The 112489-nt window shown below is 46.0% G+C and carries 95 protein-coding genes and 2 tRNA genes; 55 read left to right on the forward strand and 42 right to left on the reverse strand.

All coding sequences use genetic code 11. The annotated features are described in order from the left end of the window. The coding region (locus Q5691_RS06285) for a transposase (protein WP_333344194.1) at positions 1–558 on the forward strand (558 nt) is incomplete at its 5' end. Positions 559–601: 43 nt separating this feature from the next. On the opposite strand, the gene Q5691_RS06290 is transcribed toward Q5691_RS06285, so the two are convergent. Next, positions 602–1519, reverse strand: coding sequence for an SGNH/GDSL hydrolase family protein (locus Q5691_RS06290; protein ID WP_333210339.1), 918 nt, complete (start codon positions 1517–1519; stop codon positions 602–604). Between the two features lie 282 nt (positions 1520–1801). Here Q5691_RS06290 and Q5691_RS06295 point away from each other — a divergent pair, with 282 nt between their 5' ends. Continuing rightward, positions 1802–2404, forward strand: coding sequence for an IS607 family transposase (locus Q5691_RS06295; RefSeq protein ID WP_333307697.1), 603 nt, complete (start codon positions 1802–1804; stop codon positions 2402–2404). 420 nt (positions 2405–2824) lie between these two features. On the opposite strand, the gene Q5691_RS06300 is transcribed toward Q5691_RS06295, so the two are convergent. Further along, complete coding sequence (locus Q5691_RS06300) at positions 2825–4423, reverse strand: ammonium transporter (protein ID WP_333344195.1); 1599 nt, start codon at positions 4421–4423, stop codon at positions 2825–2827. 83 nt (positions 4424–4506) lie between these two features. Further along, complete coding sequence (purE, locus tag Q5691_RS06305; protein WP_333344197.1) at positions 4507–5028, reverse strand: 5-(carboxyamino)imidazole ribonucleotide mutase; 522 nt, start codon at positions 5026–5028, stop codon at positions 4507–4509. 234 nt (positions 5029–5262) lie between these two features. On the opposite strand from purE, the gene nagA reads away from it, so the two are divergent. The 3 genes from nagA (at position 5263) to Q5691_RS06320 (ending at position 8059) form a co-directional block, all read left to right on the forward strand. Next, positions 5263–6492 (forward strand): N-acetylglucosamine-6-phosphate deacetylase, encoded by a 1230-nt coding sequence (gene nagA, locus Q5691_RS06310; protein ID WP_333210342.1) that lies wholly within the window; start codon positions 5263–5265, stop codon positions 6490–6492. A gap of 208 nt (positions 6493–6700) precedes the next feature. Next, positions 6701–7387, forward strand: a complete 687-nt coding sequence (gene bchM, locus Q5691_RS06315) for a magnesium protoporphyrin IX methyltransferase (protein ID WP_333210344.1) — start codon at positions 6701–6703, stop codon at positions 7385–7387. Between the two features lie 279 nt (positions 7388–7666). Beyond that, complete coding sequence (locus tag Q5691_RS06320) at positions 7667–8059, forward strand: DUF423 domain-containing protein (protein ID WP_333210346.1); 393 nt, start codon at positions 7667–7669, stop codon at positions 8057–8059. A 102-nt stretch (positions 8060–8161) separates the two neighbouring features. On the opposite strand, the gene Q5691_RS06325 is transcribed toward Q5691_RS06320, so the two are convergent. Further along, the gene (locus Q5691_RS06325; protein WP_333307692.1) at positions 8162–9256 is read right to left on the reverse strand and encodes a hypothetical protein; all 1095 of its coding nucleotides are present in this window, start codon (positions 9254–9256) and stop codon (positions 8162–8164) included. Between the two features lie 876 nt (positions 9257–10132). Between Q5691_RS06325 and Q5691_RS06330 the strand changes: the two genes are divergently transcribed. Continuing rightward, positions 10133–11566, forward strand: a complete 1434-nt coding sequence (locus tag Q5691_RS06330; protein WP_333307690.1) for a phosphoglucomutase/phosphomannomutase family protein — start codon at positions 10133–10135, stop codon at positions 11564–11566. 332 nt (positions 11567–11898) lie between these two features. Further along, on the forward strand, positions 11899–12174 hold the full coding sequence (locus Q5691_RS06335; RefSeq protein ID WP_333210349.1) for a LapA family protein: 276 nt from the start codon (positions 11899–11901) through the stop codon (positions 12172–12174). Positions 12175–12188: 14 nt separating this feature from the next. On the opposite strand, the gene Q5691_RS06340 is transcribed toward Q5691_RS06335, so the two are convergent. The 3 genes from Q5691_RS06340 to Q5691_RS06350 form a co-directional block, all read right to left on the reverse strand. Beyond that, a complete protein-coding gene (locus Q5691_RS06340; protein WP_333307688.1) occupies positions 12189–13205 on the reverse strand; it encodes a hypothetical protein in 1017 nt (338 codons plus the stop codon). A gap of 154 nt (positions 13206–13359) precedes the next feature. Beyond that, complete coding sequence (locus Q5691_RS06345; protein ID WP_333210352.1) at positions 13360–14415, reverse strand: hypothetical protein; 1056 nt, start codon at positions 14413–14415, stop codon at positions 13360–13362. Between the two features lie 558 nt (positions 14416–14973). After that, a complete protein-coding gene (locus Q5691_RS06350) occupies positions 14974–15648 on the reverse strand; it encodes an Npun_F0813 family protein (protein WP_333083534.1) in 675 nt (224 codons plus the stop codon). Positions 15649–16590: 942 nt separating this feature from the next. Between Q5691_RS06350 and Q5691_RS06355 the strand changes: the two genes are divergently transcribed. The 5 genes from Q5691_RS06355 to Q5691_RS06375 all read left to right on the forward strand — a co-directional run bounded on the left by Q5691_RS06355 (position 16591) and on the right by Q5691_RS06375 (position 20751). Then, positions 16591–16664, forward strand: a tRNA-Arg gene (locus tag Q5691_RS06355). Between the two features lie 92 nt (positions 16665–16756). Next, positions 16757–16912, forward strand: a complete 156-nt coding sequence (locus tag Q5691_RS06360) for a hypothetical protein (RefSeq protein ID WP_333307673.1) — start codon at positions 16757–16759, stop codon at positions 16910–16912. 98 nt (positions 16913–17010) lie between these two features. Further along, positions 17011–18639: a site-2 protease family protein gene (locus Q5691_RS06365; RefSeq protein ID WP_333344198.1), complete on the forward strand. Its 1629-nt coding sequence runs from the start codon at positions 17011–17013 to the stop codon at positions 18637–18639. A gap of 240 nt (positions 18640–18879) precedes the next feature. Then, positions 18880–19830, forward strand: coding sequence for a hypothetical protein (locus Q5691_RS06370; RefSeq protein ID WP_333210355.1), 951 nt, complete (start codon positions 18880–18882; stop codon positions 19828–19830). A 252-nt stretch (positions 19831–20082) separates the two neighbouring features. Further along, complete coding sequence (locus tag Q5691_RS06375; RefSeq protein WP_333344200.1) at positions 20083–20751, forward strand: hypothetical protein; 669 nt, start codon at positions 20083–20085, stop codon at positions 20749–20751. Between the two features lie 45 nt (positions 20752–20796). Here Q5691_RS06375 and Q5691_RS06380 read toward each other — a convergent pair whose 3' ends face one another. The 3 genes from Q5691_RS06380 to glpX form a co-directional block, all read right to left on the reverse strand. Continuing rightward, on the reverse strand, positions 20797–23817 hold the full coding sequence (locus Q5691_RS06380; RefSeq protein WP_333344202.1) for a UPF0182 family protein: 3021 nt from the start codon (positions 23815–23817) through the stop codon (positions 20797–20799). Between the two features lie 209 nt (positions 23818–24026). Further along, positions 24027–25319 (reverse strand): glutamyl-tRNA reductase, encoded by a 1293-nt coding sequence (locus Q5691_RS06385; RefSeq protein WP_333210359.1) that lies wholly within the window; start codon positions 25317–25319, stop codon positions 24027–24029. A gap of 145 nt (positions 25320–25464) precedes the next feature. Next, positions 25465–26502 (reverse strand): class II fructose-bisphosphatase, encoded by a 1038-nt coding sequence (gene glpX / locus Q5691_RS06390; protein WP_333210361.1) that lies wholly within the window; start codon positions 26500–26502, stop codon positions 25465–25467. Between the two features lie 494 nt (positions 26503–26996). Between glpX and Q5691_RS06395 the strand changes: the two genes are divergently transcribed. Continuing rightward, on the forward strand, positions 26997–27614 hold the full coding sequence (locus Q5691_RS06395) for a CP12 domain-containing protein (RefSeq protein WP_333083527.1): 618 nt from the start codon (positions 26997–26999) through the stop codon (positions 27612–27614). A 120-nt stretch (positions 27615–27734) separates the two neighbouring features. Here the strand turns inward: Q5691_RS06395 and Q5691_RS06400 are convergent, their stop codons facing one another. The 5 genes from Q5691_RS06400 to Q5691_RS06420 all read right to left on the reverse strand — a co-directional run bounded on the left by Q5691_RS06400 (position 27735) and on the right by Q5691_RS06420 (position 32488). Next, positions 27735–28121, reverse strand: coding sequence for a VOC family protein (locus Q5691_RS06400; protein ID WP_333210365.1), 387 nt, complete (start codon positions 28119–28121; stop codon positions 27735–27737). A gap of 149 nt (positions 28122–28270) precedes the next feature. Then, positions 28271–28942, reverse strand: coding sequence for an SOS response-associated peptidase (locus Q5691_RS06405; protein ID WP_333210366.1), 672 nt, complete (start codon positions 28940–28942; stop codon positions 28271–28273). 105 nt (positions 28943–29047) lie between these two features. Beyond that, complete coding sequence (gene uvsE, locus Q5691_RS06410; protein ID WP_333210368.1) at positions 29048–29992, reverse strand: UV DNA damage repair endonuclease UvsE; 945 nt, start codon at positions 29990–29992, stop codon at positions 29048–29050. 340 nt (positions 29993–30332) lie between these two features. After that, positions 30333–30539 (reverse strand): hypothetical protein, encoded by a 207-nt coding sequence (locus Q5691_RS06415; RefSeq protein ID WP_333344203.1) that lies wholly within the window; start codon positions 30537–30539, stop codon positions 30333–30335. 296 nt (positions 30540–30835) lie between these two features. Further along, on the reverse strand, positions 30836–32488 hold the full coding sequence (locus Q5691_RS06420; protein WP_333210455.1) for an AarF/ABC1/UbiB kinase family protein: 1653 nt from the start codon (positions 32486–32488) through the stop codon (positions 30836–30838). Positions 32489–32795: 307 nt separating this feature from the next. Here Q5691_RS06420 and Q5691_RS06425 point away from each other — a divergent pair, with 307 nt between their 5' ends. Then, entirely contained in the window at positions 32796–33380 is a 585-nt protein-coding gene (locus Q5691_RS06425) for a Uma2 family endonuclease (RefSeq protein WP_333344204.1), read from the forward strand. Between the two features lie 76 nt (positions 33381–33456). Here Q5691_RS06425 and Q5691_RS06430 read toward each other — a convergent pair whose 3' ends face one another. From Q5691_RS06430 to Q5691_RS06440, 3 genes are all read right to left on the reverse strand, one after another. Continuing rightward, a complete protein-coding gene (locus Q5691_RS06430; protein ID WP_333210373.1) occupies positions 33457–34518 on the reverse strand; it encodes a mannose-1-phosphate guanylyltransferase in 1062 nt (353 codons plus the stop codon). Between the two features lie 145 nt (positions 34519–34663). Further along, on the reverse strand, positions 34664–35596 hold the full coding sequence (locus Q5691_RS06435) for a trypsin-like serine protease (RefSeq protein ID WP_333344205.1): 933 nt from the start codon (positions 35594–35596) through the stop codon (positions 34664–34666). 149 nt (positions 35597–35745) lie between these two features. After that, positions 35746–36357, reverse strand: coding sequence for a thylakoid membrane photosystem I accumulation factor (locus Q5691_RS06440; RefSeq protein WP_333210377.1), 612 nt, complete (start codon positions 36355–36357; stop codon positions 35746–35748). A gap of 322 nt (positions 36358–36679) precedes the next feature. Here Q5691_RS06440 and Q5691_RS06445 point away from each other — a divergent pair, with 322 nt between their 5' ends. The 5 genes from Q5691_RS06445 to Q5691_RS06465 all read left to right on the forward strand — a co-directional run bounded on the left by Q5691_RS06445 (position 36680) and on the right by Q5691_RS06465 (position 41982). Continuing rightward, a complete protein-coding gene (locus tag Q5691_RS06445) occupies positions 36680–37582 on the forward strand; it encodes an undecaprenyl-diphosphate phosphatase (RefSeq protein WP_333344206.1) in 903 nt (300 codons plus the stop codon). A 716-nt stretch (positions 37583–38298) separates the two neighbouring features. Further along, positions 38299–38502 carry a DUF433 domain-containing protein gene (locus tag Q5691_RS06450; RefSeq protein WP_333344208.1) on the forward strand — a complete coding sequence of 68 codons (204 nt, stop codon included), beginning with the start codon at positions 38299–38301 and terminating at the stop codon, positions 38500–38502. A gap of 242 nt (positions 38503–38744) precedes the next feature. Continuing rightward, positions 38745–38915 carry a hypothetical protein gene (locus Q5691_RS06455; RefSeq protein ID WP_333307639.1) on the forward strand — a complete coding sequence of 57 codons (171 nt, stop codon included), beginning with the start codon at positions 38745–38747 and terminating at the stop codon, positions 38913–38915. Between the two features lie 15 nt (positions 38916–38930). Next, entirely contained in the window at positions 38931–39269 is a 339-nt protein-coding gene (locus Q5691_RS06460; protein WP_333307636.1) for a hypothetical protein, read from the forward strand. Between the two features lie 154 nt (positions 39270–39423). Continuing rightward, positions 39424–41982 carry a sigma 54-interacting transcriptional regulator gene (locus Q5691_RS06465; protein ID WP_333307633.1) on the forward strand — a complete coding sequence of 853 codons (2559 nt, stop codon included), beginning with the start codon at positions 39424–39426 and terminating at the stop codon, positions 41980–41982. A gap of 32 nt (positions 41983–42014) precedes the next feature. On the opposite strand, the gene Q5691_RS06470 is transcribed toward Q5691_RS06465, so the two are convergent. Then, entirely contained in the window at positions 42015–42662 is a 648-nt protein-coding gene (locus Q5691_RS06470; RefSeq protein WP_333307631.1) for a ceramidase domain-containing protein, read from the reverse strand. A gap of 345 nt (positions 42663–43007) precedes the next feature. Here Q5691_RS06470 and Q5691_RS06475 point away from each other — a divergent pair, with 345 nt between their 5' ends. The 4 genes from Q5691_RS06475 to psbM all read left to right on the forward strand — a co-directional run bounded on the left by Q5691_RS06475 (position 43008) and on the right by psbM (position 47188). Then, entirely contained in the window at positions 43008–44393 is a 1386-nt protein-coding gene (locus tag Q5691_RS06475; protein WP_333344210.1) for a TIGR03279 family radical SAM protein, read from the forward strand. Positions 44394–44534: 141 nt separating this feature from the next. Beyond that, a complete protein-coding gene (locus Q5691_RS06480) occupies positions 44535–46379 on the forward strand; it encodes a TolC family protein (protein WP_333210386.1) in 1845 nt (614 codons plus the stop codon). A 118-nt stretch (positions 46380–46497) separates the two neighbouring features. After that, complete coding sequence (locus Q5691_RS06485) at positions 46498–46794, forward strand: 2Fe-2S iron-sulfur cluster-binding protein (RefSeq protein ID WP_333083505.1); 297 nt, start codon at positions 46498–46500, stop codon at positions 46792–46794. Positions 46795–47074: 280 nt separating this feature from the next. Continuing rightward, a complete protein-coding gene (gene psbM, locus Q5691_RS06490; RefSeq protein WP_015177760.1) occupies positions 47075–47188 on the forward strand; it encodes a photosystem II reaction center protein PsbM in 114 nt (37 codons plus the stop codon). A 120-nt stretch (positions 47189–47308) separates the two neighbouring features. Here the strand turns inward: psbM and Q5691_RS06495 are convergent, their stop codons facing one another. Beyond that, positions 47309–48160, reverse strand: a complete 852-nt coding sequence (locus Q5691_RS06495; RefSeq protein WP_333210388.1) for a universal stress protein — start codon at positions 48158–48160, stop codon at positions 47309–47311. A 141-nt stretch (positions 48161–48301) separates the two neighbouring features. Between Q5691_RS06495 and Q5691_RS06500 the strand changes: the two genes are divergently transcribed. The 4 genes from Q5691_RS06500 to Q5691_RS06515 all read left to right on the forward strand — a co-directional run bounded on the left by Q5691_RS06500 (position 48302) and on the right by Q5691_RS06515 (position 54392). Continuing rightward, complete coding sequence (locus Q5691_RS06500) at positions 48302–48802, forward strand: thioesterase family protein (protein ID WP_333210390.1); 501 nt, start codon at positions 48302–48304, stop codon at positions 48800–48802. 142 nt (positions 48803–48944) lie between these two features. Further along, positions 48945–50006, forward strand: a complete 1062-nt coding sequence (locus Q5691_RS06505) for a DMT family transporter (protein ID WP_333307623.1) — start codon at positions 48945–48947, stop codon at positions 50004–50006. A gap of 24 nt (positions 50007–50030) precedes the next feature. Beyond that, entirely contained in the window at positions 50031–51206 is a 1176-nt protein-coding gene (locus Q5691_RS06510; RefSeq protein WP_333344211.1) for an ATP-grasp domain-containing protein, read from the forward strand. 330 nt (positions 51207–51536) lie between these two features. After that, positions 51537–54392, forward strand: a complete 2856-nt coding sequence (locus Q5691_RS06515) for a right-handed parallel beta-helix repeat-containing protein (RefSeq protein ID WP_333344212.1) — start codon at positions 51537–51539, stop codon at positions 54390–54392. A 189-nt stretch (positions 54393–54581) separates the two neighbouring features. On the opposite strand, the gene Q5691_RS06520 is transcribed toward Q5691_RS06515, so the two are convergent. The 4 genes from Q5691_RS06520 to Q5691_RS06535 form a co-directional block, all read right to left on the reverse strand. Further along, entirely contained in the window at positions 54582–55538 is a 957-nt protein-coding gene (locus Q5691_RS06520; RefSeq protein ID WP_333210396.1) for a DUF6282 family protein, read from the reverse strand. Positions 55539–55606: 68 nt separating this feature from the next. Continuing rightward, a complete protein-coding gene (locus Q5691_RS06525) occupies positions 55607–56512 on the reverse strand; it encodes an alpha/beta fold hydrolase (RefSeq protein ID WP_333344214.1) in 906 nt (301 codons plus the stop codon). Between the two features lie 14 nt (positions 56513–56526). Next, positions 56527–56973, reverse strand: a complete 447-nt coding sequence (locus tag Q5691_RS06530) for a SufE family protein (RefSeq protein ID WP_333344215.1) — start codon at positions 56971–56973, stop codon at positions 56527–56529. Positions 56974–57122: 149 nt separating this feature from the next. Continuing rightward, positions 57123–58154: a GTP-binding protein gene (locus Q5691_RS06535; protein ID WP_333344217.1), complete on the reverse strand. Its 1032-nt coding sequence runs from the start codon at positions 58152–58154 to the stop codon at positions 57123–57125. Positions 58155–58163: 9 nt separating this feature from the next. On the opposite strand from Q5691_RS06535, the gene Q5691_RS06540 reads away from it, so the two are divergent. Both Q5691_RS06540 and Q5691_RS06545 read left to right on the forward strand, forming a co-directional pair. Beyond that, complete coding sequence (locus Q5691_RS06540; protein ID WP_333344219.1) at positions 58164–58373, forward strand: hypothetical protein; 210 nt, start codon at positions 58164–58166, stop codon at positions 58371–58373. A gap of 388 nt (positions 58374–58761) precedes the next feature. Continuing rightward, positions 58762–59142, forward strand: a complete 381-nt coding sequence (locus Q5691_RS06545; RefSeq protein WP_333344220.1) for an iron chelate uptake ABC transporter family permease subunit — start codon at positions 58762–58764, stop codon at positions 59140–59142. 251 nt (positions 59143–59393) lie between these two features. Here the strand turns inward: Q5691_RS06545 and Q5691_RS06550 are convergent, their stop codons facing one another. Beyond that, positions 59394–59756: a hypothetical protein gene (locus Q5691_RS06550; protein ID WP_333210404.1), complete on the reverse strand. Its 363-nt coding sequence runs from the start codon at positions 59754–59756 to the stop codon at positions 59394–59396. A 325-nt stretch (positions 59757–60081) separates the two neighbouring features. On the opposite strand from Q5691_RS06550, the gene Q5691_RS06555 reads away from it, so the two are divergent. The 3 genes from Q5691_RS06555 (at position 60082) to Q5691_RS06565 (ending at position 62673) form a co-directional block, all read left to right on the forward strand. After that, positions 60082–60813 (forward strand): response regulator, encoded by a 732-nt coding sequence (locus Q5691_RS06555; protein ID WP_333344221.1) that lies wholly within the window; start codon positions 60082–60084, stop codon positions 60811–60813. A gap of 6 nt (positions 60814–60819) precedes the next feature. Next, a complete protein-coding gene (locus Q5691_RS06560; protein ID WP_333210406.1) occupies positions 60820–61419 on the forward strand; it encodes an adenylate/guanylate cyclase domain-containing protein in 600 nt (199 codons plus the stop codon). A 318-nt stretch (positions 61420–61737) separates the two neighbouring features. Next, positions 61738–62673 carry a fused MFS/spermidine synthase gene (locus Q5691_RS06565; protein ID WP_333210407.1) on the forward strand — a complete coding sequence of 312 codons (936 nt, stop codon included), beginning with the start codon at positions 61738–61740 and terminating at the stop codon, positions 62671–62673. 306 nt (positions 62674–62979) lie between these two features. Here Q5691_RS06565 and ccmS read toward each other — a convergent pair whose 3' ends face one another. From ccmS to Q5691_RS06595, 6 genes are all read right to left on the reverse strand, one after another. After that, entirely contained in the window at positions 62980–63411 is a 432-nt protein-coding gene (ccmS, locus tag Q5691_RS06570) for a beta-carboxysome assembly chaperone CcmS (RefSeq protein WP_333344223.1), read from the reverse strand. Between the two features lie 162 nt (positions 63412–63573). Continuing rightward, complete coding sequence (locus Q5691_RS06575; protein WP_333307604.1) at positions 63574–65370, reverse strand: ABC transporter ATP-binding protein; 1797 nt, start codon at positions 65368–65370, stop codon at positions 63574–63576. A gap of 102 nt (positions 65371–65472) precedes the next feature. Beyond that, on the reverse strand, positions 65473–66936 hold the full coding sequence (locus Q5691_RS06580; protein ID WP_333344225.1) for an RtcB family protein: 1464 nt from the start codon (positions 66934–66936) through the stop codon (positions 65473–65475). Positions 66937–67227: 291 nt separating this feature from the next. Further along, positions 67228–68142, reverse strand: coding sequence for a hypothetical protein (locus Q5691_RS06585; RefSeq protein ID WP_333210413.1), 915 nt, complete (start codon positions 68140–68142; stop codon positions 67228–67230). A 460-nt stretch (positions 68143–68602) separates the two neighbouring features. Then, positions 68603–70438 (reverse strand): APC family permease, encoded by a 1836-nt coding sequence (locus tag Q5691_RS06590; RefSeq protein WP_333307596.1) that lies wholly within the window; start codon positions 70436–70438, stop codon positions 68603–68605. Positions 70439–70505: 67 nt separating this feature from the next. Further along, positions 70506–71345 carry a prephenate/arogenate dehydrogenase gene (locus Q5691_RS06595; protein ID WP_333344227.1) on the reverse strand — a complete coding sequence of 280 codons (840 nt, stop codon included), beginning with the start codon at positions 71343–71345 and terminating at the stop codon, positions 70506–70508. Positions 71346–71383: 38 nt separating this feature from the next. On the opposite strand from Q5691_RS06595, the gene Q5691_RS06600 reads away from it, so the two are divergent. The 10 genes from Q5691_RS06600 to Q5691_RS06645 all read left to right on the forward strand — a co-directional run bounded on the left by Q5691_RS06600 (position 71384) and on the right by Q5691_RS06645 (position 81039). Next, positions 71384–72946, forward strand: a complete 1563-nt coding sequence (locus Q5691_RS06600) for a pentapeptide repeat-containing protein (RefSeq protein WP_333210419.1) — start codon at positions 71384–71386, stop codon at positions 72944–72946. A 96-nt stretch (positions 72947–73042) separates the two neighbouring features. Beyond that, positions 73043–74605: a pentapeptide repeat-containing protein gene (locus tag Q5691_RS06605; protein WP_333081318.1), complete on the forward strand. Its 1563-nt coding sequence runs from the start codon at positions 73043–73045 to the stop codon at positions 74603–74605. 79 nt (positions 74606–74684) lie between these two features. Then, positions 74685–76214, forward strand: coding sequence for a pentapeptide repeat-containing protein (locus tag Q5691_RS06610; RefSeq protein ID WP_333344229.1), 1530 nt, complete (start codon positions 74685–74687; stop codon positions 76212–76214). Between the two features lie 22 nt (positions 76215–76236). Next, complete coding sequence (locus tag Q5691_RS06615; RefSeq protein WP_333344230.1) at positions 76237–77745, forward strand: helicase C-terminal domain-containing protein; 1509 nt, start codon at positions 76237–76239, stop codon at positions 77743–77745. Positions 77746–77810: 65 nt separating this feature from the next. Further along, entirely contained in the window at positions 77811–78023 is a 213-nt protein-coding gene (locus Q5691_RS06620) for a DUF2839 domain-containing protein (protein ID WP_333063857.1), read from the forward strand. A 125-nt stretch (positions 78024–78148) separates the two neighbouring features. Next, positions 78149–78220, forward strand: a tRNA-Val gene (locus Q5691_RS06625). 190 nt (positions 78221–78410) lie between these two features. After that, positions 78411–78776 carry a hypothetical protein gene (locus Q5691_RS06630; RefSeq protein WP_333307584.1) on the forward strand — a complete coding sequence of 122 codons (366 nt, stop codon included), beginning with the start codon at positions 78411–78413 and terminating at the stop codon, positions 78774–78776. Then, entirely contained in the window at positions 78773–79177 is a 405-nt protein-coding gene (locus tag Q5691_RS06635; protein ID WP_333307581.1) for a putative toxin-antitoxin system toxin component, PIN family, read from the forward strand. The genes Q5691_RS06630 and Q5691_RS06635 overlap by 4 nt, the downstream gene beginning before the upstream one ends. Positions 79178–79281: 104 nt before the next feature. After that, a complete protein-coding gene (locus tag Q5691_RS06640; protein WP_333344232.1) occupies positions 79282–80232 on the forward strand; it encodes a DNA polymerase beta superfamily protein in 951 nt (316 codons plus the stop codon). A 45-nt stretch (positions 80233–80277) separates the two neighbouring features. Further along, on the forward strand, positions 80278–81039 hold the full coding sequence (locus Q5691_RS06645) for a nucleotidyltransferase domain-containing protein (RefSeq protein ID WP_333210433.1): 762 nt from the start codon (positions 80278–80280) through the stop codon (positions 81037–81039). A gap of 184 nt (positions 81040–81223) precedes the next feature. Here Q5691_RS06645 and Q5691_RS06650 read toward each other — a convergent pair whose 3' ends face one another. Together Q5691_RS06650 and cobJ are read right to left on the reverse strand one after the other, a co-directional pair. Further along, a complete protein-coding gene (locus tag Q5691_RS06650) occupies positions 81224–82009 on the reverse strand; it encodes a hypothetical protein (protein WP_333210435.1) in 786 nt (261 codons plus the stop codon). 527 nt (positions 82010–82536) lie between these two features. After that, positions 82537–84291 carry a precorrin-3B C(17)-methyltransferase gene (gene cobJ / locus Q5691_RS06655; RefSeq protein WP_333307572.1) on the reverse strand — a complete coding sequence of 585 codons (1755 nt, stop codon included), beginning with the start codon at positions 84289–84291 and terminating at the stop codon, positions 82537–82539. A gap of 219 nt (positions 84292–84510) precedes the next feature. Here cobJ and Q5691_RS06660 point away from each other — a divergent pair, with 219 nt between their 5' ends. After that, on the forward strand, positions 84511–88461 hold the full coding sequence (locus Q5691_RS06660) for a cobaltochelatase subunit CobN (protein ID WP_333344233.1): 3951 nt from the start codon (positions 84511–84513) through the stop codon (positions 88459–88461). A gap of 89 nt (positions 88462–88550) precedes the next feature. Here Q5691_RS06660 and Q5691_RS06665 read toward each other — a convergent pair whose 3' ends face one another. Continuing rightward, the gene (locus Q5691_RS06665) at positions 88551–89162 is read right to left on the reverse strand and encodes a COP23 domain-containing protein (protein ID WP_333344234.1); all 612 of its coding nucleotides are present in this window, start codon (positions 89160–89162) and stop codon (positions 88551–88553) included. 576 nt (positions 89163–89738) lie between these two features. Between Q5691_RS06665 and Q5691_RS06670 the strand changes: the two genes are divergently transcribed. From Q5691_RS06670 to Q5691_RS06680, 3 genes are all read left to right on the forward strand, one after another. Further along, positions 89739–91424, forward strand: coding sequence for an NAD-binding protein (locus Q5691_RS06670; protein ID WP_333210442.1), 1686 nt, complete (start codon positions 89739–89741; stop codon positions 91422–91424). A gap of 169 nt (positions 91425–91593) precedes the next feature. Then, a complete protein-coding gene (locus Q5691_RS06675; RefSeq protein ID WP_333210443.1) occupies positions 91594–93387 on the forward strand; it encodes an N-acetylmuramoyl-L-alanine amidase in 1794 nt (597 codons plus the stop codon). 80 nt (positions 93388–93467) lie between these two features. Beyond that, complete coding sequence (locus tag Q5691_RS06680) at positions 93468–93863, forward strand: SH3 domain-containing protein (RefSeq protein ID WP_333307562.1); 396 nt, start codon at positions 93468–93470, stop codon at positions 93861–93863. 117 nt (positions 93864–93980) lie between these two features. Here the strand turns inward: Q5691_RS06680 and Q5691_RS06685 are convergent, their stop codons facing one another. Then, positions 93981–94541, reverse strand: coding sequence for a Uma2 family endonuclease (locus tag Q5691_RS06685; RefSeq protein WP_333307560.1), 561 nt, complete (start codon positions 94539–94541; stop codon positions 93981–93983). A 78-nt stretch (positions 94542–94619) separates the two neighbouring features. After that, positions 94620–95597, reverse strand: coding sequence for a hypothetical protein (locus Q5691_RS06690; protein WP_333307557.1), 978 nt, complete (start codon positions 95595–95597; stop codon positions 94620–94622). A 63-nt stretch (positions 95598–95660) separates the two neighbouring features. On the opposite strand from Q5691_RS06690, the gene Q5691_RS06695 reads away from it, so the two are divergent. Next, complete coding sequence (locus Q5691_RS06695) at positions 95661–96890, forward strand: CapA family protein (protein ID WP_333344235.1); 1230 nt, start codon at positions 95661–95663, stop codon at positions 96888–96890. A gap of 100 nt (positions 96891–96990) precedes the next feature. Here the strand turns inward: Q5691_RS06695 and Q5691_RS06700 are convergent, their stop codons facing one another. Next, positions 96991–97770 (reverse strand): calcium-binding protein, encoded by a 780-nt coding sequence (locus tag Q5691_RS06700; RefSeq protein ID WP_333344236.1) that lies wholly within the window; start codon positions 97768–97770, stop codon positions 96991–96993. A 164-nt stretch (positions 97771–97934) separates the two neighbouring features. Further along, complete coding sequence (locus Q5691_RS06705; RefSeq protein WP_333344240.1) at positions 97935–98120, reverse strand: precorrin-6A/cobalt-precorrin-6A reductase; 186 nt, start codon at positions 98118–98120, stop codon at positions 97935–97937. A gap of 740 nt (positions 98121–98860) precedes the next feature. Between Q5691_RS06705 and Q5691_RS06710 the strand changes: the two genes are divergently transcribed. Further along, on the forward strand, positions 98861–99481 hold the full coding sequence (locus tag Q5691_RS06710; RefSeq protein ID WP_445304837.1) for a prepilin-type N-terminal cleavage/methylation domain-containing protein: 621 nt from the start codon (positions 98861–98863) through the stop codon (positions 99479–99481). A gap of 212 nt (positions 99482–99693) precedes the next feature. On the opposite strand, the gene Q5691_RS06715 is transcribed toward Q5691_RS06710, so the two are convergent. Together Q5691_RS06715 and Q5691_RS06720 are read right to left on the reverse strand one after the other, a co-directional pair. Next, on the reverse strand, positions 99694–101622 hold the full coding sequence (locus Q5691_RS06715; protein WP_333344237.1) for a penicillin-binding protein 2: 1929 nt from the start codon (positions 101620–101622) through the stop codon (positions 99694–99696). 292 nt (positions 101623–101914) lie between these two features. Then, complete coding sequence (locus Q5691_RS06720) at positions 101915–102490, reverse strand: hypothetical protein (RefSeq protein WP_333324926.1); 576 nt, start codon at positions 102488–102490, stop codon at positions 101915–101917. A gap of 337 nt (positions 102491–102827) precedes the next feature. Here Q5691_RS06720 and Q5691_RS06725 point away from each other — a divergent pair, with 337 nt between their 5' ends. The 3 genes from Q5691_RS06725 (at position 102828) to glgB (ending at position 106668) form a co-directional block, all read left to right on the forward strand. Further along, positions 102828–103028 carry a serine protease gene (locus Q5691_RS06725; protein ID WP_333210036.1) on the forward strand — a complete coding sequence of 67 codons (201 nt, stop codon included), beginning with the start codon at positions 102828–102830 and terminating at the stop codon, positions 103026–103028. A gap of 546 nt (positions 103029–103574) precedes the next feature. Then, positions 103575–103724: a hypothetical protein gene (locus Q5691_RS06730; RefSeq protein ID WP_333344238.1), complete on the forward strand. Its 150-nt coding sequence runs from the start codon at positions 103575–103577 to the stop codon at positions 103722–103724. Between the two features lie 649 nt (positions 103725–104373). After that, positions 104374–106668 (forward strand): 1,4-alpha-glucan branching enzyme, encoded by a 2295-nt coding sequence (gene glgB / locus Q5691_RS06735; RefSeq protein WP_333210030.1) that lies wholly within the window; start codon positions 104374–104376, stop codon positions 106666–106668. Positions 106669–107059: 391 nt separating this feature from the next. On the opposite strand, the gene Q5691_RS06740 is transcribed toward glgB, so the two are convergent. Then, a complete protein-coding gene (locus Q5691_RS06740; RefSeq protein ID WP_333210028.1) occupies positions 107060–107977 on the reverse strand; it encodes a glycosyltransferase family 2 protein in 918 nt (305 codons plus the stop codon). An 86-nt stretch (positions 107978–108063) separates the two neighbouring features. Then, positions 108064–108894: a hormogonium polysaccharide biosynthesis protein HpsJ gene (gene hpsJ-B / locus Q5691_RS06745; RefSeq protein ID WP_333210026.1), complete on the reverse strand. Its 831-nt coding sequence runs from the start codon at positions 108892–108894 to the stop codon at positions 108064–108066. A gap of 796 nt (positions 108895–109690) precedes the next feature. On the opposite strand from hpsJ-B, the gene Q5691_RS06750 reads away from it, so the two are divergent. The 4 genes from Q5691_RS06750 to Q5691_RS06765 all read left to right on the forward strand — a co-directional run bounded on the left by Q5691_RS06750 (position 109691) and on the right by Q5691_RS06765 (position 112296). Beyond that, on the forward strand, positions 109691–110185 hold the full coding sequence (locus tag Q5691_RS06750) for an adenylyltransferase/cytidyltransferase family protein (protein ID WP_445300131.1): 495 nt from the start codon (positions 109691–109693) through the stop codon (positions 110183–110185). A 145-nt stretch (positions 110186–110330) separates the two neighbouring features. After that, positions 110331–111200, forward strand: coding sequence for an STAS domain-containing protein (locus tag Q5691_RS06755; RefSeq protein WP_333056896.1), 870 nt, complete (start codon positions 110331–110333; stop codon positions 111198–111200). A 55-nt stretch (positions 111201–111255) separates the two neighbouring features. Then, complete coding sequence (locus Q5691_RS06760; RefSeq protein WP_333210022.1) at positions 111256–111633, forward strand: STAS domain-containing protein; 378 nt, start codon at positions 111256–111258, stop codon at positions 111631–111633. A gap of 264 nt (positions 111634–111897) precedes the next feature. Next, positions 111898–112296 (forward strand): anti-sigma regulatory factor, encoded by a 399-nt coding sequence (locus Q5691_RS06765; protein WP_333210020.1) that lies wholly within the window; start codon positions 111898–111900, stop codon positions 112294–112296. Positions 112297–112489: the final 193 nt, after the last annotated feature.

The following is a 112489-nucleotide window of genomic DNA, read 5'->3' on the forward strand; positions in this document are numbered from 1 at the left end:
GGAGCTCCACGTAAATATGATGGCAAGGTTGACTGCCATGATTTGAGTCGTCTTAATTTCGTTAAATACCTAAAACCGGGAGTTTCATTATATACATTGATTGCGTGGAGTTGTTGTTTAAATTGCCCAATTTGTTTGGTTTGTATCTCTGAAGTTCAAGCCAACGGCAAAATCAAAAATGCTTTATTGTTTAGCACTGATATTCACCTACCACCTGAGCAAATTCTTGAATATTATCAGGCTCGCTTCCAGATTGAATTTATTTTTCGTGATGCCAAGCAATTTACAGGATTGTCTGATTGTCAAGCTCGTCATTTACCACGGCTTGATTTTCACTTTAATGCCAGTCTAATTGCCTTAAACTTAGCTAAACATCAACTCTCTAGTTGTCATTCATCTGCCAAGTCGTTTGTGTTTTCTATGGCCTCTTATAAACGTCTGGAATTCAATAAGCATCTACTTTCTACCTTTATTGATAAGTTAGATTTAGACCCGGATTTGATTTTAAATCACCCTAACCTTCCTTCAGTCTTGTCTTATGGTACTCTGGCTGCTTAAAAACTGTCCGGAGTATTGTAACTAATGACTAATAACTAATGACTCATGACTCATTTTTCAACTGCATCTGATCGAACAGTTGCAGGGCTGATCGCCAAACCAGATAACCTTGATCGTTAAGGTGCAAGCCGTCTGTGCTGAGTTCTGTTGGCAAATTGCCGTCAGCATCCGCAAACAGCGGGTACAAATCCAGATACAAAACATTTTCCGAACTAGCAATTTCTTTCAGCCGTCGATTTATTGCCCTAATCCGACTGTTAGGAATCGCCAACAGGCGATCGCGATTTTCCCAAGTAGCTTGTTCCCCGCTATGGGGCAAAATCGACTGCACAACCACTTGTGCTTTGGGGTGAGCCCACCGCAAATCGCGAATAATCTGCCGCTGGTTGTCCAAAATCCCTTCGTCGGTGCTTCCCCGTAACAAATCGTTAATCCCAATCATCACAAACACAGTATCCGGGGCAGTTCTATCGAACAACTGCAACCGCTTCAGCAAACCCAGGGAAGTCTCCCCCGAAATCCCTTGATTCAGCCAAATTCGATCGACTGGTAACAGCTTAGTCGGGAACCACATACTTAGAGAATCCCCAGCCAAAACACTCAGTCTTGAGGGTCGATTCGCCGCCGCCGCCTCAGCTTCGCGACCTAACTGCGTCACCCACTGCTGGTAAGTCCATTTATGTCGCGGTCCTGGAACGGGCACGTCTAGCACTGCCTTTGCAGAGATCACCGGTTGGCCCATTTGTTCCTGGGCCGCTTCTGCCGTCACCGCATCATTCGCCTGGAAGCTTTCTGTCAAGTTGTGTCCCCGCAGCAGTAGTTGAGCGACTGTAAGTATCAGTACCCCGTTCGTCACCAAAGATAGCAAAGCCCAAACCGGAACAGCTTTCGATCGGCTAACTTCCATCCCTAAGAGGGATTTATGAGTTCTACTTCTGCTACCTCCTCCAAACTTCTCCATAAACTCAAGCTATTTGCAGGCTTCACACCGAATAATTTGCACTGATTGCTGCATCAAATTTTACCGCTCAATTCAAGCCTCAATTCTTGTAGTAATCAAGCACTGTGCTGTGTTGGGCAAGGGCGGCGATGCAGAAGTTTGCTTTTTCGCACTACTTTACCATAAAAAATCTGCCTACCAAACTTTCTGGCACCGGAATCGGATTTGTCAAAGCCGCTGCTGTGCACAAAAATATATCTAAAACTTACCGAAATTACCCATTTCTGATGCTAAAATCCAAAAATGAAAAAATTAACCATAACTGAAGCAGCCAAAATTAAAGGTGTGAGTGCTTCCACCTTACGCAGGTGGGAAGCCGAAGGCAAGCTAATACCGGAACGCACCGCTAACGGTCACAGACGCTATGACCTAGCTCATCTTCTGGGCTTAAAACGCGAGGGCGCTTTAACCGTTGCTTACGCTCGGGTTAGCAGTCACAACCAAAAAGATGATTTAGACAGACAAAAACAAGTTTTGGAATTGTTTTGTGCATCTCAGGGGTGGCAATTCCAAATCATTGAGGATATAGGTTCTGGAGTTAATTACAGTAAGGGGGGTTTACAACATCTAATTCGGGCGATCGCAGACAATCAAGTAGAAAGGTTGGTATTAACTCACAAAGACAGACTGCTGAGATTTGGTTCTGAACTAATTTTTAATTTGTGCGAACACTTTGGGACAGAGGTAGTGATTATAAATCAAACCGAAAATACTAGCTGTGACGAGGAGTTAGCTAAAGATCTACTAGAAATAATCACTGTTGTCTCCGCCCGCCTTAATGGTAGCAGGGATCCCAAGAACAAGCGCATCGTTGAAGAACTGAAAGCAATTGCCGGTAAACTCTAATCAATACACCAGCTTGCAAAGTTCGTTAGTTACAGATTCTCAATTCCCAATTATCAATTATCGGCGCACATCTCATGCAATCGGAAAATACTATATGTAAGGCGCTGCATAATAGCGGCATAATTTTGATTTTTTTGTCAGATGGGATCTCTTCGCCCGAAGGCGTGTATTTTCACAGCAGGCGGGACACCCCACAATAATCATCATCAAATTGTGCAACGCCATATGTCAGCCATTAAAGGTCAACTAAACATAAAATTATGCCCGCGTTCGCATGGAAGATTGAAACGCGAGCACAACGATAGACAGCAATAAGTAGGCGGATTTCAGATTGTGGTTTTTCTGAATAAAGGCGTGAATTAGCTGATAAATAGCTAATGTAGGACACGAAAGCTGAATTGGTCGCTCTCTTTGCACGCTCTACAGTTTGGTAGTCTTGCCTCCAGAACCCCCACCATAACCGCCGTAGCTGGTCTCACTTCTGTTATCCAAGCTCGTTTCCTTCACAAACCCAGTGTAAGCTTCCATCCCGTGTTCGCCGATATCCAAACCTTCAGCCTCCTCTAAAGCAGAAACGCGGATACCCAGCAAAGCTTTGAGTGCCAGCCAAAAAATCGTACTCAGCAGCACGGTCATCCCACCTACAGAGATAATGCCGACCAACTGCGCCCAGAGTTGACCGAAACCTCCGCCCACAAGCAATCCGGCTGCCGGGCCTGCGGTATAAATTCCCGTTCCAGGCCCGTCAGCAAACAAGCCCACTGCCAGAGTTCCCCAGATGCCGCAGACTAAGTGAACTGAAGTTGCCCCTACAGGGTCGTCAATTTTCAAGTTGTCGAAGAAAGTTACGGCGAAAACTACCAGGATGCCCGCGATCGTGCCAATAATGGCAGAGTTGGGCACGTTGATCCAAGCGCAGCTAGCTGTTACGCCGACTAAGCCGGCGAGGATGCCGTTGATAATCATCGAAAGGTCGGGTTTGCCCAGGTACAGCCAAGCAGTAATGGTTGCAGCAATTCCCCCGAAGGCGCCGCCGGTGTTGGTGGTGATCGCAATGTGGGCGATCGCATTTGGATCGAGTGCCATTGTCGAACCGGGATTAAACCCGAACCAACCCAACCACAAAATCAAACAGCCCAGAGTGGCAATGCTCATATTGTGTCCCGGCATCGCCACAGTATCGCCGTCGCGGTACTTGCCGATCCGCGGCCCCAACAATGCCGCTCCCATCAAAGCAGCCCAACCGCCTACCGAGTGAACCACTGTCGAACCGGCAAAATCCCAGAAGCCTGCTTTTGCCAGCCAGCCACCGCCCCAAATCCAGTGTCCGGTAATCGGGTAAGCAATTCCTACTAGCAGCAAGCTGAAAATTAAGAATTCAAGGAATTTAATTCGCTCTGCAACGGCTCCAGAAACGATCGTCGCAGCAGTTCCCGCAAAAACTAATTGGAAAAAGAATTTAGCGTTAAGAGGCACTCCCGTCCAGTTTAATGAGCTGAAAATGCCTTGATAAGCGTCTCCTGTGGCGGGGCTGTTGTCGGCTACATTCCACAGAAAAAATCCGCTGCTGCCGATAAAATCGTTGCCGTCGCTGAACATTAAGGCAAAGCCGATCGCCCAAAATGCGATCGTAGAAAGCGCAAAAACAATCAAGTTTTTGGACAACACGTTAACCGCATTTTTCTGACGGCAAAAACCGGTTTCCAACATACCGAAACCGGCGTTCATAAAGAACACTAGCATCCCCGCCACCATGACCCACATCGTATCCAGCCCCACCTTAAGGCTGGCTAATTGTTCCTCGGTGGTTGGTGCGGGAGCTGTTTGGGCTACCGCCGCATATCCCCACACCAAGAAGATGATTGCAGCTAAAGGTATGCAGGCTTGCCAACTTGGAGTGAGGCGGGCGATCGCCCGTGATAACTTCTTCAACCTGTTGACTTTCGTAAAAAATTTAGCTGCTGGCAAATTTAAAGCCTCGCGCCTGACTTGTTTCGACTTTTTCTTTCCGACAGTCATTTTAATCACTTTTACCCTCTTTACGGCTAGTAAGCTCAGCAATATTCGGAAAACTTTCCAATCTTACTACAAAAGTTTATGGATTATTTGTTGAGATTGAGATAGTTATGATAGCCTAGCTCTTCTAGTTGATTTTGTTTTTTCAGTACAGATTCGGACAAAGTTTTGCGGTAATGCAAAACTCGCTCTAGCAATTCTGGCTGATGAGCTGCCAGTATCTGAACTGCCAGCAAGCCAGCATTCTTAGCGTTGCCGATCCCCACTGTTGCTACGGGTATCCCGGCTGGCATTTGCACGATCGAGTACAGCGAATCTACCCCTTGCAGGTGGCGGCTCGGTACAGGCACCCCAATTACGGGCAAGGGGGTTAAAGATGCTACCATACCCGGAAGGTGCGCCGCTCCCCCTGCTCCTGCAATAATGACTTTCAAGCCTCGTTGGTGCGCGGTTTGGGCGTATTCCACCATGCGCTCAGGGGTGCGGTGCGCCGAGACGATCGCCACGGAGCAAGCAACACTGAATTCTTCGCAAACTGTGATCGCATCTTTCATTGTTGGCAAATCCGAATCGCTACCCATGATAATTCCAACTGTCGCTTGATTCATAAAATTTTCAGATTTGAGATTTCAGATAAATGCTAATTTTAAATGATTGCGTTAACTCAAATTTAGATATTTTGTACCAAAACTGACCCTTCAAAGCAATTTTGCCACAAGCCCCCGTCTGAGCAGCCCTGGAGCCAGCAAAAAGCAAAAAGCTCCCCATCCTCATCGCCAGCCACCGGATTTATCCGTAGCGAATATTAAATCTAAAATCTAAAATCTAAAATCTAAAATCGGATGACTGAAGCCACAACCCCAACTGCCACACCCACAGATATTCTCAATGCTCGCCTCCCCGGTTGCAAGGATTTGCAGATGCTTGCTGTTGACGAAACGGGAATAATTCAAGAAGTTTTACCGATGGACGCCGTATTTAAACGGATTTGTCCTCCCCATTTGCACGTGCTTGATATAGCAGGCGATTGGCTTTCTCTGGGCGGTGTTGACTTGCAGATTAACGGGGCCCTCGGTTTTGCTTTTCCCGATTTAGAAAGCAAGCATATTGAAATTTTGCCAAAAATTTGTCAATTTCTGTGGAATCAGGGAGTGGATGCTTTTTTGCCGACTTTGGTGACAACTTCGGTGGATAAGTTTAGGCGATCGCTCTCGACTATAGCTGATTATATCCGTACTGCAAAAACTACTGTTGCCGCAACCAATAAAGCCAAAACAGCGGAAATTATCGGCGTTCACCTCGAAGGCCCTTTTCTCAACCCCCAGAAGCGAGGCGCTCACCCAGTTGAGTTTTTGCTACCGCTAACTATAGAAAATGTCAAGCAAGTTTTAGGAGATTGTGCCGATATTGTCAAAATAATTACTTTAGCGCCGGAGTTAGACAGCACTGGCGAAGTCATTTCCTATTTGCAAAGTTTGGGAATTTCCGTCAGTCTCGGACACTCCCAAGCGACTGCAGATCAAGCCCAACAAGCATTTGAGCGGGGAGCTTCAATGGTAACTCACGCTTTTAATGCGATGCCGAGTTTGCACCACAGAGAACCGGGTTTGTTGGGAGCGGCGATTGTTTATCCGGGCGTAAAATGCGGTTTAATTGCCGACGGGAAGCACGTTTGTCCGACAATGATAGATTTTTTGCTGCGCGCTGGTAGGTATCAAAAAGGCGTTTTTTTAGTGAGCGATGCTTTGGCTCCTTTGGGTTTGCCTGACGGTGTTTATCCTTGGGATTCCCGACAAATTGAAGTCAGAAAAGGTACAGCTTGGGTAAGATTAGACTACCACTCGCCCCTGGAATCTGCTACTTTGGCAGGTACAACTCTGCCGCTGTTGGCGGGAGTTCAGAATTTGGTAGAGTGGGGAATTTGCGATGCCGAAAGTGCGATCGCCCTGGCAACTGAATCTCCGAGAAGGGCGATAGGAATTTCGGGAATTATTGGCAAATCGGCAGCTCAATTGTTGCGCTGGAATTTAAATGTGGCGACAAAGGAATTGACTTGGCATCGACTCTTTTAGCCTGTTATCCCATTTTAGATTAAAGAACCTAAAATGGGGGAATGGGAGAACTGGTATTATCACATCGATTTGAGATTTTAGATGTGCCATTTTAATCTAAAATCTCAAATCGCAAATTTAAAATCGGTTGTGGCAAGTTCCACATTTTCCGAACCGAATTGCTATATAATATCTAACCGTTGGCAATAACTCAGCAGCAGGCAGATCGATGAATTTGGTAGACGACAAGACTATAGTTAGACAGTATTTTAACTCGACGGGATTCGATCGCTGGCAGCGAATTTACGGCGAGGGCCAAGTCAATAAAGTTCAGCTAGACATCCGCACCGGGCACCAGCAAACGGTGGATACAGTCATCAAATGGCTGCAAGCTGACGGCAATTTGCCTGGGCTTTGTGTTTGCGATGCTGGCTGCGGTGTAGGCTCTCTGAGCATTCCTCTGGCTGACGCTGGGGCAATTGTTTGCGCTAGCGATATCTCTGAAAAGATGGTAGCAGAAGCTTATGATCGATCGACAGCAGTTCCCGGCAAGCTCTACAACATCTCCTTCGCCGCCCAAGATTTGGAAGCTTTAACCGGCAAATTCCACACAGTGATTTGTTTGGACGTGCTAATCCACTATCCTCAAAATAAGGCGGCAGAAATGATCGCACACCTAAGTTCGATCGCCGAATCGCGACTAATTCTTAGTTTTGCACCCAAAACTTTAGCACTCACCGCCCTCAAAAAAATTGGTGAACTTTTCCCCGGCCCCAGCAAAACTACCCGGGCTTACCAGCACCGCGAAGCTGATATTATCAAAATCTTAGAAAACAATGGTTTTGTTATTAACAGAACAGCGATGACTAGCACTAGCTTTTACTATTCTCGCTTGCTAGAAGCTGTGCGGAAATAGGTTAAAAATATCTGCAAAAAAGCTAATTTCTCATCAGCATAGGGTGCGCCCCGCGCACCTTCCCTTCCCAGAGTTAGGCCAGTGAACCTCCATACTATGCGATTGCTTTGCGGACGTTCGCAATTACAAGTAAAACACGCACCGCGCACCTTCGACATCAAAAATCAGATGTTTTTCTATCTTCCTTCTTCCTCCTTCCTTCTTGCCTCTTCCTGACATCCGTTACATCCGTTACATAATCCGTTGCCGAACTTCCTTCTTCCCAATTGAATAAATATTATGTCAACGCTAATTTTAATCCGCATTTTCATAGCAGCCGCGGCCCTCTTTGGAGGTTTATCCGTTGCAGGCGGTGCTTTCGCCTCCCACGCTTTGAAAAATCAATTGAGCGATCGAGCTTTAACCATTTTTGAGACTGGCGCCCGATATCAAATGTACCATGCCCTGGCTTTATTACTCGTCGCTTTACTCTTGAGCCGCGCCCAAGAGTCTCAAACCTTTTTTGCAGTGGCTGGATGGGCTTTTATTGCCGGCACAATCATCTTTTCAGGCAGTTTGTACGCCCTGAGTTTGAGCGACATCAAATGGCTGGGTGCAATTACGCCGCTGGGGGGAGTGGCTTTTATTATTGGTTGGGGATGTTTGGCAGTTGCAGCTTGGAGTTTTAAATAGAGATTGGCAATTCCCAATGCCAAATCCCTCGGCGATAGTTCCGCTTTTTGACCCCATGCCCTATGCCCTATGCCCAATTCCCTATGCCCTATGCCCAATTCCCTAATTATCAAACACATCCCTGGAAAACATCTCTGTCAAAGTACGCAAGTAAGGTACAAATACCGTTAAATCTTCAGCAGGAAGCCGCTCACATATTTCCCAAAACAAAATCAGTAGCATATCCTGCACTAGCTCCCAACTTACATGAAGTTTCGGGTACAACATCACGCAAATTGGAAACAATTCTTGCTGTACCGGGTGAATGCTACCTTCCAAAACGCACCAGCACAAATAGCTTTGAAAAATCTCGACATCTCGAATACCAGAAATTTTTACCTCGTGATCGCTCAAATACCCGCTGCTGCTGCGGTATCCTTGATGCTGGGCACTAGCTCGATCGTACACTGCACTAGCAATTTGAGTCGTGTGCTGCAACAAATGCTGAACCGCTAATAGAGCTCTTGAATTCGGGGGCTGATTCGCCGCAGCCTCGTTAATCTCTCCGTAGGGAATGTGCAGGTAGTCGTCTACAACTTTTAAGTAGGGCGCAAATTCGGCTCTCTCTGACTCCGAAAGACATCCTAACAAGATTTTGCTAGTGTATTGAAATTCCATTGTCACAAATCCCAGCACTAACGGATCTGTCTCTGAGTATTTTCGCCTCACTTTGATAATATCTTTTCCCACCAGCACTGACAAGCGGAAAACAGGTTCTCTATCCGCATAAGCGTCTATTGCTTTCCGATATAAGGTGCGAGCATCGGCGGAAATTTCTAAAGAATTAATTAAGCTCTTATCGATCGCGTGCCGCTGTATTTGTTTCCCTAAAAGAGCTTCTACTCTACTCCAAGCTATCTCGCTGGCTAATTTCAGGGTATCTGTCAATTTGTCAACTATTGGGGCTCTATTTCCCTCAAAATTAATTAAATCGAGGCTTGGGAGAATTTGGCGTGGCGCTTGGTTCTCTCGTGCCGCAACTGTACTGTAATATTTTTTTGCCCAGCTAACTGCGAAGGAAGAAACGCTGACACATTTAGCTTTTAGGAGTTGGTCAGTGTCCGATCCGGTAACACCTTGAGACGCCTGACTTGCGGCCTGTTGAAGTTGCTCTGCTGCTGGTAAAGATTTTGAAGATATTTGTGAAATACCCATCATGATAAACCTCGTTTTTTTATTAAGTCGCACCCGATCGATTCCCCTAATTTTTAACGTTGTTAACTACAATTTTCTGCATTTGTACGCTGACAGTCATCAGCCATTACGCTTAAAGCTATAAGCTATTTGGCTCGACTGCCTGCATCTTTTATAAACTGCACGTTAATAACATTATTGATTGTGCGCTCGATCACCATCACCCTGTGATCGCGACAGTTATTTATTTTTTTGACCTATAAAGAGGACGGGAAATAAATTTAATTTGTCTTAAAATCTGATAATTAAAGTCAAATCTGCCTCTAAAAAACTGTTGCTTGAAATACTTTATCTTTCTTTTGGATCGCTTTGGTTTAGCGCCCTAATCTCTTAAAGAAGCTAGGCTACAGCACGATCTAGCGATGACTTTGGTTAATTTATTTCTATAGGTGAATTAAAAATGTATTTTGAGCCTGACGATTGTTATGAAACCCTAACAAATTTAACGCTCGGCTTTTCTAAATAAAAAATTAAATTTGAGATGAGAATCAGATTTATGTGCATTTAGTTAATGCCATTGCCAGGGCAGTTTTTTGTGATCAGTTGTTTAGCCGTGAAGCGAAGCTATCCCGTAGGGAATCGCCCGCAATAGATCGTCGTCCATTCGATCGACAAACTACCCTTCAAAACCGGAATGAGCGAGTGACTCGCCCGGTAGCCCGCACATTTTGCCAAATCTGGCGGGATCGAGTACTGCCGGAGGCGGAACCCTGTCCCTACAACGATAGGATTAGGTTGATTGGACACCACGGGCGATCAATCCTCACAAACAGCACGGCCAGTACGTCTTTAAGGCTATGGCTTCGGGTAGGATTAGTAGGACGAGAGGAAGTGGATAAAATGAGCGCTAGCAGCAATTCAACAGAAATTAAGTTCGGAACCGATGGGTGGCGGGGATTGATTGCCCATGACTTTACTTTTGCCAACGTGCGAAAAGTCACCCGGGCGATCGCCAGTTACCTAGAAACCGCTTACACCAAAGACCGACCAGTTCTAGTCTCCTACGATACCCGCTTTCTGGCAGACGAGTTCGCCCGCACCTCGGCGGAAGTATTGGCAGATTTGGGATGGACTGTGAAAGTGGTCGATCGAGATTGCCCCACACCAGTCATCGCCTACAGCGCCAAGCATCTCAACTCCGCAGGAGCCCTGATGTTCACGGCTTCGCACAATCCCGCACCTTACTGCGGCATCAAATACATTCCCGACTACGCGGGCCCGGCTACCCCGGAAATTACCGATACAATTGTGGCAAATATTGCTGGTGCTTCTGATGCCCCAGCCAAAGGCAGCCACAACGATAAAATATCCAGTTTTGACCCGAAACCCGAATATCTGAAGTTTCTTTATACTTTGATCGATGTGGAGCGGATTCGCTCTGCTAAGTTGAAGGTGAAGTACGACGCTCTCTACTCGACCTCTCGCGGCTATCTCGACGGCGTTTTGGAACACTGCGGCTGCGATGTCGAAAGTTTTCACACCTACCGCGACGTGCTGTTTGGTGGCGGAATGCCCGAACCCAAGGGGGAACAGTTAGTTGAGTTGGTGGAAGCTGTTAAGAAGGATTCGGCGGATTTGGGTTTAGCTACCGATGGCGACAGTGATCGCTTTGGTATTGTTGACGAGTTGGGAAATGTCTTGACTCCAAATACTGTACTGTTGCTGCTGGCGCGTCACTTGGTTAAGAATAAAGGATTGACTGGGGCGATCGTCCGTACAGTCGCAACTACCCACTTGCTGGACAATTTGGCCGCCAAGTATGGTTTAACAATCTACGAAACCGCAGTCGGTTTTAAATACATCGGCGAAAAAATGCGGGAAACTGCAGTACTCATCGGTGGCGAAGAGTCGGGCGGTTTGAGCGTTTTGGGTCACATTCCCGAAAAAGACGGGATTTTGGCTGATATGCTAGTTGCTGAGGCGATCGCCTATGAAGGCAAACCGCTTTCTCAGCTAGTCGAAGAAGCCATTAAAGAAGCCGACGGCCCCCTGTACAACAAACGTTTGGACTTGCACCTAGAAGAAGCCCACAAAGCAGCCGTTTTGGAATCTTTTACCAAGAATCCCCCCACAGAAGTAGCAGGTATCGGCGTTAAGGAAATCGGCCGCAAAGACGGAATTAAACTTTATCTTGAAGACGGTGGCTGGGTACTGCTGCGGCCTTCGGGAACCGAACCCTTGATGCGCGTTTACATGGAAACCAATTCTGTGGAAAAAGAAAGCCAAGTTGCCCAACACATGGAAAAGGTAATTGCCCAGTTAGAACCTGTTTAATTTTCTACCTATTCCAACCGGGGTTTTTCCCCTAGCGCTTGGGATTGTGAGGTGCGCTTGGCGCACCTTACGTATTTTTGATAACTGCTGGGTCAGTTATAGATTTGCAATACACTTGGATTTGTTTAAGTTTGGGAAGTGTCAATTTGTTTATGTTTGTTAAATTTTTAATTAATTAAAAAAATCCTCTATTTTTCCGCATCTACTTGACTTTTCCCCTAATCGTATTTTAGACTATTATATAATGGGATGGTTGCAAAAATAAAAATTTTACACGTATTGGAATTATAAAAAAAGTATACAAGTTAAATTACTAGCCTGTCAACCGGTTTATGAAAACAATTCCTCTGCTCGCCATTAGTTTTTTAGTAGCAATTTTAGTAAGCGCGATCGGCATTATTTCAGTGCAGAACGCTGCCCCCGTATCCTTAAACTTTATCTTTTTTCAATCGATACAAATGCCCGTAGGAGTAGTATTGGCAATGAGCCTGAGTGCAGGACTTATCGGAGGTGCGCTACTGCAACCGCTGTGGAACCTTTCAGATTCCCAAAACTCGCGTCCTAAATTTCAGGCAAATCCAGAAGAATCCGACACCGCACAATATTAAATAAATTTGATCCCTTAGAGGGAATATACGTGACCGTCAATCAGCAATCGAGTAATTCCCTTAGCTCGCAAATAAGGCGCTGCTTTTTGCAGCATACTGCTGTCAGGAATCTTGAAAACTCTTTGATTGCGAGTAGCAAATCGGCGGGCCACTCGGTGATTGTCAAACACTGCCAGGGTTTTCTCGCGAATTTCCGCCGCCGGAATTTGACCGAGTTCGCCAAAAGCTTTTAGAGGTCTAGTGATTAACTCTGCCGCACGATCGACCACCAAATAACAAATTTTGGGCAGAGATGCTTCGCTTAAAGGCAAAACTTGAATCAGTCCTGTACCCCGAAGCTCGTTAGCGAAGCCCTCGAAGAGGATCGACTCGCCCGACGATAGTGAACCCAGGAGACTGCCTTCAAACAGAGAGTCTTCATCCTCTACATCTTCGTCGAAGTCGTCATCTAAATCGTCTTCATCCTCATCATCATCCTCATCATCCTCGTCGTCGTCCTCGAAATCCCTAAAGTCTTCACCTGCCAGCAGCCCTTCTGCTGGCAGCATTGCCTTTAGTTCACCAGTCACAACAGCGCGGTGGCTTCGATCGGCAATATTGGCTGCTTGGGCATCTGGCAAATCAGAAACATCTAAATCAGACTCTACATTGCCTCGAATTTCTGGTTCTGCAACTGGTTCAGGGACTGAGTTAGAACGCTTTCGGATTGTCGGTCTCGAATTTGAGGCTGACGGCAGGACAGGGACTGACTCCGACAGGGGGACAGCTACAGGATCGGTTTCGCCATCTGCCGACGACTCAGTAGTCGCCTCTGTCGGTTCAGAAACACTGCTGCGATCGGACAAACGCTTTTGTTTTTGCTGCACTAGAAATTCGTATTCCGGCTCCGACAAAGCCCCCTGAATGATGCGCCTCACAGTCGAACTGCTCACTCCGTAGCGCTTTGCCAGAGTGATAGTATTCTCGTTAGACTGTCGGTACAGCCTGATGAGTTCGCGTTTATCGGAATCGGAGAGTTTTGTAGGCGTCATGCCAAGTTTTCCAGCAAAAAGACGTGAAAAGACGCAGGCTAGCAGTCAGCGAACTATGATTTTTGATTTTCGATTTCAAGCCCAGAGATGCCGACAAGGGCAAAAAAGCTGTCGCGTCGCCATCGCTTGCCAAAGCAACCCTAATCTCAAATCGCTAGGCTGCGCGACGACTGCGTCTGCTCTGGCGAGAACGGGTTGAGATGTCATGTTCCAAGATAGCTCCAATGCCGAACAGGATGGCGCTGAAAACAAAAAAGACTTCCAGCAAACTGCCGCTTTGATAACTACCCTCAGCCTGAGTATCGCGCCATTTAAAGTACATATCTGCGATGTAAAGCGAAAAAGTTGCAGCCGCAATCATTCTCCAAGATTGGGAAAAACGTCCTCCCCAAAACGCCAGCAGCAATGCAGTAGCAATAATCAGCAGAAAAACATCCCCAACGATGTAAAACAAATTGATTGCGTTTTTGTGAGGCGCCAGTTGCTTATCAAGTGCCATCACCCATGCGGGAGCTTTGATTTCTGCTTCTTCTTCGGGTGCTGATGCAGCATCATCGGTCGCGGCTGCTTTTGCCTGTAACTTAGACGAATTTTCCAAAGCAGGCGCTCTTCCTGTGGCAGCGGTTGCTGGTGCAGATGTCACTACTTCTTCTTGAGTGGCTGCCGGAGCCATTCCTAGCTGGGCCCTCCAAGAGTCAGGTGCAGCAACCCAAATAGCTACAGCTATCCCGAAGGCTGCAATTCCCGCTAACAAAGCCCACTGCCAAATTTCTAGATTCAGCCGCTTGGAAGTCACAGCTACAACCATGCCCCCGATAAGTACCACATAGCTGGCCAGATAAAACGCATCTGCTGGAGACACGTCCGGGTCTAACCCGAAATAGAGTTCCCAAATCCCGAACAGCACGCCGGCTATGAAATAGAACAGCATCCCCAGACCTATGCCCAGCCAGACGTTGCGCCCACTGACCATGTGGGGGCTTTGCCAGTTTCTAAAACAGACTAAAGCCGCTCCCAAGTATGCTCCGCATTCAAAAATATAAGTGCCGATCGAGTACCACAGAGGTAAACCCTCTTCTGCAGAGAGGGGGACGCTGAACAGCAAAAAAAACAGCAGCGCCATGACAGCCCAGACAATGCCTGCAATCACTAGGGTCTGAGCTGACAGTAAAGATGAAGATGTAGATGACTTTTCTGAAGTGCTACTCATAGGGATTCCACGAGACCTAACTAGCGGTTGAACGGACCCCATCTCAATCTTTGATTGTAGATGAGGATTCTTTCGCCAAAAAAACTTAAAAAACCTAGATCTGACGCTTCCGGAATAACTGGCGTCCTCAGTGTGTCGTCGGGACTTTTGCCCTCGTACACTATAGAAAGACTAAGCAAGAATAATCTCTATTTACTAATTCAATAAATTAGTCGTTAGTCGATCTTTTACCCGGAAATATAATGATAGATATACGGTAGATGTCTCCACCATTAAGGTTTTTACAGTACCAAATCTATCTCTGAAATTATACCCTCAAAGGTTGAGGGAGCTGTTTTTTTGCTTTCACTCTTCCCCACTCGTATCAATGATTGTGAGTGGGAAATGCGATCAAAACTGAGTTAAATTGCCAGACCATAGGTGGCATCCAAACCGAATCAACAATTTGGTTGTCAATACAAGTTGGCAATCCAACTTGTATATCGCGTACCCCCTACAGTGCAATTATCTAAGCTGAATTATCTGGACCCAATTGTCTGAGAAATTGTCACAGATTTTCTATCCTGCGATCCACAACTTGTTGAGGGCTGATTGTTTCAGCCAATCTAGAAACTGAGTCCGATCCGGTGCTGGCATATCTTGCAGCACATCGCTCACTCCCTCCGCGAAGTCCGTATTGCCAAAATATGATTTGCCCAAGCGGTGGAGTTCTTGCAATAAGGTTTTGAGATGCTGCTCTTGCCAAGGAGGCACCTTGTGAGTTTGCAAGGGACTAACGGTTAGCCAGTTTTTTATCGCATCAGGGGAGTCTGCCTGGGGGAAGTTTCCCTGCTGAAATACCTTGGCGATATCTTTCTGAAACGATGTGGCTTGCCTTGCGCCTAAGAGGTCTTCTACATCGAAGTAAACAGCTTGGAGTAGCAGCAGACAAGCCTGCGCGAACAGTGGCGCTTTGGCTGCTTCATTCCCTGCCGGTTCTTCACCGGCAAGCTGATCTAAACGGACTTTTCCCCAGACGCTATATCGATCCGGCTCTTCTAGCAGAACACAGGCTTTGCCTCGGTTGTCGGTTAAGTCCCGCCACAAGGCTCTGGCGTCTTCTGCTTGTTTGCCGTTGAAGGCGCTGATCAGGCGAAAAGTCTGCCCCTGATAATTGAGAATGGGAATTTGTTGATCCCGTTTTGGGTGTTGAAAATTGGTTATTTCAACATCCTGCCGTTTCAGAATAAACATGACACTGCGATTTGACTCCTGTCATGGCCGAGGTGCTGTGCTTTTGACACTCCCGATGCCTAGAGGCGAGGGGATTCTTGATTCAGCGAGTCCACTTAAATTAGCAGGATTGCTCCCGATCACCCAGAGATGGTTCTCTTCTCAAGCGTTCCGATACTTTTTTGCTAACAAATGTTAACAATTATCTAAGCTGAGATTGTCTCTCAGCCTTGGCGTATAAATCAATGCACGAAGGAAAATCCCCCGCGCACAATTTACGACTGCTGTACTGGCAACGCTTGATTTTCGCGCTCGTGCCGAGCAGGCGATTGACTGTTTTGCTTTGATGCCGTAGAGGAAGCTTATATAGAGGCTCCGTACCATCAGGGATTTTCACCTGAGTCTTTCAATCCTAGTTCTACCACATTTTTATCAAATATCAAGTCGAGCAGAATGTTAGCCAACATAACTCAATATCAGCAAATTAGTCATTCTGACTCAGCTCATACCTCAAATCAGGGGACGAGTTCTGGTTTTTCGGTAATGCGGTCAGCGTTTTAGGCTTTGCCACTAGGCGAGGTTAACATAACCCATAGACATCTGGGAAAAAGCACCTGTGACTCTTTTGCTGTCTGAGTTCCATCTTAATTTGGGGAGAGATATCCGATCGACCAAATATTGGGGTTTCAACTCGACCTCTAAATACTTTACCCGAGTTTACGTCCTACCTAGTTTTGATTGTAAATTGACAATTATGCGGTTTGCAGGTGAGTCCCTCCAGCTTTTGTCAGATACAGTCTTGAAGGCAAAGGCACTCTCATCATCTTGGTTTTTTTCCCGAACCATCGCGCTGCAAGCCATATTTTTCTAGATAAAAGCGGTTTCTGCGTAAGTCATCAAATAATTTACTTGCTCGATCGCACACTGCACCGATACAATAATGTTGTTAGCAATTTTTGAGTTGGGTGCGTAACTCAGTTGGATAGAGTAGCTGCCTTCTAAGCAGCGAGCCGCAGGTTCAAGTCCTGCCGTACCCGTTACACAAATTTAATGATATCAAGGGTTTCAGCAGTTTTCTCCTGCCAAGAAAAGAGAGGCTGAGATATTATTTGCTTCGGATTTGTTTTGGATGACCGAAATCCAAAACAAATCCGAAGCAAAAGCCCCACCTGCCAAACTGGGCGAATCTTCCTGCTTCTGGGCGATCGACACTGCTACCTTTCTGAGTATAGGTTTGACACAGCCGATGCTTTATCATAAAAAGTCTATTGTGTCAATAGACTAGATCCTGCGAGGTTCAAACAGCACCAGCAGCAGGTTGTGGGCCGAGTAGCCCTCAGAGGTTATCCTTAGTAATCAGGCTAGTTTCCGACAGGTTTGGATATGTTCCCAACAACTCTATTTAATGTTCCCCAAAATTTAATGCTATTACTCGACCGCAGCGCGATCGACCGATTAAAGCCCCTATTGGCGCAAACAACCGGAATGCCTATAGTTGCATCGGAAAATACGGCAACAATTGCGCTCGTATTGGTTGCTCTGGGAATTCTGGGTTGGGGATTTTATCGCGCCAGACCTTTTGGCAAACTGGGAATTTTGGCTTGGTTGCAGTCTGTTGCCCTGATGAGTCCCTGGCTGTTGTTCTTTGGTTTGTTCGCTGCCGGAATTTACCTCAATCTAGTTGCGGTATTGTTGCTGCTGGTGGCATCCACGGGATTATACATTTATCTGGGCCGGCAATTGCGTAAGGCTGCATCTGAGACAGTGCTGCCGCGACCGGATGCTGCTGAGGTAAAGTCCCAAAGCGATGCTTTCTCGGACCCTGACTCGCAGCCGACACCAGCCAAAGAAACCATAAAGATCGTCACCTCCTCGCCTGGGAATAATGAATCAGAAATAATTCCCGTTCCGGTGGAAGATCTCAAGGCAATTAAAGGCATCTTTGGAATTGATACTTTCTTTGCCACAGAGACGATTCCCTATCAAGATGGGGTAATTCTCAAAGGCAATCTTCGAGGAGACCCAGAACAAGTACACTCACGTTTGACGGCAAGTTTGAAAGAAAAATTAAACGATCGCTACCGTCTATTTTTAGTAGAAAATCAGGACGAGAAGCCCGTAGTTATTATCTTGCCCAGCACCAACGACCCGCAGCCCACAACCGTGTCTCAAAAAATCCTAGCAGTCGTCCTGCTGCTGGCAACAATTGCTACTAGCTTAGAGACAGGCGGTTTGCTGCTAAGTTTCGATTTCTTTAACTCGCCGGCTAGATCTCTAGAAGTTCTGCCAATTGCAGCGGGAATTTGGGCGGTTTTAGGATCTGGGGAAATTGCTCGCCGAGTGCTGGCAAATCGGTACAAGGTTGGCTTGAGTTGGCCGTTTTTTATACCAACTTTGCAGATAGGTTGTTTTGGAGCGATCGACCGTTTTGAGTCGCTGCTACCCAACCGTAAAGTTTTGTTTGACATCGCTTTTGCCGGGTCAGCGGCTGGGGGAATAGTTTCTGTGCTAATGCTGGTAACGGGTTTGCTGCTGTCTCACCCCGGCAGTTTGTTCCAAATTCCCGCAGAATTTTTCAAGGGCTCGGTTTTGGTGGGAACTTTGGCCAAAGTGGTTTTGGGTTCGGCGTTGCAGCAGCAGATTGTTGACGTTCACCCGCTGGTAGTTATCGGTTGGTTGGGCTTGGTAATAACGGCGATTAATTTGATGCCGGCGGGACAGTTGGACGGGGGTAGAATCGTGCAAGCCATCTACGGTCGGAAAATAGCCAGTCGCACTACTTTGGCGACTTTTGTGGTGCTGGCTATCGTTTCTTTAGTTAATCCTTTGGCTCTGTATTGGGCGATCGTGATTCTGATTTTACAGCGGAATCTGGAGCGGCCGAGCCTCAACGAGCTGACTGAGCCTGACGACGCTCGCGCGGCTTTGGGTTTGCTAGCTTTGTTCTTGATGATTGCTGCCCTGTTGCCTTTGACTCCGGCTTTGGCTGGCCGTCTGGGAATAGGGAATTAGCAGTAGTCGGGCATCTTTGGTAATAGGCTCTTGGGTTGCGGTAAATTAGTGGAATATAGGAATTGAGCGATCGAACTGGGAACTGAAGGGCGATCGGGTTCCTAACTACTAATTTCCCATTAATACCCGCGCCCAGGGCAATTTATCTACTACCAAAAGTTGATTTTTTTACAACCCAAAATTTGTTTAAACTCGATCGATTAAGTTTAAATAAGTTATCTGAGCCTATAGGATACAGTCATGGCTAATCAACTTCCTCCTGTATTGGTAACTTTTGATGCAGATGTTTTAATGACTGGCCGAACCCAAGTTTGGCAAGAATATGCGAAGGTGGGAACTTGCTATATCCCAGAAGTAGTGTACGACGAAATAGATCGTCTGACAGGGCAAGCGGTGGAAAAAGCTCAAGAGCAAGTAGCTAGAGAGTTTATGCGATTTTTTGCCGACAGCGGCTGGATTGCAACTGACGCTCAGGAAACACACCGCGCTCTCGAACCTTCGATCAAAAATCAAAGCAAGCCAGCAATGCTGGTGGTGGCGACGGCTCAGTGCGTTTACGGTTTGGCTCAAGAACACCCGGACGCATTGGTGATTTTTGTGTCCAACAGCCAGCCTCTGCTGAAGCGGCTGGCTTCTGTAGGCGCTACGAATCTCTGCGGGATTACCGGGGCGATGCTGTTAAATTGGGCGAGGAAAGGGGAACGCCCGCCGGCGGCGACTCAGCAATTGCAAAGTTTGATGCGTACCCTCGCCGAACGCAAATCGACTCAGCGCCATAACAGCAGAATTCAGGATGCTGCTGTTGGCCACACGGGGGCTTCTGCTAGTAAGTTAACGGGAACCCGCGGCGCTTCTGAGCTAAACTCGCCCAGCAGTTTTACTAAAACTAATAAAACGGGTTTGACTGAGAGCCGCAGTGCGAGTTCGCGGCCCAAAACACCGCGGCGTAATCGCGAGGAGGCGAGAGATTACGAGCCGGCTGTATATCGCATGAAACATATTACACCTCCGAAAAAAAGGGACAGCGGTTTTCTGTCTACTGTGTTCAATTTTTTGGGAGCGTTATTTTTCTTGACGGTAGCGGTAGGTATTTTGTGGCGAGTGTTCGATGTTAGGGGTTTTAGAAAGACTTTTGTGCCGGCTCTACCACAGCCTGTGCAACAATTTGTTAAGTCGATCGACCCTAAATAATCTGGTTTTCTGAAAATTTCACCTTCTGATGTGGCTGATTGGTGCTTTCGATCATCGTTAATCCTGCACCTTGGGAAACTGGAATAGCACGCTTGGTTCAAAAATGAGTTCCCTCCCCTAAATATAGCGGTAAGGTTTTTGTGGCGCACCCTACGGTTAGAATGTCTGGCATTAGTCCGCTGGGAATTTTCAACGGCTACTATCACAACAGAAGGCGAACGCTTCAATTTAGTGCTCTAAAAATTCCTTGCCATGCTGAACGGGAACGAAATAATTAGTGGATTAGCATTGGCTTTTGGGGGTTTTGCGTATGCTTTAGTATTTTTTGTTCTTCTTCCCTTCAGACAGTACGATTATGCAGCACCACTTGGGGCAATAGCAATGGCGATCGCCCTTACTGTAGCAATGAATTGGCTACTATCTGCATCGTTGCTAACCGGCTGGAGTTGGGTGGCTGCATTATTTGGTTTTCAGGTAGCCCTCATATTTTTTGGTAGCGTGTTTTTGGAAGATGGGCTGTACCTGCCAAATTTGTTGTTTTTGGGAACTATGATCGTAGGATATGTGAGCGTTTATACCAGTTTTTCACAACAAAAAACACTGGTAATTGTGGGTTTATGTACAGTATTTTTCCTAGCTTTAATGTACTTCTCTTTGATTGGTGGCTATGTGATCAAAGGCAAAAATCCGTTTCAGGGTTCTTCTACCCAGATGCTGCCACTGTTGAATCAAAGGGTAGAAATTATCCCCGACAATCCCAAACAATTTTATTTGAATGGTAAAACTGGCGAACTCACGCATATTTACCGTTATGAGGTGACTGTGAAACTAGATTCGGGAGGAGACGAGAGATTGATGTGGCCCTATGTTGATGTTTGGTGGCAGGATATTAAGGCTGCTAGCGAACAGAAATCGCAGTAATTTATATCATTTCCGGTGGCACCGACGGTGCCACCGAAATTGATATCATTCACTATTTAAAGCTGGTGCTGTTCCTTCTACAGGTCGAATAATGACCGATTTATTAGTAGATTGTTGCTGAAAAAGTGCCTTGAGTGCCAATTCAAGATTTTCTGCCATGACTATGCGGTTTTCGTAGACAGCAATAACTCTGACTAAAGTTGGCAAACTATTGCGCTCTGCTTCTAGGTAAAGAGGTTCCACATACAGTAAAGATTGTTCAATGGGAATTACTAATAAGTTTCCTTGAATTGCTTTTGAACCCTGGCGATTCCAGAGAGATATTTGTTCGGAAATAACTGGATCTTGGTTAATTAAAGCTTCTATTTGTTCTGGACCGTAAACTAATCGCTGTTTGGGAAACAAGTACAAAAGCAATTTTCCGTAATTGCCACCATCAGATCTACCTGCAATCCAAGCAATTAAATTGTTGCGACTGACTGGTGTAAATGGAAGCAGCAAAATAAATTCTTCTGCTGTTTCCGTTGGCAGCTTCATAATCAAATAATACGGTGCTACGGGCTGCTGTTCGCTGCCATAAATTTCATTGGGAACTCGCCACAAATCCTCTCGATTGTAAAATACTTGCGGGTCTTCCATATGATAAGTTAGCAAGCGTTCGGATTGAATGCTGAACAAATCTACTGGATATCGGATGTGTTTTCTGAGAGCCGGAGGCATTTTGTCAAGGGGTTTGAAGAGTCCTGGAAAGATAGCCATCCAACTGTTAATAATCGGATCGGAGGGATAGGCAACGTAGAAGTCAACAGAGCCGTTGTAGGCATCAATTACTACTTTGACAGAGTTACGGATGTAGTTAAACTCATGCTTTCCTGGGTCAGAATATGGATAGCGATCGCTCGCTGTATAGGCATCGATAATCCAGTAAAGATAGTTGGGAGATTTATCAGTAGCCGAGGGTGAAGGTTTAATCTTGTTGCTAGTTTTATCTTTTTGTTTTTCTATATCATCATGGCTAAGATTGGCGTTAGCTACTACTAAATACGGGTCAGAATCGTAGCGCAAAAAAGGAGCGATCGCCCGGACTCTTTTATTAATATTTCGGCGGTACAGTAATTTAGTTTCTGGGGTAAAATTGCGCGTCAGCGCCATTTGCCAATTTTTGAGATAATTAGCAAACAGCCAGCGCCGCCACAGAGAACCGATCGCAATTCCGCCCCTACCGCTGTAAGTATTGTAAACATTGTCTTCGCCGCTAGGATAGTCGAATTCTTTGACTTTCGTGGGCGTCATCGCGTCTGTATCGGTGATTTCGCCGTAGTAAATGCGCGGGTAGCCGATCGGAATACTAGCCCGAATTCGATCGCTAGTGACTTCCAAAGCAGTCTCTCCTTTCTGGGCTGCAACTCCAATATCTTTGACAAAATAATCCGGTAAACCGCCGACACCGACTCTGTTTACGGGAGAAAGAGTAAAGCCGTAACCGTGAGTGTAAACTAGGTGTTCGTTCACCCAAGTTTGAGCATCGGGGGCAACTGCTGTGTAATCTAATTCCCGCGCTGCCAGAAACACTTGTTGGCTGTCCGAATCTCCCTTTTGCGCTTTTTCATTTTTGATTGTGTAGCGATCGATATCGGCATCAGGAAATGTATAATATGGTCTAATTTGCTGTAACTGTCGGGTGGTTTGCAGCAGCGGCCTCTTGTCCCATAGCCGGATGTTGCTAATAGTAAGTTGATTTTTTTCTAAGTCGGCATAAGTAAGTTTTCCGGCGGGATCGAATGTTTTTATTTCGATTGTGTTGAGGTCAAAGGCTTCTTTAGTAAAGGCAATACTGCGCTGAATATACGGCTGTTCTCGTGCTAGTTCGTTGGGTTGAACTATGAGTTGCTGCACAATTTGTGGCAGCAGCCAACCTCCCACAAGAGTTAAAGTCACCCATGCTAAAATAATTTTTTTTAGTAGTTCATTTTTAATTTTGAATTGGTAAACCTGGCACAGCATCAAAACGGCGATCGCCCCCGCCAAAATACTCAAAAATCCATAGACGGGTAGTCGCACTGTCACGTCAGCATAATTTGCCCCGTAAGTAACGTCTCCCCGCGCATACAGCAATGCGTAGCGCCCCAGCCAATAGCGGAAAGCAACGGCTAGCATGGAAGCTGCACCCAACCCGTACAAGTGCCGCTGCTGCGATCGAGAAAACCCCAAAAATCTCCCTTGACTCAGGCTATTTCCCGACAGCAAATATGTTAAAGCACAAGATACTAAACTGTACCAAAATAAAACTGTCAGCCAGAATCCTAGCAAATCTAAAATTGGCCAAATAAATACATAAAAGCTAATATTGTGATTGAAAATAGGGTCTGTTTTATTAAAATTAGTAGGGTTAAAATATTGCAAAACATTTGTCCAGCGACTGGTGGCAATAAGCCCGATCGCTAAACTGATAAAAATGGCGATCGCCCGCAGCCACAAATCAGGCTTAATTACCACAGCTAACATTGTCCCCAGCAACAAGCCTAACTGCCACCAGCGAGAAAATAGCTGCACCGCCCCATGCTGGATTGACTCAATTCCCAACTGCACGGGCGGTGGAGGTAAATTCCCCGCTATACCGAAATAGGTGAGGCTATTTGCAGCTAACAGCCCGCAGTGAATTATTATAAAAGTTGTGAGCGAACTCAATCCGAATACTGCTAACAGCAGCCAGGAAAAGGTAATTTGGGATTTAGCAACAGGTATTTCGTAATTCCTCCCGATATTCTTCCCCGTTTTGTTCGCCCCCAGTGAAGTGAATAGCGCCTCCACAACCGGCGATTTCATTTCCTCTGCGGGATGTTGCAGGCGGCGGGCTAAAGCCAAATTTCCCAGCAAAAAGACAGAAGAAACAGCAATTGCGATCGTCCCCAACAACCCTTGAGTTTTCAGCTTTAACAGAAAAACCTGAAGATATCCAACTTCCTGAAACCAGAGAATTTCTGCTGCAATGCGGGAGGCTAATTCAAAAACCAGCCATAGCCCCGCAATCAGTAGGATTATTTGACAAATTCGCCTATTAGTCATTAGTTATTAGTCATTAGTTATTGGTTGAATGATAACTGATATCAGGTTCGAGCAATTTACCCTCCCGAATGATGCTTTAGCCGCAAGGGTTGGAGGCATTTTTATTCATGGTAATTGACCGGGCATAATATGACTCCTGCTTTCCAGTCAACGGCTAACTGCTTTCCTGTCAACTGACTAATGACTAATGACCAATAACTAATGACAAACTAGCTGTACTGCTGATTGACATCCACATCCAAATTAAACAGTGTTTGCAAAGTTTGCATCGCTTGCCGCCGCGCCTCAATATCCTGCTGAGCGCGCAACTGTACCATCGGATCGTGCAAAATCTTATTCACAATCCCCCTTGTTAAAGATTCAATCACGTCTTGATGTTTCTCCGAAAATTCCGAACCCAGACGCGATAAAGCTTTTTCTAACTCTTGTTCCCGAATCAATTCTATCTTATCCCGCAAACAGCTAATAGTAGGAACCGTTTCCAGACTGCGCCACCAGAGATCAAAAGCCTCTACTTCCTGTTCCAGCAAGCCTTGAGCTTCCATTGCCATTTTGCGACGGCTTTCGTGATTTTGAGCTACCACTGCTTTCAAGTCGTCCACATTAAACGATCGCACATTAGCGAGTTCGTTCGCATCCGAGTCAATGTTGCGTGGCACAGAAATATCCACCAACATCAAAGGGCGATTCGTATCTAAAACCGCTTCCAATTTAGCTTTATTTAACAGTGGCTCGGTAGCTGCCGTACTGGTAAAAACCAAGTCAGAACTGGCAATTACCTGCATCATTTCCGAGAGCTGATACAGGTGCAATTGAGCATCTTTAAACTGACCGGCCAACTCTAGAGCGCCCCGCACAGAACGGTTGACGATCGAAATATGGCTAGCTCCTTTTGAGAGCAAATGCTGTACCAAAAGCCGCGACATTTTGCCAGCACCGATAATTGCAATTTTGCTGCTTGCTAAATGCTGACCCTTCATTTGAGCCAATTCTGCCGCCGCCGAACTTATCGAAACTGCACCGGTACCGATGCTAGTTTCCGTGCGAACTCGCTTCCCCGCTGTGAGAGCTTGCTTGAACAAGCGCTCTAAAATTCTGCCTACACCTTTGTACTGCTGGGCGAGTTTGTGAGTTTGTTTCACCTGAGCCAAAATTTGTCCTTCTCCGAGCACCAAACTGTCGAGGCCAGAAGCCACTCGCATCAAGTGCATCACCGCATCTTCGTGCAGCAAAATAAACAGGTGAGGGCGCAAAGACTGCAAAGGAACTTTACTGCATTCTGAAAGGAACTGAATAACCTCTCGCACACCAGGCTCGGATTCGCTGGTAACAATATAAATCTCTAAGCGGTTGCAAGTGCTGAGGATGGCAACCTCTTGAATGTGCGGGTAGCCGCGCAATTGGGCGATCGCTGCTTCAACTTTCTGTTCTGGAATGCTCAGTTTTTCGCGAACTTCTACCGGCGCTGTTTTGTGGCTGAGACCTACGACTGCAATATTCATATCTGTGATTTGTCACTATTTCTTTCTTAGTTGTTAACAGTCACCTGTTATTAGTTCTTAGTTTATCGCTAATTGCTAATCATCGGTGACTGTTAACCGTTAACTGTTAATTGTTAACATTTAACTGTTAACCACTAACTAATCACTAATTCAATTGCAGAGATTTCGGCTGGTCAAACATATGGATTGTATCCACAAAGCGAGCTGTTTTCGACTGAGAAGAAATTACCAAACTTTCAGTGCGAGCGCCGCCGCCAAAGAAGCGAACTCCATCCATCAGCGTTCCGGGAGTAATCCCGCAAGCTGCAAACAGAACTGTTTCTCCCGATGCCAACTCTTCAGCATTGTAAATCTTGTCAGGGTCTGTGATGCCCATGTCTTTAAGGCGAGCGATATTGCTCTCTCTGCTTTCACCGATCAAACCAGTTTTTACAACAGCCGGATCGTAAATTAACTGCCCTTGGAAGTGACCGCCCAAGCAGCGCATTGCTGCTGCGGAAATCACACCTTCGGGTGCAGCGCCAATACCCATAAGTGCGTGGATGTTGGAACCAGAAAACGCGCAAGAAATTGCTGCAGAAACGTCGCCGTCGCTGATCAGCCGAACTCTTGCACCCGCTTGCCGAATTTCATTAATTAAATCTTTGTGTCGGGGGCGATCCATGACCACCACCACCAAATCTTCAATACTGCGGCCGAGGCAATCAGAGATAATTTTGAGGTTTTGAGTGGGCGTTTTGCGAATATCTACATGATTCTTAGCAGCCGCAGGAGCAGCCAATTTGTTCATGTAGAAATCCGGTGCCGCAAACAAACCACCTTTTTCAGAGATTGCCAAAACTGCCATCGAACCGTTTTGACCGTAAGCAACCAGGTTAGTACCTTCGCAGGGGTCAACAGCGATGTCAATTTCGATCAATTCATCTATGTTGCAGACATCTTTGGCATCTTCGCGGGTACAAATACCTACTTGTTCACCGATGTAAAGCATGGGTGCGTCATCGCGTTCGCCTTCGCCGATCACGATGCGGCCGCGCATATGAATTTTGTTCATGCGCTCCCGCATGGCTTCTACAGCCACTCTGTCGGCTTCATCTTTCTCGCCTTTGCCCATCAAGCGAGCGGAGGCGATGGCTGCCTGCTCAACTACTTCGATAATCTCTAAACCGATTACATTGTCCACGAACTAGATCCTCCCAACTGCTGATGCGTGCCTTGTGCTCTTTTGCACTCCCAGCCATCAAGTTTATCAGAGGCGGGGATCTGTGCGAGCGCAAGCAGTTGCTTAGTTTGTGTTAACTTTTGCTTCTTTGATACTGGGGCTGGAAAATCTGATCCCAACAAGCTCAAAGATGGATCGCCCCAATACTTCACTCTTGCTCGATCGATTGCACGCGGGCCCCCAGGGAGCGCTAAATCGCGGACTCCAGAGGTTCCGGGGGAGCGAGTGGCTGTTTCAGGCAACTTGTCATTCCGAGTGCCGTTAAAGGTTTTATGATTAGTTTGCGATGCACGATTTCTCAGAAACCTGGTTGCTAACCCGGAATTTATCGTTACTAAACCCAAAATTTTGGTAGAAACCGGGTTTGTGAGGGTAAGTCCTAATGATGATCGCAAATCAAATGGACAGCCCCAAATCGGGACGTAGTAGAGTTTATCAGCAGGAAGGAATAAAAAATGATGATGAAAGCCCAAGATATTATGACCACAGATGTTGTTACTATTCGCGGTTCGGCAACTGTGGCTGAAGCGGTGGCGATGATGAACGATTTGTGTTTGCGCGCTTTAATTGTGGAACGTCGCCACGAACAAGACGCCTACGGGATTGTCACCGAAACGGATATTGTCTATAAAGTAGCAGCTTACGGAGTAGACCCCAAAAAAGTCCGCGTCTTCGAGATTATGACCAAACCGTGCATCACGGTGAATCCAGACTTGGGCGTGGAATACGTGGCTAGGTTGTTCGCGAATACCCGCATCCGCCGGGCGCCGGTGATTAAGGACGAGCTAGTGGGCATTATTTCGGTCACGGATATCTTGACAAAAAGCGATTTTCTTGAGAAGCCGAAGAGTATTTTATTTGACGAACAAATCGAACAGGCGATCGCGGATGCCAGAACTATCTGTGCCGAGAAAGGCGCTACCTCTAGAGAGTGCGCGGTAGCGTGGGATATTGTAGAGGAAATGCAGGCTGAGGCTTCTCACCAGCGATCGATGAAGCTTGAAAAAACGGCTTTTGACGAGTATTGCGAGGAAAATCCCGAGGCGGCTGAAGCGCGGATATACGACAGTTAATTTAGTTATTAGTCATTAACCATTAGTTATTAGTTATCAACTCTTATTTGGGAATTGATAACTAATAGCTAACGATCGGAAATAGCTTTTTTTAGGCGAACCTCACGAAAAATAAAAATCTTAAGTGTTTGGCTCAGTCATACAAAACACGTTCAGCTTATTCCCATCTAGATCCCGAAAATATCCCACATAAAACCCCGGTAACGTGCCTCTTGACCCCACTGCTCCTTCATCCTTAGCGCCAAGTTCGATCGCTTTGTTATAAACTAAGTTGACTTTTTCTGGACTGTCAACTTGAAGTGCGATCATTACGCCATTACCAACAGTTGCTTCGTTGCCATCAAAGGGTTTTGCAACAGCAAATCCTGGCATCTCTGGAGAAACGCTCCATGCGATAAATCGGTCGAATTCCATGAATCGTTGAGCGCCAATTTCCGCAAGCAAAGTATCATAAAACTTGGCTGCACGTTCAAGATTGTTGGTGCCGACTGTAACGTATCCAATCATATTTTTTGTCCTCTAACTGATGTTAAGATAAAAAAATGTTTGAGCAAATAACAACTGAGTTAAACTGATCCTTAGAAAACCAAAGCTACAACTCAAACATCATTTTACATCATAACTGACACTATCTCGGTGTTGTCCGCTCCCATCATTTATTGCCGATCGCTAATACATTCGGGACTGTCTCTAGTTGGACTGTTGACGATCGCACTTACCGCCTTTGCTTTCATCACTTCGGAAGCATACGGTTTTAACAATGGCAAAACTTCCTGAGCATTTTTAACAGCAGGATCGAGCCACTGTTCCCAATCGCTGTCGGGGAGAATCACAGGCATTCGATCGTGCATCGGCTGCACTGTTTCGTTAGCAGCGGTAGTAATTATACAGCAAGATACAATGTTTTCATTTTCTGGAGATTCCCAATTTTCCCACAAACCGGCAAAAGCAAAAGGTTCGCCGTCTACCTTTTGAAAATAGTAAGGCTGTTTGTTCTTTCCCTGCTGTTGCCATTCGTAGAAACCGTCAGCGACTATCAAACATCGCCTGTGCTTGATGGCGCTGCGAAAAGCAGGTTTTTCGGCTACGGTTTCCGATCGCGCGTTAATCATGCGACTGCCTATTTTCATGTCTTTTGCCCAACTTGGAATCAAACCCCAGCGCATAAATTGAAACTCTCGCTGCATTTTTTCTGGTTCAACTGTTACTGTGGCAACTGATTGAGTTGGGGCGATATTGTATCGCGGTTTGATATCGGGAACTGCCGACAGTTTGAAGAATTCGGCGATGATTTCACCTGAAGTAGTTAAAGTGTATCGTCCGCACATAATTTATAATTGGTATTAACAAAAAGGTAGATTGCGATTTACCGTTGGACCGGGCGGTTTTCGAGATTATTGGTGTTAGGCAAAGATGGTTTGTAAAACCCCACCCTACGAGACATTGCTAAATTGTGGAACATTCCCAGACAACCATTCGGCGCGCAACTTTTCAATCGCTAATTCTTTAAATTTAGCTTCTACTTCAATCCAAGGAGCCTGATAATAGCAATTAGGCATTTCTGTAATTAAATCACTGTGGCGCGGATCGGCAAAAAATTCTCTGCCATTCGATATGTGTACTAATTGCCATTCAGGAACAGACCAAGTTGTGCGGGCTGCTGCGAGCATTTCGGCAACGCTGGGATCGTCGTAAGTTTCTAAATGTTCGTGAATGACGTGGTGGTGGGCGTCAAAAACCATTGGTACGCCGGTATCGAGACAAACTTCTAAAATTTCCGAGGAACTGTAAGCGTATTCGTCATTTTCAAAGGTTAAGCGCGATCGAATTGATTCGGGTAAATCGCGGATGACTGATTTGAGCTGCGAAATGCGATCGCTCTTGCCGCCGTGAATGTTCATCAGTGCCAGGGGCGATCGGGGCTGTCCCAACATATCTAAAATTAAAGCATGAGTCGCGAGAATTTTAATGCTATTTGCAACGACATCAGACTTGTCGGAACTGAGGACTACAAATTGATCCGGGTGAAGTACCAAACGGATGTTGAGGGAAATTGCGCGATCGCCCGTAGTCCACAATTCCTCAGTCATGGAGTGTAGCACTGCTTCCCCCAAATCTGTATCTGCAAAAGGGAACAGTGCAGAAGTCATGCGGTAGAGCTTAATCTGATTAACGGAACAGAAGTCGATCGCTTTGTCAAGGCGCTTTAAGTTGTCTGTATAAAGCTCGAGCAATACAGTTTCTTGTTCAGTTTCCGAAAGCTGTAAAAGTCGTTTCCGCGTGACAGTGCGAAAGCGAACTTCATTGGATGTTGTAATGCAGACTAACCCCAATTCCGGCAATTTGTCTTTTTGAAATAGTTGGTTAATCTCGCTCATTTCTCAATAATTCCTAACTTGAATTTTAGAGGTTAAATAGTTTTGTAGTAAGGACTTTAGTCCTTGGTTATGAAGCTGTGATATCAATTCCGGTTGTATCGGAATGATTAAACCACAGAGGGCACAGAGGACACAGAGAAAGAGAAGAGAGAGATAATAATTCCGATGTCAACGAATTTGATATGAGGTACTACTGAACCTGCCCAAATAGTCCGCCGAAGATTCTAATCCCTGGCGGACTATGGAAGTGCAAGATGTAATTAGTACAAACCTGATTTTTCTCAAACATCTAATCAACCGCGTCGCAGATAGCATATCGATGACAATTTAATCGATATAACTATTCCTGTTCTTCGCCAGACTCAGCCTCTTCGTCGGGTCGCGCGGTGGCAACAGGATTTTCCATTGCTTCGTTATGGAACGGATAACCGGATGTTTCTTGATTTAGCGGGTCAGCGGGTTGGTCTTCAGGGGATGTAATTTGACCGTTAGTGTTGGTATTGGGTTTTGTGGAAGAGCCTTTATGGCTGGCGTGACCGCTGCTCATCTTTTTTTCCTCAATTAGGTTTATGGAACAATTTCTAGCTTAGACTTAGCGGCTGCGGGCGATCGCCTATCTTAAGTCAGAGATGTTGCTTAATAGTTGAGGATGCTATAGCTTTTCTTGGCAACAGTGCGGTAGATAGGAAAACCGCAGATTAAGGCAGATAAACACAGATTAATGCCGATAAATTCAAGATATCTCTGCGAATGGCAATCCGATCGGGAATTGGTCGCCTGTGTACCTCACGAAAATTGAGAAAGGCTATATATCTCATGATTTTCCCTATTTCTCCTTGACAATTAACTCCGCAAACGGCCGGATCGCATAATGCTAATAACTAACCACAAACCCAAAAAACTCGCCGCCCCAAACAAACCCGTGCTCAGAAAAGATAGCTGAGGAGTTTGTGCGTTAGAAGAAATAATTGCAGCCCCCACAATCAGCGAACCCACGACAATACTAAAAGAAAGTCGGTTCGCAGAATCCCCCAGAGTGCGGCGTAGCGGATCGAGTTCTTTTAGTGTCAAGTTCCACTTCAAAGTTTCGGAAGTAACTCGGTCTAAAAGCACTTCCACCTGTCGCGGAGATTGCAAAGATAAGCTTTTGAGATCCAGGGCAGTTCTCAGCAGAGCTTGGATCGGATCATCTCCTAATAACTGACGCCGAAACATATCGGTCATCAGCGGTTTAACCTGCTCTACAATATTAAATCGGGGATTAAAAGAGCGCGCCAGTCCTTCCAAATTAGCTAGAGTTTTTGCATACAAACCGAGATTGCTGGGCAACCGAATTTTATTTTTGCGGGTGATTTCCAGCACCTCATAAAAAATTTCCGACAAGTTCATTTGCGACAAGCTCACATTGTAATACTTGCGGAGCATTCGAGCTAAATCGTTCTCTAGATTAACTAAACTTGTCGGCTGAGCAAATTCGGCCATTTCTAAAGTTAATTGAGCGCAGCGCTGAGCGTCTAAATCGACAATTGCCAGCAACATTTCTGTCAAATTCTGCTGAGTTCGCGGGTCTAATCGGCCGACCATGCCGCAGTCCAGCAAAGCTATCCGGCCGTCTTTGAGATAAAATAAATTGCCGGGATGCGGGTCGGCGTGAAAGAATCCGTCGATATATAACTGCTGGAAGAAAACGCGGCAAAGCAGCGTTGTAATTTCTTCGCGTTCGGCATTTATATCTCCTTTGTGGCGAATTCCTTGCAAATCGCCTAACAAAATTGGGACTCCGTTCAGCCACTCCATTACTAAGAGTTTTTTTGTAGTCAACTCCCAGTTAATTTCTGGTAGGACAACTTGTGTGGGGTCAAACCATTTACTTTTAGATAAATTGCGGCGCAGTTCGTCTGTGTAGCTGGCTTCTTGAATGAAGTCGAGTTCTGCACGCAGGGCGATCGCAAATTCTTCTGCTAGGGCGACAATATCGTATTGTTGACCGAAGTCTGTGAGCATGACAAGTTCTGCCAAACCTCGGAGCACGGCGATGTCTTGTTCGATGACAATCTCAATACCGGGGCGCTGAACTTTGAGGGCGACTTCGCGACCGTCTTTTAAAGTAGCTTTGTGGGTTTGGGCGATCGAACCTGCAGCGACGGCTTGAGTGTTAAATTTAGCGAAGGTATTTTCGAGAGATTGTGTGAGTTCCTGGCGGACGATTGCTTCTACTTGCGACCACGGTACGGGCGGCACTTCCGCTTGTAGCGTGGAGAGAGTTTCGATGTAGCTGGCGGGTAAAAGGTCGGGACGGGTGCTCAGCAATTGACCCAATTTGACAAATACTGGGCCTAATTCGACGAGGATATTGCGGAGAACTGCTGGAGTCGGGAGACTGGGTGCGTCGGTTTTGCGGCCGGTTAGGAGGCTTTTCATGTAGTCCCAACCGTTGCGGAAGACGACCTCTAGAATTTCTCCTTTGCGAGAAGTGTTTTGAACTAGGCTAAACAAGGGGCCTCCGGGTCGATCGGGTTTAAGGGCTATATAACTACTAGGATAGCGCTGTTGACCGGGCTGACCAGTGTCTTGGGGAATAACTTGGGGAAAAGGGTGGGAATGGGCGTGAGAGTTTTGGGGGGTGGGGCGATCGGTCTTTGGCCGTGGCATTAATCCTCATGGTAATATACTGTTAAAGCAGACATGATATTTTTATAATTAAATTTATTTACTTGAAAACTTGAAAACTTGTGTCAAATACTGGAATGAGTAAGTTATTAAATAACCCGATTTTAAATGTGTTTAAAACCGTATAAGAGACATGATTACCATCCAATTTCCTACCAACTCGATCGAATTATCCATCAACTTAACTGACGAGCAATTTTTTCAGCTTTGTCAGCACAACCGCGATTATCAATTTGAACGTACAGCTTCCGGGGAATTAATTATTATGCCACCGACAGGCAGTGAAACTAGCAGGCGTAATGCCGATTTAACATCTCAACTCCGAGTCTGGAACCATGAAACTAAACTGGGAGTAGTTTTCGACTCTTCTGGAGGCTTTACACTCCCCAATGGTGCCGATCGCTCTCCTGATGCCTCTTGGGTCAAAAAAGAACGCTGGGATGCTTTAACACCGGAACAAAAAGACAGTTTTGCTCCTTTGTGTCCCGATTTTGTTGTTGAGTTGCGTTCTCGGACTGATTCCTTGAAGAAACTTCAAGAGAAAATGCAAGAATATATAGATAACGGTGCTAAATTGGGTTGGTTAATTGACAGGCAAAATCAGCGTGTTGAAATTTATCGCCCCGGTCAAGATGTTGAAATTATCCAAAATCCTCGCACTCTATCAGGGGAAGAGGTACTGCCAGGTTTTGTCTTAGATTTAGCAGAAATTATGTAACATTCCTGGACGCAAAAACTGAATAGCAAAACTGTTGGTAGCGGTAAGGTACGCACTGCGTACCCTACAGAATTAGTTACAATAAATCTTTCAACTTCTCATCTTCTCCCAACACTTTAATCACCTGTTTAATCTCCTGCGTTCTATCTTTTTTCACAATCAAAGTCACATTGCCATCTCTGACAACTACCACATCTTCTAAACCAATGGTGACAATTACTTCGTTCTCATCCGCTGCATAAAAAATGCCACCTTTCGTATCAATTCCGACGTGTTTTGCTAACTCCACATTCGGCTTGTCTCCTTGCAGCAAACGACCGATCGCATTCCAATCTCCCAAATCGTCCCAGCTAAACCCTACGGGCAGAACACAGGCTTTTTGCGTCTTCTCCATCAGTGCGTAATCGATGCTAATTTTGGGTAATTCCGAGTAAGCCTGCGCGCCTTTTGCTTCCAAAGCTGCCATCATTTCCGGTACATGATTTCGCAATTCTGTCAAGACAGTTCCGACTCGAAATACAAAAATTCCACCGTTCCAACTAAACTTGCCGCTGGCTACAAATTCTTCCGCAGTTGTGCGATCGGGCTTTTCCGTAAACCTCGCCACCCGATAGGCCGGAAAACCCCCAAAACTGCCAATTTCCTGACCTTGTTCGATGTAGCCGTAGCCGGTGGAAGCATAACTCGGTTTTACTCCCAAAGTGGCGATCGCATCCTGATTTTTCGCCAACTCGGCCGCCGCCTCCAAAGTCTTGACAAACTCCTGTGGTTCCCCAATCCAGTGATCCGCGGGGAAAAAACCAACAACCGCATCCTCACCGTAACGCTTGCCAGTTTCTATAGCAGTCCAGGCCACAGCCGGCGCCGTATCCCGACCCTCCGGTTCCGCCAGCAAATTCTCCGGAGGTAACAGCGGCAACTGTTCGCGAACCCCCGCAGCCAACATTTCCGACGTTACTACCCACAAATCGTCCCAACCGTTACCTAATGTTAATAGTCGATCGGCAGTTGCTTGCAGCAAACTCTTGCCGCTACCGTCGAGACTCAAAAACTGCTTGGGTCGCTGTTTGCGACTCAGTGGCCAGAAACGTTCGCCTTTACCGCCGGCGAGAATTACGGGAATTAAGGTTTTGGTCATGATTTGAAGTTAAACGGTTCTGATCTATTTTGCCTGACACTTGAGGGATTGAAACGATCGTGATATAATTGATAAAACTTATTAATTGTTGGCAGCGTGGCGTTAAGGCGCTAAGCTTTTTATTTAGTAAAAATTTTAAAAATTCCTAGGATGGATTTTGGGTCATTTTGTCAATCCAATTAGCATAAAACGATACCCGCGTGTCGCCGGAAATTTCCCCGAAACTGCCATTGTCCTCAATTTTATCAATATCGGCGATGTTTGTTTTGAAAAATCCCCGATCGCTATAACCCCAAGAACTAATCCCCGCAATCTTGCCCTCGACAAACGAAGGCCCGCCGGAATCTCCGCTAGCCGTAGCGATCTCATTTTTCCCCAAACCTCGATCGCGCAATCTTGGAAAATGCCTCCCCAAAGCATCGTGTTCGCTAGTTCCCGCATCAAAATCAAAGATTAATTGACTTCCCAAAACCAATTCCGACATATCTGATTCTGTAGCATCTTTCAAAACATCAATTAAAGCATCATACCGATTCTGTCCGCTATATCTTTTCGCCTCAGAATTAGAATTTTCATCTTGTCCCTTTGCACCTAAACCTATATACCCGTATCCAACTTTTGTCAATACTTTCCCGACTTCATTTTTGTTTCTATTTATCTCGTACTGTTCGATCCTTGGCGGCGCGATCCTTTTCAGCTTTAAAATAGCAATATCGTTGCCAACTTCCGATTCGTAACCAGTCCAGCCCGGATGGATATAATATTTGCTAACGGGGATGCTAACTTCACCCCTAGGCAATTTAAAAATTGCTTTAATTGCCGTTTCAGCAGAAACCTTAACTCCGCCTTCATTCAGACAGTGGGCCGCCGTGAGAAGGTACAACCCTCCCGTTAGCAGCGAACCAGTACAGGAAGCCGAATCGAGATAGGCGACGCCTGTATATTGATTTAAAGCTAAAGGTTTGCGGGAATTGCTGTCAGGAAAAGCGCTAATTATCGATCGCCCGATTTCTGCTGTTTCTAAAACTAACAACACAGTCAAAACTGCCATTAATAAAACTTTGATTACTGGCTGCATTTTTGATATTGAATTGATTTAATCGCTGTTATATCAAATCCGATACTATTGGAATTAATTTTACCCAGAATCAGGACACGGCAGTGCAGTTTCCATACAATTAATCCGGGTATGGGCACGGCAATACCGTGTCCTCTTATTGCAATATTTTACTTCGACAATTCGACGTTGAGTTCGTTCACAACACGGCGTTTGAGGGGGATTGATTTTTCTCTGGGCAGCAAGTCAAATACTTTCCGAAAAGCATCATCTACCTGTTCAAACGGTATTTGTCCTTTCTCATTAAAAACTACTTTCCCCGATTGGTCTAGGATTACGGTTTGAGGTACAAAACCTTCGTAATAATGGCTTGGTTCGGTGATTTCTGGTGACGGTTGCGGAGGCAAAGAGTCAATTGTTATGGGCATAAAATCGGCTTCGCGCCCGTAAAATTCCTGGAGTTGAGAGACGACGATCGCGTATTGCTTGGAGTCGCTGCTGTCGTCAGTGTAAAACACTAACAATACGGGTTTATTTCGTTTGAAAGAATCTGTGAGTTTGACTTTAGGAGGAACTAGGGAACCGTTGCCGGCGTAGAGGGCAAAAATTGTACCGTCATAACGATCGTCGGTGAGAGTTGCCAAGGCTGGTGGGGTGCCGCTTAGCAGTACGAAGCTAAGTGCGATCGCCACCGTTACAAGACTGGCCGACAAGATTCGCCTCAGCCAGCGGATTCCAGAAGCAGCCGTAACAATTGAATTTTTGTTCTCAGGAAATATCATAGGTTGTGGGCAGTTGCTGTAAGGAAACCGAAATCAAATGCAAAAACTTTCCTAAGTTTATCAGCAAAATGTAGGCAAATGTTGTTGAGTAGGTTAAAGTAGTTTCGGCTCGACGATCATAAATTGCTGATAGTGGCGATCGACAAGGCGATTCTACAGGCAGAATATCACTATTTGCGATCGGCTTTTCAGGGGCGGACTGTTCCAGTCCGCGCCACAATAAAATTTATTTGTGGTGGGGTGGGCTTCTAGCTTCCCAGAAGGGTGCAAGATATTAAATTCAACTGATTACTAGAAACTGACAACTGGGAATTTACAACTAATGATAGCTTTGCTTGACGCACTCCTCGCCCAAACGCCGGCTGCTGATGTTTCCGGGCCGGCTCAAATCAATCTGGTGCAGGCTCTTGTTTTAGGAATTGTACAAGGATTAACAGAGTTTTTGCCCATCAGCAGCAGCGCTCATTTAAAGGTAGTGCCGATCGCCCTTGGATGGGGCGATGCGGGGGTTGCTTATACTGCTGTTATTCAGTTGGGAAGTATTGTCGCAGTGCTATGGTATTTCTGGCAAGACTTGACAACTATAACTTTTGGTGCTGTAGATGCCGTGGTGCGGCGCGACTACAAATCGCAAGAGTTTCAACTGGCGCTGGCACTTGTTTTGGGAACAATACCTATAGTCTTTTTTGGGCTGCTAATCAAGGCATTGGTTCCAGATTTTGACCACTCGCCACTCAGGAGTTTGACGAGCATCGGCATTGCTTCGATCGTCATGTCGCTGCTGTTAGCAATAGCTGAAAAAATTGGCAACCGCCATCGCACTTATGAAAAGTTAACTGTTCAAGACGGTATTTTGATGGGATTAGCTCAAGCAATCGCATTGATTCCGGGGTGTTCGCGATCGGGTTCTACCCTAACAGCAGGATTGTTTGTGGGATTGGAAAGACCTGCGGCCGCGCGGTTTTCTTTTTTATTGGGAATTCCGGCAATTACTCTGGCTGGATTAGTGGAATTGAAGGGTGCTTTGGGAGAAGGAATTGGCGATGCTGGAGTTGCAGCTTTGATAGTGGGAACGATTTCGGCATTTGTGTTTTCTTATTTGTCGATCACGTGGCTGATGAAGTTCCTGCAAACTCAAAATACGTGGGTGTTTGTGTGGTACAGGTTGGCTTTTGGCGTAGCCATTTTAACGGCGATCGCAGGTGGGGCAGTGAAAAATGCCTAGGTTGTTATAATTACAAGGACAGGTAAAAGGCCTGTTCCACAAAACAAGAACAGGTAAGATGCCTGTTCCACAAAAAGTAAATTTTCTTGTGGAACGGGCCGGAGATCCCGTTCATAAAAAGCTGATTAATAGCTGACAAGCTGTTAGCTTTTAACTCAAAGTGAGCGTCGCCGTGAAGGATGTAGAATGCCCGAATATAGTGAGCGCCAAAATGCCTAATTAGCGCTAATTAGGCTGGTTCCTGCTGCTAGCATTGGTGTAGCGATGTCCTTCTTTATCACTCCCGGAATTGTGGAACAATAGTATCAGATTTTAAACGGCTTCTCCGTTCATAATCCCAGTGCTGATGTATGGAAGAGGATCGCAACAAAAGCAATTATTTCCCGCACGTCTGGGTTGACAAAAGAGCGGTGTTGTGCTGGCAGAAACAACTAAGGAATGAGAATTAAATAACTTACAATGCGTGATGGTTCTTGTGGGATGGGCGTCCCGCCCAACCCCTACTCCCCACAAACTTGTGTAAATTATTTAATTCCCGATCCTCAGCCTGTCAGGAACCCGTCAAAATTTTGAGTTTCATAAATACATATTTTTGATACATCCTCTCACAGCAAAGCTAAATTCACAACCCAGAACTTATCCTGATTGTAAAGGCGATCTACTTTAGCAAACTGCTAAGCTAAAGAGAGAAAACTAACACTGCCATCAATCTCAAAATGCTACTTGTTACTACGGCTGAACCAATTTTGCTGGTGGCTGATGCAAACGGTGTGATTCGCGTTAGCAGAACCCGCGTCACCCTAGATACGATGATTACAGCTTTTCTTGAAGGATGCACAGCAGAAGAAATTAGGGAACAGTACCCGTCTCTCCAACTTTCCGATATTTATTTTGCGCTCGGCTACTACTTGCGACATTAATCCGAAGTTAACGCTTATCTGATGGAACTTCAACGTCTTGTCGCAGAATTTCAGCAGGAAGCAGAAAGGCATTTTAACCCAGTTGGAATACGCGATCGCCTATTAGCAAGACGCGACCAAAAAAGGTAGTATTATATGCTGCGATTCTTGGCAGACGAGAACTTTAACAATCAGATTGTCCGAGGTATTCTGCGGCGGAATCCCGACGTTGATATTGTCCGCGTTCCAGCGATGTAGCAACGATGACCAACTTCGCCTCCGAACGAATGCAAGCAGGTCTTGAGATGCCAGGGTTATTTGAAGTAAGTCGTCGTGTTTCCGTAGGTTTGGCGATCGAGGAAATTTTGGTAATAGCTGAGTGCAGTCTGGAAGGAGAATGGGAAGCGCAAGTACGATTTTTACCTTTACGATAACGAGCTTAGCAAACTATGTCAATACCGAAAAAAGGAACAAGAAAAATAATTGTTGATGAGGAGGCTTTCATCTGGCTAATCCGAAGACAAGCTACTTATACACAATCATGCTTCGCTGGCGGAAATATTCATGTTGGTGTCGAACACGCTGAAAAACAGGGTTCGGTGTTAGTTATCCTCACCGATCGACCTCATCCTCAATGTTTGGTGGATATTAACGAAGTGAAACCAGTAACACCCTCTGATGTAGCACAATGGATAAGGCAAGCAGTGCAACTTGGATGGCAGCCTCAGCTACCTGGAATAACTTTTGAGGTGCGGATTGCAGGAGGACGTGCAGAAAAAATATATTAGAGCGGGGAGTGTCGATCGGCTATGCTGAAGACAGAAAATTAACACCACACTCAAACTCAAAATGCTAGTCGTTCCCAGCAGTTAATATTGATGTAGCACAAAAATATATATCCTACACCAACCACCACGATTCGGCTTTCGCCGACGCTAAGCGATGTCTACCGAAACATTAGTTAACTGGCTCGAATCGAGCACCGAATTAGGCATATTATCCCGCGAGATTTTACAGGCGATCGCGCGTGAAATGGAAATGGCAACTTTTCCTGCCGGATTTCGAGTGGTAATTGAAGATACGCCTGTCACTAATCTCTATATTTTAGAACGGGGACAAGCCGATCGCTACCGCCGCAAACAACCGGGATTAATGTGGGGGAGTAGTTTATTGCCGGGGGCGATCGTCAATTTATCGGCCCTTCATCGATCGCAACCTGCGGATAGTCGAATTATTGCTCGGACAGAGTGTCAATTTTGGGTAATTAGTGCCGATCGCTGGCGTGGTTTGCTAGAAAGATATCCACGGATCGCCGAAGCCTACGCTCAACGTTTGGCGGCGAAATTAGAGCAGCTAGAAGCAGAAATTGCCTACGAACGAGAGCGTCAAAATGCCCTCCGAAGCTATCTAGTACCTAGGGCGAAACGAGGAGTCATTGGCAATAGTCGTTATGCAGTGAAATTGCGCCAACAAATTCGCACGGCATCGAGTGACAGCCGATCGGTATTAATCTCTGGCGAACCCGGTTTAGAAAAGGATAATTTAGCTGCTTTAATTCATTTCGGTTCCCATCGCCGCAACGAGCCAATTATTCAGATTAAAAGTGCTTTACTTCAGAGCAATGGAGCGGAATTATTCGGGCGGTTGGGCGGCAAACCGGGGCTGTTGGAATGGTTGGGAGAAGGGACGTTAATTTTAAATGACGTGCAAGAATTACCCGCTCAATTATGCCCCCAAATTCAGCAATTATTAACCGAGGGAACCTATACGCCAGTTGTCAAGGAAGGACAAATACCGCGACCACCGCGTTCTAGTAAGGCCCGGATAATTTTAATCTCAGAAATTGTGCAGCCCAAACTAGATAAGCTGACACAACACAAGATTAAAGTCCCATCCTTGCGGGTGCGAAAAGCAGATTTAGAGGCACAAGTCAACTATTATCTCAATATCATTGGTCGCCAAAAGAAATTAGGTAAGCCCCAAGTTACACCGGAAGCAATTCGCCGCTTACAAGCCTACGATTTTCCAGGTAATTTGCAGGAATTGCAGGGAATGGTCGATCGCGCCTTAGTTCAAGCACAGGGGAGTCAGGTATTAACGGAAGAAGTCTTTTGGGCCCAGGCGGCGAAGAAACAAAAGTTTCGGCTGAATTTATTAAATATTTATCCAAAATTTCGGCAATTTTTACGGAGCGATTGGTATCCCGATCGCGTGAATTATTGGTTTACCACCTGGGTGTTTGCATTGGTGGTAATTATCCTGTTTGTTGCTCCCCAAGATCGACAACATAATTTTGCCCTAAATATCTTTTGGGCGTGGTGGTGGCCGTTAATTTTATTATTATTCCCCATCATCGGGCGATTGTGGTGTGCTTTTTGCCCTTTTATGATTTATGGGGAAATCGTCCAAAAATTATCGCTAAAAATTTTCCCTCGAACTCTCAATAAATGGCCGCGCCAACAAGCCGAAAAATGGGGTGGCTGGCTTCTATTTGGACTATTTACTCTGATATTTCTGTGGGAAGAGTTGTGGAATTTAGAAAATACCGCCTATTTATCCAGTTGTTTGTTGTTGCTCATCACCGCCGGAGCGGTAATTTTTTCCCTAATCTTCGAGAGGCGATTTTGGTGTCGTTATTTATGCCCGATCGGGGGAATGAATGGATTATTTGCTAAACTCTCAATTATCGAACTTCGCGCCCAACAAGGGACCTGCGCGGCGGAATGCAGCACCTACCAATGTTACAAAGGCGGCCCCGGCTTGGGGGAAGGATTAACTACTAATGGCTGTCCGATTTATTCCCATCCCGCCCAGTTAACCGATAATAAAGATTGCGTGTTGTGCATGACTTGCTTGAAAGCTTGTCCGCATCGATCGGTAGAATTAAATCTGCGCCCTCCCGGCATCGAATTATGGACTACCCACGTTCCTCACAGTTATGAAGTTGCCCTGTTATTTCTATTATTAGGCGGTATTTATCTGCATCGCTTGCCGGAGATAAATAGTTGGTTGGGGCTGGGCATCAATTTAGAGCAATTTTTACCTCATTTAGGACTATCGATCGCAGTGTTAATTATCCCGCCGATGATTCCCCTAATTGCCTACGCAATCATGCAGGCAATTTATCGATTGGGACAAGCAGAAACCATGCCATTTACAACCTACAAACCCCTCTCATTTGTCTCTCTCGCCTACGGTTATTTACCCTTAGTTTGGGGCGGTAGTTTGGCTCACTATTGGCGATTGGGTTTGCAGGAAGGCGGTCGAGTGATTCCCGTAACTTTGGCCACTTTCGGACAAATTAGAGACGATTTACCGAGTTTTATTGCCGATCCAGCGGTGATTAGTTTCTTGCAAGGTTTAACTTTGATTGTATCATTATTAGTTACAATATTTGTAACTCAAAAAATTGCCAAGCGCTCAATTAAATCTTTGATTCCACAACATTTAGCGAGTTTATGCCTGATGCTGAGTTTGTGGTGTGCGATCGTAGGAACCTGAGAGTCAGTATGCGCGATATATTACTTTGAGTTTTAAGTTTTTACTCGCTCTGACCAATTTAAGAGCAGGCTTCTTGCTGACAGGTACAGCAAAACACCATTAAAAAGGTGCCAGAAGAAATGAGTCCCTGGTGAAAACAAAGGGCAAATTGCCCGATCGATAGTACGGAATGCAAGGGCTAATAGGAAAACACCTGTTGCTGCTAATAGAATGAATGGTTCGCGCTTTTGCTGTCGATAGTGATACAGTCCTAGTCCGAGCAAAACCAAAAATGCAGGAGCATACGAAAGAGAACCATTGAGAAGATTTATAAATTGCTTGCTAAAATCGCTAACAAAAAAGAATGCTGCAAGTAATACTCCTGCATATCCTGAATTCATCCTAACTACCCGACGACTGTAAAGCCATATAAAACAAAGCTGAAAGAGCAGAATAGGAATCACATCTAGTAAATTTGCCCATCGCGTTGCAAATGTATGAAACAGGAAACTTCCGATACCAATACTGGTGGCTAAAGCAATCAGTATCCAAATACCAGGTGATATTCTGTGGTGTCGCTGAGCTAATTGCCAAATAGCCCATGCTGCAATAATGAAAGACACATTGGAAATAGCATTCAGTGGCTCGCTCCATAAACCAGGAATGAGCCGCTCACAGTAAAAATCGATATAATCATTCATATAGCAAAACCATTTGATTTGTAAACAATCGATTCAATCATCACAAGCGTTTCAGGTTGTTCTACATTCACGACTAAAATAGACTTGCTATAGCTCTACCATTTATTTTTTAAAGTTAACTTATAATTGTGTCGCAGATGCTGTACAATACACTATCTAATCTAGAATACCGCAAGTCGCTGATGTATGTAAACCCCTTCTTACTCGCCTTCAGCATTTTCAACTAAACTAAACCTGTAGAATTGAGACAGGTGAATAAGAGATAGTACGAGGGTTGTTTTTACACATAAAAACCTCAAGAAACTCTACAAAACTCAATCTAACCCAATAATTAATCCCGAAATCATGAGCGACTTATCAACCCGACCCGCCCTAATCACCAAAGTTATCCCCGACAGCATCTGCGCCGAAATGGGATTTGAACCCGGAGACTCAATCGTCGCCGTCAACGGTCAAAAACCCCGCGACTTGATTGACTATCAATTCCTGTGCGCCGATGAATTTTTAGAATTAGAAGTATTAGACACTAAAGGCAAAACTCACAAGTTAGAAATAGAAAAAGAGTATGACGAAGACTTGGGATTGGAATTTGAAACTGCTCTCTTCGATGGACTAATTCAGTGCAACAATCGCTGCCCTTTTTGCTTTATTGACCAACAGCCTCCGGGAAAGCGCGAAACTTTGTATCTCAAAGATGATGACTACCGACTTAGTTTTCTTTATGGTAGCTATCTCACTCTCACAAATCTGACTCAAAAAGAGTGGGACAGAATCGAAAAAATGCGGCTTTCTCCTCTTTATGTTTCCGTGCACGCTACCGAACCGGAAGTGCGAATTAGACTGTTAAAAAATCTCCGGGCTGGCCAGATTTTAGAGCAAATCAAGTGGTTTCAAGAACGCCGCTTGCAAATTCACGCTCAAGTAGTTGTTTGTCCTGGTATTAATGATGGCGAACATTTAGAACGTACTTTGTTAGATTTGGCAAAGTTTCATACTGGAAGTATTCCCGCTGTCGCATCGGTGGCTGTAGTGCCGGTGGGTTTAACTCGCTTTCGCCCTCCCGAAGATGAACTAATCGCAGTAACGGCGGAAAAAGCGCGAGAAGTAATCGAGCAAGTGCAGAAAATTCAAGGGCTTTTGAGTACAGGAAAAGGTGGCAAAAAAGGGAAAAAGCAGAATTCAAAATCGCGCTGTATTTGGCTGGCTGACGAGTGGTTTTTAATCGCGGGTTTAGATTTGCCGTCGGCTGCTGATTACGAAGATTATCCCCAAATTGGTAACGGTGTGGGTTCGATTCGCCAGTTTATCCAGCAGTTTGAAACGGCTTTCGAGAAGCTGCAACCGATGCCAGTCGAGCCCGATCGCAAGTTAGTTTGGGTGGTGGGGAATGCTGTCGAAAAAGCTTTTGAGCCGATCGTACAACAACTAAACCAAATTCCCGGCTTGTCCGTCAACATGGCAGCACTGTGCAGCCACTACTGGGGACAAACTATCACTGTCACGGGTTTACTCACCGGGCAAGATTTACTCGAAGCTTTGCAGGGGCGAGACTTGGGAGATGGCATCCTGCTGCCGTCGGTGATGCTAAAACAGGGGGAACCGCGTTTTCTCGATGACATGACCGTCGAACAGCTCGCCAGCTCGCTGAAAACCCGGATTTTGCCGGTGAGCGGAGTAGAGGAACTAATCTCGGCGGCGATCGGTCTGGCAACTGCTGAGGTTGAATTCTAAATTTAGAATCGAACATTCAAAAGCTAAGATGAGTAGGGTAATTCTGACTTGTAACCGTCGAGTTCAGGCTACAGACTAGAAACTTGAGACCTCAATCTTGCTCTAAAATTGTCTCTAGGATTGCAGAGTAATTAAAAAATTATGCGTGTTTTTCGTCAAATCATCGTAGTCGGAGTGGGCGCTGCAATTACTTTGGGCAACGCCGCACAGAGTGCTTCAGCACAGTCTCCGACTCAATCTCAGGACAGTTTGGCCCTTAGCAATCAGCTCGAATTAGGGCAGAATGTTCGATCGACCTCGAACAAAGCGGCAGAATCAGCGTCAGAGGCCGAACAGTCGATCGCCCTTAACCCCCCAGCCGGGCCGGAGCAAGCATCAAAGCCTCAACAGGCTGCTCCGGCTTCCCCATCAACTCTGTCTCAGGCCGGTTCGACGCCTCTAAGAGGGTTGGAACCGACACAGACTCAGCAGCCTTCCCCGAACCCTCCCAACAATGTTCCTGTGCCCAGTTCCCCAGTACCAATTCTCCGGGGCACTCCGAACGAAAGTTTCCCCCCTGTCCCTCCGAGGGGCATTTTAGACACCAAGCCTCCGACTTCCCTGGAACCCAACCCGAATCCGCTGCTGTTTCCGACAAACCCGGAGGATGTCAGGATCGAGCAAACTGAGTCAATTACCTTGCAGCAGGCGATCGACCTCGCCCGCCGCAACAGCCAAGTTTTGCAAATCGCCGGACAGCAAGTGGAACAAAGCAGAGCAGCTTTGCGCGAACAGCAAGCTGCTCTTTATCCCGACCTAAATTTTCAAATGGACGCCAGCCGCTCTGTGACGGCCGGCGGAGAACTCGGAATCCGGGCTGGGCAGCGCCGCCTCAACGCTCTGGCTAACCGAACCGGGCAGCCCGCCGAGCAAGCCGGCACAAATTTCGGCAACAACAGTCTCAACAGCACTTTGCAGTTGAGCTATGACATCGATTTGTTCGGAAGGCGACGGGCTAACATCCGCGCGGCAGAGGAACAGTTGCGCCTTCGGGAATTGGATGTGGAACGCCAAGCCGAGGAACTCCGCTTCGACACTGCTGAGGCTTACTACACCTTGCAAAACGCGGACGGACAAGTTGCCATCCGCCAAGCTTCCGTCAGAAATGCCCAGCAAAGTTTGCGGGATGCCGAAGCCCTAGAACGGGCAGGGGTGGGAACCCGGTTTGCTGTGTTGCAAGCTCAGGCAAATTTGGCTAACGAAGTGCAACAACTGTCAGTGGCCCGCCGGGATCAGCGGGTTGCCCAGCGGCGACTGGCTGAGATTTTGAATATCAGCCAGTCGGCGAACTTGACAGCGGCAGATCCTGTAGAACAAGCGGGCTCTTGGAGGCTGTCTTTGGAAGAGAGTATCGTGCAGGCTTTTAAGAATCGCCCCGAGTTGGAACAGCAGTTGGTGCAGAGGGATATCAGCAAGCAGCAGAGGCGATCGATTCAGGCGGGGCGTTTGCCTCAACTGAGTGTTGGGGGTAGTTACAACGTACTGGGACAAGACCCTGATAACCCCGATCCGTATACTGCTCGCGGCTGGGCCGATGGTTATTCGATCCGGGCGAGTCTGACTTGGAGTATCTTCGATGGGGGCGCGGCGAACGCGAGGGTAAAACAGCGGGATGCGGATATTACGATCGCCGAAAGTCGATTTGACCAACTCCGCAATCAGGTGCGCCGGGAAGTGGAACAAGCTTATTTTGGCTTAGAGTCGAGTTTTGAGAATATCGAAACTTCTGAGGCGGGGGTTTTGCAGTCGAGGGAAGCTCTGCGTCTGGCGAGACTGCGGTTTCAAGCTGGTGTGGGTACTCAGACGGATGTGATTCAGGCGGAAACTGATTTGACTAGGGCTGAGAGAAACCGATTGTCGGCAATTGTTACCTACAACCTGGGACTTTCGTCTCTTCAGCGGGCTGTGAGCAATCTGCCCACTAATAACCTCTCGGATGCTCCTTGAGATTCGGTTGGGGGGAGCTTTAATTACCAGATCAATTGGACATCCTGTATTAAACGTCCGACACATTAGTTAATATTTTGTAATAGAGTTCCATGTCAACTGCGTTAAGGGATCGGCAATGGCCAATATCAAGTTTGTGAAGGAAAATCAGGAAGTCATCGCAGCAGACGGAGCCAATTTGAGGCTCAAAGCTCTAGAAAACCGCATCGATTTGTACACATTTTCGGGAAAGATGATGAATTGCGGGGGCATCGGTCAATGCGGCACCTGCATTGTGGAAATTGTCGAGGGTAGTGAAAATCTGTCGCCCCGCACTGACTTTGAGAATCGCAAGCTCAAGAAGAAGCCCGAAAACTATCGGTTGGCTTGTCAAGCTATGGTCAATGGCCAGGTGAGCGTGAAGACTAAACCGTGACTCTCAGAAGGCAGAAGGTTGATTAACAGAAAGAAAATGCAGAATGCAAAAATTGTGTTTTTTTTCCTATTTCACTGTATAATCACGCTTTTTGCTCGCCTAGGAAAAGAAACTTGGTTTCTAGGACAAATAAGAGATGGGGCAGCGAGGCATCCAAGCAGAAAGAGGGTTTCGACGCTTGTCGGTAAGCTCTTCTTCTGTCTTCGAGTTTGCCTTTTGCCTTTGAGTGATATCCTAGTTGTGTGTGTTTTTCTATTTTCCGATAGAGGCGAGCGTCTTCATGGAAGTTAACGATTTAGGGTTTGTGGCAACCATTCTGTTTGTATTGGTTCCCAGTGTTTTTCTAATCATTCTGTACATTCAAACTGCTAGCCGTCAAGGTAGAAAAGATTAGCAACTGCTGCTATTTTTATCTGGCTTTGCTGCTTGCAAAAAAAAGCGCCAACAGCTTTTTGCTGAGGCGCTTTTTTGATTAACTGTTGAGTGTTAGCTGCTAACTCTTAACAATAAGATCCTAGCCGACTGTGCGGGCTAGCAAGACGGGACAGTTGGCATAAACTCGCACATAGTCTGATAGCGAATTTCCCAGGAGTCGATCGATATCCACAAAGTTTTTGGCAACGCTGGGTCTCCGATCCGGGGAACCGATTACCAACAAGTCGGCATTCAAGTCGTCTGCAATCCGACAAATTTCTTCCCCTGGCTTGCCTGTAGCACTCACGCAGCGGTAGCTAACTCCCATTTGTTTCGCTAGTGCTACTGCCGGAGCTAATACGGGGTCTTTTTCAGCACTTCCTGTTAAATCTTCGCTGGCTTTTCCCGTCAAATCTTTGGTGACGTGTACTAAAATTATCTCTCCGCCGCTGACTTCTTTAACCAAAGATAGCGCAAGCTCTAATGACTGTTTGGCAGCTTCTGATTTGTCTACCGCCACCATGACGCGCTTGATTTTTTTGACGTAGATGTCGTCTTTTACTAACAACATCGGTCGGGATGTTAGCTGGAAAACGTACTGGCTGACTGAGTTTTCCAAAATCGATTGCAGCCGTCCGAGTCCCCGGGAACCCATAATTACTAAGTCGGATTGTTCTTCTTCTGCGACTTGGCAAACCGTGGTTTTCGGGTCTCCCTGTTTGAGCCGAGGGTTGACTTTGCTGGGATCTATTTTCAAAGACTGGACTGCTTGTGCTAAAATCTTGCCTCCTTCTTCCAGTTTCTCGGCCATGCCATCGGAGGTTACTTGGGGCGGCACGACGTGCAAGACGGTGACAGAGGTTTGTTGCAAGGAAGGGATGTCCATCAACATATTAAACATCTCTTCGCACAAGCCGCGACCGGCGACGGCTACTAAAATTTTTTCTATCATGGTTTTGGCGGTAAAAACAGTTGAGTTTTCTTGTGCGACGTTAAACTAGGCCGTTGGTACTCTAGTTCGTTAATGTTAAGCATAGACCTGAAGTTTGTCTTATGATTTGTAGAAATGTAGCGTTTTGGAACGATTTGTAAAGTGTTAGAGAACGATCGAACTCAACCAGAACTCGCACCGGCTGGTGCTATTCAAAATCGGCGGGGGATGGACTCTGAGGGCTGGTTTGAATATTTGGTGCGAGTGTACCCTCACCATACTGACTACAGCGGTGTGGTTTGGCACGGGACTTATATTGCTTGGATGGAGGAAGCTAGGGTGGAAAGTTTGCGCTCTCTCGGCATCGAGTATGCAGACTGGGTGGCGCAGGGTTTGGAATTGCCCGTGGTGGAACTTTCGCTGCGCTACCACCGGGCTGTACAAATGGGTCAATCTGTGGCAGTCAGAACGCGGATCGCTGCTACCGAGGGTGTGCGGCTGCTTTGGGATTACGAAATTCGATCGGCTGATACTCAGGAGTTATATGTGACAGCACAGGTAACTTTGGTTGGTGTCGATCGTGACAAGAACAAGATTATCCGGCAATTGCCACCGGCGATAAAGGAGGCTTTGACAAAGCTTTCTGTTAAACCTTCAGCCTAAGCTGCTGTTAACTCTAAAAAATAGTTTTTGCAGCCCTAGTAAGTAGAGTGCGTGACTTTTGAGTCACTCCATTCGTCGCCCAAATTTTCTTTTGTCACGCACCCTACACAACTGCATTCTGCCTTCATTGGAACTTTTAATAATGTCAAAAAAACTGGGATTGCCAGAGCCAAATATTGAACTTCAGCGCAATATTTTGGAAAAAACCGAGTTACACTCTGCCTTAACACCTGAAAACAAAACTCTTGTTTCGGGAAAGCCAGACAGTTTAAAAAACGGTGACTTAGCTGACAGTCAAGGCAAAATTTGGGCGATCGTTTCGCTGTCGGCGGCGCTGCTAGCGGTGTCGCTGGCAGCGATTTTTATTAGGTTGAGCGAACGGGAAATCAGCCCGAATGCTACTGTTTTTAACCGTTTGTGGATAGCAACTGTAGTATTTGGACTATGGAATGGTGCTGATGCTGCGCGTCGCCGAATGTCTGGGGCCCAAGTTGAAGAGCGATCGAACTACACTCTGCAGGATGTGATGCTGTTAATAGCCGTAGGCGTGGTTTCTTCTGCTTCTGTGGGTTTCTGGGCCTGGTCACTGAGTCAGACTAATGTCGCTAATTCTACTGTACTGCGAAACTTAACTCCTTTATTTACTACTTTGGGGGGATGGCTGCTGTTGGGGCGACGCTTTGACAACAGGTTTTTGGTGGGACTGGCGGTGGCTTTGTCTGGCGCAATTGCGATCGGAATCGACGATTTGCAAACTGCGGGAGACAATCTTGTCGGCGACGTTGCTGCTCTTTTATCGGCGATGTTTTATGCAGGAAATCTGCTAATTTCCGAACATTTGCGAACCAAGTTTCCGGCGACAACTATATTGATGTGGCGCTGTTTTATGGGCAGTATCTTGGTTTTGCCACTGGTTCTCCTTGCGGGCGATCGAGTTTTCCCTTATTCTTGGGAGGGATGGCTGACTGTAATTGCTTTGGCCGTGGTTTGCCAAGCTTTTGGTCAGGGACTGCTTATCCACAGTCTCGGTCGTTTTTCGTCGGAATTTGTAGCTTTTTTCCTGCTCCTAGAACCGGTAATTACGGCTATTATGGCTTGGGTGCTGTTTTCGGAAAGTTTAAGCTTGTTTAATTGGTTTGCTTTTTCTGTGGTTTTGGCGGGAATCTACTTGGGAAAATCTAGCAGTTCGGTGGCTAAAAAATGAAACAAAAAGGAAAAAAATACTTAAATGACTCCAACATCAATCAGCCTGAATAGCTGGCATTATGACTTTAGTTTGCTGCCTCAATATTTGGAGGTGCTGTTTGCTAAATTGCGGATTGCTGTGGTGTTCGGCGGCGACTGCGATCGCCCCGGCTCAGTGATTTACAAAACTCACAATCCCCGCGCTTGGAAGAGTTACGAAATCGTCGCCCGCGAGATTGCTACAGCATTAGCAGAAATTGGCTTTAAGCACGTTTTTGTCCTACCTGATGACATGAATTTGCCGGAACAACTCAAACAAAATAATATCCATTTAGTGTGGCTGAATACTGGCGGAGTCCAAGGCTACAATCCTGTTTGTCACACTCCCGCATTGTTGGAAATGTTGGGAATGCCTTATGTGGGTCACAATCCTTTAAACAGTTCAACTTTAGATAACAAACACGCTTTTAAACGGGAACTGCAATCAGTCGGAATTAAAACCGCTCCGTTTATGACTTGGCATCCTTCTCAAGGGATTTTGCAGCCTAATTTGCATCAGCGTTTTGCCATTGCTTTTGGTGACTATCAAGGGCCGTTTGTTGTTAAACCAGTATCCGGCCGCGCTTCATTACACGTTCATTTTGTAGACAATATTGAGGGTTTGTCTCAGGCGGTTTCGGACGTTCACCGAGACACTCACAATACTGCTTTAATTGAAAAATATTTGCCGGGAAGAGAATTTTGTGTAGCGGTTTGTGGCTATGTTACTTATGCTAAAGGCATATTTGATAAAAATACCAAACCCTTTGCTTTTTCGACTGTTGAGCGGGTGCTGGAGCCGGAAGAACGCATCTTTACTTCTATGGATAAAAAGGCGATTACGGCCGACCGAGGACGGTTGATGGGCGGTGAGGAACCGGAAATAAAACAAGAGTTAATTGAGTTAGCTCGAAAAATTTATTGGGAGTTTAGTTTGAACAGTTTGGTGAGGATTGATGTCCGAAGTGATGCTGATGGCTCACTTTATGTTTTGGAAGCAAATCCCAAACCGGATCTGAAACATCCAGGGGAAAATGTGACGAGTTTGGTAGCTTTAGGTTTGGCGGAATACGGAATGAGTTACAACGATTTAATTTTTAGTTTACTGGCGGATAGGTTGGATTATTTGTTGACTCAGCATATCGAAATTATTCCTCATATTGTGGATTTGCTTCATTAATCGGACTTGCAGGGTGCGCTGCACCTTACCTGTAAACAAAACGGATTTGTAAAGAAATATAAATTGTTGAGCCAAGTGAACACAAGCTGGCAAGTTGTGATAGCTTTGAGTAATATCAATTTCGGTTGCACTCCTCATGACTGTTGACTGTTAACTGTTGACTGTTGACTGTTGACTGGCGGGTCGCAAAACTGAATGGTTGATTGTTAACTGTAGGCTCGATTTTCTTATTCCGATGCAACCGGAAACGATATAAGATAGCGAGTTGTGGATGTCCATTTTTTTGGTCAGCATCAAAATCACTCAATTTATATTAATTAGATAAAACAAATGGAAGCATTACTTTTATTAATAGGATTTGGAGGCGGGGCATTAGTCTGCTGGCTAATTTTGAATAAGCGAAATTCACGCAATTTGGTGCGGATGCAGGGTTCGCAGGAGGCTATATCAAATTTGGCTGCTCAGTTGGATGCCCGAACTTCGGAATTGCGACAAAAGGTACAGAATGAAAATCAGCTAAATTCTGAATTGTCCCAGTTGCAAAGTCGGTTGGAAACTGTGACTCGCGAGCAAGATTTCTTAAAAAATCAAGTGTCAGAAATGGAAGAATTTTTGACAGGAATTGCCCAGGATCGATCGCAAATTGATGCTCTGATTGCTGATTTGCAGTTTCAGTTAGAAAATGCTCACCAAGCTGAGTCGCAGTTAGCAGAAGTGGCAGAACTTAAAGAGCTGTTAGAAGTTGCGGATCAGGAGCGATCGCAACTTAACGCTCAATTGCTGGAAATGCAAGCAGAGTTAGAAGCGGTTGATGCAGAACGTTCTCAATTTCACGCTCTGCTGTCGGAATTTGAGAGTCAGTTGGAAACGGCTAGCCAAAGCCGATTGCAGGTACAGTACCAGTTGTCGGAAATTCAAATTAAGTTCGATCGCTCGATTGAAGAGCGGCACCAACTTCAGTCTCAACTGTTGGGTTTGCAAACTCAACTGCAATTAGTCGAAGCAGAGCGATCGCAATTTACTTCGGAATTGTCAGAGTTACAAGCTCAATTGGAGAGTGCAGAGCAAGAGCGCGAAATACTCAACTCTCAATTGCAAACAGCTCGCGAACAAGCACAGCAACCTCCATTTGAATTATTAGAACTGCAAAGACAGTTAGAAGCTGCTAATCTGGAGAAAATGCAGTTAAACTCTCAAGTTCATGAACTACAACTTCAATCCGAAATGGTGGTTTTAGAGCGAGAAAGACTCCTGTCTGAGTTGTCAGAATTGGAGTCTAAGATACATCGCAAGGAGGAAGATAGCTCGCAACTCCAGTCTCAGTTATCAGAACTGCAAGCTCAATTAGAAACAGCTAACACAGAAAGATCGCACCTTTATTCTCAACTCTCGGAATCCCAAAGTCAAATCGAGACAGCCCATCAGAATCAAACTAAACTTCAATCTCAAATCTCCCAGTTAGAACGCCAGTTAGAAAGTGTGCGTCAAACTCGCTCTGAATTAGAATCTCAGCTAGAAATTGCTAAAACAGAACGATCGCAACTTTATTCTCAACTCTCGGAAATTCAAAGTCAAGCCGAGACAGCCAACCAGAATCAAAATCAACTTAAATCTCAAATCTCCGAGTTAGAGCACCAGTTAGAAAGTGTGCGTCAAAGTCGCTCTGAATTGGAATCTCAGCTCACTTCTCAACTCTCGGAATCCCAAAGTCAAATCGAGACGGTCAATCAGAATCAAACTCAACTTCAATCTCAAGTATCGGACTTAGAAAATCAGCTAGAAAGTGTGCGTCAAAGTCGCTCTGAATTAGAAGTTCAGCTAGAAACAGCTAACACCGAACGATCGCAACTTTATTCTCAACTCTCGGAAATTCAAAGTCAAACCGAGACAGCGAACCAGAATCAAAATCAACTTCAATCTCAAGTATCGGACTTAGAAAATCAGTTAGAAAGTGTGCGTCAAAGTCGCTCTGAATTGGAATCTCAGCTCACTTCTCAACTCTCGGAAACTCAAAGTCAAATCGAAACAGCTAATCAAAATCAAGCTCAACTTCAATCTCAAGTATCTGACTTAGAAGCTCAGCTAGAGAGTGTGCGTCAAAGTCGCTCTGAATTGGAATCTCAGCTCACTTCTCAACTCTCGGAAACTCAAAGTCAAATCGAAACAGCTAATCAAAATCAAGCTCAACTTCAATCTCAAGTATCCGAGTTAGAACACCAGTTAGAAAGTGTTCGCCAAACTCGCTCTGAAGTGGAATCTGGGCTAGAAACTGCTAACAGAGAACGATCGCACCTTTATTCTCAACTCTCGGAAACTCAAAGTCAAATCGAGACAGCAAACCAGAATCAAGCTCAACTTCAATCTCAAGTATGGGAGTTAGAACATCAGCTAGAGACAGTTTATCAAGAACGCTTACAGCTAACATCGCAACTTTCCGAAGTGGGCGATCGACAATCTGAGCATTTTGAGTCGAAGTCAGGGCAAATTAAAGTATCTACTTCAGATACCAAAGTTGGGAAGAGTCAAGGATTTGTTGTTTCTCAGCAGAGTGAAGGCGATTATACTACTATTAGCGAAGCGCTGAAAAATGCAGCACCGGGCACGCGCATTGACGTGCATCCAGGCGTTTACCGCGAAAGTCTAATTATCGACAAATCGGTAGAAATTATCGGCAGCGGAGATGTCGATCGCATTGTGGTTGAAAGTATCAACTCAAACTGCATTAAAATGGCAACTGACAGTGCTTTAGTGCGCGGTTTAACGCTGAACGCAACTGGGAAATATTACACTATAGATATTCGCAAAGGCGAGTTAATCATAGAAGACAGCGATATCACTTCTGCGGACTATTCTGTGGTGGGAATTTGCGGCCCCGATGCAAATTCTATCCTCCGCCGCAGTCAAATTCATGATGGGGTATGGAACGGAATTTTTATATCGGATAATGGGAAAGCAACGGTGGAAGATTGCAGTATTTTTGACAACGGCAGTTTGGGAATAGGTGTCGGATTGGGAGGAAAATTGATCGTGCGCCGGTGTCGGATTAATGGTAATGAAGGTGAGGCGATCGCCGTTTACAGAGATGGCATTGCTACCGTGGAAGATAGCGATTTAACGGGCAATGCTGGGGGTGCTTGGCGCGTTGCAGATAACGGATACCTGCGCGGTAAAGGCAATCAAGAATAGAAGAAGGAAGTTCGGCAACGGATTATGTAACGGATGTAACGGATGTAACGGATGTAACGGATGTCAGGAAGAAGGCAGAAGGCAGAAGGCAGAAGGCAGAAGGCAGAGGGAAGAAGGAAGAGAAAAGAGGGAATAGAATTCCCAATTAGCGGTTCCCAATCCCCGATTGCCAATTACCAATTATCAGTTCTAAATGCCTAACAATCGAGCTGGATTGTGTTTCATCATTAAATCAATTTCGTGCGGGGAAATTCCTTGATTTATCAATTTTTTCACAAATAATTTGTAACCTTCCGCAGGTAAAGGATCGGGTTTTCTTCCCAAATCTGTACTCATAACAAAATGCTCGGCTCCTATTAGTTTAATCGCTGCTGCCATCTTACTAATAGGAACTTGATGCCAGTTTTTGTGTCCGTCATCAACGGCATTTTCTCCCATCAAATCGTTGACAAATGCCAGTTCTAGAAAAGCTCCCATCTGGGCGGCTGTTTGCATATTTTCTAGGGATAAACCGGGTACATCCGCCATTGCGTGGGTAATCAGGATTTTTTTAATGTTGAGCAGGTTGGCTGCACCGACAACTGCCATCACTTCTTCTGATGAAATATGACCGGTTTCCAATACCAAATTTTCTTTGGCTACCATCTTCAACACGGCTGCTGTTTCCGGTAAAACTTTGCCCTTTTCCGCAACTTTAATCCCCCTTCCCGATTTTTGAAAAACCTGCAAGTGATGCTCAGCATCAACCGTTGGTAGCCACACTACTTTACCGTATTTGCCGCCGATGCGGTGCATTGCGTCTACAGCGTCGGGATTAATGCCGCCGACAGCATAATTGAGAACAACTCCTCCGAAAACTTGGATTTCTGGTACTATTTTATTAACCAGAACTGCCCGCGCTGCTGTGCTGGCATAATGATTTTTCAATACCACAGCTTTCATCTTCGCCCTAGCAGCTAATTTCGCTACTTCAAAATCGTCTAATCTGCGGGGAATCGCATCAGGAGAAGAATGAATGTGAAAGTCGATCGCACCTTCGATCGTACTCTTTGGCAAATTGACCATCGGCGAATCTCCGACAGCATAAACTGGCAGACAAAACCAATAGCAAACCATCCAAACTAACGTTAAAAAAACAGCTTGCATTTATCCCCTCTTCCCTTCTCCCCTCTGCGTTCTCTGGCGCTGGAGCGCTTCATTCCCTCTTAATTATCTCAAATAAAAGATTTAACCGCATTTGCTAAAGCTGCTGCATTCTCTTCGTGCATTCCCAAGGAACCAGGAATAACTCGCGATTCAACACCGGGTAATTCCGTTAATGCTTCCATTTCAGCCTTTGATTTGGGCGGCGCATCCTCAGCAATTACAACCATCACCGGCACTGCTAATTGTTGAAAATTATCTGTAAATTCCGATCGCACTTTTGCCGGATCTAAACCACCAGTCACAAAGGCAGCGGAACCGTATCTAGCACCGGGTTTTTGCGTCACTTGCCATTTACTTTGGATGAAATCGGGCGTGACTTTAGCTGCATCAACATAGACGTGGCGGCGGTACATCAAGCTGAGGAATGACGGCGCAGTGTTGAGTTTGTATAGGAATTGTCCCAGTAAGGGCGATCGTACTAATTCTCTCACAATTCCATGCCATCCGCTTTGCTGTTTGCTCATCGTCGGCAAAGGCCCGCGCCAAGTCGGTGCAGCTAACACAATCTTTGACCATACATTGGGCTTTGATTGCGCTAACTGCATCACATAACCCGCAGCATGACCGGCTGCAACTACAGCAACAGGACTATTAAAAATTGACTCAACAAAATCCTTGAGAAATTGATGGTATAATTGCGGCTGATAGTCGGTTCGCGGCCGATCCGAGTCGCCGAAACCCGGCCAATCTAAGCTCACAACTTGAAATTCAGAAGCTAACAATTCTGCTAAAGGACGCATTTCTTCTCGCGTCGAAACTGTACTGAAAGCAGGCAGCAGCAGTACAGGATTTCCCTGTCCTCTGGTTTCGTAAATAACTTTGATTTGCGTTTCTTGCCAATTCCAGATATATTCTTGAACGGCAGCGGGATAGTTGCCCGAACGTGATTTTGTTAAATTGGTAGTTTGAGTCATAACTTTTTATTCTTTTAATTTGCTTCGGCTTGCTTGCTCAATTCACAAGCAAGTGCCTTATTTTTCATCATTTGAAAAATGTTGTAAAAGCCGTTCGCGCGGGAAGGTGTCAGACTCACATTCAATCCCGTGTCTTGAATAAAATCTGGAGTAATGGTGACAATTTCAGCAGGTGTTAATCCGCTCAAACCTTCCACCAGCAAGCCAACTAATCCTTTGACTAACTGAGCGTCTGAATCGCCTTGATACAGAACTTTTCCGTCGGCCAAATTTGCAGTAATATAAACTTGCGACACGCAGCCAGAAACTTTGTTTTCCGGCAGTTTGTCGCTTTCGGAAAATGCTGGGAGTCGCTTGGCATACCACAGCAGTTGTTCGTAGCGCTGTTTCGGATCGGAGTGTCGCTGAAAGCGCTGGACGATTTTAGCTAGGGCTGCGGGTAGTGTGGTGTTTGTGGACATGATTCACTCGTAGCGGTTTACTGCGTTAATATTATACCTTCAATTGTAGCAGGTAAGGGCGATCGATTTGAGATTTGAGATTAGGACTTAAGGATGAGATAGTAGGGACACGGCAATGCCGTGTCCTCATGGGTTTTTAAGACACGATCTTAAACTAAGCAACTGTTCAGGTGTTCTCGAATTTGAGCGGTATCTAAGTTGCGGCCGATGACTACGAGTTGATTGTTAGGTGTGGTAAACCATTCGGAAGCATCTAATTCGTATCTGGGGCCGCTGAGTTGAAAAATGTGTCTCATCGGACTGTCGTTAAACCAGAGAATTCCTTTTGCCCGAAATACATCAAAGGGCATTTTTTCGGTGAGAAATTCTTGGAATTTGTGAACATCAAAAGGTCGATTGCTCTCAAATGATAGTGTAATAAATCCGTCGTTATCTAAGTGATGAGATTGATGTCCGTGATGGTGTTCGTGTTCGTGATGGTGTTCGTGATGGTGTTCGTGTTTTTCCTCAATTTCAAGACTGTTGAAAATATCTGCTTGCGTTAAACCTACACCCAAAATTAAGGGTAGAGGAACTTCACCGTATCGAGAGTGTAAAATTCTCGCTCCTTCCTTAACTGTGCGAATGTAAGATTCTAACTCTTCTACTTTTTCTTGAGGAGCTAGATCGGTTTTGTTCAGCAGCACAATATCTGCAAATGCCACTTGTTTAAAAGCTGCTTCGCTGTCAAAGTGATCGGTAGTAAATGTTTCGCTATCGACTACGGTAAGTACAGAATCTAGATTGGTCAAATCCCGCAACTCGGTGCCGACAAATGTCAGGATAATCGGCAGCGGGTCGGCCACTCCGGTGGTTTCAATCACCATACAGTCGATGCGTTTTTCTCGTTCTAAAACTCGGTAAACTGCATCGACTAAGCCTTCGTTAATCGTGCAACAGATGCAACCGTTGCTAAGTTCTACCATGTCATCGTCTGTAGAAACAAGAAGCTGCGAATCGATATTGATATCGCCAAATTCGTTAACTAAAACTGCTACTTTTAAATCTTGGCGATTTTTGAGTATTTGATTGAGCAAAGTGGTTTTGCCGCTGCCGAGAAATCCGGTAATTATAGTTACTGGCATCCCTTTTTTGGGAAGATCGGCAATTAAATTTGGGGTTTGTACGGTGAGATTAGTCATTGTTATTCATTGGTTAGTTGTAAAGGCATTGCTGTTAATTTCCAAAGCCGATCGCACCTCATCGCTGACAGCCCGGTGCGATCGCCTCTGCTAAGATACGGGCGATCGAGCCGATCGCGCGCACTTTATGTGATAATCATTCTCATGATACCTACAAATGCGGTTGGCGCGCAAGCTCTACAATTACAGATCGGTGCAATATCTCCGATCGGGCTTTAATCTGAATAGGTTACTGTAGTTAACGAGCGCGATCTATCCACAAACAGGAGAATATATGGTAAGTAACTAGCCAGATTGTCTCTTAGGAGTTTGGGCGATCGCGCAGGAATAACTCTGAAAAAAGGTTATTTATCTAACGGCAAAGCGGTATAATATATTGTGAAAAAAATCTGGCTAAAATATCGAGTTTTTCAGGCAGTTGTATTCTTAGGATTGGGTTTGGTGTTAACCATCGCCCTTTCACTTTCTTTTGGTGCGGTGCCGATGAGTTCAGCTCAATTGTGACAAGCATTTCTGCACCGAGGTGATGCTGTAAATCAAACTATTTTCTGGGAAGTGCGTTTGCACAGAGTGGTGGCAGCGCTGACATTTGGTGCGGCGTTAGGAATTGTCGGGAGCTTGGCTGCAGGAGCCGCTCAGCAACGGTTTAGCCGCTCCTTTTGTATTAGGAATTTCGGCTGGTGCGGGGTTAGTTGCGATTACCATGCTGACTTTGGGAATATTTCAAACTGGGGTGTCTTTGGCGGCTTGGATAGGTGCTATTTTAACTTCGATGCTGGTCTACTTTTTGGGACAAACTAAAACGGGAATTTCTGTCGAACGTTTGGTTTTAGCTGGTGTGGCTGTGAGTTCTCTTTTTGGGGCAATACAAACTACACTGCTGCTGTTAGCTGAAGACAGCCGTTTGCAAGCTGCTTTGAATTGGTTAATAGGCAATTTAAACGGTCGCGGTTGGTCGAATTTGCAGGTTGCTGCACCTTATAAGTAGTTGGACAGAATTAATTACACAAAATAGAATCGGAAATTCTCTTCCTGTGAGCCTTGCAAAATTATATCTGTGTAAATATTTCTGTTCATGTACTTATTTTGGCTGCTTTGCTGTTAGGATGTTTTTTGGGGCGATCGATAAATTTGCTGGCTTTGGTTTCTCTAAAAGTGAGAAAGCTAAAGGCATTCCAAAGCCCGCAGCGATCGGAAACCAGATTTTTGAGACTGACTCCCAATGGTGTCGGATCGCCCTCAAGAAGCTAAATCCAGAGGTGGCAAACCGCGCAACTGTCGCAGCGAGTTGATACACATCTGACAGTCGCAGCCAAACAGGGCCACAGCCGCATCGCTTTCTTCTTCCGAAAAATCCAGCATCGCCACCTGCTGATCATCAGGCTGCTGCCAACTGATTTTTACTTTAGAATTAGCAGCAGCTTTGGCGGGGAGGCGCACGCAAGTCAGACGCTGAGTGTGGGGCGATCGCACGCAGCGGGGCGAATCAGCCGATTGGCTTGGTGTTTCGCCAATTTGAGCGGGATTTGCGATCGCGCTCAAAGACATCACAGATCCAAACAGCGTGGGGCTTACCAATAAAGTGAGGAGTAATCTATTCATTTGTCGTCTTTAAGAACTTTAATGTATACAGTAACCGATTATCTGTTGCAATTCAACAAGGTTTTCGTCCGACATCAGTAAGATTTGGCGTTATGAAGGCTTAAAAGTCGAATATTTGTCGCCCAAATATCTAATAATTTTTCGGGTATTAGCAACAAGCATTTTCTGATAAGTATCACCTTTGCTTCCCAGTTTAAGATTTGTTGCAATTTTAGTAAGTTTAGCTTGCCAGTGATAACAAACTCTTCCAATGTGGGTAAACTGATTTCAGTAAGGGTTACTCGAAGCAGCGAACAAGTTTACCTCAGAAACCAGGTGGGGAGTGATGAGTACAGTTTTAGTGGTGGAAGATTCCCGCAGCCAGCGGGAGTGCATTTCACATCAGTTGAGATGCAGCGGATTGAATGTAATTCAGGCATCGGACGGTGTGGAAGCGCTGGATAAAATTGAGAAAAATTGCCCCGATTTAGTATTATTAGATGTCATAATGCCCCGTCTAGACGGCTACGGGGTTTGTCGTTTAATTAAAGCTAATCCCGAAACTCGGAACATACCAGTGGTATTTTTAACAGGCAAGGGACAGCGGTTAGCTTTATTTGCGAGGTTCCAGGGCGATCGCGCCGAGGCTTATGTTAGCAAACCTTGGCAGCCGAGGGAACTTTTGGCAACGATCAAAAAAGTTTTGCTCAATGCCAATATTAAGTTCGATCGAGCTTCAGCGGACGCTTGGACAGAATACGGAATTTTAAACTTAAGTACAGTCGAACTGTATCAAAGCCATGCCGATGCTTGGACAAAATACAGTTCCCAAATTATTAAATTGTACGATTCCAGCTTAGCAGCTTTTGAGCAAGCTTTGGCAATTGAACCGAGTCACTCCAATGCAAACAAGTATCGCAACCGAGTCCAGACAATCCGGGCAATTTTGATGAAAAAATTAGAGCACACTAAACCCTGCAAAGTGTGCGATTATTATTACGGTAAGGATGGCATCAATTGTGCGGTGCATCCTGCTGGCCGGTCTCAAGAACTGTGTCGCGATTGGGAATTTAATTAAACAAAGATGAAAACAAATAACCGCGCTACCTTAGAAAAGCTGCTGCAAGAAAGAAACGAACATCCCGAAAGAATGGCTGAAATTGATGCGAAAATTAATGAAACTTTTCGCCAAAATTACGCAATTTTAGTAATGGATATGTCGGGATTTTCGCGCACGACAGTCCGCTACGGAATTATTCATTTTTTGGCAATGATTCACCGGATGCACGGAATTGTCAAACCGATAATTTCAGAATACAGCGGCACTGTAGTTAAGGAGGAAGCCGACAATATTTTTGCAGTTTTTCCCGATGTAAAATCGGCTGTGGAAGCTGCGATCGACTCTTTGAAACAAACGGCGGCTGTCAACACGACACTGCCGCCGGAGATGGATATTTACCTCTGCATTGGTATTGGCTGTGGCGATGTTTTGATGCTGGAAGGAGAAGATATGTACGGATCGGAATTTAATCTGGCATCCAAGCTGGGAGAGGATTTGGCGGAACGGGGAGAGATTTTGCTCACCTCAGCAGCCTTTGAAAAGTTGGAAGGTGACAAGCAAGATTGGGAAAAAGTGGAACTTTCGGTTTCAGGTTTGGAATTGGTGGCGTACAAGCGGCTGTAATCGGGTGAATTTCTGTTGTCTTCTCGTTCTTCGCCATGCTGGAAAATGAGACATGACCCAGCCCAAAAACGGATACAAGCCCCCGACTTAAGTCGTGGAAAGATAAAAATTTTAGACCAAAGTTCAAACTCCCAGATTTATCTGTGGGGTAAATCTAAAATCTAAAATCTAAAATCTAAAATCGCCTGACTTGCCCCAGCCTTGAGTAGAAACCCGGTTTCTTCGCAGATACCTGGCGACTCAGCCATTTTTGTAGAAACCGGGTTGATGAGGCTATATTCTTAGAGAATATGGAATTTAAATAAAATTTAAAATCAGATGATTGAGGAACACAAAACTTGGCAATCTATTAATTTATCCGCTATTCGACAGCGACTGGCTTGGCTGCAGCAACAGCCCGACAAAGTTATTTTTTGCAAAGAGTCTGGTGTTCACTATGTTGCAGTCACAAAAGAGCGATCGCACATTAAGCTATCTTTAGTAGAAAAAGTAAATCGGCAAACAGATTTACTGCAATCTATTTTCGATCTCAACAATCCTTTACATCTAGTGTCTGAATATACTCAGGCGATGATGTTGGGTTTAGTGTGGCAAAGCCAACCTCAAAGAATCTACATAGCGGGATTTGGCGGCGGCAGAATTCCCTTAGTTTTGCACCACTATTTGCCGGAAACGGTTATAGAATGTACGGATGTCGATCCGATCGCGATCGAAGCAGCTACACAGTGTTTTGGGGTAAAATTCGACGATCTGCTAACTGTAACAATTCAAGACGGCAGAGACTATTTAGAGCAGCAAAAATCAGATACTCAGTACGATATCATCATGATCGATGTAGCTTTTGGCAACGGCTACTTTCCGCACCGCCTATCCACCAATGAGTTTTATCAAATCTGCGAAAAACACTTGTCAACCGAGGGAGTTGTGCTAGCCAATCTGCTGCATAGAGATCAGTTTTATGCCGAAAAAGTTACGACTTTTCAAAGTGTGTTTTCTCAGGTATGCCTATGTGTTTGCCAGGAAAGTAATAGCATTTTGATTGGTAGCAACAGCCAGATTTGGGAGAAAGATGAGATTGTTGCTAAGGCAAAATATTTACAAGATAGCTATCAATTTTCATTTCCATTAACTGACAGATCACAGGAAGTAAAATTAGGTAGAGAATTGGCGGAAGCTATACCTAATTTAGACAAAGCTCAAATTTTTCATGACGATTCGCCGCCCGCTGGTTATTTTGATTGCTGGTTATTCTGATATTTATAATAAGTCCGGGTTTACTCTTTGTGGAACAGGCATCTTGCCTGTTACTGATACAATGTTGAGATCACCCAGGGATTGAAAGAGACTGCGGGATAAAATTGCTCTCAGAGTGCGATCGGATATAACCATCGACAATAGGGCCACGCAGGACACGGCATTGCCATTTCCCTACCTCAAGATAATCAATCTTCCTCGATAAGAGATGTAACAATCGCCCGATTAATTGCAGGGAAACCGCACGGCGTCGTCTCCTGACTGTAGGTAATATCAATTCCGATGCCACCGGATTTGATATAACTCCTATTTCATATATTCAACCATCTGCTGTTCCAGCTTAGCCAACAATGTATCCACATCGGTCGCAGCTTCCTCAAAACAAACAGGAGGTTCAGGCTTAGGTTCAAAAAGAATCAACTTAATTTGACCTTCCCCGATCGCCAAAATCGCCACTTCTTTCTCAGGTTTGTGAGCGTTCAACACACCTACAACTTCCTGAATATGACTTTTAACTTGACGGTTCAACTCCTCAACCGCCTCTTTCTTACAATACACAAAACGCGCAGTTTCTGCAATATCAATTGCTAAAATCTCCTCGCTTTCTTCTCCCCTTTCCAGAAATAGCCCCCAAGCCAAAGCAGCCAATTCATTTTGATTAGCTTTCACAAATTTATCTAACTTGCGACTCCAGCTATTTTCGTTGGGTTTGGACTCAGGGCTATCAAATAGAAACATTTTCTCTTCTTGTTTGTATAAACTAATATTTTACAGTCAGTTAGCAGTTGGCAGTTGGCGGTTGGCAGTTGGCTGTTGACTGTTGTCATTAGTTACCCATGCCCAATGGCCCATCCCCAATTACAAATTAGCAATTACCAATTACCCAAAAGCGCTGCGTTTCTATCTTATACCAGATTGCACGCGCCAGAGCGCCGCATAAATTCCGTCCTGTTCGATCAGTTGTTCGTGCTGCCCCGATTCTACCACCAGCCCCTCTTCCATGACACAAATGCAATCAGCATTGCGGACAGTAGAAAGACGGTGGGCGATCGCAATTGTAGTGCGATTCTTGGTAATTCGTTCGAGCGATCGCTGAATTGCCGCCTCAGTCTCGTTATCCACCGCTGAAGTAGCTTCGTCAAGAATCAAAATCGGCGGATTCTTCAAAACTGCCCTCGCAATTGCAATTCGCTGCCGCTGACCCCCCGACAATTTTTGACCGCGTTCCCCTACAATAGTGTTGTAACCGTCCGGCAATTGTACGATAAACTCGTGAGCCTCGGCAATTTTCGCAGCATTTACTATCTCTCGATTGTTAGCCTCAAAACTGCCGTAAGCAATATTTTCGGCCACCGTACCGTGAAACAAAAACACATCTTGACTCACCAATCCGATCGCTCTTCGCAAATCTTTTAAATTCAGGTTATTTAATTCTATACCGTCGAGATAAATATTGCCGTACTGTACCTCGTACAGCCTCAATATGAGTTTCACCAGGGTACTTTTTCCCGAACCAGTAGCGCCAACAATAGCAGTAGTTTTGCCTGCAGGCAGAGTCAAGGAAAAATACTGCAAAATTGGCTTTCTTTGATTGTAAGAAAAAGTAACATTTTTAAATTCCAACTCACCCTTGATCGAACTAACCGGCCGCCGAATATCACCTGTGTGAATTGCGATCGGAGTATCCAACAAATTCATCACCCGATTAGTCGAAGCCATGGCGCGCTGGTATTGATCCAGAGTATTTCCCAGGCGAGTCAGCGGCCACAGCAACCGCTGGGTCAAAAATACCAAAACGCTGTAAGTTCCCACAGACAACCGGCCCGCCACCACCTCCAAACCGCCCAGAAATAGTGTTGCAATAAACCCCAAGAAAATCACAACCCGAATCAGGGGAATAAAAGCAGCCGAAAGTACGATCGCCCGTCGGTTGCTTTGGCGGTAAGCTTGGCTTTGTGCTTCGATGCGCTGAATTTCATAATCTTCGGAAGTAAAACTTTTAATAGTAGTAATTCCCATCAAATTATTCGACAGTTGTCCGTTCAGAAAACTCACCTTTTCCCGCACGTCAGCATAGAAAGGAGCAAGGCGATTTTGAAAGGCGATCGAACCCCAAATAATAAAAGGTATCGGCAGCATTGACAGCCCAGCAACACCAGGAGAGGCAGCAAAAAAAGCCGCGCCAATCACAACAACAGTGGTAATTACCTGAATCACCTCATTAGCACCGTCGTCCAAAAAACGTTCGAGTTGATTGATATCATCATTGAGAATAGAAATCAAACCGCCAGTGCTGCGCTCTTCAAAATAAGCTAACTCTAATTCTTGCAAATGCCCGTAAGCTTCCAGACGCAAATCGTGTTCAATATCCTGAGCCAAATTGCGCCACAAATAATCATAGGCATATTCAAAAACAGATTCCAACGTCCAAACAATCAAACTCACAAAAGTAATAATTGCCAGTTGCCAAAAGACATCTTTTATGCCCCACTGAGCGAGGATAGAATCTTGCTGTTTCACCACCACATCAACGGCAATACCGATTAATGCTGGCGGCGCTAAATCAAAGAATTTATTCAGCAGCGAACAGATACTGGCCAGCCAAGCTTTCAGGCGGTAGCGGCGCCCGTACTTCATCAGCCGCTTTAGGGGATGGACAGGTTTTGATGGATTTGGTGATGCTTGAGAATCATTCATAGGGCATGGGGGATCGGAAATAGGGCCGAGAATTAAAAATTAGTAGAGTGCTCGGCGCGCACCTTACCCTGGTTTAATTTTTAATTCTCAAATGCCCCGTTCCTAGGCTTTAAACGTTAACACTGGCTTCATTTTAGCGACTACACCAACTATTTGTGCCTCAACCTGAACGTCAATTACTGGTTGAATTGGCTTGTAAGCGGCCGGTGCTTCTTCGATTCTGCGTTCTTCGCGCAAGGTAATGCAATCTACGCCGATTAATCCCAAAGCGGAGTCAGTTTTGTCAACACCTTTGCGACTCATATCGAACCGCGATCGCGCCCTTCCTGCACCGTGAGAGGCCGATCGCAAAAATCGATCGTTCCCCTTCCCAACCAGCAAAAAAGACGGCGCGCCCATCGAACCCGGTACAATTACAGGCTGGCCGGAATGTGCGGGACAAGCACCTTTGCGAGTCACCCAGCCGCCACCTTCAGCTAAGGTGATATTGTGAGGCACATCGTATACTAAGGGAGCTTCGACATCGCCAAAAACTTGCCGCAAACGCCAGCGCAGAAGTTCTGCTAGCAGCAAACGGTTGATAAAACCGTAGTTAGCGGCGGTTGCTTCCGCTTGCAGGTAGCTGTTCACAAGTTCGGGATTTGCTGCCACAGACACCGGGAAAAGCCGGGATTCAGGATGTTTCAGAGTTTTCGGCCAGGCGTCGCAAGCTCGATCGCGCCACATTCCGCCGATATATTTGCCAACATTCCGCGAACCCGAATGAATCATGAAAGCGATTTGTCCCGATCGAACTCCCCAAGTATAAGCCGTAGCCTTGTCCACAACTTCCTCAACCACTTGAATTTCGACAAAGTGATTGCCGCCGCCGATAGTCGCTAACCCGCCATCCCTGACTAAGCCGTCATTTGGGACTAATTCTTCGGGAGCCCATCTGACATCGCCATTCATGGAACCGCCAAGGAAAGTGCGATTGCACTCTGCGGCCAACTGCTGGAAATCCGAATTAGCCGCGCTGCCGGTTGCCTCGTCTGCCATACCATCCAGCCATCCGGGAATCCCGTGTTGGAACATCGCGCGAGCAGTTTTTGCAGTCATGCTGACATCGCGAGTACCGAAGAAATAATCGCCTTTGAGCAATTCTACAAATCGATCGCGCTGACTGAGGAATTGTTCGATCGACAAATCCGCAACGTGTAACCGCATCCCGCAGTTAATATCGGAACCGACAGCAGCCGGAATCACCATTCCTGCTGTTTCTACAATAGAGCCGATCGCCACCCCCGCATCCCCCGGATGGAAATCTGGAGTAGCGCAAGCGTGGCAAACGCAGCCGCCTTGAGGGTGTCGAACATTTGCCAAAGTTGCTAACTGTTTGAGCGCCTTTGCTTCCACAGGAAAATCCTCTGGGAGCAAAACTTCTGCTGTTGTGGCACTGGCATCTTGCCACTGTTCTTTCAGAGAACTATTGAGACAAATCGAGTAGACTTTATTGTCGTAACTAACATCAAGACCTTGCCGAGATAAAGCTCGCAAAAGCCTGTTCAAGTTTTTTGGCTGCTGCATAAATAGTCTATTGCGGGTTGCAGTACAACCGCCACAAATGGAAGAGATGTTGTACTTAGTAAAATAATTTGGTTCAGCAGCCGCAATCTTTATACAGAGAAGTTGAAGGCAACTTCTCGACTCACTACAAGTATGACACCTCATTTTTTCCGGGTCAATTTACCCATACTATCTGCGATAGCGAGGGAGCCAAGATTTGTGAATCTCTTCCTTGTTATGCTGTTTTTCTGCGCTGTCAGCGCCCATCAAAGCTAGTTTCCTCCCTTTTATTGTTAAATATAAATGAGCTGACTAAGGGTTGGACGCAGTTTTCCCAAAAACCAGACTTTTTTTCAATTCCCGCCAATAACCCCCCACTTTTGTTTCTCCCAAAGCCATGCGCATTTTCTGAATCATGCTGCTTCTTACAGGTGGCTTTCCGTAGTAAAGAAATTGATTGATGTCTTTAGCAAGGCCTGCATTCATGAAAGTTTGAACATCTTCGCGAGCCAAATATTTCTCCCGAACCTCCTGCAAATATTCGTCTTGAGCATTCGTGTGAAATACCGTCCAGCTCTGGTCTTCAACCTTACACAAAGTATATTGGTTGTGAGCCTCCATATATGCGCTAAATGCTTCTTCCAGCAAAAACCTGCCAAACTGGTGTGTTCCTTCAAATCTTGAAGCAATATATTCACCCACATATTCTTGCATGACTGCAACAAAGGTACTGTGCTTCATCAAAGAAAAATTGATCGTGCAGGCTCGAATGAAGTACCACCCAGCCCAAGCGTCGAGATGTGGGAACGTTCTGTTAAAAGCTCCGCCGACTGCAAAAATTTCATCTCGGTCGAGATAATCGATCGCTTCCTCTAACCAACCGTCGTGGCCTTCTCTGTAAGGTAACGTGTCAATTTTGAACCACAATACATACGGCTTGCTAGCGATTGCTCCCGATGTATACTCCTGAATAAAACATCTCTCTTTGTCATTGTCTGGATGGTTCGATGCAATGATTTGCAGCTTATCAATTAAACCCTCCTGATACAGCTCCCAATAAACTTTTTGAGTGTCGCTATCGCTGCCACCGTCAACCACAATAACTTCCCCTGGTTTGCCACCTAAAAACTTAAACCAATCCAGGAGAATCTCTCTATAGGCTAACCCATTGCCAAAATTGGCTGAGACCATCGACACTTCACTGAGTTTGCTTAATTGATCGCTCATAATTTATTTTTTCAAAAAAAAATGCTTGTCCCTTATAAGTTACTAAAATTTTAGATGGTTGTCAATTTCAAATAACATCATTACCGTAAAAATACTGATATCTTTAGTGTGTGTTTGATTATATTTGTAACAGCAAAAGCCCTCGATGCACTCCGGCTCTGATAAACGGGGTTTTTTAACCTAGGACTGAGGCCAAAAAACCCGATTTCTTCAGCGCCGATGAGTTAGTCTGTGGACTTGTAGAGTTAATACCTCACTTACGCACCGAAACTTAAAAAAACGCGTTTTTTAACCAATATCCCTCTTGCTACACCGAGAATTGTGGGGTCAAAGAACCCGGTTTCTACGATAAATCTTAGGTTGACCAACAAAACCTCCAGAAACAAACCGGGTTGCTGCACAAGTCCTCAATAAGTTTGTTTGACAGGCGAAAAATGGCAAACTTTTAACTAGAGATTGCTTAAAGATAATATCTAACCGTTGTTACAACCCGACTTCTTTTCGCCCGCAAAGCAGCTTTCAAAAAGAAAGCAGTTTGATTGTGCAGCAGTCCCTCCCACCAATTCCGCGTCACAAAAGCCGGAATAATCAGAGTCAAGAACACTCCAGGCCGCTGCTCTTCAAACAAAGTCAAAAAGTGTGTCAAAGCCGAACCAACAGAACGGTAAGGCGAGTCCAGAATTTCCAAAGGAATATCAGATTGCAAATCTTGCCAAGCCGCTTGTAATTTTGCTCGATCGGTCAAACCAATATCTACGTGAACTGCCACAACTTCATCAGCGATTAAACGAGCGTAATCGAGGGCCTCGAAAGTTCCCCGGTGCAACTGCCCGACTAACACCACTGCCGGATGTGTCACCGTCTTAACTCTAGGTCTGCGAAGATAAGACCTCGGTTCTATTCCCTGGATGCTCAAGCGAGCCGCGACATACCGATAGTGTCGGTGAATAGCTAAAAATAGACTGACTACGATCGGAATAGTTACTACGACAACCCAAGCTCCCAAAAGGAATTTTGTAGCGAGAATTACAGCTAAAACTCCCGTTGTTGCCACTGCACCAATACCGTTCATCACAGCACTAACTTGCCAACCTTTACCTCGCTCCTTAAACCAGTGAATTACCATTCCCGATTGGGAGAGAGTAAAAGAAGTGAAAACTCCAACCGCATACAGGGGAAGCACCGAGCTCGTATTGCCTCGAAAGATGATAATTAAAAGAGCAGCGCAGAAGCTGAGCAGATTAATGCCATTAGAATAAACTAGGCGATCGCCCAACAGCGACAATTGCCTCGGCAAAAACCCGTCCCGCGCCAAAAAATAACAAAGTCGTGGAAAATCAGCATAACTCGTATTCGCCGCCAACAGCAAAATTAACAAAGTAGCTGCCTGCAAATAGTAATAAAATATACCCACACCAAAAATCTGTTTTCCCAATACAGAAAGGAGCGTTTCATGTTCGCTAGGAATCACCTGATAAATATGAGCCAAGTAACTAATTCCCAAAAACATCGCTCCCAGAATTCCCCCCATATAGCTCAAAGTCAGGCGCGCATTCTTCCATTCAGGAGGCTTAAAAGCCAACACCCCGTCTGATATGGCTTCAACTCCAGTCAGGGCTGTACAGCCCGCCGCAAAAGCCCGCGCCAGCAGAAATAATCCCAAAGGTTCCTTAGCTGGAATATTTTGTAATGTCGGCATAACATTACCTGTTGCCTGTTGGAATAAACCGCAGCCAATCAAAACAAAAATGCCAACGAGAAACGCATAGGTGGGAACCATAAATATATTTCCCGATTCCCGCAATCCCCTGAGATTGGCAAACATGATTAGGACAATAAAAACTAAGCACAGTTCAACTGTGTAGGGGTGCAGCGAGGGAACTGCTGAAGTCAAGGCCGCCACCCCAGCCGAAATACTGACAGTTACAGTTAAAATGTAATCAATCATCAGCGAAGCTGCGGCGATCAAACCAGGATAAATACCTAAATTTTCTCGCGCCACAATGTAAGCGCCACCGCCGTTGGGGTACGCTTTAATTGTCTGTCGGTAAGACAGCGCCACGATCGCCAACAGTAAAATAATAATTCCAGAAATAGGCAGCGATAAACTCAAACTGCTACTCCCCGCTAGTAACAGCACGAGCAGAGTTTCTTGAGTAGCGTAGGCAACAGACGAAAGTGCATCGGAAGCCAGAACCGCTAGTCCTGTAGCGTTGCTCAACCGTTCATGAATAAATGCGCTAGTGGGGAGAGATTCACCTAGTAAAAATCGCTTGAGTCGAGAATAACTGTACATTGAAACTCAATATATAGGCATCCACAAATCATAATCTAGACGAGGACTGTTTTAAGTAATATTTGGCTCACAAGTGGTAATTCTCTCTCGCTTGTTGAGTCAGCTTCAGCTTTTGTTCGAGAGCTTGCCAATTTTCGGCTGCAATATCGCTGATGAACTCGTCAAGACTGTCGCGGTAAATAGAGAGCGATCGCAATAATTCCTCTCGATTGTACTTTGCCACCATGACTCCCAGCTCGGGATTGCCGCCCCCAACGCGGCTCGTGTCCCGAAAACCAGAACTCGCCAAATGTTGGGCTAAATTAACAATATCCCGATCGCCCTCTCGATCGCAGGCAGCAACCAGCGTCGCGCTCGCCATGAGTGGCAAATGAGAAATCCAAGCCACAGCTCGATCGTGATCTTCCGGCTCACATCGGTAAACTTTAGCACCCAGCAACCGCGCAATTTCCTCAACCTTATCCACCGCAAGCGTCGGCGTCTGGGCAGTCGGCGTCACCACGTAAGGCCGGCCCACAAACAAATCCGGTATCGCCGCCTCAATCCCGCTTTCAGCAGTCCCCGCCATCGGGTGTCCCCCTACAAAATTCGGCCACAGAGGAGACACAGCCTGCACTATGGGTGTTTTTACGGAACCGACATCGGTTACAATAGTATCAGGGGAAAGATAGGGCACCAACTCTCTGACGATCGACTCGATCGACCCCAGTGGCGTGCAAATAAAAACCACATCCGCTGCTGCCATCAGAGACAGGTTTATGCTGGCTTCATTGACAACACCGCGAGCTTGCGCCCGATCGCAAGTCTGCTGCCGACTCGAAACCCCAAAAACATTAAACCCGCGCGATCGCAAATCCAGCCCGATCGAGCCGCCAATTAAACCTAGTCCTACAATACCGATATTCATAGCAATAAAATGGGGATATTTGATACGGTGCCGCCCCCATGACAGTCGAGGAACTCCTGAAAAAATATGCCGCCGGAGAAAGAAATTTTGCCGGAATCAACCTGACTGAGGCCAACCTCAGCGGCGTCAACTTGAGCGGAGCCAACCTCAAGGGTGCGAATCTGAGTGTAGCAAACCTAAGCGGAGCAAACCTCAGCAAAACCAACCTCACAGGTGCAAAACTCAACATCGCCAGACTCAGTGGCGCCCATCTAGGCGGCGCCGACCTCACCGACGCCGACCTCAACGTCGCTTATCTAGTGCGAGTTGACCTCAAAAAAGCCATACTCATAGGAGCCAAACTGATCAGAGCCGAGCTCATTCGAGCCGAACTCAGCGGCGCAAACCTCAGCGGCGCAAACCTCAGCGGCGCCACCCTCACCGAAGCCACCCTTCGAGGAGCCAACCTCGCTCAAGCCAACCTTCGAGGCGCTCACCTCAGCGGCGCGTGCTTGACAGAAGCCAACCTCGAACAAGCCAACCTGCAAGGCGCCGACCTTAGCCGAGCCGACCTCAGCGGCGCCGACTTGCGAGGCACAGAACTGAGACAAGCCAACCTCACTCAAGCCGTACTCAGCGGCGCCGACCTCAGCGGCGTCAATTTGCGCTGGGCCATTCTCAGCGGCTGCAATCTCCGCTGGGCCGACCTCAGCGAAGCCAAATTGAGCGGTGCCGACCTCAGCCGAGCCGACCTCTGCCACGCCAACTTGCTGAATGCCAGCTTAGTTCACGCCGACCTGACAAATGCCTATCTGATCCGCGCCGACTGGATTGGAGCCGACTTAACCGGAGCCACCTTAACCGGAGCAAAACTTCACGCAGTTTCGCGGCTGGGCATCAAAACCGAAGGCATGACCTGCAAGTGGGTTGATCTTAGCCCCAACGGCGACCACAGCCAAATTTACTGGTTGAACTCGGGAGGAACCCAGGAATTTTTTCATGAAACCTTGCCCACAGTTCGGATTGTGATTGACTCGCCCTTAGACCAAGGCGCTCATTTTGCACTAGCTGCAACTTATTACCAAATTGCCCAACAATACCCAAGTTTAAGTCAGCCTCCCACGATCGAAGTCAGCTCCAGGCGCACCGTACTCGCGTTTAAAATGGACAGCGACGATAAATTATTTGCCACCGCTTACGTTGCCATTATTCCTTTTAACGACGCTGCCATAACTCAAAAAAACCTAATAGCTTTGATGAAAATGATTCAATCCCACGATGCAGGCAAACTTAACGTCAAAGAATCTAAACACGTCCAGTTATGCAGCAAAGCTCTCAACCAAGCTATCAGCAAAGTAGACCAAATCAAAATTTCCAGTTCTTTTCCAAAAATCGGTGAAAGCATCAATTTCTTTCAAATTCCAACACAGATGAGCTTAATTAATTCCCGCGATCAAAGACTCAGCGTATATCACCACCCTGCCTTCGGCAAACGCCTGATTAAAAAATACGAGCAAAGTAACTCACCATCGGGTAAGTTAGCCGAAAGCACAAAATTGGCTCAAGCTAATATCACTAGCATTTTGGATTTTATAAAAGGCTTCCACAATATAGATGTCTAGGCATATTGCATCAAGTTACAAAAAATGCTTATTCTAGTTTAAAGGTTGGGACAATAAAGCTTTGTTCTAGCTAAGACATCAGGGAAATTGAAAAGCATGGATGCCGAAGAACTCATCACCAAATATGCAGCAGGAGAAAGAGATTTTACTGCCATCCTCCTTTGCGAGGCAAATCTCAGCAGGATCGATCTCAGCGGGGCTAATTTCAGTGAGGCAATCTTGAGCCTCACCAACATGAGCGGCACCAATTTGTCAAACGCCAACATGAGAAAAGCCAAACTTAATGTTGCCAGACTCAGCGGTGCTAATCTCCACAAAGCCAACCTCAGCGGCGCTATCCTCAACGTAGCCAACTTGATTAGAGCCGACCTCAGCGAAGCCCAACTCGTTGAAGCTACACTGATCAGATCCGAACTGATTCGAGCAAACCTCAGCAGTGCTAACTTGACCGGTGCAAATCTCAGCGAAGCAGATTTGAGAGAAGCAACCCTCAGAGAAGCCAATCTAGAGCAAGCCGACCTCAGCGGGGCTCACCTGAGAGGCGCTTTTCTAACAGCGGCCAACTTGGAACGGGCCAACTTGCACAGAGCCGACCTCAGCAGGGCAGACTTGCGAGGAGTAAACCTCTGCAATGCCGAACTCAGACAAGCTAATCTGTCTCAGGCAAACCTTAGCGGCGCTGACTTGCGAGGCGCTAATCTCCGGTGGGCTGACCTCAGCGGGGCGAACCTGACCGGTGCTGACTTGGATGAAGCGAGATTGAGCGGGGCCAACTTGTACGGGGCAAATTTGAGCAATGTCAATCTGTTGAACGCTACTCTGGTACACGCGGATTTGACTCAAGCGAATTTGATTCACGCTGATTGGGTGGGTGCAGATTTGACGGGGGCGGCCCTGACGGGGGCAAAAATTTACGCTGTGTCTAGGTTTGATGTGAAAGCAGATGACATTACCTGCGATTGGGTTGACCTCAGTCCTAACGGCGATCGCAGCCACATTCAGCGCTTTACCCCAGAAGAATCTCAAAGGTTTTTCAATGCTACACCGCCGACAGTTCAAATTATTGTCGATCGACCCCTCGACCCCGATGCTAACTTTGTCCTGGCAGCTACCTACCGCCAAATAGCCCGTCAATACCCTGCTTTGAATCATCCTCCCAGTATCGAAGTTAATTCCAGACGCACAATCATATCATTTAAAATAGAGCAGGACGAGCAACTATTTCCCACAGCTTTCGTTGCGATTGTTCCCTTTAGTGATGCAGCATTTACTCAGAAAAATTTGATTACTTTGATCAAGATGATTCAACCCCAAAGTGGTAATAACCTGGGCGTCCGAGTTTCAAATATGGTAGTGCAATTAAACGTAGCCCTGACCAAAACAATGAGAAAAATAGGGGAAATGAAAATTCAGCCGATTCGCCTCGATCGCGAACCGATGTCAAGTTTTTTCCAATCGCCTACCCAAACTGTACTGGCTAACTCCAGCGCCGAAACTTTGATGATTCACTATCACCCAGATTTTGGCAGAAACTTGACAAATTTACCGGGAGTCAACAAAACCTCTATCAGTCCTGCAATTAAAGCGCAAAGATTTACCACCCCCCCTCTAAATACGGTCATTGAGTTTGTCAAAAGCTTTTATCAGCTCGGTGAGTAAATACTATAAATGAATTTGATATTATTTATATTTATGCCATATAAAAGTTAGCCGATCGCCATTTTATTCAGGTAAACAAATGGAAGCTGAAGAACTGCTCAAACGATTTGCAATCGTCAAAAGATATACTGAAGGCGACAGAGATTTCACAGGAATCAACCTGAATGAAGCTAATCTCAGCCGCATCAATCTCAGCCAATCAATTTTAAAGGGGGCTAGCTTATTTGTTACCAACCTCAGCGGTGCTAACTTGAGCGAAGTTAACTTGAGCGAAGCGAACCTGAATGTGGCTAGACTCAGCAGTACCAACCTCTCGCGGGCAATCTTAAACGGGGCTACTCTCAACGTAGCAAACTTAGTGAGAGCCGATTTAAGTGCAGCTCAATTAATCCGAGCATCCCTGATTAGAAGCGAATTAGTCCGCTGCGAACTCAGCAAAACTAACTTCAGCGGCGCTAACCTGACTGAAGCAGATTTAAGAGAGGTAAAACTGACGGAAGCTAACCTGTCAGGTGCTAACCTGTCCGGTGCAAATCTCAGAGGTGCTTCGGCTGTTTCAGCTAACTTTCAAGAAGCTAACTTACACGGCGCAGATTTGACGAAAGCAGAACTTAGCGGCGCCAATTTGAGCAATGCCGATATGAGACAAGCTTCATTGCAACAGGTGAATCTTAGCAGTGCCAATTTGAGCGGAGCTAACCTTAAATGGGCTGATTTGACGGGAGCTAACCTCAGCGGCGCGGATCTGAGCTTTGCTAAATTGAGCGGAGCTAACCTTAACGGAGCCGATTTAAGAAATACTAATTTAGGAAGTGCTAGTTTCGTTCACGCTGATTTGACAGAAACAAATTTGATTAATGCAGATTGGGTGGGCGCTGATTTGAGGGGAGCAACTTTAACTGGAGCAAAACTGTATTTGGTTGCTCGGTGTGGCATCATTGCAGATGATATTACTTGCCAGTGGGTTGACCTCAGCCCCGCAGGCGATCGCACTCAGATTCAACAATTTAATTCGCCGTCAGAATCGATAAAATTTTTAAATCACACGCCTGGGTTAGTGCAAATTGTGGTTGACGCACTTTTAGACTACTCAGCAAACAGCACTTTAGCAACAGTTTACAGCGAAATAGCTCGGCATTACCGGGCAATGAATTTTCCTCCTAATATTGAAGTTGGCTACCGCCGCACAACTCTAACTTTTAGATTTGAGAGCGATGAGCATTTATTGCCAGCCGCTTTTTTGGCGATTCTTCCTTTTAAGGATGCTCTACAAACTCAGAGAAATATTATGGTTATCGGCAAAAACATTGAAAGTCAAAATTTGGATGAGAAACGAACATTGCAGTTGCGTAAAGCATTGGGTACAGCTACAAATAAGTTAAATGAGTTGATAAATTTGCTCTCTAATATATCACGGGTTAGTCAGCCAACAAAGTTTTTTGAGTCACCTACCCAAACTATTTTAATTAGTTCGGGACAGGAGAGTTTGATGGTGAATTCTCACGGGAATTTTGGGAAGGGAGGTGCAAGTCATCAGCCGAGTAAATTCTGTTTGCCTCTCGGTCAAAAAGTAGTTGATTTTCTGGCCAGTTTTGATTATGTTGAGTGAGAAATGTCAATTTTAAAACCCATTGATTGAGGTAGAAGTCCACAACTCATTGCTCCGCTTCCTGCGATCGAACTCCGAGCCGCACTGGCCACACCATTTAACGATGGCGCGGCTCGTGGCGCGGGCTTTGCGCTTGGGGCGCAGCGCTCTGATCCAAACGGGGCTTCCTGCTGGAGCTTACCGACAGCGGTATCGAGTCAGCTATTTGATGCCGATTTTGATGTGGCCGGAGCCTGTGATTTTAGTGGCGCCGACACCGCTGATTGAGCATTTGAGAGCAGTGGAAATTCCGCGTTTGCAAGAGTGGCTGCAAACAGAGGGATCGATCGAGACTTATTCGGATCGTGCCACTGGGCGAGGATTGATGCTAGCAGATCCAGAGTCTTGGCTGGCGGCTCGCTTGGCGGCGGATTCGCCACTGCACAGGAATATTCCGACAATTATCGACGGTGTGGATGACTTGGAAGTTTGGACGCGCCAGCAATTGACGGCGGGTTTGCAACCGGCTGATTGGAATGATTTAATGCAATCTCAGCCTTTGGAAGCCGATGCCATCCTCCAAGGGCGGGTAATGCTAACGCGGGCATTCTTTCAGCATCCGGCGAAACCAGAGGAGTGCTATTTGCTGGAAACGGCAGAGCAAAATATTTTGCAGGGGCTGTTTGAAAAAATCGAGCCAAACCCCCTAATTCCGGCTGCTTGGAGCAATTTTTGGCAGCGGTGGGAAACAAACGGAAAACTGCGGTGGGCGGAAATTAATCGGGAGGCTGGGTCATTTTCTCTGTACTGCGCGCCGGTGCAGGTGGGGGAGGTTTTGAGCAAAATTTGGGACGATCAGCCGGTGGTGTTGATTGGTGGGGCGGTGGATGTGGAACCGAAGGCTCCGATTTTCCGGGAAATGCTGGGACTGCCAGAATTGACGAGCGTTAAGTTTTCGCCCGATCGACAAAGTGAATTAATTCAACTGTACATTCCCAACTGGCTGCCGCTGCCAAATACGCCGGAATTTCAGGGTGTTTTAATTGAAGAAATTCGGACTTTGCTGTTGATGAGCGCGTCGGTGGCGGGTTTAACGGTGCTGATTGTGGGTGATGTACCGCTGAAGGCTAGGCTGGCGGCGATTTTGGCTTCTGAGTTCGGTTCTAGGGTGCAGGTTGAAAAAACAGATGTGGGGGAGAATGCGATTTTGGTGACGGGGTGGGAGTTTTGGCGAGAACATCAGGGGGAATTGAGGGCGCCTCACTTGCTGGCGATCGCAACTTTGCCGCTACCTTCTTTGGAGAATCCTTTGGTGACGGCGCGTGTGGCTTATTATAAGGAACGGCGCAAGGATTGGTTTCGGTTGTATTTGCTGCCGGCGGCGCTGAATGAGTTGCAACGGGCGATCGCGCCGGTGCGAGAACGTCAAGGGGTAGTGGCGATTTTCGACAGCAGGGTGATTCACCGCAGTTATGGACAGCAGGTTTTAGCGGCTTTGAGTCCTTTTGCGAGGATTGATTATTTGGATACGACTTGGCTGACGCAGGCTTGAGATGACCTGTTGGCCTATAATTTGGTTAGGTATCCAGTTGAAATCTAATTTAGTAGACAAAGATTATGGGTGAAGCTAAGCGTCGCAAAGAGTCGATCGGCGACGAATACGGTAAAGAAGAGCGCATCGTTCCCTGGCTGCCAATCACGAAAACCCAAAGCGAAGATTTTGTGAAGTGGACAAGTCGCGGTAGCTGGATGGGGATTAGTCTTTTGGTGGCTTGGTGGATTGTAGTGCGGTTTGTCGGCCCCTCGGCGGGTTGGTGGCAGGTTAACTGATGCCAGACTCGACAAATGCCTGTATTCTTGGCATTGTGTCGAGTTTAAGTCGGAAACAAGCGGCTGATTTTTTAGGAAAATTTTAGTTGCGAATTTGGACTTGGTATGGTATGGTAATTATCTGCGGGCAATTAGCACAGTGGTAGCGCACTTCCTTCACACGGAAGGGGTCACAGGTTCAAATCCTGTATTGCCCATTCAAAACTTATGGCGACTCATTAGACATCTCCAAAAAATAAAATATCCTGTCGGAGTGCGATCGCGCGATCCATGTTGGAGCGTAAAGTATTCGGGGATAAAATTACAGGTTTTCAACATAAATTGTCGTCCAAATGCTTCACCCCTACAGATCTCAAACGGCGTGAGATTATTTAGAGAGGTAACTGTATGATCCAAATAATTCTGAACTCAGAACAAGAAAAGTTATTGCAACAACAGTTAGAAACAGGGAAATATACAACCCCGGATCAGGTAATTACTGATGCTTTAAAAGCTTTGTCAGAAAAACAGCATCTTAATCAACCTCGGCAAGTAGTAACGATTCTTTCAGGAAAACCTGCACAAGAGTTACTCGCAGAAAAAATTAAAATTAGCCGGAAACTTAAGAAGAGTTATCAGCCCGATCCGCACCGACAAGCTTTAGCTGAAGACTTTAGCAAATTATGTGAAGAAACCCAGGTTTTACACGCCGATCATCCTTTAACTGATGAAGAAATTGCCCAAGAAATTGCAGCTTATCGGAGTGGAGAATGAGAGTTGTTATAGATACTAATATTTTAGTATCTGCGGCAATCGCTGGAAGAAAACCAGCTTCTGTTATTAGCTGGGTTATCAATCAACCTGATTATGAATGGGTAGTTTCCGAAGAAATTTTAGCAGAGTATCAGGAGGTATTAAGTAGACGAAAACTAAAATTAACAGATGTTCAGAAAGAAAGATGGTTGAATTTGATTCAAGGTTCAACCAAACTCATTGATGTATCTATAGAAATTGATTTTCCTAGAGATCAAAAAGATGCTAAGTTTATTGCTTGTGCACTCTCTGCTCATGCTGATTTTTTAATTACAGGCGATCGCGATTTTACTGAAGTTCAGAGTTTAGAGAATACGTTAATTATTTCTGTTTCTCTTTTTGCAGAATCGATCATGAATTAGACATTGTTCAACAAAGCCAAAACAGCGATCGCCCAAAACTACCCTCTTATACTACATCTATGCTACACTAACATTGTAGCTCGTGCCCCGCAGGAGGTTTCCTCATGGCCAATGCCAATCTTCCTCAAAATTTCAACTTAATCATCCCCGCAGGAACACAAATTGTCACCAAAATCGAGGTCAAAAACCCCGCCAGCGACCAATCTTGGAAACCGGGATTAGTAGGCGTCATCGTTCAATCGCCTACGGACAATTCCCACGCATATTTAGTCAAACTCCCAGACGGAACACAAGTTAGTCTGCGGCGGCACGAACTCAGTATCCGCAAGCAGTTTCAGAGCGAAGGATTGCATTCAGGAGGAGATTTTCTTGCAGAATACAACCTCTATGATTCTGTAATTTACCGCTGCATTGTTGGTTCCAGAGCTTATGGTCTTGATAACGAGCAATCCGATACAGACAGACGCGGGATTTACCTGCCGCCTGCAATCCTTCATTGGTCGCTTTACGGCATTCCAGAACAATTGGAAAATAAGGAAAATCAGGAATGCTATTGGGAACTGCAAAAGTTTTTAGTTTTGGCACTAAAAGCTAATCCAAATGTGCTAGAATGTTTGTACACGCCTTTAGTAGAAACGGTTTCTCCTGTAGCACAAGAATTGCTCGAAATTAGGGAAATCTTTCTTTCTCAATTGGTTTATCAAACTTACAATAGCTACGTTTTGTCTCAATTTAAAAAAATGGAGCAAGACCTCCGCAATACCGGGGAAATTCGTTGGAAGCACGCGATGCACTTAATTCGCTTGTTGCTGTCAGGAATTACGGTGCTCAAGGAGGGGTTTGTACCAGTTCGCGTGCAGGATTATCGATCGCAACTTTTATCTATCCGCAACCAAGAAATATCCTGGGAGGAGGTGAATCGCTGGCGGTTGAGTTTGCACGGTGAGTTCGATCGCGCTTTTGCTGCAACTTCCTTACCAGAACGTCCTAATTACGAGAAAGCGAACCTGTTTTTGATTAAATCTCGTAAAGGTGCGATCGAAATCGGATCTTGAAATCGCTTCTTGTGAAACAAAGCCCGCCTGCATGGACTGGAATATATGACAGAATACATCTCGAATCTCGCCCAAATTATCTCCGTTCAACCTTACCCGCTGCTGTTTGCGACTGTCAGCGGTTCGCACTTATACGGCTTTCCTTCCGCAGATTCTGACTTCGACTTGCGGGGAGTACACATTTTGCCGCTACCGAAAGTAATTGGACTGATTTCTGGAGAAGAAACAATCGAAGTTTCTGAAGTTCGGGAGGGAATGCAACTCGATTTAGTAACTCACGACATTAAGAAATTTTTTGAGTTGCTGTTGAAGCGCAACGGCTACGTGTTGGAACAACTGTATTCGCCGCTAATAGTTTACAGTACAAAGGAACACGAGGAATTAAAGGATATCGCCTCGAACTGCATTACCAAGCACCACAGCCACCATTATCTCGGTTTTGCTCAAACTCAATGGAAATTGTTTGAGAAAGAACGCCCGCGTCGGGTTAAGCCGCTGCTGTACGTTTACCGGGTGTTGCTGGCTGGAATTCACTTGATGCAAACGGGGGAAGTTGAGGCGAATTTGGTGAAACTTAACGATAAATTCAAATTGTCGTATATTCCTGATTTGATCGATCGCAAGCTGGCTGGGGAGGAAAAATCTGTGCTGGAAGATACAGATATTGAATTTTATCAGCAAGAGCGCGATCGGCTAATTAATATATTAGAAGATGCAAGTTTTACAAGTCATTTGCCATCAAATCCTCATGCAAAGGTTGCTCTTAGCGATTTTCTGATAAAGGTGAGGATGTCATCTGTGAACTAACCTATTTCACCCCTAATTAGTCGTTTAGTGCAGCAAGCAACCTATATATTAGTCGTTTGGTGCGCCGCCGATCACAGAATCTCCAGTCCAGGACACATCAGTACCAAAAAAAGCGGGTTTCTTATCCTGATCAAAGGCCATAATGCAGCATTTTTGTCGTCCATCAAACCGGGTTCCAAGTAATTTACCTTGATAGGTTTCTGTTTGCGGGTTCGCTAAGGACAGGTATGCCGAGATTTTGCTCATCGGTAACTTGTGCGTTTTTTCCTGGTATGTAAATATTCCAACTTACTCCACCTAGATAGGTCTTGATATATGAAATCAAGGCGTGGATAAATACAACGATTCCCACCATTTCTAATGACTCTTCAAGGGTCACTACTATGGCGTAGGATAAATCCTGCATCCCCGTTGTAGAAGCTAGGTATCCCCCTAGCAGTTCCACCCCCATTGCTCCTCCAATATAAATAGCGGATGCTGCAACAAACAATTTTCTTGTGGCAACAGGAAGGTGGAACACAAACTTACTATAGGATAATAGAAATATCGCTACCAGAAAACCGAACGGCACAACCCAAGTAAAGTAAAGAATTCCTGTGGCATTTAGCAGGCTTCGCATCGGGTCAATCAATTTTTCGTGAAATTGAGCAGCTTCGTCTATAGATATATATAAAAATATGAATGATAAAATTTTCCAGTGATACTTGTAACGACAGCTATCCAAATTTTTCGCATAGGCAATCACACCCAGCAAGAGAGAACTAAACAGCAATGCCAAAACAGAGTAGAAGCTTGGAAGGTTCCGCTCATAATCAACGTTGAATGCCTTTGAAAAGTAGGCTGCAAACGGGGAATCCGGGAAGAAGTGCAGATTGATGTGACTTAAAGAAGATAGTACAACTAGACAGGTCACCACTCGAAGCAAAAATTGGGTTACAGCCCTAGGAGCTAAAGGGATTTGGAATTTCATGTTCTTTTAACCGTTCTCTTAAGCTTTGTTTAAGAGAATCTTATCAACAGACAAAAAAAAATCGGTCTACCCAAAGACACAGAAGACTCATCTGGGTGAAGGCCTTATTTTTGTTGTAACCGTAGGATTATCTTAGGATTAAGGAATTTAGCAGACCTCGATCGCCCTTAATTTTATGGTGGCTATATAATTTTTTTTTGTTTCCTGAGATGTAAATTAGATATCTCCAAAAAAGAAGCTGAAATCCTTACTACGGTTGAGTCGATATCTAAATTCGATCGAGATCTGCCAGAGAAACTCGGCTTCAGGAAGCCGAGATCCCTCAGTACCGAGGATGCCTGTAATCAAAGGCCATCACTCATTAATCGAGAGTGAAAACCCTGAGAGGAAATAAGAGGTCGATCGCGATCGAGTGATTCGCCGCCATTTGTTAACCTAGACTTCCCCCAGCGAGATCAAAAAATCTCCTTGTCAAAGTCAATTAGCTTTCAGTCAATTGCTGATTTCCGAAGTTTTTGCTGCTTTACTTATTTTTCGTACTTGCGCGGTGTGTAAACCCAAACATCTCCATATTTGCGGGGAATAATCCGAGTTTGACTCGAACCGACAATCACTAAAGTTCTCATGTCAGCGTCTTGCGGCTGGAATTCGCCGAGGGTGCAAACGCGCACAGATTCACCGGGCCGGCCGAGGTTTCGCCCCAATATGACGGGGGTATTAGCATCGCGACTTTGCAACAAAATCTCGATCGCCCTTCCGAGTTGCCAAATCCGCTGTTTCGAGATGGGATTGTAAAATGCCATAACTAAATCGGCAGCAGCAGCAGCCGCAATCCGCTGTTCAATGACCTCCCAAGGCTTGAGAATATCCGAAAGCGAAATCACGCAAAAATCGTGTCCGAGGGGTGCTCCGATCGCAGCAGCGGCCGCCTGCATGGCTGAAATACCCGGTGCCACCCGAATATCGATGCCTTGCCATTCGGGTTTAGCATCAAAGTCGATCGCCTCAAACACCGCTGCAGCCATCGCAAAAATACCCGGATCTCCCGACGAAACCACGGCGACAGATTTGCCGGATGCTGCTAAATCTAGGGCAAAACGCGCGCGATCGATCTCTTCGCGGTTGTCGGAATCGTGCCGCTTTTGTCCTTCTCGCAGGGTTCCGGCTAAGTCGAGATAAAATTTGTAACCCACCCAATCCGTGGCTTCGCGCAGGATTTCCTTAACTTCCGGGGACATCCAGGGCGCGCCTCCGGGGCCGGTACCGACGATCGCCAGTTTGCCGCGACTAATTCCGATCGCGCTAGCATTTATGGGTTCGGCGGCCAGGGCGATCGCGCAATTGACTGCGTTTGGGCGATCGGACTCGATTAAGTGACTGTTGGCACCGGCTGCTGTCAGGGCAATTTGTACGGCCTTATTTGCGATTAATTCAATTGAGTCTAATTCGACAAGTTCGGAGAGATTAAAAAAGCGGACGGGGACTTTAAAATATTGTGAAACTGCTTCAAGTGCCGGATTTCCCATCTCCTCTTTTAATGCAAAAAATCCCGCAACGGAAGCTGGCGCTAAACCTGATTTTTCCAAGACTTGCTGCACTAATGAAACCGCTATTTCCGGCTCAATATTCGATAGCTTTGTCAGTGCAACTGCCACAATTTGCGGATGGTAAACTAAACAATCGGGCGTTGGCACAATTGCTTTTTCGGTGACGCGGATGGTCAATTTTGCATCGGGGGTGATCGGCAAATTGCTCTCGGAAAGCCAGCCTGCAGCCCCTTCTAGGCGTACTTTTGCACCGGCGAGCAAATTTGAAATAAAAGTCTTCGCGTCCTCTGGATTCGCCAAATAATAGCCTTGGGGAGGACTCAGCAGCGCGGTGCGAAACCGGATATCTCCGGTTGTGGTAATTGCAGGTTGTACGCCGAGGGCTGCTGCAATCTCTCTGGCCAAATCATTAACGCCGTGCAAACCGCCCAGCAGGGGTACGACGGCGCTTCCGTCTTCTGCGACGGCTAAAACTGGCGGTTCGGCGCGTTTGTCTGACAGCAGCGGGGCGAGAGTGCGGATGATAATTCCAGCGGCGCAGATAGCGATAATTGGGGTTTCTGTTGCAAACAATTCCCGCAATGTTTCGCCGAAGTTGCTAAAGTTGATGTCTGTGTCGTTCGTGCGATCGATTAAACCGTAAATCTGGGAACCGGGGAAATGGGCGGAGATTTTTTTGGCGATCTGCTGGCTGTTTTGACCTAAGATAATTATTGCGGGAGGTATTCGATTCACGGTTTTAATTATGTGTGTGTTTGGAGTGGTTTGATTATTTTAATTTTTTGTTACTTCCAGAATAAATATTTGACGAACCGCGAAGGCGCGAAGGGCGCGAAGGAAGAGTAAGAAGTGAAGCAAGAAGTTTTTCTGTTTTATTAGTGGCACAGGCATTTTGTCTGTGAATCTCTGGGATTAGTTTATCATTAAAAGAAGCAAATATTTCGAGGTTGGGCTGTGAAACGCATTGTTTTAATTGCAGGGTTTGAATCTTTTAATGCTGATTTGTACCGTAAAGCTGCCGAGTTGGCTGTTTCTGGGTGTCAGGGATTGGAAGTACGGGTTTTTAGCGATCGCGCCCTCGCAGACGAACCCGACGCTGTAGCCGCCGCCCTCTCGAATGCTGATGTGTTTTTTGGGAGTTTGCTGTTTGATTACGATGCGGTAATGTGGCTGCGAGAAAGGGTGCAAAATATTCCGATTCGCCTGGTTTTTGAGTCGGCTTTGGAATTGATGAGTCTTACTCAAATTGGTGCTTTTAAAATTGGCGACAAACCGAAGGGAATGCCGAAGCCTGTTAAGTTTATTCTAGATAAGTTCAGCAATGGGCGAGAAGAAGATAAGCTGGCTGGTTATATCAGCTTTTTGAAGGTTGGGCCGAAGTTATTAAAGTATGTGCCGGTGCAAAAAGTGCAGGATTTGCGAAACTGGCTGATTATTTATGGTTACTGGAATGCGGGTGGTGCGGATAATGTTGTCTCGATGTTTTGGATTATTTCCGAAAAGTATTTGGGGCTGAAGCTTGCAGAAATTCCGCCGCCTGTGGAAACTCCCAATATGGGTTTATTGCATCCTGATTATAATGGTTATTTTGAATCGCCTCGGCAATATTTGGATTGGTATCTCGGGAATCAAAGTGCTAGGGGCGGGCAAGATGCCCGTTCTACAAAAGAGGCTAGACATCTTGATAGAAAGGCTTATAACGGGCAAGATGCCCGTTCCACAAAATTTGAGACTAATTTGTCTGAAAATTTAGACCTGGTTTTTAACGGGCAAGATGCCCGTTCCACAAAATTTGAGACCAATTGGTCTCAAAATTCATATCAAGTAAAATCCCCAGTTGTGGGCATCTTGCTTTACCGCAAGCACGTTATCACCAAGCAGCCTTATATTCCTCAATTAATTCGCTATTTTGAAGATGCAGGAATTGTGCCTTTGCCGATTTTTATCAATGGCGTTGAAGGCCATGTGGCGGTGCGGGATTGGATGACGACTGCTAATGAAACTGCGCGCCGAAAACAAGGCAATATAGAAACTCTTTCGCTGGCCAAAGATGCTGTGGAAGTTGATGCGATTGTTTCTACTATTGGCTTTCCTTTGGTTGGCGGGCCTGCTGGTTCGATGGAGGGTGGAAGGCAGGTGGAAGTTGCTAAGCGCATTTTAACTGCTAAAAATGTACCTTATTTTGTGTCCGCACCTCTGCTGATTCAGGATATCCATTCTTGGACTCGTCAGGGGATTGGGGGTTTGCAAAGTGTGGTATTGTATGCTTTGCCTGAGTTGGATGGCGCGATCGATCCTGTTCCCCTGGGCGGTTTGGTGGGTGAGGATATTTATCTGGTGCCCGATCGCGCAAAACGCCTGACAAGTAGAATTAACAATTGGGTGAAACTACGCCAAACTCCGCCCTCGGAAAGGAAAATTGCGATTATTCTCTACGGGTTTCCTCCCGGTTACGGTGCGGCGGGTACGGCTGCTTTATTAAATGTACCGAAATCCCTGTTAAATTTCCTGCACAAACTTCAAGCAGCAGGTTATAAAGTTGGAGAAATTCCGGCTGACGGGGAGGAGTTAATTCGCAGGGTGAAAGAGGCGGATGATGCTGCAACCGCAGATACAGGCGGATTAACGGGGATGAACGCAGATGGGAGGGGAGGGTTTGGCCATACTGTTAATGTTAAAACTCTGGAGAAGTGGCTGGGGTATTTGTCAATAAGTCGTATTGAAAAACAGTGGAAATCTTTGACTGGTACTGGGATTAAGACTGACGGCGATGAGTTCCAAATCGGTGGCATTCAACTGGGGAATGTTTGGATAGGTTTGCAGCCGCCGCTGGGAATTTCGGGCGATCCGATGCGCTTAATGTTCGATCGCGATTTGACGCCTCACCCTCAATATGCTGCTTTTTACAAGTGGCTGCAAAATGATTTGCAAGCTGATGCTTTGGTTCACTTCGGAATGCACGGCACTGTTGAATGGTTGCCGGGATCTCCTCTGGGAAATACTGGCTATTCTTGGTCGGATATTTTGTTGGGAAGTTTGCCGAATCTTTATATCTATGCCGCCAACAATCCCTCGGAATCGATGTTAGCAAAACGGCGCGGTTACGGTGTTTTAATTTCTCACAACGTGCCACCTTACGGCCGCGCTGGCTTGTACAAGGAATTGATGGATTTGCGAGATTTGATTGCGGAATATCGGGAAGATACGGCAAAGAATTATGTGCTGAAAGAGGCTATTTGTAAGAAAGTTTTAGATAGCGGTTTGGAGGCTGATTGTCCGTTTGATGAGGCTCGAAAGTTGGGGATAGCTTTTAGTTTTGAAAATGTGGGAATGTTCAGTGCTGATGCTTTTAACCGCTATTTGGTGAAGCTTTATGAGTATTTACAGGTGGTGGAATCTCGCTTATTTTCATCGGGTTTGCACGTTCTCGGAGAACCGCCTAATTCTGAGGAAATGACCTCTTATCTTGAGGCTTATTTTGGGGATAGGTTATCACAGGAACAGGTGCAAGAACTGGTTTTTGAAGAAAATGAACCGCAGAGGCGCAGAGGGCGCAGAGAGGAAGAGAAAGAGGGGTGGGATGGGGTTTTTGAGGAGGGTTTGTTAGTTAGAGATTTGTTGTTGCAAACGACGGATGAGTTGACTAATCTTTTGCGGGGTTTGAATGGGGAATATATTCTGCCTGCACCGGGCGGGGATTTGTTGCGGGATGGGGCTGGGGTGTTGCCAACTGGCAGGAATATTCACGCTTTAGATCCTTATCGGATGCCTTCTCCGGCGGCTTATGAAAGGGGGCGCGAAATTGCTCGGAAAATTATTGAGAAGCACGTTGAGGAACAGGGGAATTATCCTGAGACTGTGGCGGTAATGTTGTGGGGTTTGGATGCGATTAAAACGCGGGGCGAATCTATTGGAATTCTGCTAGAATTGGTGGGGGCTGAACCTCTTAAAGAAGGTACTGGCCGCATTGTTCGCTATGAATTAAAACCGTTAGCTGATGTCGGTCATCCCCGGATTGATGTGTTGGGAAATCTTTCGGGGATTTTCCGAGATAGCTTTGTGAATATTATTGAATTGTTGGATGATTTGTTCGTGCGGGCGGCGGATGCTGATGAACCGGAATCGGAGAATTTTATTCGCAAACACGCTTTAATTTTGCAGGCAAAAGGTGTGCAGAATTATTCGGCAAGGTTGTTTTCTAATCCGGCTGGGGATTTTGGTTCTTTGGTTAACGATAGGGTTGTTGATGGTAGTTGGGAATCGGGGGATGAGTTGGGGAAAACTTGGGAAAGTCGCAATGTTTTTAGTTACGGGAGGAAGGATAAGGGGGAAGCGAGGCCGGAGGTTTTGACTCAGTTGTTGCAAGGGTGCGATCGCATAATTCAAGAAATTGATTCTGTTGAATACGGTTTGACTGATATTCAAGAGTATTATGCGAATACTGGCGGTTTGAAGAAAGCCGCAGAAAAGCAGCGCGGTAAAAAGGTTAACACGAGTTTTGTAGAAAGTTTTTCTCAGGATACAACTCCGCGCAATTTAGAAGATTTGCTGCGCTTGGAATATCGAACTAAGTTGCTAAATCCTAAGTGGGCTAACGCGATGGTTAATCAAGGTTCGGGCGGCGCTTATGAAATTTCGCAGCGGATGACGGCGTTAATTGGTTGGGGCGGAACGGCTGATTTTACTGATAGTTGGGTTTACGATCAGGCGGCTGATACTTATGCTTTGGATGAAGAGATGGCGAAGAAGTTGCGGGAGGCAAATCCTGAAGCTTTTCGCAATATTGTCGGCAGAATGTTGGAGGCTAACGGGCGAGGTTTTTGGCTGCCGGATGCGGATAAGTTGCAGCAGTTGCGCGAGTTGTACGAGTTAACAGATGAGAAAATTGAAGGGGTGACAGTGTAGTGTTTTTAATATAAATAGTTAGGGGCGGGCTAGAAGCCCACCCCACAATAGTTTCAAAAATTTTTAGGTGCAAGTTAGGGGCGCGACTATTAAATACCTCGATCGCCCTGCGGTTTTGCTACAGGAACTGACGGTTTGTTGTTTGGAGAATTAAAAGCTCGATCGACCATATCTCCAAAGGGAACAAACTGCGGTGCAGACGATTGAGTTCCTGTTCTGAAAGTTGTCACGGGCCCGCTGCCGTCTTGGGCAAAATTAATCAATCTCGTTAAAGCATCACCGGGATTTTTAGCATTGCGTTTGTCTAGGGTGAACAGCAGATTTTGAGAGTTGCAGCGCCCCCGTCCGTTCACATAACAAACTACGGGCAAGTTATTAACAATTCCTGTTGTTAACTGCAAGTTGCTCAATCTTCCGCCATTCTGGGCAACAGCTTTGGTCAATCTATTGGAAACAATTTGACAGCGCTGCCAAGGTGTATATTCGCGGCCGAACTCGGTAGATTTCCACAGAATCATTGGATCTGTTGTGACATTTCCCCGCCGCGCAATTGTGACAAAATTACGACCGGAAGTAACGCACTGAAATGTTGTTCTAGTGTTATTCCAGTTGCTCGTTGGAGCAGCTTGTACTTGGCTGGCAAAGGCGACAGTACCGGCGAACACTAAAGCGGATGCTAATAAGGGTGCAGTCAATTTCATAATAACTCCTGCCGCTAAGGCAGTTAAATTTATGTAGGAAGTCATAGTTGTAGGAACAGGGCAGTATCTATTGGTGTCAATTTAAGACTGAAAACCTTATGTATCTCTTGTTTATACCCGACGAGTCTCGATCCCCCTAAATCCCCCTTAATAAGGGGGACTTTGAGAAGCCTCCTGTCCCCCCCTTATTAAGGGGGGTTAGGGGGGATCTAGACTCCGATACAAACAAGAGAGACGGTCGGTTTGACGTTAAGTTGTGACTAATAGCCAGTGTGCTGTCCCTACCTATTCAAATTCTGCTGGTTGGCTGTCGCACCCGGATATTTTTCAAATATTAAATCAGGTTAGTTGCATCTCATGTCTGTAGGTACATGGCAGTGTGGTGTCTTTATTTCAACGCTTGGGAAGGTGGCTTTAGGAACACGGCACAGCTTTTGCTTTGTTTCCAACACTTCGAGACTGTGGCACAAGTATCATAGATAGTGTTTTTAGCTACATTCTGTAAAGCCAGGACAGTCAACAATGGTAAGTAAAACTACAAGGACAGCTCCGAAATTGGCTGGCAAATAACTTTTTATGAAACCTCGAATCATTGTTTGCGGGTTGGGGCACACGGGACACAAGATTTTTTGTTTGTTGAGACAGCAAGGAGCGATTGTGGTTGGTATTAGCGATCGCCCAATTCGCGGCGAAACTTCTGATGTGGTTGTCGGCAATTTGCAAGCAGCTTCTACCTTGTTGGCTGCAGGCATTCAAAACGCTCACACTTTAGTAATTGCAGGAGACGATGATGCTGTAAATTTGGCAATTTTGATGCAAGCGAGGATTCTCAATCCTCAGATTCGCATCATCAACAGATTGTTCAATACTAGCTTGGGCGACAGAATTGACCACACTTTGCCCGATCACACTTCCATGAGCGTTTCATCGTTGGCGGCTCCGGTTTTTGCCTTTGCGGCTCTCGGAAATCAGGCGATCGGGCAGTTGCGTTTGTTCGATCGCACTTGGGCGATTCACGAAGAATATATCGATGAAACACATCCTTGGAAAAATCGCAAACTGAGCGATTTGTGGGACGATCGATCGCGAATGTTGATTTATTATCTGCCGGCTGCTAACAAAACTGATTTAGTATCGGCGGTGCTTGCCGATCGGCAGTGTCAGCAGGGCGATCGGCTAATTGTTGCCACTCAGCCGACTATCCGCAGCACCCAAAAAACTTTAGCTCAAAAACTGCTCAAAACATTAACTAAGCTGCACAGATTTCAGCAGCACAGCCAAGCAGCGGTAATTGTGGTACTGGCACTGCTGGCCATGATTGCCGTTGCTACTGCCACCTATATTTGTGTTGACGAGCATATCTCAATTGTCGATTCTCTCTATTTTTCAGTAGGGATGATTACCGGAGCAGGAGGCCATGAAAAAGTAGCCGAACAAGCTCCCGAAAGCATTAAACTATTTACAATTGTCATGATGTTAGTTGGAGCCGGCATCATCGGCCTCTGCTACGCACTGCTCAACGATTATGTATTGGGAACTCGCTTTACCGAATATTGGGATGTGGCGCGAGTTCCGCAGCGCCATCATTACATTATCTGCGGACTCGGAGGAATTGGCATCCAAATTGCTAAAGAACTGCACACTAACGGTTACGATATTGTGGCGATCGAGCAAGATCCAAACTGCCGGTTTCTGAACACGGCTCGCTCAATGAAAATTCCGGTCATTCAGGGAAGTGCTAGTTTGCCCGCAACTTTGGAAGCTGCTAATGTTAAGCAAGCGGCAGCACTTTTAGCGGTAACTAGCAGCGATATGTCTAATGTCGAAATTGCCTTGAGCGCTAAAGGATTGGCACCAAAACTATCAGTTATTGTCCGCAACCAAGATCCACATTTTGCTTTAATGGTGCAGCAAGTTTTTGAGTTTGAAGGAGTTTTGAACCCGACGGAATTGGCGGCTCCTGCTTTCGCGGCGGCGGCGATTGGAGGCAGAATTTTGGGCAACGGAATGACTGCTGATAGTCTATGGGTTTGCTTGGCCACATTGATTACGCCAAACCATCCTTTCTGTGGCCACCGTATTCAAGATGCTGCTAAGTCTGCGGATTTTGTGCCTCTGTATGCCGAAACTAAGGGTCAAACTATTCACGGCTGGGATTTGCTGAATTGTTGTCTGAGTGCGGGGGATGTTTTGTATTTGACGATGCCTGCGAATCGGTTGGAGCAACTGTGGAGAACGACCTCTGAACTAATTAAAACTTAATGGTTTGACGCGGGAATTTATATTGCCGATCGCTCAATTGCAACTACAAACCTGATAAAATGGTCTCTGTCTAGTAAATAAGACTTACGACTAATCCTCTGAAATCCGGTTTCTTAGGGCAAGTTCTAGTATAAATAATCAACAAACTCTCAATTAGTTGCGATATAGAATGAGAAAATTTTTAGCATTATGTGTGTTTGGTCTGATAATTGCGATCGCCTCTGTAGCTGTCGCCGCTCAACCTTTGTTCGTCGCTTATCCTCCCGTTAACCACAAAACTACAGCCGATCGCATCTTTTTAATCGGCACAGCGCCCGCACCGGGACAAGTGTTAGTAAATGGCAACCAAATTTCGCGCACCGCATCCGGGCATTTCGCCCCGACTTTTCCGCTGCAACTCGGCGAAAATGTCTTTACATTGCGTTACGACAATCAGGAAGTCAAAATTAAGGTGACGCGCGAGTCGAATCAGCCAGTAGCTCCTGTAGGATTGGCTTTTGCTAAAGATTCCCTGACGCCGAAAGTCGATGTCGCGAGTTTGCCGGGGGAATATATTTGCTTTGGGGCGATCGCACCTGCGAATGCTCAAGTTTCGGTAAAATTGGCGGGAGTTACTATTCCTTTAAAAGCGCGATCGCAAGTGGAACTACCCGACAACGCATCTGTACTTTTAGACGCAAATTCCCCGATCAATAAAGGCGGCAGCCAACAGTATCAAGGCTGCGGTAAAACCCCTGACAACGCCCTCTCATCTAAGGGAGAAACAGTTGATTTAGGCGTGCCATCGTTTGAACTAACAATGAACGATAAAACTATCAGCCAACAGGGTACTGGCAAGATTTCTATTCTTTCTCCGGTTGACTTAGAAATAGCCGAAGTAACAGCAGATCCTGGTGTTGCCAGAACCGGAGCGAGTACAGATTTTTCTCGGATGACACCGCTGCCGAAGGGAACGCGAGCAACAATTATTGGGCGCGAGGGAGAATGGATCAGACTCGATTACGGTGCTTGGATAAAAGCATCGGAAGTGCGAATTGTCAAGGATACAGTGCCTCCGCGATCGATTATTCGCAGCGCCAGCTCGCGTCAAGTTTCCGGCTGGACAGAGGTGTTATTTCCCTTAGAAACACCCGTCCCAGTCACCGTGCAGGAAGGAGAACGCACTTTCACTTTAACCCTGTACAATACTACCGCTCAAACTGACATTATTCGCCTCTCGGATGACCCAGTAATTTCACGTTTAGAATGGCAACAAATCGCGCCACTGCAAGTACAATATACTTTTAATCTCAAATCTGCCCAGCAGTGGGGCTATAAATTGAGATACGAGGGCACAACTTTAGTGCTGTCTTTAAAAAACCCGCCGGCGAATACAAGCATGATACCTGTGTCGCAAGCAAAGCCGCTGTCGGGAATTAAGATTCTCATCGATCCTGGACACGGCGGGCCAGAGGATGGAGGTGCTGTGAGTCCAGTGGGAATTAGGGAAAAAACAGTATCTTTAACAGTGTCGAAATTGGTGCAACAGGAATTGGTAAATCGGGGCGCGAATGTGGTAATGACGCGGGTAGAAGATGTCGATTTGGATTTGCCACCGAGGGTGGTAATGATTCAAAAAGAAGAACCTGCGATCGCAATTTCAATTCACTACAATGCTTTGCCGGATAACGGCGATGCCATTAAGACTAAAGGCGTCGCCGCTTTCTGGTTTCACCCGCAAGCGCACAGTTTGGCAATGTTTTTGCACAATTATTTAGTTGCCAAGTTGAACCGTCCGAGCTATGGTGTATTCTGGAACAACTTAGCCATGACTCGTCCTGCCGTTACTCCATCTGTTTTAATGGAATTGGGATTTATGATCAATCCCGAAGAGTTTGAATGGATTGTGAATCCGACAGAACAAAGAAAATTAGCTGAGGCGATCGCCCAAGGTGTTACCGAATGGTTTGCCTCGGTCAAATAATAGTTAGTAGTAAGGACTGAAGTCATTCTCAAAAAATTATAATCGGGACTTCAGTTCTGCCAATCCAAGGAAATGAAATAATGCTAATTTTTACTCAATCCAAAGCCTTTTTTATTGCAGCCGTCGTTGCAAGTTTTAGCTTCTCGCTTTACAGCTTTCCTGTTTTCGGCAAGCAGCAAAGCCTGGCTCCCGCAAAAGCAGAAGCTTTAAAAAAGCAAACTCAATGCTCGTTTATTACAGGTGAAGGTGGCGCTGTTAACATTCGCAAAGGTCCAGGAAATAAGTACGCGGTTGTAGCTAAATTGAAAAGGGGAGACGGAGTTAGGGCTGTCAGCAGACAAGGTAATTGGGTGAAAATTGCGGCCAGATTTTCGGGTAATCCTCCTAATGAAACTTTGACCATCCTCGACGGTTGGGTGAACAATCAATTTATTAATGGCTGTTCCGAAGACCAATTTGACAGGTGGCGACAATAGGGAATTTGGTTTGTAGTGAGGACTTACATTCCTGAGTTTAAATAAAGAGGAAAGTCCTCATTAGCAACCCAACCTGGAGATTTTTTTAATTGGTACAAAAAAGACGATCGCCCTGATTCATTGTTGCATTCTCAACCTGTTAAACACCTGTTCGGCGGTGATATTCAGGGGAATCATTTCGGATACAGGAAGGACATCGCTACCTTCGCAGAATTGCGGTTGTTGGTTGGGCAAAAACGCTAAAATCGATCGATCGTCTGGATCAACTAGCCACCCCAACTGACAATTATGTTGCAGACAGTGAATAATTTTTCTAGTTACGCGATTTGAGCTTTGCTGTGGCGAGAGAATTTCGATCACCCAATACGGTGCAATTCGCACATCATCTACTGGTTCGCCGCTGTCATCAAATTGAATCTGTTCCCATAATAGTACCGCAATATCTGGAACAATCGATTGACCGCCAAAGGTACACCGCAACTCTGGAAAAGCATAAGCTATCTTGAGTTCCTCTACCACTTCATTAATGACACGCAGGAATTGCCCCTGGAAACGAGAATGTTTAATTTTCGGCATAGGTTTTTGGAGAATTTCCCCCTCAATGTATTCGCTAGCCGGTTTAGTTTCTGGCAGTTTCAGAAATTGTTCAAGAGTAAGGCGCTTAGTTGCGATCGTCATAAATAAATTCCTCAATTCTACCTATCTTCAGTGTAATTCAAAAATTATTTATTTTGCATAACAATGGTGTTACCTCGCCTAATTTTTCGGAACAATCTGCTGCTTAAACTCAAACAAATTAGGATTTTCCGGGTCATAAAAAGCCCGCAACCAATGCACGTTGGGAGAACCAAAAGTTTCAACTCTAGTAAAATTTTTCATTCTCGGTAGTTGAGTCTCATCGGTAAAATGGGGTAAAGGTTTATCGATGCGGAAATAGTGAGTATCGCCGTGGACGAATACAACCTGCCCTGGGAAATTGCCTGTTTCTGTTTCCAGAGTTGCGATAAAATCGTTGTAACCGCTTCTTCTTTTGTCCGTCGGATCGAATTCAAATCCCGGATTTGCCTGTGCAACTAACACAATTCCTTTGCTGTTGCTGCGTTTGGCTAAAGCAAAACATTCTTTGATCCAGGCTAAGTTAGCCCAATTGCGATCGGCATATTCTGCATCTGCTTCGGGAGTACGGCCAAAATTGTTGTTGCTTCCCGGCATATTAATCGCCAAAAACACAACTCCATGATAAATCCAGCGAACATTTTCGCGGAATTTAGCAAACTGCGGGTTTTCGCTTTGACGGGTGAGAGTTAAGGTGCGCTTTCCCAAACTTTGATTACCCTGGTTGAAAATTTCCCGCAGTTTAGCGAGTCTTTCTACGGGATCGTAACTGCCGTTTTTTGATCGGTGGCAATCCGTCCATTCATTATCGCCATAGGCAAGAATAAACGGAATCTCAAAATTGTCAAATAACTGCTTGCGGCTGACAAAAGTTGCATCATCGCAGACACTAGAACCGTTTTTAATGTCGCCGTCGTGGACTACAAACGCTGCGGGCGATCGATTGATATCTGCAATCAAATTCGGAAATTGTGCTTCCTGTTCGGCACTGTAGGGCAAATCGCCAATCAAGGCAAATTCAAAAGGTCTATTGCTGGAAGTTTGAGCGTAAGTTAAAACACCAAAACTCGTAATTAATACAAAAACAATAAAGGCAATAATTAGATAGTTTTTTTTCATCTATTTAGCCGTAACTAAATTAGTTATGATACCATGTAAGCCGACAAATCACTCTTGAAAATTATGGATTTTCGTCGGTTGCTCTCGCTAATGGCTATGCTTTCGATCGCAGGCTGCAATATTCAAACGCCACAAACCAACACACAGCCTACAGAAAGTCGTAGCTTGCGGGGCGGGACGCCATCGCCAATTGCAGCCCCTGTTCCCGCCCAACCAAAGTCTGAGATCAAAGAAGCAAAACTAATTGCTGTCGGCGACATCATGATGCACAGTACCCAAACGCGATCGGGCTACGACGCAAAAAATAAAACATACAATTTTGACACTTTCTTCGCACCCGTTAAAAGTATCTTATCAACAGGCGATTGGGTTATCGGAAATCTCGAAACACCTTTAGCAGGGGAAGATGCGGGCGGATATACGGGATATCCGCTATTTAACGCACCGGCTCAATTAGCGGATGCGGCTAAAAAAGCCGGATTTAATATCTTGACAACCGCGAATAATCATGCTTTAGACCGTGGAGAAAAAGGGGTAATTAGGACGATCGCCAATCTGAGCGATCGCAAAATTGCTTCCACAGGAACAGCCACATCTACCGCCGAGGCTTCACGCACTTTAATCAGCACCAAAAACAACATTTCACTAGCCAAGCTAGCTTACACCTACGGCACAAACGGCATTCCCATACCCAAAGGCAAAGATTACTTAGTTTCCCTAATCGACGAAAAAAAGATAGTCAAAGACATTGCCAAAGCCCGCAAACAAGGAGCAGATATTATCGCAATTTCTCTGCATTTTGGCGATGAATATCAGCGACAGCCAAACACCCAACAAAAACAATTAGTGGAAAACCTATTAAAAGCTGGTGCAGACATCATTCTCGGCAGCCATCCCCACGTCGTCCAACCTTACAAAATTTTTAAATTTCCCGGAAAAAATGGCAAAACCCGCAAAGCTGTAGCAATTTATTCAATGGGAAACTTCATTTCCGGTCAGAATAGAAAATATACCGACTTAGGGGTAATTTTGCAAGTAAATATTCGCAAAAAATTTCCCGAAAAAACCACAGAAATTACAGAGGTAAAAACACATCCTACTTGGGTGCACCGCTACAGCTTGAACAACAAATTCAACTACCGCGTTTTGCCCCTAGCAAAAACTGTCACCGGTAAAAAAGATCCACTCTTAGCAACTTCGCAATATCCAATTTTATCAAAATATTTGCAGGATATGAACAATCATCTTAACTCTTTAAATAAACCTCAAAATAACAAGAAATCCCTCCCTTAAGCAGGGGGGACGGGATAGCACTCTATCTAGGTTTTAGGTTTTAGTTGGATGCTTAGTCTCTTCCACCTATCAGCTACCACTTGTTTTTGAGAAGTGTCGCCTACACGTAAGTGAATAAACCTAGAGCGCTCTGAGTTACAAACCTGTCCTGCAAAACAGCAATTAGTTCGTAATTTGAATTTTCTTCGCGGTAAATAGCAGTGCCAGAAATTCCCTGAATTGGAGAGCCATCTAAGAGGTAGTCAGACGCACTTCCTTGCAGTTGAATTGTGTCTGCAAAGGGCAGATAATCAGTAATTAATGCGTAGTCAGCATCGCCGCCAACATTGTAGAAAGCCTGACCGGGCGCACCGAGAACGAAGGTATCCAATCCTGTCCCGCCAATCAGCGTATCTGCATCAATTTCCGCCCCGTAACCGTAAGCAATTATTCGGTCATTTCCGCTACCGCCATCTAAATAGTCGCTGCCATCGCGGCCTACGCCACTATCAGTTAGGATGTCGTTTCCATCGCCGCCGTAAAGAGAATCATTTTCCGTGCCACCGATGAGAAAATCATCTCCAAACTCGCCGTCTAATTTATCGTTTCCGCTACCTCCAATTAGGATGTCATCCGCATACCCGCCCCGCAGTTCGTCATTACCGCTACCCCCATTTAATTGGTCGTATCCATAGCCACCGTCGAGGAAGTCATCGCCATTTTCACCAAATAGTTGGTCGTTGCCAAAACCGCCATAGAGTGTATCGTCATCTTCGCCACCGTACAGAAAGTCGTTTCCGCCCAAGCCGACTAGAGAATCATCCCCTGCTAAGCCGTATATGACATCATATTCTGGGGTGCCTTTCAAGCTGTCTGTTTCTTCAGTTCCAGTGATAACCATTGTTTTAGTTCCTGAAATTGCTAGTCGGGAGCGCAAATCGTGCGAGCGAAATTGCCATCGAGGTGGGATGGCAAAATCTAAGAGCGCGATCGCTCTCCCTTAATCAGTTATATCTACTTTAACTATTTTGAAAATTTTCGACCAGTCGCTTGTTTGAGTGACACTCATTTTAGGGAACTCAACTGCTGAATGAACCCATCAATCTCCCCTTCCACATCAGCAACCTGCTCAACATCGGGAATCTGCTGGCGCTGCACGATCACTACCGGAATTCCCAGTTCTCTAGCCGCAACAACTTTAGCATAAGTAGCTGAGCATCCGCTGTTTTTACTAACACTTATATCACTCAGCTATTTTAATAGTAATTGCCGCTCGTGTTCCAATGTAAAAAGTCCCTTGCTAATAACAATTTACCGTTAGGTATAGGAGTATTTAGTGCAGGAGGATCGATCGCCCCCATCAAAAACCAAATAGTCACTGATCTAGGGTGCGTCAGGGAAAACGATATTACCCGAAATCGCGGTAGGGCAGTGCCGTTTCCCTACAAATCGGGCGATCGTTACATCCGATCCGGTTGATTTTACCCCTTACCCGAAATTAGGACACCGCACTGCCGTTTTCCTACCATTAACCGGGGAATCGTTATATCCGATCGCGCGATCGCCCTGGACTCCGCAAGATTCTGATGGAATTCTTCTGTATAATTCTCACAGTGAGGACAAACTATTCTTGACGCTAAAACACGAGCGTCGAAAGTAAATTTGTCTCTCAAGTTAAGTACAAATTTCCACCTTGACTCCCGGCACGTCGGGAGCATCTCAATGAAAGTAGGCAAGCTAGAAATTGAGATTCTCCCTACATACCTTCGGGTTCTGATGCGATCGGGCGATCGACAAAATTGCTGTAGGAAAACCGCACTACCGTTTCCTGACTGCCGTTTCCTTACCCCCAGTTTTTTTTAAGTCGCATAAATTTTCAGTAAATACCGATCTACACACTTCCCAAACCCAAAGTTAAAATATAGCCAATAAAAAAAATAGCTCTTCCTAGCTGTTTTTTTGGCAAGCTAAATATCAGGGAGTTCATCTACGTGTCAATAAATAAAACGTTTAAAGGCAGAGCCACTACACCTGCTGCAGGTTTTACAATGATTGAGCTATTGATAATTCTTTTAATCATAGGAATATTTTGTGCGATCGTCGCCCCCTCTTGGCTAATGTTTATCAACAACCACCGTTTAAAGCTATCGCTCGATAGAGCTTATTGGGCAATGGAACTTGCCCACAGCAACGCCAAACGATCCAAAATTTCATGGCAAGCCAGCTTCAAACAAGTAGGAGAAAATGTACAAATAGCCGTTCACCCAGCCGACATTCCCCCAGCTCAAATACCAGACAGTCAATGGAAAAACCTAGAACCGCAAATTCATATAGATCCAGATGAAACAACAGTGCTCCAAGTAAATGAAAGCAACGAGCAAAAAACAAACGGCACAATCCGGCGCGTCATGTTCAACCACAGAGGTTGCCCCGTATCTCGAAGCGACCACGATTGCACGCTAACGAGTATAAGAGCCAAAGGAACCCTAACGCTATATCATCCCAACTTAAGAAACAGCCAACGCTGCATCATCATCTCCACTCTTTTAGGACATAAACGCACCTCCAAACGACAATCAAAACCCAACGAAAACAAAAGATATTGTTACTGAGTCACTGATGTAGGGTGCGTCAGGGAAAACGATATTACCCGAAATCTGGACACGGCAGTGCCGTTTTCCTACAAATTGGGCGATGCTTACATCCGATCACCCGATGAATTATGTTGGGGGTAGGGAAACGGCCTTGCCGTGTCCTCCATCGCCTTGTTGTCGATCGTTATATTCGATGTCAATTTCTGACGCCACATCTCAGATATAATCAACTACTTCTTACTCGGCGCAATCTTCTCAATAGAAATCAGCGCCTCCATCACCGACTCCACAATCGGAGCCGCCACCGTACCCCCCGAAGAACCCTGATTAGGCTCATCAATCACCGCCAGCACCACATACCGAGGAGCCTCCACAGGCATTATCCCCACAAAGCTAGTAATAATCGCGTTCTTAGAATAACCCCCACCAGCATTAGCTTTTTGAGCCGTGCCTGTTTTTCCAGCAATCCGATACCCAGGAATTTGTGCAGCTTTCCCCGTACCACCATCAACCACAGTTTCCATCATTTCTAACACCTGCTTAGTAGTTTCCGGCGAAAAAACCTGCTTTGGAACCGCCCTCGGAAGCTTCCAATAAGCTTCACCTTCCCTATCAAAAAGTCCCCGCACAACGTGAGGAGTCACTAACTTGCCACCATTAGCCAAAGCGCCGTTAAGCTGCACCAACTGCATCGGAGTAATCGAAAAACCTTGCCCAAAGGCCGTAGTAGCAACTTCCACCGGAGAGTTAATAAATTGCTCTCGATTTTTAAGTTGACTGCTTACTTCAAAAGGCAAATCAGTTCCCGCAGTTTGTCCGAGTCCGAGTTTTTCTAAAGCTTGATAGTAAAGAGAAGGTTTCATGGTTCTCATGATGTGCACCATCCCCACATTACTAGAATGTTTCAAAATCTCAGTAACAGTCGAAGGCCCGCGCGCGCCTGCTCTTTGGTAATCGGAATTTTGGATAGTCCAGGGATTCATATAAATCCGACCTTCATCGTTAAACACAGTATTAGGTTTCACCGCACCCGCTTCCAGAGCGATCGCCACATTAATCGCTTTAAAAGTCGAACCAGGCTCATAAACATCAGTGACAGCCCAATTTTTATAGCGCGACAAATCGAAATTAAAATATTGATTCGGGTCATAAGAAGGTTCCGCCACAACTGACAGCAATTCCCCGTTACGGGCATCCATCACAATCACTGTCCCCCGCTTCGCATCGTGTTGCTTCATTTTTTCCTTGAGGGCACTTCGGGCAACCCGCTGCAAGCGACTGTCGATCGTCAATTGCAATTTCAAGTCATCAAGCTGTACAAATCCCGCCGTCAGCCGATCGGGAACCCAATTCCCATTGCTCGACCTGCTAAACTGAATCGACGGCATCGATCGTTCCAACAAATTCTGCTGGCTGTATTCCACCCCAGCTTGTCCCTTCCGTTCCCCGTCCACATAACCGAGGATATCCGCCGCCAATTCCTGCTGCGGGTAAAAACGCTGTTGCTGCCGCAGCAACTCCAAGCCATCGACCAGACTCTCTTTAATTTGCATCCCAGCGACGCGATCGGCAACCTCTTGAGGTAGAGACTCCGCAATTGTAATACCGCTTTCAGCAAGATTAAACCTGCGTATCAGTTCAGTTTCCGACGTAGTGCCCGGAGTCAGTTCGATCGCCAGCATCGGAGCCAATTTAGCAGCAATTTCCGCCTTCGAGTGGTTAAACAACTTCGGGTGAGCGTAGAGCGTGTACACCTGTCTGTCGATCGCCAAAACATTTCCTGCGCGGTCAATTATCGGGCGTCTTGGTACAAAGGGCTTCGTTTTGAGAGTTTGCTGCTGCTCGGCCTGTTTACGCAGCGCCGGAGCTCGCGTCACCTGCAAATAAAACAAATTCACGGCCAGCCCCAGCCCCCCCAGCATCAACACCGCCCACACCGCCCACAAACGGAACTTGCTGCGCTTTAAACGCTCCACCGGTCGCCCCCAAGATGCAGCCGTCTGTTGTGGCGATCGGCCGAAACTGCCGGAATATCTAGGCTTTGCTGGTTTTTCCCACCCAGTACGCGCGGCGAAGCTATCCCGTAGGGAATCGCCCGCCTGTTTTTTGCGTTTAAAATTCGGCGATCTGTAGCGGTCAAAACGGGGGTCGTAGCTCATGGCATTAAAAATTCAATAGCAAGTTAGAGCGTTTTAGAATTTAGAATTTATAACTTAAATCTTAAAAGATAAAATTCACGACTTGGGAATGAGCATTCCCTATCAGGGTTTGGATCACCTACAGTTGCATTCTATTTTTTGAAGTGGTCTTAATTATTTTTAATCTGTAACTTACGGTGGGAAGCAGAAAATCGATCGCGACTTGCAAAAAAGTCAACAAGGAAATTAGATCCTCCAATTCTCAAGCCCTCGGACACTCAGGCCCTCGGGCGCTCTCCGCTTTGACACAGGTTTAATAGCCCAGCGGTGTTTCCACACCGGCTCGACTCTTGAGAGCGGGCTCAGAATTTGGTGCCGCAACGGGCGATCGAGTTTCAGGGGCCGGCTGCAAGAAAATCGTGTCCCCAGGATTCTGTGGAACCAAACCGGTTTCGGAATTTTGGGCTTCTTTAGCAAGTTGGTGTTTCAAGACTTCGCTAGAAGCACTCAATTGCTGTTCCCGGAGGCGCAGAGTTTCCAGTTTTTGATACTCCTGACTCCAGCGCTGCTCGCCGTAAACTGTCAAGCCGTAGAGACTCAGAGCACCGCCCAAAAGCATAAGCGCTACCACTGAGGAGGCGCGCTGTGCCTGCAGGAGCGATCGTAACCACACTGGCTGCTGCTGGCGATTGGGCAACACTTTCAGCACTGATGCCGACGATCGAGTCTGAGCCTGTTCATCTGCTGGCGAGTAGTTGGGCAATACCGGCCCTGTCTTCGCCCGCCTAGCTTTGGCAATAGAAGTAACTTTGCTTTTGGCAGCGCCAGCAGCGGGCTTGCGGGTCGATCGGGAGCGGGGAGAATCGGGGGATCTGATAGCAGCGGTCATAGAGTTCACCAATACGTAAAATGGGGTAGCTTCAGCTTGATTGAGGTTAAAAGTTTTTTGTCTCCGAGATCGCCAGTGGTGGCTATCTGCGTTCGATCGGCTATCCTTACCAAGGATACCTCACAAGCCAACCAACCCATCCTACCACTGGTCTCTTTGACTTCAGGATTTGCCAAAAAAAAGAAATCTTTGCTGGTTAGCGATAATCTATGTGAAATTTATTAATAAATGCAGTATTGTAATCAACGAGCGAATCGTTGAGCTATTCGTGCCAGCATTGTTTCTCAAGTACACTATTCCCTTCCTTGCGATGGGTTTTCAATGTTAAGGAGTTTTTATGAACAAGGGATTAATTCGTTTGACTTTGGTAGTGGGCTTGGCAGCCGCCCTCGGCGCCTGCGGAGGTGAGACCACCAGCCCCACCAGCCCTTCTCCGGGCGGACCTGGCACTACTACTACTACTCCTCCTGCTGCTTCTTCTCCATCTCCAAAGGCCACTCCCACTACTAGCCCTGCCCCTACTCCTAAAAAGCCCTAACAAGGGCTCTGTCCGAGTCGGTGCCCAACGAGCCTAGCCTCGGGGTGAAAAATGGTTCGCTCCTCGCATTTTTTCATCTCATCGGTCTAGGTCTCAAGTTGGGTGGTAGTGATTGTCTGATGCTTTTACTACTAAAGTTCAGTACGTCCCGTTACCGCAGCAAAGTCCGCTGATTCGCTGCGTTACAAAAACATTCCCTTTCAACTAGAAAATTTGACCAATAATTTCTTGATGGTACCCGCCACGTGATTTATCCGTGGAATCAATCCCAAATCCAAAATCCTTGCATCCTCAAGCCCCCGGATTTATCCGTGGTGTCAATCTCAAATTTAAAATCTAAAATCTCAAATCGAATGACTCCCGGCCTGCAGGTCTTGAAACTCAAACCTGTGACAGGATGTTTGAGGACATTGCCACTGCTGCTGCCTCAACTGAATATCCACCGGAGGCAAGCGAGACTCGACGCAAATTTTGCACTCTATCCAGTCTCCCTTGCCTTCCCCGCAACTGTTCCCACAGACGAGAGGAAAGCAAGCAGACACTTGGATGCTCGTCGAAAACTGGCTCGATGACAGCATCGGCATTGCTACTCGATTTGTTGACTACGAGTTTCGCGTCTGTGCGGTCGATCACATCGAGCCGTCTGTTTTGAGCAAGTTTAGTGATTCAATTGGCGCCGCACCAGTTCGGTATTAACCCTGCCTCGGCAAAACTCGCTCCAGTTGCGCCTCAGTGCTGCTTTAAACCTATTTCACCGTCGCTGGTAGGATGGTGCTAGTTTGGTAGGCAATTCCTTGAGGATGGCAGATATTGCTTGCTGCTGTCGCCATGCTGAGTGCTTTAGCTTTGATTCCTCAATACCGAGTTAGGCATCCTTGGCTGTTTGAGCGTATTGCCCAAATTCACGGACTTTGTGGGGAAACCCAGCCTCCAGAATCTGAAAGTCTATCGATCAGGCTATCCTCCCTACCTGAAAATTCCAGGTAAACTATTAACTGCTGCCCCACACTTACAGGCTTGACCCTTCTGTCGCGGCAAATCGACAATAGTTTGAAAATTTTTCATATCACATATTAAATAATAAGTCAAGGATATTTCGGAAAAATATAAATTTTTCAATTTGTTTTAATATTTCTATACTTAGATGTTAGCAGCAAAACCCCAGCTCTGCCGCCGGCAAGGCAACAGCCTGCCGTGTGTGCAAGGGCGCGCGCTGGAGCTGCTGCAGTCAAGATCATGCTAATCAGTGGTAGGATCAGCGATCAAAAATGTATCCAAATGTAAAGTGCAGCGCCGCTCTAGGTTTTGAAAGCCATTTAGTTAAAAGATTGAGGTAAGTAGTTTTATGCCCGCGACCGTCCCCTTTGAACAGATTGACCGAATTGTTTGGAATCAGCACCACGATCCATTTGAAGTGCTAGGCCCTCACGCGATCGAAGAAAATGGCAAAAAAGTCTGGGTCGTCCGAGCTTATCTGCCGAATGCGGATGCGGTATCCGTAGTTTTGCCGGAGGCCAGGGCCGAATACCCGATGAAATCAGAACATCACCCTCACTTTTTTGAATGTACGATCGACACCCCAGAACTAGCAAACTATCAATTGCGGGTCAAAGAAGGGGAACATGAGCGCTTCATCTACGATCCCTACGCCTTTCGATCACCCAAACTCACAGAATTCGACCAGCACCTATTCTCAGAAGGCAATCACCACCGCATTTATGAAAAACTCGGGGCGCACCTCACCGAAGTAGGCGGCATCACAGGAGTATATTTTGCCGTTTGGGCTCCGAATGCCCGCAACGTCTCTGTTTTAGGAGATTTTAACTATTGGGACGGCCGCAAACATCAAATGCGGAAGTCGCAAAACGGCATCTGGGAATTATTTATTCCGGGACTATCCGTGGGAACTTCCTACAAATACGAAGTGAAAAACCAAGACGGACATCCCTACGAAAAGTCCGATCCTTACGGTTTCCAGCAAGAAGTGCGGCCTAAAACAGCATCAATTGTCACCGACTTAGACACCTACACTTGGCACGACAGCGCTTGGATCGAAAAGCGGCGGCACACAGACCCACTGACGCAGCCGATTTCGGTTTACGAATGCCACATCGGTTCTTGGCTGCACGCGGCTACTGACGAACCCGCCGTGCTACCAAATGGGGAAATACAACCCGCCGTGCAGGTTTCGGAACTCAATCCTGGGGCGCGCTTTCTGACTTACCGGGAATTAGCCGATCGGCTGATACCCTACGTCAAAGATTTGGGATTCACTCACATCGAAATGCTGCCCATCGCCGAACATCCTTTCGACGGTTCTTGGGGCTATCAAGTCACCGGTTATTTTGCCCCAACCTCCCGCTACGGCACACCTGAAGATTTCATGTATTTTGTTGACCAGTGTCACGCCAACGGTATTGGCGTACTGGTGGACTGGGTACCAGGACATTTTCCCAAAGACGGCCACGGCTTGGCTTTCTTTGACGGAACTCACTTGTACGAACACGCCGACTCCCGCAAGGGCGAACACAAAGAGTGGGGAACCCTAGTATTTAACTACGGCCGCAACGAAGTGCGGAATTTCCTAGTATCAAACGCTCTGTTCTGGTTTGACAAGTACCACATCGACGGGATTCGCGTAGATGCCGTAGCCTCGATGCTTTATTTGGATTACTGTCGCGAACCTGGAGAATGGCTGACCAACCAGTACGGGGGCAGGGAAAATATCGAGGCGGCAGATTTTCTGCGTCAGGCGAATCACGTCATTTTTAGCTATTTCCCAGGTGCGTTGTCGATCGCCGAAGAATCTACCTCTTGGCCGATGGTATCTTGGCCGACCTATGTAGGCGGTTTGGGTTTCAACCTGAAGTGGAACATGGGTTGGATGCACGATATGCTCGACTATTACCACATGGACCCGTGGTTCCGCCAGTTCCACCAGAACAACATAACTTTCAGTATGTGGTACAACCACAGCGAGAATTTCATGCTGGCTTTGTCCCACGATGAGGTAGTCCACGGCAAAGCCCACATCATCGGGAAAATGCCAGGGGACGAATGGCAAAAGTTTGCAAACGTGCGGTGTTTGTTTACTTTTATGTTTGCTCATCCCGGAAAGAAAACGATCTTTATGGGGATGGAGTTCGGCCAGTGGCAAGAGTGGAACGTTTGGGGGGATTTGGAGTGGCGTTTGCTGCAATTCGAGCCGCACCAAAAGTTGAAGCTGTTTTTTAAAGATTTGAACAATTTGTACCGCAGCGAAACGGCACTTTACAGTCAAGATTTTGCTGAGGATGGGTTTGAGTGGATTGATTGCAGTGACAACCGACACAGTGTCGTGGCATTTGTGCGCCGAGAGAAGGATGGCGACGAGTTTGTGGTGACGGTGTGCAATTTTACGCCGCAGCCACACTCTCACTATCGCGTAGGAGTGCCGGAACCAGGTTTCTATACGGAGTTGTTTAACAGCGACGCGCGGGAATACGGCGGTAGCAATATGGGGAATTTGGGGGGCAAGTGGACTGAGGAGTGGTGGTTCCACAACAGTGCTTATTCGATCGACTTGTGTTTGCCACCTTTGGGGGTATTGATCTTAAAGCTCGATCGGGCAAAAACAACAGCAAAATCTCAACAGTTTTAAGTTGTGAGTCATGAGAGTTTTGAGTTAGGAAGAATCAAAACTTTATTAAACCTAAAACTTTGAAGCTATTCCGAAACCCGGTTTCTCCAAGAAACCGGTTTTTTTTTGTTTTGTTGTTGTGGCGAAAGAAGGAAGTTCTGCAACGGATTGGCTTTCTTCGGATGTAACGGATGTAATACTAATTCCCAATTACTGATTACCAGTTACCCATTACCAATTACCAGAAAGAATTGGTTTAAAGCCCCAAGCCTGATCGGGAGAAATTAAAAGAAGACTACTCATTACTCCAATCCTCGGACTTCCAGGTAGAGGTCGCCCCGCGTGCGGTCAACTGTCAACTGTCAACTGTCAACTGTCAACTGTCAACTGTCAACTGAACCATTACCAATTTTTAATTTCGAGTATCGGAAGCGCCAAGATTATAAGAAACTTTTGACTGCTCAACTGTTACTACTTCCGAAAGAGATTGTTCTGCAGCTACCTCTAACTTTGGCAGTGGTAGATGCTTCATTTCCCAAACTTTTAGCAAAATTAGATATTCATAAAAAGCTTGCAGCGTGCACCAAGCCAATCCCGCTTGGCCGTCAAGAAATCCGCCCAGTAAAATATACATATAGAAAAAGCGCACCACAGGCCGCAAAGGCAAGCGCAAAGAAAAATCTTTCAAAGCGCGGCGCCTTTCCACCTCCGACGCGCCAAACAATAAACCCCACCAATTTACTTGACCTGCTTCTAATTGGCGGAGAGTTTCAGCCGCCTCGTCAGTCGAGTAGCGGTTGTGCTTTTCAATCCAGCGGGAAAGACCTTTGCTGCAAGTATAGTGAGGGTAAGTTTCCTTCAAAAAGTGAGTAGGACCGTTGCAGACTTCGCGTTCAGTGTGACCGTAGTCAGTAAACCACACTCGGTCTTTGCGAAAGAGGCGCATTTGATAGCGCGGATATTGAGTGCTGCGGCGAATCCAGCGTTCCATAAATATTACTTTTTCAGCTACGTAATAGCCGATATATTCTTGACTTTCGATCGCCTTTAAGCATTCAGCAAACAGTGCAGGCGTCATCCGCTCGTCAGCTTCGAGGATGTAAACCCATTCGTACTTGCACGGGACTTCTTGGAGCATCCAAGTCCGCTGGCGTCCGTGAGTTTCAAAGGGGTGCTGCACTGTTTGCACGGCATAGTTCTGAACAATCTCAAGGGTGCGATCGGTGCTGAAAGAATCAACTACAATGATATCGTCACAAAGCAGTGCCGATTCAATGCAAGCGGCGATATCAATCTCTTCGTTGTAAGTCAGAATATAAATTGAGAACATTCCCAGCTTTCAGTAAGGGCAAACTATTTGGTAAACAAACTATTTCTCAGGGATGTCTCGACCAGCGCGATCCCTGCCAGCGCTGGTCAATTTTTGCGGCGGCCGAACCGCAGAATTCCCATACTTCTCAATCCCGTCCAACCGACAGTAATGTAGCCGATCGCTAACAGCAAACTGGTGATTCCCGTCTGCAAACTCGAATTTCTCGATCGAGTTCTTAACTCTTTCTCTTTTTGTTGCTTGCGGGTGCGAATCTCGTTGCGAGCTTGAGTGGGAAGTGATTGAGCTTGCTGTTCCAGGAACTTGTCGAGGGCTTTCGGGTCATTTTTCGACTCCTCAAGCACAGCTTTCAATTCCTTGGGAACCTCTGGACTCTTGAGTGCTTGTTGCAGCTTCCCGTCGTCTTGCAGCAGCGCCCCTATCTGGCTGCGACGCTGGCTTTTGAGCTGTTCTACCTGAGCTTTAAATTGAGGGCTTTTAAGTTGTGCCTCAAGTTGACCTTCCGCTTGTCCCGCTTCTTGATCGACTTGAGTCAGAGCATCCTTGAGTTCCAAACGAGTATTGTTGAGGTGAACGGGAACCAGAGATAGGTAAACTAGACCTAACAAGCTGGAAATCAACAGGGCCCAGAATCGCAAGTCCAGCCAAACATTGCGTCGCTCAATAGAGACTCCACTGCTGCTGTCCACCCAAAAGCCAGTCATCAGGAGGGCGATACCGATCAAAGGAATAATGCCCTTGTCAACTATCTGAGTTGCTGCAGTCAACTGCCAGCCTCGATTGAGAAGGTCTGAAGTTTCTCCCGGCAGCGACAGAACAATGCAGTCAAGCAAAGCAGAGAGAATCAAGATAATCCCCACTACTTTGAGAGTTCGAGCAGCTACTGAAGAAAATTGACGGCTATTACTTGCTTTCATAATTCGTGTTAGATAATTCTACACCCTTAGATTCAAAGGGGTAGTTGAGTGGATTTTGTTGAACGAGTTTAGCTATTTTCCACCAAAATAGCTGCTTCGAGTACCGAACTCGACTTTCCTCTGGGTTTTCACAGGCTGCGGTTACGACCCAAAAGGTCGAGTTTTTGCACAGCTATATAGAGTTGGACACAGAAGGCTGTGCGCTTCTGGGTTGGCTGTAAAGCTTGGTCAAGATTGCGCCCAGACACGGCAGCAAGCAACTGCTGGCTTCTTCTATAGTCTGACGAATCCAGCGTAAAGATGAGTTCTGCACGCTTGGGTTCGGTGCTTTTAACTAGCTTTCGCTCGCGCGGCGGTGTCAGAAATAATAGACACAGGAGGAGCGCGTTTCGTTGGGTTTCACCCCCTAGGGCTCTCACACCCCGATCGCCTGCCCGATGCGGGGGAACTAAATCCCTTGTCTTATAGTAATTGATATAAGAGAGGGCGGGAATAAATAATTGTTTACCAACCTTTTTAACATCCAATTACCAACAGCACGATACGGCAGTCACAAATACACGAATAGCGGTTTTTTACTTGGAAATTCTGTTTGCCATATCAGCTTCGTCGCCGGTAATTTTTACTTCTATATTCTTGCTTAATAGTCACAGATTACTAATGCCTATTTAGTCATTTACAGCTATTAATTATTGCCAGGTTGAAGGATTTATTGTTCAATATTAAAAGTGCAAGAATTCAGATTTTTTGGTAGGATAATTTTGCTCGCTGTTCAAATTTGGTGGTAATGACTGCAATGATTTCTAATGTTTACACGTTGAAAGAACTTGAAAGATCGCTCGCATCCGATCCGGACAAGTGGCGTCCGCTCGTGTTTACTAACGGGTGCTTCGATATCCTGCACTGCGGTCACGTCCGCTATTTGCAGGCAGCAAAAAATTTGGGGCGATCGCTCGTGGTGGGCTTGAATAGCGACGCCAGCGTGCAAGCTATCAAACCCCAGCAGCCGGGATTGCCACCCCGCCCGATCGTACCGGAAAATCAGCGAGCCGAAGTGTTGGCCGCCCTCAAACCAGTAGACGCCGTAATAATTTTTGCCGAGATTACAGCAATTAAACTGATAAATATCCTGAAGCCTGATATATACGTTAAAGGAGGCGACTATCAAGTCGAAACTCTGCCAGAAGCACCGGCTGTTATCGCCGGAGGTGGCAAGATTTCCTTAATCGAAATAGAAGTTCCGAGTTCTACGAGTGCGATCGTCAAACGCATTTTACAATTAGGTACTTAACCCTCGATCGAAAACAGCAAACAGTGAGCTAAACTCAGAAGTTGCCCCATCATCAAAAAACACGCTTGGTGCGCGCGTGCGAAGCTATCCCGTAGGGAATCGCTCGTACAACTTCATTCCAATTGCTAAGCAGGAGATAATTTTAATGGAACTCACAAGCAATAACACGATCGCGGAAATCCTACAAAGACACAAAGCAGAGTTACTAGCAGACTGGCTCAAAGAACTGCAAAATACCGGGCTGCGGCGGGACGACTTGATGAGAGCCAAAGAATTGCGCTCCGAGTGTCAAGAGTTCCTGCAATTGCTCCACATTGCAGTGGGGCACGGTAACTTTAGCGACATCCAGACACCCGAATGGGAAAATATGCGGGTGTTGCTAGCAGAAGTTTCGCGATCGCGCGTTCAGAGAGGCTTTACTCCCTCAGAGATAGCGAGTTTCATTTTATGCTTCAAAAAGCCATTGTTCGATCGGCTTTGTCATGAACTGACACAAAACCGCGACGCACTTGTCGAACAACTTTGGCTTTCCACCAGTTTATTAGACCAGCTAGGCCTTTGGGTGACAGAAATTTTTCTCAAAGCTCGCGAAGAAGTCATCGAACGCCAGCAGCAAGAAATGCTCGAATTGTCAACACCCGTCGTCAAACTTTGGCAAGGCATTCTCGCTTTACCCATGATCGGGACTCTCGACAGTGCCCGCACTCAAATAGTCATGGAAACTCTGTTGCAGGAAATCATGGAAACCGGCTCAGAATTTGCAATTTTAGACATTACAGGCGTGCCGACTGTTGACACTTTAGTTGCTCAACATTTATTAAAAACTGTCGCCGCCGCCCGTTTAATGGGTACTGAGTGCATCATCAGTGGCATTCGTCCGCAAATAGCTCAAACCATAGTTCATTTGGGAGTTGACTTGCAGGATATTCTCACAAAAGCTACTTTAGCAGATGCTTTTAAGGTCGCGTTGCAGCGCCAAGGTTTAACTATAAAAAATCTTAAAGAGGAAAGATAAACATATTGCAGTCTGACAGGTAAACCCAAGTAAAAGTTAACGAATAGGTAAATTTGTGGAACGAATACCGATTCTTCAAATGGGAGAATTTTTGCTAGTAACAATTCAGGTAGATATGCACGATCGCTTAGCAATGACGCTGCAAGATGACCTGACGAACCGCATCGTCAAAACAGGTGTCAAAGGTGTGTTAATAGAAATTTCTTCCCTCGAAATTGTTGATTCTTTTATCGGTCGCATTATCAACAATATCGCTAGTATGTCACGAATTTTAGATGCGGAGACAGTTGTAGTCGGGATGCAGCCAGCGGTTGCTATTACCCTCGTTGAGTTGGGCCTTTCCCTGACAGGAGTTCGCACAGCTTTAAGCGTTGAAAAAGGCATGATTTTGTTGCGAAAATCCTTGGGTTTGTCTCTTGACGGGCAAGCGTAAGCAGTCTATTAATTGTCCCCTGACTGAGGCACAGGCAATCACGAAACCTAGTTTGTTTGTACATACCTTGTTGACAAACTGAAGATTTCTTAGGAGAGGGCTTACGCACTCAAGGGGGTTAAATCAAGGGTTTGAGATTCCTGCACTATCTTCTCTTTTGAGAGAAAATCGTAGTAAGTGCGTAAGTCTTATTAGGAGAAACTAAGTTGATGAGTCTAAGTCCTATATTTTGGGGAGAAGTTCTATTTTGGTACAGTAGCCGCCATGTCAAAACGTGAGACACTAGAAATCCGATCGTCATCCGATATAGTCCACGTCCGACAGCAAGTGCGAACTTGGGCTGTAGCAATGGGATTCGGTTTACTAGACCAAACGAAAATCGTTACCGCAGCCAGCGAACTCGCCCGCAATACTGTAGAGTACGGCAAAGGGGGAACTGTAACTCTCGAAACACTCCAATTAGGCACGCGCAAAGGGCTACGGCTGATATTTGAAGACAAGGGCCCGGGAATTCCCGACATCGAATTGGCTATGACTGACGGTTATACTTCTAATCAGGGTTTGGGTTTGGGACTCAGTGGTTCTAAACGGTTGATGCACGAATTTGAAATTGTTTCCAAAGTGGGTAAGGGGACTAAAATTGCGATCGTCCGCTGGCGGTGAGTAAGTAATACGATTTGAGAGTTGAGATTTTAGATTACAGCATTGGGAATGAGTGAAAGCATCCAGGATACAAACCCCCGGATGAATCCGTGGGTTCAATGCTTCCATTCTTTAATCTGAAGTTCCCCCAGTAGGGGGAATGTTCAAATCTCACAAACCCTTGCACTACAAGGAACGATCGCCTTTTTACCCC

The sequence above is a fragment of the Microcoleus sp. w1-18aA5 genome (assembly GCF_036701705.1).
In the GTDB taxonomy this organism is placed as follows: Bacteria; Cyanobacteriota; Cyanobacteriia; order Cyanobacteriales; family Microcoleaceae; genus Microcoleus.

Coding starts and splice junctions, on each gene's coding strand:
- Q5691_RS06720 (WP_333324926.1), bottom strand. CDS start 102,490: ATGACCGCTGCTATCAGATCCCCCGATTCTCCCCGCTCCCGATCGACC.
- Q5691_RS06375 (WP_333344200.1), top strand. CDS start 20,083: ATGCTGAACGGGAACGAAATAATTAGTGGATTAGCATTGGCTTTTGGG.
- Q5691_RS06415 (WP_333344203.1), bottom strand. CDS start 30,539: ATGAGCAGCGGTCACGCCAGCCATAAAGGCTCTTCCACAAAACCCAAT.
- Q5691_RS06290 (WP_333210339.1), bottom strand. CDS start 1,519: ATGGAGAAGTTTGGAGGAGGTAGCAGAAGTAGAACTCATAAATCCCTC.
- Q5691_RS06320 (WP_333210346.1), top strand. CDS start 7,667: ATGTCAACGCTAATTTTAATCCGCATTTTCATAGCAGCCGCGGCCCTC.
- Q5691_RS06485 (WP_333083505.1), top strand. CDS start 46,498: ATGGCCAATATCAAGTTTGTGAAGGAAAATCAGGAAGTCATCGCAGCA.
- Q5691_RS06725 (WP_333210036.1), top strand. CDS start 102,828: ATGAACAAGGGATTAATTCGTTTGACTTTGGTAGTGGGCTTGGCAGCC.
- Q5691_RS06650 (WP_333210435.1), bottom strand. CDS start 82,009: ATGAAATTCCAAATCCCTTTAGCTCCTAGGGCTGTAACCCAATTTTTG.
- Q5691_RS06595 (WP_333344227.1), bottom strand. CDS start 71,345: ATGAATATCGGTATTGTAGGACTAGGTTTAATTGGCGGCTCGATCGGG.
- hpsJ-B (WP_333210026.1), bottom strand. CDS start 108,894: ATGAAAGCAAGTAATAGCCGTCAATTTTCTTCAGTAGCTGCTCGAACT.
- Q5691_RS06365 (WP_333344198.1), top strand. CDS start 17,011: ATGTTCCCAACAACTCTATTTAATGTTCCCCAAAATTTAATGCTATTA.
- Q5691_RS06475 (WP_333344210.1), top strand. CDS start 43,008: ATGAGCGACTTATCAACCCGACCCGCCCTAATCACCAAAGTTATCCCC.
- Q5691_RS06295 (WP_333307697.1), top strand. CDS start 1,802: ATGAAAAAATTAACCATAACTGAAGCAGCCAAAATTAAAGGTGTGAGT.
- Q5691_RS06535 (WP_333344217.1), bottom strand. CDS start 58,154: ATGACTAATCTCACCGTACAAACCCCAAATTTAATTGCCGATCTTCCC.
- uvsE (WP_333210368.1), bottom strand. CDS start 29,992: ATGAGCGAGATTAACCAACTATTTCAAAAAGACAAATTGCCGGAATTG.
- Q5691_RS06590 (WP_333307596.1), bottom strand. CDS start 70,438: ATGTACAGTTATTCTCGACTCAAGCGATTTTTACTAGGTGAATCTCTC.
- Q5691_RS06505 (WP_333307623.1), top strand. CDS start 48,945: ATGTCAAAAAAACTGGGATTGCCAGAGCCAAATATTGAACTTCAGCGC.
- Q5691_RS06510 (WP_333344211.1), top strand. CDS start 50,031: ATGACTCCAACATCAATCAGCCTGAATAGCTGGCATTATGACTTTAGT.
- Q5691_RS06600 (WP_333210419.1), top strand. CDS start 71,384: ATGACAGTCGAGGAACTCCTGAAAAAATATGCCGCCGGAGAAAGAAAT.
- Q5691_RS06335 (WP_333210349.1), top strand. CDS start 11,899: ATGAAAACAATTCCTCTGCTCGCCATTAGTTTTTTAGTAGCAATTTTA.
- Q5691_RS06580 (WP_333344225.1), bottom strand. CDS start 66,936: ATGCAGCAGCCAAAAAACTTGAACAGGCTTTTGCGAGCTTTATCTCGG.
- Q5691_RS06440 (WP_333210377.1), bottom strand. CDS start 36,357: ATGATATTTCCTGAGAACAAAAATTCAATTGTTACGGCTGCTTCTGGA.
- Q5691_RS06520 (WP_333210396.1), bottom strand. CDS start 55,538: ATGCAAGCTGTTTTTTTAACGTTAGTTTGGATGGTTTGCTATTGGTTT.
- Q5691_RS06450 (WP_333344208.1), top strand. CDS start 38,299: ATGCTACTTGTTACTACGGCTGAACCAATTTTGCTGGTGGCTGATGCA.
- Q5691_RS06740 (WP_333210028.1), bottom strand. CDS start 107,977: ATGTTCTCAATTTATATTCTGACTTACAACGAAGAGATTGATATCGCC.
- ccmS (WP_333344223.1), bottom strand. CDS start 63,411: ATGTTTCTATTTGATAGCCCTGAGTCCAAACCCAACGAAAATAGCTGG.
- Q5691_RS06685 (WP_333307560.1), bottom strand. CDS start 94,541: ATGACGATCGCAACTAAGCGCCTTACTCTTGAACAATTTCTGAAACTG.
- Q5691_RS06495 (WP_333210388.1), bottom strand. CDS start 48,160: ATGATAGAAAAAATTTTAGTAGCCGTCGCCGGTCGCGGCTTGTGCGAA.
- Q5691_RS06400 (WP_333210365.1), bottom strand. CDS start 28,121: ATGATTGGATACGTTACAGTCGGCACCAACAATCTTGAACGTGCAGCC.
- Q5691_RS06480 (WP_333210386.1), top strand. CDS start 44,535: ATGCGTGTTTTTCGTCAAATCATCGTAGTCGGAGTGGGCGCTGCAATT.
- nagA (WP_333210342.1), top strand. CDS start 5,263: ATGACTGAAGCCACAACCCCAACTGCCACACCCACAGATATTCTCAAT.
- Q5691_RS06645 (WP_333210433.1), top strand. CDS start 80,278: ATGACAGAATACATCTCGAATCTCGCCCAAATTATCTCCGTTCAACCT.
- Q5691_RS06635 (WP_333307581.1), top strand. CDS start 78,773: ATGAGAGTTGTTATAGATACTAATATTTTAGTATCTGCGGCAATCGCT.
- Q5691_RS06395 (WP_333083527.1), top strand. CDS start 26,997: ATGATGATGAAAGCCCAAGATATTATGACCACAGATGTTGTTACTATT.
- Q5691_RS06585 (WP_333210413.1), bottom strand. CDS start 68,142: ATGAGCGATCAATTAAGCAAACTCAGTGAAGTGTCGATGGTCTCAGCC.
- Q5691_RS06470 (WP_333307631.1), bottom strand. CDS start 42,662: ATGAATGATTATATCGATTTTTACTGTGAGCGGCTCATTCCTGGTTTA.
- glgB (WP_333210030.1), top strand. CDS start 104,374: ATGCCCGCGACCGTCCCCTTTGAACAGATTGACCGAATTGTTTGGAAT.
- bchM (WP_333210344.1), top strand. CDS start 6,701: ATGAATTTGGTAGACGACAAGACTATAGTTAGACAGTATTTTAACTCG.
- Q5691_RS06755 (WP_333056896.1), top strand. CDS start 110,331: ATGGAACTCACAAGCAATAACACGATCGCGGAAATCCTACAAAGACAC.
- Q5691_RS06680 (WP_333307562.1), top strand. CDS start 93,468: ATGCTAATTTTTACTCAATCCAAAGCCTTTTTTATTGCAGCCGTCGTT.
- Q5691_RS06630 (WP_333307584.1), top strand. CDS start 78,411: ATGATCCAAATAATTCTGAACTCAGAACAAGAAAAGTTATTGCAACAA.
- Q5691_RS06460 (WP_333307636.1), top strand. CDS start 38,931: ATGTCAATACCGAAAAAAGGAACAAGAAAAATAATTGTTGATGAGGAG.
- Q5691_RS06380 (WP_333344202.1), bottom strand. CDS start 23,817: ATGACTAATAGGCGAATTTGTCAAATAATCCTACTGATTGCGGGGCTA.
- Q5691_RS06675 (WP_333210443.1), top strand. CDS start 91,594: ATGAGAAAATTTTTAGCATTATGTGTGTTTGGTCTGATAATTGCGATC.
- Q5691_RS06345 (WP_333210352.1), bottom strand. CDS start 14,415: ATGAGTAGCACTTCAGAAAAGTCATCTACATCTTCATCTTTACTGTCA.
- Q5691_RS06750 (WP_445300131.1), top strand. CDS start 109,691: ATGATTTCTAATGTTTACACGTTGAAAGAACTTGAAAGATCGCTCGCA.
- Q5691_RS06640 (WP_333344232.1), top strand. CDS start 79,282: ATGGCCAATGCCAATCTTCCTCAAAATTTCAACTTAATCATCCCCGCA.
- Q5691_RS06360 (WP_333307673.1), top strand. CDS start 16,757: ATGACCGAAATCCAAAACAAATCCGAAGCAAAAGCCCCACCTGCCAAA.
- Q5691_RS06430 (WP_333210373.1), bottom strand. CDS start 34,518: ATGACCAAAACCTTAATTCCCGTAATTCTCGCCGGCGGTAAAGGCGAA.
- Q5691_RS06405 (WP_333210366.1), bottom strand. CDS start 28,942: ATGTGCGGACGATACACTTTAACTACTTCAGGTGAAATCATCGCCGAA.
- Q5691_RS06465 (WP_333307633.1), top strand. CDS start 39,424: ATGTCTACCGAAACATTAGTTAACTGGCTCGAATCGAGCACCGAATTA.
- purE (WP_333344197.1), bottom strand. CDS start 5,028: ATGAATCAAGCGACAGTTGGAATTATCATGGGTAGCGATTCGGATTTG.
- Q5691_RS06385 (WP_333210359.1), bottom strand. CDS start 25,319: ATGAATATTGCAGTCGTAGGTCTCAGCCACAAAACAGCGCCGGTAGAA.
- Q5691_RS06515 (WP_333344212.1), top strand. CDS start 51,537: ATGGAAGCATTACTTTTATTAATAGGATTTGGAGGCGGGGCATTAGTC.
- Q5691_RS06665 (WP_333344234.1), bottom strand. CDS start 89,162: ATGAAATTGACTGCACCCTTATTAGCATCCGCTTTAGTGTTCGCCGGT.
- Q5691_RS06340 (WP_333307688.1), bottom strand. CDS start 13,205: ATGACGCCTACAAAACTCTCCGATTCCGATAAACGCGAACTCATCAGG.
- Q5691_RS06455 (WP_333307639.1), top strand. CDS start 38,745: ATGACCAACTTCGCCTCCGAACGAATGCAAGCAGGTCTTGAGATGCCA.
- Q5691_RS06330 (WP_333307690.1), top strand. CDS start 10,133: ATGAGCGCTAGCAGCAATTCAACAGAAATTAAGTTCGGAACCGATGGG.
- Q5691_RS06445 (WP_333344206.1), top strand. CDS start 36,680: ATGATAGCTTTGCTTGACGCACTCCTCGCCCAAACGCCGGCTGCTGAT.
- Q5691_RS06530 (WP_333344215.1), bottom strand. CDS start 56,973: ATGTCCACAAACACCACACTACCCGCAGCCCTAGCTAAAATCGTCCAG.
- Q5691_RS06560 (WP_333210406.1), top strand. CDS start 60,820: ATGAAAACAAATAACCGCGCTACCTTAGAAAAGCTGCTGCAAGAAAGA.
- Q5691_RS06350 (WP_333083534.1), bottom strand. CDS start 15,648: ATGTTTATTCTGAAACGGCAGGATGTTGAAATAACCAATTTTCAACAC.
- Q5691_RS06690 (WP_333307557.1), bottom strand. CDS start 95,597: ATGAAAAAAAACTATCTAATTATTGCCTTTATTGTTTTTGTATTAATT.
- Q5691_RS06670 (WP_333210442.1), top strand. CDS start 89,739: ATGAAACCTCGAATCATTGTTTGCGGGTTGGGGCACACGGGACACAAG.
- Q5691_RS06715 (WP_333344237.1), bottom strand. CDS start 101,622: ATGAGCTACGACCCCCGTTTTGACCGCTACAGATCGCCGAATTTTAAA.
- Q5691_RS06575 (WP_333307604.1), bottom strand. CDS start 65,370: ATGAATGATTCTCAAGCATCACCAAATCCATCAAAACCTGTCCATCCC.
- Q5691_RS06610 (WP_333344229.1), top strand. CDS start 74,685: ATGGAAGCTGAAGAACTGCTCAAACGATTTGCAATCGTCAAAAGATAT.
- Q5691_RS06435 (WP_333344205.1), bottom strand. CDS start 35,596: ATGCAGCCAGTAATCAAAGTTTTATTAATGGCAGTTTTGACTGTGTTG.
- Q5691_RS06605 (WP_333081318.1), top strand. CDS start 73,043: ATGGATGCCGAAGAACTCATCACCAAATATGCAGCAGGAGAAAGAGAT.
- Q5691_RS06695 (WP_333344235.1), top strand. CDS start 95,661: ATGGATTTTCGTCGGTTGCTCTCGCTAATGGCTATGCTTTCGATCGCA.
- Q5691_RS06550 (WP_333210404.1), bottom strand. CDS start 59,756: ATGAATAGATTACTCCTCACTTTATTGGTAAGCCCCACGCTGTTTGGA.
- Q5691_RS06370 (WP_333210355.1), top strand. CDS start 18,880: ATGGCTAATCAACTTCCTCCTGTATTGGTAACTTTTGATGCAGATGTT.
- Q5691_RS06425 (WP_333344204.1), top strand. CDS start 32,796: ATGATTACCATCCAATTTCCTACCAACTCGATCGAATTATCCATCAAC.
- Q5691_RS06765 (WP_333210020.1), top strand. CDS start 111,898: ATGTCAAAACGTGAGACACTAGAAATCCGATCGTCATCCGATATAGTC.
- Q5691_RS06730 (WP_333344238.1), top strand. CDS start 103,575: ATGCTCGTCGAAAACTGGCTCGATGACAGCATCGGCATTGCTACTCGA.
- Q5691_RS06300 (WP_333344195.1), bottom strand. CDS start 4,423: ATGACTGTCGGAAAGAAAAAGTCGAAACAAGTCAGGCGCGAGGCTTTA.
- Q5691_RS06555 (WP_333344221.1), top strand. CDS start 60,082: ATGAGTACAGTTTTAGTGGTGGAAGATTCCCGCAGCCAGCGGGAGTGC.
- Q5691_RS06525 (WP_333344214.1), bottom strand. CDS start 56,512: ATGACTCAAACTACCAATTTAACAAAATCACGTTCGGGCAACTATCCC.
- Q5691_RS06700 (WP_333344236.1), bottom strand. CDS start 97,770: ATGGTTATCACTGGAACTGAAGAAACAGACAGCTTGAAAGGCACCCCA.
- psbM (WP_015177760.1), top strand. CDS start 47,075: ATGGAAGTTAACGATTTAGGGTTTGTGGCAACCATTCTGTTTGTATTG.
- Q5691_RS06565 (WP_333210407.1), top strand. CDS start 61,738: ATGATTGAGGAACACAAAACTTGGCAATCTATTAATTTATCCGCTATT.
- Q5691_RS06325 (WP_333307692.1), bottom strand. CDS start 9,256: ATGATGGGTATTTCACAAATATCTTCAAAATCTTTACCAGCAGCAGAG.
- Q5691_RS06620 (WP_333063857.1), top strand. CDS start 77,811: ATGGGTGAAGCTAAGCGTCGCAAAGAGTCGATCGGCGACGAATACGGT.